Raw genomic sequence first — 115,343 nt, forward strand, 5'->3', positions numbered from 1 at the left:
CCTCATACAATCTTATTATCGCCGCATCGGTCATTATTATTATTTCTTTCCTTTTTAACGGAATTTCTAAAAAAACAAACATACCATCCGTTCTAATGCTTATTGTTTTAGGCGTGATAATAAAGTATGTTTTAGAGTTTATTGGAGAAGACAGCATAAACTTTTTTCCATCCTTAGAACTACTTGGCATTGTAGGTTTAATAATGATTGTTTTAGAAGCCGCACTTGAACTAAAGCTGAAGCGAGAAAAATTAATCCCTATTTTAAAGTCCATGGCAATTGCTTTAGTTGGTCTTCTTGCATCTGCATACGTTGCCGCACTAATTTTAAATCAATTTATAGACGGAATGACAATGCAATCTGCTTGGCTTTATGCAACACCACTATCTATTTTGTCTAGCGCAATCATTATTCCTAGCGTAAGTGGTCTTCCCGAAAACAAAAAAGAATTTCACATTTACGAAAGTACCTTTTCTGACATTATGGGAATTATGATGTTTTACTTTTTAACAGGAAACCTAAACCCTACAGAAGATGCAGGCAACGGAGCTGCAAGTTTTGCAAGCAATATTGGACTAACCATAGTAATATCTATCATTGCCAGTTACGCAATTATATTAGTTTTTCAACAAATTAAATCACAAGCAAAACAGTTTTTATTAATTGCAGTATTACTACTCTTATATGCGTTAGGCAAAAAGCTACACCTATCTTCTTTAATAATCATTTTAATATTTGGGTTAATAATTGCCAATATGAATTTATTTTTTGGCGGGTTTTTATCTAAATACCTAAACAAAGAGCGAGCCGAGCAAATTTACCACGAACTACATATTATTACACTAGAAACAGCCTTTGTAGTGCGTACATTCTTCTTTGTTATTTTTGGTATCACCATTGTTATATCTTCTTTATTTAGCATGAACGTAGCAATTACAAGCATTTTAATAATTGTATCTATATATATTATCAGGTTTATTATTCTACGCGTTTTTGTAGGCGGAGATATTTTTCCACAACTTTTTATTGCACCTAGAGGACTTATTACCGTTTTATTATTCTACGCAATACCACAAGAAGCACAAATTGAAACTTTTGATTCTGGCATTTTACTTTTTGTAATTATTGGCACAAGTTTAATTATGACAGCCGCAATGATTAAAGACAAACGTAAAATGAATACTATTTTAGATGAGATTGATGAAGACATAGATGAAATAGATAAACTACATGATGAAAATGCCTCTGATGACAGTTATGAAGCCACAACCAACAACACAGATACAGAACTACCTAAAAAAGATAACACAGGCAACACACACAACACAGAAGACAATGAACACATAAATGACTAAAACAAAAAAACCCGATATCAAATTGATATCGGGTTTTTACTTAACATTAGTTGGCCCACAAGGACTCGAACCTTGAATGACGGTACCAAAAACCGGAGTGTTGCCAATTACACCATGGGCCAATGCTTGTTTTGAGGGTGCAAATTTATAATAAACTTTCGTTTACACAAAACATTTTTTAAAAAAATTTTTAAACTTTGTTAAACCTTTATAAAATTTTATCTCTCATATCTCAATTTATTACTAAATTCGCCTTAATTCATAAACAAAAAAAACCGTATGTTCTCTAACAATTTTAAAAAATGGGATACCATCCTTGGCTGGGTAGCCTTTTTAATTGCATTTATTACTTATCTAATAACTGTAGAACCTACAAGTAGCTTTTGGGATGCTGGGGAATACATTGCTACTTCTGCAAAACTACAGGTAGGACACCCTCCTGGAGCTCCCTTACTACAAATAATAGGCGCATTTTTTGCAATGTTTGCAACAGACAAAACACAAATTGCTAGTATGGTTAATTTTGTTTCAGGAGCATCTAGCGCCTTTACAATTTTGTTTATGTTTTGGTCTATAACCAATTTAGCAAAGAAACTTATACTTAAAGAAGCTAATAGTGTTTTAACAAACAGTAAAGCCATTGCAATATTAGGTAGCGGCTTAGTTGGCTCTTTAGCTTTTACTTTTTCTGATAGTTTTTGGTTTAACGCTGTAGAGACAGAAGTTTACGCTATGGCCAGCTTTATAATGGCCTTACTTTTATGGCTGGGCCTTAAGTGGGTTGATGAACTAGACCAACCTAGAGGAAACAGATGGATTATTATGATCTCTTTTGTTATAGGACTTACATTTGGTATACAGTTTATGGGTTTTTTAGCTATACCTACAGTAGGACTATTATTTTACTTTAAAAAATACAAAGAGACTACAATTAAAAACTTTTTAATTGCCAACATTGCAGTAATTGCCGTTTTAATGTTAGTCTACAAATTTTCTCTAACATACGTTTTAAAGCTTTTTGGTTGGAGTGAAGTTTTCTTTATTAATAACATAGGCCTACCATTTAACTCTGGTTCTATTATAATGGGTATAATTTTTATTTGCGCATTTGCTTTTGGCTTAAATTACACCAGGAAAAATAACTTTAAAACTGCAAACACTATTGTTTTGTGTTTAATGTTTTTATTTCTAGGATTCTCTACCTGGCTAATGCTTCCAATACGTGCAAATGCAAATGTAGTTATTAATGAAAACGATCCATCTGACGCAAGATCATTACTAGCATACTATAACAGAGAACAATACCCTGGTGTAGACAGTCCTATATATGGCGCATATTATTCTGATGCTTTTTCTTCTGGAGGAGAACCTAAAGATGGTAAACCAAAATACGAAAAAGATCTAAAACTTGGCAAGTACATAATTGTAAATAACTACAAAGATGCAGACCAAGGAGCAGATAAAAATCACACAGGTTTTTTACCTAGAATGTGGTCTAGAGAAAATGCAGAAAACTATATGAAATACTATGGCGCATTAGATTTTAAAATAAAACCTAAATATTTAGGCAATCAAGACTTAAGAGACATCTCTAGACAACTAAAAGACGGTCACGCTACAGGTGAAATAGGAACAGAGCAATATATTGGATTTTTAAGAGAAGCTAATAGCGAAGGATACATAGAGGTTATACCACCAAGCATATGGGACAACATTAAATATATGATGGATTTTCAGTTTGGATATATGTACTGGCGTTACTTTATGTGGAATTTTGTTGGTAAACAAGATGACGTACAAGGAAGATACAACAACCATGGTAACTGGATTAGCGGTATAAGTTTTATAGACAACCACCTAGTAGGTAGCCAAGATAATTTGCCAAGTGATATTTTAAACAACAAAGGAAGAAACACATACTTCTTCCTACCTCTTATATTAGGAATTATTGGTATTCTTTTTCAAATAAAAAAAGACCCTAAACAATTTTGGGCCCTATTAGTATTCTTTTTATTCACTGGTTTAGCCATTCAATTTTACACTAATCCTGCCATATTTCAACCTAGAGAAAGAGACTACTCTTTAGTTGGGTCTTTTTACGTATTTGCAATTTGGATTGGCATAGGAGTTGCTGGCTTGTATGACGAACTAAAAAAAATAACCTCTGCAAAAATTATTGCTCCAATAATTACTATTGTCTGCCTATTAGCTGTACCAACACTTATGGCCTTTCAAAACTGGGATGATCATGATAGATCTAACAGGTTTACCGCAAACAGTACTGCAAGGTCTTACTTAGACTCTACGCAAGAAGATGCAGGAGCAATTTTATTTACTATTGGAGACAATGATACTTTTCCGCTATGGTACCTACAAGAAATTGAAGGCTACCGTACAGATGTACGTATTATTAACACTAGTTTATTTGCTACAGATTGGTACATAGACCAAATGAAAAAGAAAGCCTACACAAGTGACCCTATACCATCTCAGCTAACACATAAAAAATACAGATTTGGCTCTAGAGATGTTATCTACGGAAACCCACTAGAGCAATTTAAAGACAAAAGGTTAGATATTAAAGATTTTATGAACTGGATTGCCAGTGACAAACCACAGAATAAACTTAGATATCTTTACCAAAGGCAAGGCGCAGACCTTAGTCAGTATCCAGATAATCTTTTAGATTTAATTTATTACCCTACTAATAAAATACGCATACCAGTAAACAAGAAAAATGTTTTAGAAAGCGGATTGGTAAAACCTGAAGACGAAGATTTAATTGTAGATTATATAGATATTGACTTACCAGGTTCATTAAGTAAAAACCGTTTACTAATGCTAGACTTACTAGCTAACAATGACTGGAAAAGACCTATATATTTCTCTGGTGGTAGTTTTGATAACGGCGAATACATTTGGATGAAAGATTACTTACAACTAGATGGCTTAGCATACAAATTGGTGCCAATTAAAACTAAAAATGCAAACCCTTATGATATGGGGCGCATAGATAGCGAGTTAATGTATAGCATTGTTAAAAAATGGGAATGGGGTAATTCTGGAAGTTCTGATATTTACCACGACCCTCAAACAAGATCGCAATCTATTAGCTTTAGAGGTAACCTTGCAAGACTTGCAGAACAACTTATTGAAGAAAACAAAATAGAAAAAGCAAAAGACATTATAGACATTGCTGTTACCAATATGCCTGTAGACTATTTTGGGTACTACGCCTTTGTAGAGCCTTTTGTAGATGGATATTTTAAAGTTGGCGAAACACAAAAAGCAAAAGATTTATTTGCTCAGCTAAAAACTAAGTATCAAGAAAACTTAGCATACTACAACACATTAGATCTAAGTCAACAATACGTTAGAGAAAATGATATCTTAGGAGACCTTGAAAGCTATTTTAGACTTATAGATATACTTAAATCTAATAAAGAGACCAAGTTAGCCGAGCAAGAAGAATTGATTGCTACTGAGTTCTTAAACAAGTTTTCTCATTTTAACAAATCCAGAAGACTAATACAGGAAGAAACCCCTGAAGAACTGCCAATGTCAGATCCAGATTTACCAGACTCTAGTACAGTAGACACAAGTGCTACTGTACTACAAGATAGCATAAACTAACACAAGAATAGCTTGTGTTAGTTTATATCATAATAAAATATAATTACTATTTTTTATAGGTATTCTTTAAGCAACGCAATAAGTGTATTTGCATCTTGCTCTCCGCTTTGGCGCCAAACCATTTCGCCATTTTTGTAGATCATTAATGTAGGTAAGCCTTTTACACGCAATGCCTGCGCAAGCTCTTTATTTTTATCTACATCAATTTTAATAATTTTACCTTTATCACCTAAAGCCGCAGCTACATCCCTTAAAACAGGGTGCATTTGTGATGATTGCTCATTCCATTCCGCATAGAAATCTAGCAATACAGGTACTTGTAAATCTATTAGTTCTCCAAATTTAGACATAAATAAATCTTTGGGTTGTTAATCAAAAGTAAGAAAAATTGTTAAATTATACAGTTTAAGCCATTTTTTTACCACTAATGCAGTCGCAAAACTAAGCCAACTCTTTCTTTTTAAGTGTAATTACCGTAATCTCTGGCCATATACCTACCCTACCCGGATAGCCTAAAAAGCCAAAACCACGATTAACATTTATGTACTGCCCCATTTCTTTGTATATACCCGCCCAATAGCGGTATCTCCATTTAATGGGACTCCATTTTATCCAGCCAGGAATTTCAATTCCAAACTGCATTCCGTGCGTATGTCCACTTAACGTTAAGTGATAATGGTAATCATCATTAATAACTTCATGCTCCCAGTGAGAAGGATCATGACTCATCAATATTTTAAAATCATCTTTACCTACATTTGCAGTAGCCTTTTTTAAATCTCCTGCTTTTTTAAATCCACCAACACCCCAGTTTTCTACTCCAACTAAGGCTATTTTATCACTCCCTTTTTGCAGAAATCTACTATCATTTAAAAGTAAATCAAAACCAATCTCTTTCTGTATTTCTTTTAACTTATCTAAATTAGCTTCTTTTAGCTCATCAGAATCCCAGTTAACATAATCACCATAATCATGATTGCCCAATACAGAGTACTTACCATCTTTTGCTTCAAGCTTAGAAAAAATATCTTTCCAAGGCTCCATTTCATCTGCTATATTATTCACCATATCACCAGTAAATAATAAAACATCACTCTTTTGCTCATTAATTAAATTAATAGCATATTTTATTTTCTCTTCATCATCAAAACTACCACTATGTACGTCTGATATTTGTGTAATTTGATATCCATTAAAAGCATCTGGCAAATCATCAAAAGCCAATTCATACTTTAAAACCTTAAAATTATATTTCCCTTTAGCCATACCATAAAGCAAAGCTCCAAACGGCAAAGAAGCCAAGCCTAAACCTATTAAACTTAAAAAACGTCTTCGACTAGGCAACACAAACTCTTTAGATGTTCCAAAAAATTTAGTATAAAGCCCTGCTAAAAAACGAATAATATCTTCAGAAAAAAGAAAAATAATAAGCACTAAATTAAATGCCATTACACTTAATAAAAAGCCAAAAGCATAGCTCATAGAAATACTAATAACCCTACCTTCATTACCCACACTAAATTGGTAAATAAAATTGATAACAGCCAAAAGTGACACCCCAATATAAAGGTAATGCAGCCAATTAACTTTAGTTGTTGTTTTTAATGCCTGAAAAGCATAAAACCCCAAAACCGAATAAATTAGGACAAAAATAATCCAACGAAGCATAATCTATTTTTTTTTGCAAAGGTATTTGTTTGTTAAAGAGAAATACCTATTTAAGAGTTATTTAACAAAGCAACCACTTGTTTTATAACCTCTACACTAGATGTTGCTATTTGATTTTCTACCAAAAAAGAATTAGAAATCATAGGTAAAGGCACATCTTCATCTAAGGTTTTACAAAAAATAGTACCTGACATATGCAATGCTTTAAACCCTTCATTTTTAAAATTGACAATATTATCTACTCTTAATCCGCCCCCTGGCATTATCACACAGGTTGATCCTTTTTTGTTTAATTTAGAGAGCAAAGGAATACCCAATAAAGCCGAAGCTTTTTGCCCGGATGACAACACATAATTAACACCCATACTTTGCAATGTTAAAAATGCTTCTTCTGGATTCTTAAGCCAATCAAAAGCTCTATGAAAAGTAAATTGCAAAGTCTTTGCCTCATTAATTAAAATTTGAGTTCTTTCTTCATCTAATAGAAAATTTTTAAGCAAAACACCTGTAACAATACCCGCACAACCCAACTGTACACATAAAGCAATATCTTGTTTCATTACTTCAAATTCAGAATTTGAATATGTAAAATCTCCACTTCTAGGCCTAATCAATATATGCACAGGTATATTCACCGCATTTAGCACAGCTTTAATAAGACCATATGAAGGCGTTACACCACCAACACCAAGTTCTGCACACAACTCTATTCTGGTAGCACCTGCTTTTTCTGCATTTATAGCAGATTCCAATGAATTTGCGCACACTTCTAAAATCATATTCATTATATTTAAAGCCTAAAATTAGTTAACCTACTATTATGAAACGAAGAAAGTTTTTAAAAAATTCATCTTTAAGTACAGCCGGTATCATTTCTGCTCCATTATTAGCATCTTGTGACCAGAAAAAAACAATTACATCTAATACTGAAGCAGCAACGGTAAAGCCTATTGCTATTTGCACATGGAATTTTAAAAATGCAAATGATAAAGCCTGGGAAGTTTTAGCCAAAGGCGGAAACTCTTTAGATGCTGTTGAGCAAGGTGTAATGGTTGAAGAAGCAGACGCTAACAACAATACAGTAGGTTTAGGCGGCAGACCAGATCGTGATGGCAATGTAACATTAGACGCCTGCATTATGGATAAAGATGGCAATTGCGGCTCTGTAGTTTATTTACAAAACATTGTACACCCGGTATCTGTAGCACGTAAGGTTATGGAAGAAACACCTCATATAATTTTAGCTGGTAAAGGAGCAGAACAATTTGCTTATGAACAAGGATTTAAAAAAGAAAACTTACTTACAGAAAAATCTAAAAAGGATTGGCTGGAATGGAAGAAAACTTCTAAATACGAAACTATAATTAACATAGAAAACCACGACACTATTGGCATGTTAGCTATGGATAAAAATGGCGACATTTCTGGAGCTTGCACCACTAGCGGCATGGCATACAAAGTTGGTGGACGCATTGGAGATTCTCCAATAATAGGCGCTGGCTTATTTGTAGATAATGAGGTTGGTGGCGCAACTGCTACCGGTGTTGGAGAAGAAGTTATTAAAACCGTAGGTAGCTTTTTAATTGTAGAGTTAATGAGACAAGGTAAATCTCCTCAAGAAGCCTGTGAAGAAGGTGTAAAAAGAATAATGGCTAAAAATAAAAACCGTGAAGATTTTCAGATTGGCTTTTTAGCAATGAATAAAAAAGGAGAAACAGGTGGTTATTGCGTACACCCTGGTTTTACATACCGTAAAACAACAAAAGACAGCAATACCAATGAACAAGTAAATTCTTTTTACAAGAAAGATGAAATACAAAACAACAATTAGTAGTTTTGACACTTAATTAAGATTATAAAATGGCAGATCAAAAAAGACTTTTTTTACTAGATGCATATGCACTTATTTTTAGAGGATATTATGCATTTATAAAAAACCCAAGAATAAACTCTAAAGGACTAGACACATCAGCAATATTAGGTTTTACAAACTCTTTATTAGACGTAATAAAAAGAGAAAGACCAGACCATTTAGCTGTATGTTTTGATCGTGGCGGCAGCGTAGACCGTGTAGAAATGTTTGAAGCTTACAAAGCCAACCGCGATGCCACACCAGAAGCCATAAAACTTGCCATTCCCTATATAGAAAATATCTTAAAAGCAATGCACATACCTGTTGTTGTAAAAGAAGGGTATGAGGCAGATGATATTATAGGCACACTTGCCAAAAAAGCAGAAAAAGAAAACTACAAAGTGTTTATGGTTACACCAGATAAAGACTTTGCGCAATTGGTTTCTGAAAATATTTTTATGTACAGACCAATGTTTGGTGGCGGATATGAAACTTGGGGAATACCAGAAGTATTAAAAAAGTTTGAAATTGAAAGACCAGAACAGGTTATAGACTACTTAGGGATGATGGGAGACTCTGTAGACAACATCCCAGGACTACCAGGTGTTGGAGAAAAAACAGCTAAAAAGTTTCTTGCTGCCTACGGAAGCATGGAAAACTTACTAGACAATACCCACGAACTAAAAGGAAAAATGAAAGAAAAGATAGAAGCCAATAAAGAATTAGGCTTACTATCTAAAAAGCTAGCTCGTATTATGCTAGATGTTCCTGTAGATTTTAATGAAAAAGAATATGAACTAGACCAACCAGACCTTCCAAAAGTTACTGAAATTTTTGAAGAATTAGAGTTCAGAAGACTTGCAGATAACCTTATTAAAACATTTGCTACAGAAACTACAACCAACTCCGAAACCAATACTGAAAAATCATCTAAAAAAACAGCAAAAACAAGTACTGCAGGAGCAGGCCAGTTTTCATTGTTTGGCGGAGGCGGTAGCGCTTCTGCAACACAAGTACAACAAGAGCTTTCTAGCAGAAAAACAAGTAAAGACATTCCGCACATATACCAAAGTGTTGCTCCAGGAATGGCTATGAAATTGTTTTTACAGAATTTAATGAAACAAACATCCGTTTGTTTTGACACAGAAACAACAGGATTAAATCCGCTAACAGCAGAATTAGTAGGAATTGCTTTTTCATGGGAAGCAAGTAAAGGTTTTTACATCCCTTTTCCTGAAGACCAAGACCAAGCCCAGGAACTAATAGAGCAATTACGTCCGTTTTTTGAAGATGAAAAAATTGAAAAAATTGGTCAGAATTTAAAATATGATATAAAAGTTTTACGCAAATACAACCTTATTATTAAAGGAGCTTATTTTGACACTATGTTAGCTCACTATCTAATAAACCCTGATATGAGACACAATATGGATGTATTAGCAGAAACATACTTAAACTACACCCCTATTTCTATTACAGAATTAATTGGTAAAAAAGGTAAAAATCAATTATCTATGCGCCAAGTTCCAACAGAAAAACAAACAGAGTATGCAGTTGAAGATGCAGACATTACTTACCAATTAGCTAGTCATTTTAAACCAGAGTTAAAAGATGCTAAAACAGAAGAGTTATTTAATGAAATTGAAATTCCACTACTAAGTGTTTTAGCAGATATGGAGTTAGAAGGTATAAACCTAGATGTTGATTTTTTAAACTCACTATCTGAAGAGCTAAATACAGATATTAAAAATCTAGAAACTAGCATTTATGAAGCCGCTGGGGAAGAATTTAATATTGCATCACCAAAACAATTAGGAGAAATACTTTTTGGAAAACTAAAACTTGTAGACAAGCCTAAAAAAACAAAAACAGGTCAGTATTCCACCGCAGAAGATGTACTATCATACCTTGCACAAGACCATGAGATAATTAAAAACATTTTAGAATACAGAGGACTTGCTAAGCTTAAAAGCACATACATTGACGCATTACCAGACCAAGTAGAAGAAAGTACTGGACGCGTACACACAGATTATATGCAAACAGTTGCCGCTACAGGAAGACTAAGTAGTAACAACCCTAATTTACAAAACATACCTATACGCACAGAACGCGGAAGACAAGTACGCAAAGCGTTTGTTCCTAGAGATGAAAACTACACACTACTTGCAGCAGATTACTCACAAATAGAACTGCGTATTATTGCAGCTTTAAGTGATGAAACAACAATGATTGAAGCATTTAAAAACGGAGAAGACATTCATGCCTCTACAGCTTCAAAAGTATTTAACGTTCCTTTAGACCAAGTTACAAGAGAGCAACGTAGCAACGCTAAGACGGTAAACTTTGGAATTATTTACGGCGTTTCTGCTTTTGGACTAAGCAACCAGACAGATTTAAGCAGAGGAGAATCTAAAGTGCTTATAGATGCCTATTATGAAACCTACCCTAAACTTAAAAAATACATGAGTGAGTTGGTAGATTTTGCAAGAGACAACGGTTACGTACAAACAGTTTTAGGAAGACGTAGGTATTTAAAAGATATTAACTCTAGAAATGCCGTAGTGCGTAGCGCAGCAGAACGTAATGCCGTTAACGCCCCAATACAAGGTAGCGCTGCAGATATTATAAAAATTGCAATGATAAACATTCACAAAAGACTTACTGAAGGCAATTTTAAAACAAAAATGCTTTTACAAGTACATGATGAACTTGTTTTTGATGCTCACAAAACAGAACTAGAAGAAGTAAGAGCACTTATTAAAACAGAAATGGAAAATGCATACTCACTTGCAGTTCCTTTAGATGTAGAAATAGGAACAGGAGACAACTGGCTAGTTGCCCATTAACCAAATACACACACAAAAAAAAAAAAAAAAAGGACATTAGAAAAACCTAATGTCCTTTTTTATTTATTAGTAAAATGGTTTTAGTTTTTTGTAAAAACAATATCTAAACCATCATAATTATCTTCATCAATATCTTCACCTGCAATAATTAAGGTACTACCGTTTAAGTCAACCGTAATAACAGTTTCTCCTCCTGTAGGATCTGTAATTGTTAATTGGTCATCATTTAAATCCCAAGTACCAACTAAAGTATCTGTCTCTTCAGGACAATCAACCTCTATACCTGCGCCATTAGATTCAATTACAAAATAATTTAATTTATCCTTACCTACAAATGTATCATCTGCATTAAAAGTATATGTAATTATTTTACAACCTTGATCTATAAGATTCTTTGCTATTTCTTGAGGAAAATTCACCTCTGAAGATTCTTCCCTTGTAACATCAGAAATCACCCAAGTACCTACTAAACTATTTTCAGAAAATAGTTCTTTTTCACTATCTGTAGAGCAAGAAAAATTTAACAAACAGATAGACGCTATTAATAATATGCCTTTTTTTATCATTTTATTTAGTTGATTATTTTTACTTTAAAAAACGCAAAATACTTTATTATAGTATAATAGCACTAATTTTACCTATAATATAAACCTGTATGTTGCTTTTAGCAAAATAGTATTATCTTTTTTGCGGTCTAAAATTTGCCTGTTTAAACTCCTTCCAAGCGCATCATCTGGATTGGCGTTACCCGTTAAACCTTGTGACCAAACCAAGAAAATTTCCGAACCAGGAATATATTCCCATCGCAAAACTAAATTAGATCTAAATTGCACAAAAGAAAAGTCTGGATCACCAAACTCATAATCTGTAATTCCATTAGCATCTTCATCTACAATATAAACCCCATTTTCTAATGCTATCTGATTAGCTCCATATAGTGTAATTCTATCATCAATACTATTTGCAATAGGATTATTTACATAGTTAAAATTAGTGTAAGTACCTCTAGAAATAAAAGGTTGTCCATAATACTGAAGACTTAAATTAGGATTTAAATTATAGTTTAAGCGTATAGAACTACTAAATGTATTTTGATCAATTTCACCTAAAATATACCTTGTTATATTATTAGTTGTACGCTGGGTTACATATTGAGTTTTACTTTTCTCTGTAGAAAACTCATTATCCATAGACAAACTAAACGCATCTACTGGTTGATAGGTGAACCTAAACACATATCTATTGTAACTAAATGTATCCTCTGCACCTCTGTTACCAACATAACCTACAGTAGAGTAAAACTTTTTTCTGTTATCTGACCCTGCAAATAACGCCAAACCACCTTCTTTTGCATAACGCCAACGTGGTCCACCACGCAAATTAGCATTACTATAAAAAACAGGGTTATATGTTGCTTCTACTTCTGTCCACCAATTATTTTTATAACTTATATTACCATTAAACTGGTATGACATAATATTATAGTTTCCATCAAAATCAAAAGTAGAATATTGCCCCAACTGCAAACGTATATTTCGGTAAAAATCTGTAGGCTTTAAAAATAAACGCTGAACTTCTGCAAACTGAGTAACTTTATCTGCCTGACGCAAAAAACCTATATCATTTAATTCTAACTCTGGAGAATACCAAAGTACACCACCCTCATAACGCCAATTACCACCACCAGCCTTACCAAATTCTAACTTACCACCAGTACCAGACAAAGATGTCCTAGACGTATCTAACCTAACGTGACCAGCATCTACCCTGTTAAACAAATGCGTAATAGATTTTTGAGTATTAGTTATAGCCTCTTTAGAACCACGAACAGAACTTGCAACAAAGTTGCCCTCTACATAATATTCTCTATTTTTCCAGTTATGCTTAAAATCTACACCGGCAGAAACAGCAGATTTATGTAAAAAGTCTAAGTCATCTTCTAATCGCCTATTTGTTGATGTAAAAATTGCACCAACATAAGAGTTCCTATTATTAAAATCTTTTTGAGCTCTTGCAACTAAATAATTAGTAAGCGGCTCTACAAGTTCATCTCTTTTTTCTCCGTTAGTATCTATTTCTGCATACATTTTACCAGTAACACTCTCTAAAAGCCCTAAAGACCAACCACTTTTAGTTTTACCAGAGAATTTTGCTGCTCCAAGAATTGTTGTGTTTTTAGGCACATCTGCATACTCACCATCCTCCAAGGAAGGTCTTCCGTGAGGGTTTCGCCCAATACGTCTACTGTAAAATAAATTATCTTGACCACTACCAAATTCATAGTCAAAAATGTTTTTATTTTCTATAAAAAATGGACGTTGCTCCCTAAAAAATATCTGAAAACCATCTAACGCTATTGCTCCTGGGTCTGCTTCTACTTGACCAAAGTCTGGATTAACTGTTAAATCTAAAGTTAAATCGTTTGTTACACCAATTTTAGCATCTAAACCACCATTAAACTTATAATCAGACCCATCTCTATAAGGATTGCCAACTTCTTTTGGATAACTATCATATTGATTGACCACAAAAGGTTGAATTTCTAATTGTTTTTGAGGCTTAATATTTAACAACCCACGTAACTCACCAAACTCACTAACATAACCAGAAGACTCTAAAGGAATACGTTGCCAAATGGAGCGCTCCTCGGCTCTAAAAATTCTACGTTTAACTTGTAATCCCCAAACCTGCTCTTTAGCATCGCCAAATTTAAGCTGACTAAAAGGTATTTTAAGTTCTGCCGTCCAACCTTCATCATCTAATTTAGAGCTACCATACCAAATAGGGTTCCAGCTACTGTCCCAACTACTACCGTTTTCAGATATAAACTCATCACCCTTAACACCTGCTACTGTAAATGTAAAAGAGAAAGCTGTTCTTTTATCATTATAACTATCAATATTAATTTCTACCCAATCTCCTTGAAAACCATCTCGCCTAGACAAACGTTTTTCAATTTTATCTAAATCAGAGTCATAACATTTAAAAGCAACATATAAAAACTTATCATCATACACTATTTTAAACTTGGTAGGTTGGGTTGGACTAGTATTTTCATCTGGCCTCCACTCTACAAAATCTCCTTGCCACTCTACATTATTCCAAGCAGCATCTGTTAAATAACCATCTATAACAGGAGATTTTTTATTTTCTACACTATTTGTAGTGTACACCCTCTTAGGAACTTGTATATTTGCACTTTCTTGAGAAAAAAGCGCTGTAGTTAAAAATACTAAAGCACTTGTTAGACTAAACTTTAACATTGGTTATTCTGGTTATTTTTTAATATAAGGCGTAAAAATAGCACTCCTATTATATAATTGTAGCTAAAAAAGACAAAATTTTGTTAAAATCGAAAAAAATAAAGCTTGGGAAATCAAGAAAACAATAGCATTTAAAAAAAACAATAAAAATAAACGGAAATAAGCATTTGTATTTCAAGTAAATAATTGTACATTTGCACCCCGTTTATCGGGATTAAGTAAATAATAAAAATATATTAGTGTGGATACATTAAGCTACAAGACAATTTCAGCCAATAAAGCAACCGTTTCTAAGGAGTGGTTATTGGTTGATGCTGAAGGAGAAACGTTGGGTCGTCTTGCTTCTAAGGTTGCAAAAATCTTAAGAGGAAAGAACAAACCTAATTTTACACCACATGTGGACTGTGGGGATAACGTAATTGTTATCAATGCAGAGAAAGTTACTCTTAGCGGTAACAAATGGCAAACTAAGACTTATATAAGACACACAGGTTACCCTGGTGGACAAAGGTCTCAGACAGCTATTGAAATGTTGGAGAAGAACCCAGCACGTGTAGTGGAAAAATCAATAAAAGGAATGCTACCTAAGAACAGATTAGGAGCAGAACTTTTTCGTAATTTAAAAGTTTACGTAGGTCCTGAGCACAACCAAGAGGCACAAAAACCAAAAGCAATAAACTTAAAGGATTTATAATGGAGGTAATTCATAAAATAGGCAGACGTAAAACTGCTGTTGCACGTGTATATGTTTCTGAAGGAAAAGGTAACATTACAATCAACAAAAAAGATTTAAATGAATATTTCCCTACTGCTACTTTACAGTACAAAGTAAAACAACCATTTGCTTTAACCAGCAATGATGAAAACTTTGACGTAAAAGTAAATGTTTACGGAGGAGGTATTACTGGACAAGCAGAAGCTATTAGACTAGCTCTTTCTAGAGCAATGTGCGAAGTAGATGCTGAAAACAGATTGATATTAAAGCCAGAAGGTCTTTTAACTAGAGATCCAAGAATGGTAGAGCGTAAGAAATTCGGTCAGAAAAAAGCCCGTAAGAAATTTCAATTCTCTAAGCGTTAAGAATATATTCCGGAACATTGTTCCGGTTTTTTTACATCAGATTTTTTCTGATTTTATACCGTTGGTAATGCCAACAAAAACAAGTTCATTGAGAAGCCTTTAGAAAAAATTCTAAAGCATAAATTAAAACAAGTTGTCGTTGTTTTCTGCTACCATACAGGAAACACTAGTTTAGCATCTAAATGTTAGAGACTGCATACGCACTACTTTAGCATTGCTAAGTAAAACGGAACGTAAACTATTACAAAAAAAATGGCAAACAAAATTGAAGTAAAAGACTTATTAGAAGCAGGTGTACACTTTGGTCACCTTACAAGAAAGTGGAACCCGAATATGGCACCATATATTTATATGGAGCGTAACGGAATACACGTTATTAACTTATACAAAACAGCTGCAAAAATTGAAGAAGCTAATGAAGCTTTAAAAAAGATAGCAGCATCTGGTAGAAAAATACTTTTTGTAGCTACCAAAAAACAAGCAAAAGACATTGTTGCAGACAAAGCAGGAAAAGCAAATATGCCTTACATCACTGAAAGATGGCCAGGTGGTATGTTAACTAACTTTGTTACTATTCGTAAAGCTGTTAAAAAAATGGCTTCTATTGATAGAATGAAAAAAGATGGTACTTTTTTAACTTTATCTAAAAAAGAACGTTTACAAGTAGATCGTTTAAGAGCTAAATTAGAGAAAAACTTAGGTTCTATCTCTGATATGACTCGTTTACCAGGAGCTTTATTTATTGTAGATACAATGAGAGAGCACATTGCAGTTAAGGAAGCTTTAAAATTAAACATTCCTATTTTTGCAATGGTAGATACAAACTCTGACCCTAGACCAATAGACTACATTATACCATCTAACGATGATGCTTCTAAATCTATTGAAGCTGTATTATCTCACGTTTCTGAAGCTATAATAGAAGGTTTAGCTGATCGCAAATCTGACAAACAAGCTGAAAAAGAAGGAAAAGATTCTACTCCTAAAGCAAAAGCAGCTCCTAAAGCAGAAGCTAAAACTGCTACAGATGATTTAACTAAAGTTGAAGGAATTGGACCTAAAATTGCTGAGATTTTCCAAAACGAAGGAATTAAAACTTACGCAGACTTAGCTGCTAAATCTGTTGAAGATTTAAGCGCTATATTAACTGCTGCTGGTTCTAGTTTTGCATCTAAAAACCCTGGTTCTTGGCCAAAGCAAGCTAAAATGGCTGCTGATGGTAAATGGGATGAGTTAAAAGTATGGCAAGACAATACTAAAGGTGGTATAGAATAATCTATTCACAACCTTTTATATAAATAAAACAAAATATTAATTTAACATCGTTCTAAAAAATTAATCTTTATTTAGAGCAATATTAAAACTTAAAATAAAATGGCAAAAATTACAGCTGCAGAAGTAAATAAACTAAGAAAAGCTACTGGCGCAGGAATGATGGACTGCAAAAAAGCTTTAGTTGAAGCTGAAGGTGATTTTGACAAAGCAATTGACGTATTACGTAAAAAAGGTCAGAAAGTAGCAGAAAAAAGAGCTGATCGTGACTCTAGCGAAGGTGCTGCAGTTGCTAAAGTAAATGCAGATGCTAACAAAGGTGTTGCAATAGTATTAGGTTGTGAAACTGACTTTGTTGGTAAAAACGAAAACTTTTTAGCACTTGCTAACCAATTAGGAGAATTAGCACTTAACTACAACTCTAAAGATGAGTTTTTAGCTGCTGATTTTGACGGTATGACAGTTGCAGACAAATTAGTTGAGCAAACTGGTGTTATTGGTGAAAAATTAGAAATTAACGCTTTTGAGACTGTAGAGGCTCCTTACGTTGGTTCTTATGTACACATTAACAAAATTGCTGCTGTAGTTGGTTTTACTGCTAAAGTAGATAACATTGAAACTTTAGCTAAAGACGTTGCAATGCAAATTGCATCTATGGGAGCTACAACATTATCTTACAAAGATTTTGACCCAGCTTACATAGCATCTGAAACTGAAGCAAGAATTGCTGTTATTGAAAAAGACAATATTGAGTTAGAGCGTTTAGGGAAAACTCTTAAAAACGTACCTCAGTACATTTCTATGGCACAATTAACTCCAGAAGTTATGGCTGCTGCAGAAGAAAGTGCAAAAGAACAACTTAAAGCAGAAGGTAAACCAGAGCAAATTTGGGACAAAATTTTACCAGGTAAAATGGAAAGATTTGTATCTGACAACACTACTCTTGACCAAGAGCAATGTTTATTAGACCAAAACTTTATTAAAGATGAAAAAATTAACGTAGCATCTTACGTTTCTTCTTACGGCGATGTAGCTGTAGCATCTTTTAAAAGAGTTGCTCTTGGATAACAAAAGACAAAACTTTTAAAGTTATAATTAAAGCCGTTTCCTTTTTTTAGGAAACGGCTTTTTTATTTTATTACAACAACTATAACGCAACAAAATAATAGAATAAAATATGAGACATACTTTACCGTTCATTTTTTTCATTATTTTTGCTAACCATAAACATCACCAAAAATGCAATACAAAAGAATACTTTTAAAATTAAGCGGAGAAGCCTTAATGGGCTCTAGACAATACGGCATAGACCCTGTAAGACTTGCAGAATATGCTACTGAGATAAAACAAGTAATAGACAAAGGTATTCAGGTAGCAATAGTAATTGGTGGAGGAAATATTTTTAGAGGTGTTGCTGGAGCAAGTAACGGTATGGACCGCGTACAAGGAGACCATATGGGAATGCTAGCTACCGTAATAAACGGGCTTGCCTTGCAAAGCGCATTAGAAGACGCAGGCGTACAAACAAGACTACAAACTGCAATTAAAATAAACGAAGTAGCAGAACCATTTATTAGAAGAAAAGCTATGAGACACCTTGAAAAAGGAAGAGTAGTTATTTTTGGTGGCGGAACAGGTAATCCATATTTTACAACAGATTCTGCAGCTGTATTACGCGCTATTGAAATTGAAGCAGACGTAATATTAAAAGGAACAAGAGTAGACGGCATTTACACATCTGACCCAGAAAAAGATGCCAATGCAACTAAGTTTGATAAAATATCTTTTCAAGATGTACTTAATAAAGGCTTAAAAGTAATGGATACCACCGCATTTACATTAAGTCAAGAAAATGAATTACCTATTGTGGTTTTTGATATGAACACAAAAGGAAATTTATTAAAACTACTATCAGGAGAAAATATAGGAACAGAAGTAAATTTATAAGTGGTACAGTTTATGCTGAACCAAGATTAAATAGTAACACAATGAACGAAGAAATTAATTTTATATTAGACAGTACTAAAGAGAGTATGAATGGCACAATAGACCATTTAGAAAAAGCATTTATTAAAATTAGAGCAGGTAAAGCTAGCCCAGTTATGCTATCTAGTGTTATGGTAGACTACTACGGATCTGCAACTCCACTTTCTCAAGTAGCTAATGTAAACACTCCTGATGCCAGAACAATATCTGTTCAACCATGGGAAAAAAATATGCTTCAAGAAATAGAAAAAGCCATCATGAACTCTAATCTTGGCTTTAACCCAATGAACAATGGTGATTTTGTTATTATAAACGTACCACCATTAACAGAAGAAAGAAGAAGAGATTTAGCAAAACAAGCTAAAGGAGAAGCAGATGATGCTAAAATTGGAATTAGAAACGCAAGACAAGAAGCAAATAAAGAAATTAGAGCTTTAGATGATGCATCTGAAGACTTAAAAAAGAATGCAGAAGCAGATGTACAAGATTTAACTAACTTGTTTACAAAAAAAATTGACGCTTTACTAGTTACCAAAGAAGCAGAAATAATGAAAGTTTAATTTTTTTTTAAATGAAAATAAATTACAGAGAAGATTTAAGCAAAATTGAGATTATTGATAATATTAAAAGTCAAAAAATCAACGGTAAAATCTTCTCTGTACTTATTATTTTAAGCTCTGGTTTAAATATTATTAACAATAAGAGCAACTTACTCTTCTACCTCTCCATAGTACTATTAATTGCATCAATAAGTTATGCAATTTATATGCTTACTCAAAAATCATATAGATCTACCTACAACCTAAATGAAATAAGTAGTCTTAAAGCAGTTAAAATATTAAACATAACGTATTACCGATTTCAGCTTATCAATAAAAAACATAGAGACTTAGAGGTTTCTGAACAGCATACTTCCTTAGCAGCACTTATAGATTTCTGCAAACAACACAAAATCAAAATAGGAGATTAAGTTTTATTTAGGTTTAACACGTATTTAAACCGCATTTTTTGGGAACACTAACAATCATTCTTTACCTTTGCGCACCTTAATTACATATAATGGTTGCAAAGATTACGCAAGGTTTTTGGGCAAAAACTGCTAGGATAATTCTGAGAAACAGAATTCTCATTATACTACTAATAATAGCTTTTACCGTTTTTCTAGGTTTTCAATGGAAAAACATGAAGTTTTCTAACTCAGAAGCTAACTTATTACCAGATCACCATCCGGTTAATATTAAATACCAGTCATTTTTAAAGCTATTTGGAGAAGAAGGTAATGTAATTGCAATAGCCGCAAAAGACAACTCTCTTTACACTCCAGAAAAATTTAATAGATGGAACAAACTTAGCAAGCAACTAGATGCGTTTCCAGAGGTAGATTTTGTATTATCTACAGACAACCTTAAAGAACTGGTTAAAACAGAAGACGGACAAAAATTTTTACTTCAAAACTTTATAAAGTCTAAACCAAGAACCTCTAAAGAAATTGACAGTCTCAAACAGCATCTATTTAACAATATGCCGTTTTACGAAAATCTATTATACAATAAAGAAACAGGTACAATTAGAACTTTAGTTTACCTAGATAAGGACATCGTAAACACATCTGTACGTAAAGATTTTATTTTAAAAGATTTTAAACATCTTACAGAAAAGTTTGAAAAGGAAACTGAGATGAATTTGCATATATCTGGAATGCCATATATACGCACAATGAACTCTAAAAATATTATAGATGAAATAAACAAGTTTATACTTGCAGCCCTTGGCGTAACTTCATTAATTTTCTTTTTCTTTTTTAGAAGCTTTAGAGCCACATTTATATCTATGTGCGTTGTAATTATTGGCGTAATGTGGGCTTTTGGCATATTAGGCTTATTACAATATGAAATTACGGTACTAACCGCCTTAATACCTCCACTTATTATTGTAATAGGTATTCCAAACTGTATTTTTTTAATAAACAAATACCAACAAGAAGTTAAAAAGCACGGTAACAAAGCACTTTCCTTACAACGTGTAATATCTAAAATTGGTAATGCAACGTTAATGACAAATATTACCACTGCATCTGGCTTTGCAACTTTTATAATTACAGACAGTCAATTACTTAAAGAGTTTGGTATTGTAGCATCTATAAACATCATTGGTATTTTTATACTATCACTTTTAATAATACCAATAGTTTACAGCTTTTTACCAATGCCTAAAGACAAGCATTTAAAACACTTAAACACAAAGTGGATTGACACTTTTGTTAGCTGGATGGAAAACATTGTTAGAAACAAAAGAATTAGCGTCTACATTGTTTCTATCTTACTATTAACAGTTAGCATTATTGGCATTTACCAAATAAATATTTCTGGAAGTCCTATTGAAGATATGCCAAAAAAAGCAGAGTTTTTTAAGGACATTCGCTTTTTTGAAAAAGAATTTAAAGGCATAATGCCTGTTGAAGTTGTTATAGATACTAAAAGAAAAAATGGTGTTTTAAAACCTGCTACATTAAAAAGAATGGATAGGTTTGGAGAAGTAATTGAAGATATTCCAGAACTGTCTCACCCAATATCAGCAGTTAACCTTGTAAAATACTCTAAACAGGCCTTTTACAACGGAATTCCTAAGTATTACCAATTACCAACCACACAAGAAAATAATTTTATTATGGACGTGGCTCGTAACTCTAAAAGTAACGGAAACTTACTAGAGAGTTTTGTAGATTCTACTGGACAAACTGCTCGTATTTCAACTTTTATGAGAGATGTAGATACTGAGCGTATGCAAGATATAGAAGGACGTTTACAAGAAAATTTAGACAAGATATTTCCAAAAGAAAGATACAACACCTTTTTAACTGGTAAGGCTTTATTATTTTTAAAAGGAACTAAATACCTTGTAAACAATTTGGTTTTATCATTAGCACTAGCTATTGGCCTAATAGCTCTATTTATGGCTTACTTGTTTAGGTCTTTTAGAATGATTGTAATATCATTAATACCTAACTTACTACCATTAATAATTACAGCAGGCGTTATGGGCTTTGTTGGTGTACCAATAAAACCTTCTACTATTTTAGTATTTAGTATTGCCTTTGGAATTTCTGTAGACGATACCATTCATTTTTTAGCAAAGTACAGACAAGAGCTTGTAGTGAATAAATGGGCAATTAAAAAATCTGTATATGCTGCACTAAGGGAAACAGGAGTTAGTATGTTTTACACTTCAATTGTTTTATTCTTTGGCTTTTCAGTTTTTATAATTTCTAACTTTGGAGGTACTGTAGCATTAGGAGCATTAGTATCTGCAACGTTATTATTTGCAATGTTAGCTAATTTAATACTACTACCTTCATTACTACTTTCTTTAGAACGCAGTATAGCAAACAAAGAAGTGCTTAAAAAACCACAAATAGATATTTTACCTAAAGAAGAGGTTAAAATCAAGAAAAAAAATCAAATCAATAATCAAAACTAATTTGAGTATTTTAAAGACGATTTAAAAAAAGTTATCTTTATCACTTAAAATAAGAAGCATATTTTATAATGAACACAAACAGCATTAAGGATTTATTGTCCGGAAAACATCTTTTACAAGAAGTAACCGTAAGTGGTTGGGTAAAAACATTTAGAAGCAACAGATTTATTGCTTTAAATGATGGTTCTACCATACAAAACATTCAATGTGTTGTAGATTTTGAAAAATTAGACGAAAGTTTACTAAAGCAAGTATCTACAGGTGCAGCAATAAAAGTAAAAGGAACCCTAGTAGAAAGCCAAGGGAAAGGACAATCTGTAGAAATACAAGTAGCTTCTTTAGAAATACACGGAGGCGCAGACCCAGAAACTTACCCTATACAACCTAAAAAACACACATTAGAGTTTTTAAGAGAAAAAGCACACTTACGCGTAAGAACCAACACTTTTTCTGCTGTAATGCGTATGCGCTCAGCTTTATCTTTTGCTGTGCACCAGTATTTTCAACAAAATGGTTTTTATCACGTACACACACCTATTATTACGGGTTCTGATGCAGAAGGAGCTGGTGAAATATTTAAAGTATCTACCTTAGACTCTAAAAAGCCGCCTTTAAAAGAAGACGGATCTGTAGACTATAGTGAAGATTTTTTTGGCAAAGAAACAAACCTAACTGTATCTGGCCAATTAGAAGCAGAAACCTACGCAATGGGCCTAGGTAAAGTATATACATTTGGACCTACGTTTAGAGCAGAGAACTCTAACACATCTAGACACTTAGCAGAGTTTTGGATGATTGAACCAGAAATGGCTTTTTATGATTTAGATGCTAATATGGATTTAGCTGAGGATTTTATTAAAAGTGTTTTATCTTACGTATTAGAAAACTGTAAAGATGATTTAGAGTTTTTAGAAAAACGTTTGTTAGACGAAGAAAAAACTAAGCCTGCAGCAGAACGTAGTGAAATGCCATTAATTGAAAAATTAAAGTTTATAACAGACAACAACTTCAAAAGAGTTAGTTACACTGAAGCTATAGAGATTTTAAGAAACTGCAAACCAAACAAAAAGAAGAAGTTTAAATACATTATTAATGAATGGGGAGCAGATTTACAAAGTGAACACGAACGTTTTCTTGTAGAAAAACACTTTAAATGTCCAGTTATATTGTTTGATTATCCTGCAAAAATAAAAGCATTTTATATGCGTTTAAATGAAGACGGAAAAACAGTAAGAGCAATGGATATACTTTTCCCAGGAATTGGAGAAATAGTTGGCGGCTCACAAAGAGAAGAACGATTAGATGTGCTTTTAGAGAAAATGAAAGCATTAGATATAGATGAAAAAGAACTATGGTGGTACACAGACTTACGTAAATACGGAAGCGCAGTACACAGTGGTTTTGGATTAGGATTTGAGCGTTTGGTGCTTTTTGCTACAGGAATGGGTAATATTAGAGACGTAATACCTTTCCCTAGAACACCACAAAATGCAGAGTTTTAAAATACATAACAATATATAAAAAGTCATAAAAAGAATTAACATTAATGCTTAAACAACACCTACAATTTAAGTTATCACAAAAGTTGTCTCCACAACAGATACAACTTATGAAGTTAATTCAACTTCCTACACAAGCTTTTGAACAACGACTAAAGCAAGAGTTAGAAGAAAATCCTGCATTAGAAAGCGGTAAAGAAGAAGCCGAAACTATTGAGGATGAGTATGACGATTTGTACGATAATGACACTGAAAAAATTGAAGCTGAAGATATCAATATTGATGAATATCTTTCTGACGACGAAATTCCAGATTACCGTACGCAAGCAAATAACTATAGTGCAGATGACGATGAAAAGAGTATTCCTTATGCAGCCGGAACCTCTTTTCATCAACATTTAATGACACAATTAAATACCGTTTATTTAGATGATAAAGACTGGGCAATTGCCGAGTTTTTAATTGGTAGTGTTGATGAAAGCGGTTATATACGCAGACCAATTACAGACATTATGGATGATTTGGCTTTTACACAAAATGTATTTGCAGAAGAAGCAGACATAATTAAAGTACTAAATTTAGTACAAGAGTTAGATCCGCCTGGTGTGGCTGCAAGATCTTTAGAAGAATGCTTAATTATACAGCTTTCTAGAAAAGAACAGACACCTGCTATAGAACTAGCAATTCAAATACTAGAAAAGTCTTTTGATCAGTTTACTAAAAAGCACTACAAAAAACTTCTGCAAAAACACAACATTACAGAAGATGAACTAAAAGAAGCTATTTCTGAAATTGAAAAATTAAATCCAAAGCCAGGTGGCTCATATGCTGGTAATACTAGAATAATAGAACATATTGTACCAGATTTTTCAATTAAAATTGCAGACGGAGAGCTAGAGCTCACTCTAAACGGAAGAAATGCTCCTGAATTGCACGTATCTAGACAGTATAATAATATGCTAGAAGGCTACAAAAATTCTAAAACAAAATCTAAATCACAGAAAGACACTGTTTTTTTTATAAAACAAAAGCTAGATGCTGCCAAGTGGTTTATAGACGCTATTAAACAAAGGCAACAAACGCTTTATGTAACAATGAGCGCTATTATGAACTACCAAAAAGAATATTTTTTAACTGGAGATGAGCGAAAGCTTAGACCAATGATTTTAAAAGATATTGCAGACACTATTGGTATGGATGTTTCTACTGTATCTAGAGTAGCAAATAGCAAATATGTAGACACACCTTATGGTACTAAATTGATTAAGGAATATTTTTCTGAATCTATGAAGAATGAGCAAGGTGAAGATGTATCTACTAAAGAAATTAAAAAAATACTAGAAAACGTTATTAGTGAAGAAGAAAAGAGAAAACCTTTAACTGATGACAAGCTAGCTGCTATTTTAAAAGAAAAAGGGTACCCAATAGCAAGGCGTACTGTTGCAAAGTACAGAGAACAATTAAATATACCTGTAGCAAGGTTAAGAAAGCAGATTTAATGAAAGGGTTTCATAAAATTATATCCTCTATATTTCACCCTTTATTTATACCCATAATTGGCTGCATTTGCTATTTTAAAATTACGCCACAATATTACACTCAAAATCACTTTTTTGGCAACACATTGCCTATTTTAATACTAACTGTTATTGTTCCTATAGTATGTTATATTATACTTAGGAGCGTAGGACTAATAACATCATATAGCCTACCCACCATAAAAGAAAGAAAATATCCACTATACATAAGTTTAGCTTTACTGTTGTTAGTGGTTTACAAAGTAATACCAAACAATTATAGTTCAGAACTGTTTTTTTACTTTTTAGGCTTAGTTGCCGCTATCTTTTGCTCTTTACTATTGCTTTTAATACGTTTTAAGAGCAGTTTACACGCAACAGGAATGGGAAGTCTACTTATGTTTTTAATTAGCCTTAGCGTCCATTTTGAGATAAATATTATTTACGCTATTGCCATCACCGTTTTTTGTACTGGCTTAGTGTCTACTTCTAAATTGTATTTAAAAACCAACACTACCTTAGAAATTATAGTAGGTTTTTTAATTGGAATTAGCTCTCAGCTACTAACAATTAAATATTGGCTATAAAATATAGAAATTAAATCCTACTCGTATTGGCTTCATAAGTAGTTGTTCATCGTCTACAAAAGCATCATCCAGCAAACTATTTAAGCCATAATACACATGAATGTTCCAGGTATTATAACCTATATTAAATTGTAGACCATATCTAAAGTTTACAATATCAGTATTACTAAAAACCTCTTTAAAATCATCAGAAACAAACTTAGACTTAGAAGAAAAAACATACCCCAATTTAGCACCTCCATAAATTCTAAGAAACTTATATTTAGTAGGTGTAGATTTTCGCCATCTAAACTCTATAGGAAACTCTACCATATGCGTAACTATTTTGCTACGTTCATAATCTAAATCTTCATCTGCAAAAGTGTAACTTATGCCCTCACTGTCTTTGGTTGCAATTAAATTTGAATAGTAGTTATTTACTGCGTAACCAAAACCAACACCAAAACCAACATTCCTTTTTTTATTAATTGGTAAATCTTTTATAAAACCAAGTTGTAAACCATAGGGCAAATTACGCTGCGTAAAGCTAGAAGGCTTATCACCATAAGTATTATAAGTAAGTCCTATATAAAACTGATCTTCCAAATAAAGACTATCTACGGTTGTATTTTGAGCAGATAAAGAAAAACATATAAGTCCAAATAAAATACATAAACGAAACATATAGTACGTATAAAAGTTATTGTATAAAAAAACGCTTCAAATAGTTTTACCTATTTGAAGCGCATATAATAGTTTAACTATCTAAATTATTGTAAATTTTTAAAAGCATCACCTTCATAAGTGGTGTAGTTTACTTTTAAAGCATTTACTTTTCTTAACTCTTCTTTAATATCCATAACAATACCCATATTGGCATTCTTATCAATTTTTAAAGCTGTTGTTATAGAACTTTGAACCTCTTGAGGCTTCTTAGCTATTTCTTCTAAAACGTAATCTCCTACTTCAGAAACGTTAGCAAACTTATCGTTTAACTGTATTTTTGGCTCTTTACCAAAAGCGCTCTGATATTTTTCTGTAGGCTGACCAACAAAAATATAAACTACTCTGTCTTTCTTTTCTAGCTTTTTAATTTCAGTTGCGTTTGGTAACTCATTTGCCACCAAAGGTTCGCTATCTTTCATTACTGTAACTGTCATAAAGAAAAACAAAAGCATAAATACAATATCCGGAAGAGAAGCCGTAGAAACTGGAGGCAATTCTCCGTCTTTTTTCTTTTTAAATTTTGACATATTCCTTTGTATTAAATGTTATTAGTTTGTTGTAGTTTCAGCTTCAGATAATTTTTGAGGATAAAGATCTTGAATTTTCTTAATCTTAACCTTTAATTGCTCCTTAACATCATCTGGAGTTTCTTGGTTAGAGTATGCCGCTTCCATTTCTGTAAAAGACATATTATAACCTAACTTTTTAGCTGCTCTATTACGTAAAAAATTATATGCTGCCACTAACTCATTCTGTACTGTTATATAAACAGAATACTTAGTTTCACGATCATTTTTTAAAGATATAACCGCTTTTATTGGGTTATCAGAAGACTCAGGACTTCTTGCACCTTCACAATAGCTACAGTACTCAGGATCTCCTTTTACTGCTCCACCATTATCTAAAAATGCAATTGCAGCCTCTTTTAAATCTTTAAGATCCATTAGATCTTCTTCTACTAGCAATTGACCATCTTTACCTATTTGTACAGTAAAAATATTTTTTTGCTTAAGTATAACTTGCTCATCAGTAGGCGGCTCTTTAGGAGGCAACATACGATCTAAACCTGCATCCGTTTCTATAGTAGTAGTTACTAAGAAAAAGATAAGGAGTAAGAAAGCAATGTCTGCCATAGAACCGGCATTTACTTCTGGTGCTCCACCTCTTCTTGCCATAATTATTATTTTTTATTTACCAATTAGTTTTTTTACACTTGGTACAACCATAAGAACAACAGCTACTGCTACTAAAATTAAGAAGGTATAAATACCTGTTCCTATGTTCTTTACTGTACTAGTTGTAGTATCATTATCCGTTAAAAACTGAGGATCTAAATCTTCTCCGTTAGATAAAAAGTAAGAAATAATTACTACAAGTGCAAATCCACCTAAAGCAAATAAAGCTTTTTTAAGGTTTTCTGGTGTAGAAAACAAGTTTTTTAGTGTATAAACCAATGCTACTACAACTGCTACACCTAATAAAAGGTAAGTAATCATAAACATTACGTTCATTGCACTACTGTTTGCTGCCTCTGCTGCTACCTCAGGAATTGTAAAATCCCCTGATGGTAAAAAATACCATAGCACAGCCGATATAACGCCTATTACAATTAAGGCTATTTTTATTATTTTTTGCATAATGCTTTTGTATTAAGGTCCGACTTATTTTTTGTGATCTACCAACATATCAATCAATGAGATTGACGAATCTTCCATATCATTTACAATACTATCAATTTTAGCAATGATGTAGTTGTAAAAAATTTGAAGAATAATGGCAGTAACAAGACCAAATACAGTTGTTAATAATGCAACCTGAATATCACCTGCAATTAAAGATGCACTTAAGTTACCAACTGCTGCAATCTTTTGGAAGGCCTGAATCATACCAATTACTGTACCCATGAAACCAAGCATAGGAGCAATAGCGATAAATAAAGACAACCAAGAAACGTTTTTCTCTAACTGACCCATTTGTACACCTCCGTAGGCAACAACCGCTTTTTCAGCAGATTCAATACTCTCACCAGCTCTATCTAATCCTTGGTAGAAAATAGACGCTACAGGTCCTTTTGTATTTCTACATACTTCTTTAGCTGCTTCTACACCACCAGATGCTAATGCGTCTTCAACTCTTTGTTTTAGTTTAGTAGTGTTTGTGCTTGCCATGTTTAAATAAATAATTCTTTCAATTGCCACTGCAAGACCAAGAATTAAACATAAAAGTACAATACCCATAAAAGCAGGTCCACCAGTAATAAATTGTTCTTTTAATACTTGAACAAAACCTTTTGGCGCTTCTTTCTCCGCTGCATCTTGTAATAATGTAGCTGCATTTACTGTATTTGTACTAAAAACAAACAACCCAGCTACAGCTAGGATAGATGATAATCTTTTCATTTTCGAAACTTAATTTAGTTAGTTAATAGGGTTAAAGATAAAAAAAAAATGTTATAATAAAATTAAACGCAAACTTATCTGCAGAGAGGAAGGGATTCGAACCCTCGATACACTTGTGATGTATACACACTTTCCAGGCGTGCGCCTTCGACCACTCGGCCACCTCTCTCTTCATAAGTTTAACGGCGTCCAAATAACAAAAAAAATATTAGTTAAAGAAATATAATATGTTATTTTTATTGCAATTCTCCTCGCAACGGAGTTTCAAAAAGTGTTTTAAATAGCTTTGGAGACACTCCTGTTCCTAACAAATACATTAACTTAGTTACAGCCGCCTCTGTTGTAATATCCTTACCATTAATTATTTGCAAGCTTTGTAATTCCTCACTGGTTTCATACTGACCAAGTAAAACACTACCTCCAGAGCACTGCGTAACATTAACAATGTACAATCCGTTTTTTATTGCTTTTTTTATTTCGTTTAGCAACCATTTCTCTGTTGGAGCATTACCTGCACCATAAGTCTCCAAAACCAACCCCTTTAAATCTGGAATATTTAACACACTTTTTAGTACATTTTTATTTAAACCAGGAAATAATTTTAAAACAGCAACATTATCATCTAGGTTTTTATGCACCTTTAATGCTTTTGTATGCTTCTTTTTTCTTAAATATTCCTTATTTACTTTTAAATGCACACCAGATTCCGCTAATTCTGGATAATTTAATGATGCAAAAGCCTCAAAATGTTCTGCATTAATTTTTGTTGTTCTATTACCTCTATACAATTTGTATTCAAAATACAAACATACCTCTTGTATTATTGCTTTATCATTCTCCCTTAATGCAGCTACTTGTATAGATGTAATTAAATTCTCTTTTGCGTCTGTACGCAAATCTCCAATTGGCAATTGAGAACCAGTTAAAATTACAGGCTTACTTAAATGCTCTAACATATAACTTAAAGCAGATGCCGTATAACTCATTGTATCACTACCGTGCAAAACCACAAAACCATCAAAATCTGCATAATTGTCTTCAATAATAGTAGCAATTTTAACCCAATGTGTAGGGTTCATATTAGAGGAATCTATTGGCTCATCAAAAGAAACGCTATCCACAGAACAATCCAACTGCTTTAGTTCTGGTATACTTTTCATTAAATTATTAAAATTAAAAGCTTTTAAAGCTCCTGTTTTATAATCCTTAACCATACCAATTGTACCACCAGTATACACCAATAATATTTTTGTAGCATTTGCCATATCACTTACTTATTTTTAAACACCAAAAACATCTAAAGAGTTTTTAGTAGTTATGCCTGCTATTTCTTTTATATCCTTATTATATATGTCTGCTAATTTTTCAGCTACGTTAATAAGGTATGCACTTTCATTTCTTTTACCTCTAAAAGGTGTTGGCGCCAAATAAGGAGCATCTGTTTCTAAAACAATATGTTTAAGATCAATTTCATTTAAAAACTTATCTATTTTTCCATTCTTAAAAGTAACTACCCCTCCAATACCTAATTTCATATTATATGATATTGCAAGTTTTGCCTGCTCCAAAGTACCTGTAAAGCAATGAAAAATCCCTCTTAAATCATCACCTTTTTCTTCTTCTAAAATTTCAAAAACTTCATCAAAAGCATCTCTGCAATGTATAACTATTGGTAATTTGTATTTTTTTGCCAATTGTATTTGATGCTTAAAAGCTTGCTGTTGTTCTTTTAAAAAGGTTTTATCCCAAAATAAATCTATTCCTATCTCTCCCAAAGCATAAAATTTACGCTGCTCTAGCATTTCTTCAATATGCACCAACTCTACATGATAATTATCTTTTACATGTGTTGGATGTAAACCCATCATCAAAAAAACATTATCTGGGTAAGCCTCCTCTAAACTCAACATAGAACTTGTGTAAGTTGAGTCTATAGCAGGAATAAAAAATCGTTCTACCCCTTTATCAATTGCATTTTGTATTGCAACAGCCCTGTCTTCATCAAAAGCCTCACTATATAAATGTGTATGTGTATCTGTAAATATCATACCGCAAAAATAGAATTATCTTATATATTTTGATGTTTTTAAATTGATATAGTTTGATTTTATCTTTTCTGATAAAGATTGATATATATTTGCACTAAAATTGAATACATGTCTAGCTTAAAAAAATTCTTACTTCAAAAAGATTACACCAAAATTAAACTTACATTAACTCCTACTAATCATTTTGAAATTAAAGCTAAGATTAACAATGTAGCCGGAAAATTTATTTTAGACACAGGAGCCTCTAACACCTGTATAGGTATAGATAAAATTGAAAACTTTAAGCTTACCTCTGAAGATTCAGAAATAAAAGCTGCTGGTGCTGGCGCTACAGAAATGGAAACATTAATTTCTTCTAACAACACCATAAAAATTGGAGATTGGAAATACAAAAAATTAAAAATTGTTTTGTTTGATCTTGTACACGTTAACCAGGCTCTTATTAACCATAATGCATTACCAGTAGATGGTATTATTGGCGCAGACATATTAAAAAAGACAAAAGCCATTATAGACTACAACAAAAAATGTGTTTATTTTAAGCTGTAAATAACAGATATCTTATTTATTAGTATTGTACCGATTTTTTAATGTCATGTTTTAGCAAAAACACACTTTTGTTTGCAAAACATTCTAACCATGTCTACATCAAAAATAAATCTATATTGCATACTAGCAATTGGCATTTTATTTACAACCAGTTGTTCTAATGACGACAACAACTACCAAAAAGCAGAAACAAGTATTTTAGAAGAGAAAATTACAACTCTTTATGGCTCACTAGAAACGCTGCAACTACCAGAAGAAATAAATTTAAACAACATTCCTAGTGACCCTAAAAACCCGCTTACACCAGAAAAAGTTGTCTTAGGAAAATTACTTTTTCACGAAACAGGCTTAGCCTTAAACCCAACAAAAGAAATAGGAGCCAACACCTACTCATGTGCAAGTTGCCACCACGCAGCGGCAGGTTTCCAAAGCGGCAACATACAAGGTATTGGCGAAGGTGGTTTTGGCTATGGTGCAAAAGGAGAATCTAGACACATGTCTATAGATTATTTAGAAGAAGACTTAGATGTACAACCCATAAAATCTCCAAGCATACTAAACACTGCATACCAAAAAGTAATGTTATGGAACGGACAATTTGGAGGAACCTCAGAAAATACAGGAACCGAAAGTAGCTGGACAGTTGGCACTCCCAAAGAACACAATAACTTAGGTTTTGAAGGCGTAGAAATACAAGCCATAGCTGGCCTAGGTGTTCACAGGCTTTTAATAGACACCAACTTCCTAAACAACAACGGATACAAAAGTATGTTTGACGCTGCTTTTCCTAACACCCCAGAAGAAAATAGATACACAACCATAACAGCTGGTTTAGCAATTGCTGCTTATGAACGAACAGTGCTTGCAAACCAAGCTCCTTTTCAAGAGTTTTTAAAAGGAAATGAAGCTGCTTTATCCCCTAAAGAAATAAGTGGCGCTAACTTATTTTTTGGTAAAGCAGAATGCTATAAATGCCACACCGGACCAGGCTTAAACAAAACAGGGTTTTACGCTTTAGGAATGAACGACTTGGACCCAAACAGTTCACACATTAATATTGATGAAGCCACAAAAAAAGGTAGAGGCGGTTTTACAGGAAAAGAAGAAGATAATTACAAGTTTAAAATACCATCTTTATATAACTTAAAAGATGTATCTCATTTTGGTCATGGAGGAAGCTTTACTTCTATAAAAGAAGTTATAGAATACAAAAACAACGCCATACCTGAAAACAATAATGTTCCTAAAAATCAATTAGCATCAGATTTTATTCCGCTAAATTTAACAACAGAAGAAATTGATGATTTAACTGCTTTTATAGAAAACGGATTGTATGACAATAACCTAAAAAGGTACACTCCGGAGAGCTTACCATCAGGCAACTGTTTTCCTAACGCAGATAGCAAATCCAAATCTGATATGGGTTGCAACTAAAACACTCCTAAACAAGAAAAGGGCTGAAGTTAAACTTCAGCCCTTTTTTTATCTCTAGATTCAAGACTACATTTCTAACGCCTTCTTAACATCATTATTCATTAATAATTCTTCTGGATTTTCTAATGCTTCTTTAACTGCAACTAAGAAACCAACAGATTCTTTACCATCTATAATTCTATGATCATAAGATAAAGCCACATACATAATAGGAGCAATAACAACCTCACCATTTTTAGCTATAGGACGCTCTACTATATTGTGCATTCCTAAAATAGCACTTTGCGGAGGATTAATAATTGGTGTAGATAACATAGAACCAAAAACACCACCATTAGTAATGGTAAATGTTCCTCCTGTCATTTCATCAACTGTAATTTCTCCTTCACGAGCTCTAATAGCCAAACGTTTCACCTCTGCTTCTACACCTCTAAAAGTTAAGTTTTCTGCATTTCTAATTACAGGAACCATTAAACCTTTTGGTCCAGATACAGCAATACTAATATCTGCAAAATCATAAGAAATCATTTCCTTACCATCTATCATTGCATTTACAGATGGGTACATCTCTAATGCACGTACAACCGCCTTAGTAAAGAAAGACATAAAACCTAAACCAACACCGTGTTTAGCTCTAAAGTCATCTTTGTACTGGCTACGCAATGCAAAAATAGGAGACATATCTACCTCGTTAAAAGTAGTAAGCATAGCCGTTTCATTTTTAGCTGAAACCAAACGCTCTGCCACTTTACGACGCAACATTGATAATTTAGAACGAGTTTCTCCTCGGTTACCTCCAGTAGTTGGTGTCCCCATAGATGGCACAGCTTTTACAGCATCATCTTTAGTTACTCTACCATCCTTACCTGTACCTTTTACAGCAGATGCCTCAATTCCTTTTTCACTTAATATTTTTTTAGCTGCAGGAGACGCTGTCCCTGTTGCATATGTTTTTGCAGTTTCTGCAGGCTTTGGAGCCTCTGCTTTTGGTGCAGTTTCTTCTTTTTTCTCTTCTTTAGCAGGCGCATCATCAGCACCTTCTGGTTTTGCTGCAGATGTATCTATTAAACAAACAACAGCACCTACTGCTACTGCATCACCTTCTTCTGCTTTTAATGTAATTACTCCGCTTACTTCTGCTGGAAGTTCTAAGGTAGCTTTATCTGAATCTACCTCTGCAATAGCTTGATCTTTCTCTACATAATCTCCGTCTTGCACTAGCCATTCCGCTATTTCTACTTCGGTTATCGATTCTCCCGGTGAAGGGACTTTCATTTCTAAAATCATCCTACTTTATTTGATGTGTTATTGTGTTTATCTTTTTGTCATATTGTCTTTGGTTTTATCAAAGACATAATCTATTACTTGTTGGTGTCTGCGCTTAGAACGTACTGCACTACCAGCTGCTGGTGAGGCATAAAAACGTCTAGACGCTACTCTTAATTTATTGGCATCTTTATAATGCATCATGATATGACTCCAAGCTCCCATATTTCTTGGTTCTTCTTGTGCCCATACAATATCAACTGCATTAGTATACCTACCAATAATTTCTGTTATTTTTTCTGTTGGCAACGGAAATAATTGTTCTACTCTTACCAAAGCAACATCTTCTCTGTTTTGCTCCTCTTTTTCGGCAAGCAAGTCATAGTAAAACTTACCAGTACAGAATACTAGAGATTTAACTTTACTAACATCTGCTGTAGTATCATCTAAAACCTCCTGAAAAGTTCCGTTAGCAAGCTCATCAATTGTAGATACCGCCTTTGGATGTCTTAATAAACTTTTAGGAGTAAATATTACTAAAGGTTTTCTAAAATTAACTTTCATTTGTCTACGCAGAATATGAAACATTTGTGCAGGTGTAGACACATCTGCAATGTACATATTATCTCTTGCACACAATTGCAAGTACCTTTCCATACGTGCAGAAGAATGTTCTGCACCCTGACCTTCATAACCGTGTGGTAACAACATCACCAATCCGTTTTGAAGCTTCCATTTATCTTCGGCAGCAGAAATGTACTGATCTAACATAATTTGAGCTCCATTACTAAAGTCTCCAAATTGAGCTTCCCAAATAGTAAGTGTTTTTGGGCTAGCCATAGCGTAACCATAATCAAAACCAACAACACCATATTCTGACAATAATGAATTGTAAATTTGAAATCTGGCTTGTTCCTCAGACAAGTGGTTTAATAATATTATTTCTTCTTCACTTTCTTCAACCTTCATAACTGCATGACGGTGAGAAAAAGTTCCTCTTTCTACATCTTGCCCAGACATACGAACACCAAAGCCCTCTTGTAACAACGTACCGTAAGCTAAAAGTTCACCCATTGCCCAGTCTAATTTGTTAGTTTCAAAGAACATTTTTTTACGATCCTTAACTAACTTTTCAACCTTACGTAAAAACTTTTTATCGCTAGGTAATTCTGTTATCACCTTAGCAATTTCTGTTAATTTGTCTTTATCATAAGTAGTATCTACAGCCTCCATCATCTCCCATTCTCTAACAGATGCAAAACCACTCCACTCATCTGCCATAAAAGGCGTAATAACTGTTTTATCTTCTTTTCTAGAATCTTCTAACTCTTCTTCTAAAGAAGCTTTGTATTCATTTTCTAATTCTTTTACAAATCCTTTTTCTATAACTCCTTCTGCAAGTAAACGCTCTGCATAAATATCTCTTGAGTTATTGTGTTTAGATATTGCTTTATATAGTTTAGGCTGTGTAAAACGAGGCTCATCACCTTCATTGTGCCCATATTTTCTATAACCTAATAAATCTATAAATACATCTCTATTAAAACGCATTCTGTACTCCAATGCAAATAAAGAAGCGTGTACTACAGCTTCTGCATCATCTGCATTTACGTGTAATACCGGACTTAAAGTTACTTTAGCAACATCTGTACAATAGGTAGATGACCTAGCATCTAAATAGTTTGTTGTAAAACCAATTTGGTTGTTTACAACAATATGTATAGTACCATTTGTTTTATACCCATCTAAGTTTGCCATTTGTACAACCTCATACACTAAACCTTGACCTGCAATAGCAGCATCTCCGTGCACAACAATTGGTAATACTTTTGAAAAATCTTCAGGGAAGTGAGCATCTTGTTTAGCTCTAGCAATACCTTCTACTACCGCACCAACAGTCTCTAAGTGAGATGGATTTGGTGCAATATTCATTTTTATTTTATTTCCGTTACTAGCTTTACGCTCAGATGTCCATCCTAAGTGATACTTAACATCGCCATCAAAAATTTCTTGCTCGTAATCTTTACCATCAAACTCACTAAAAATATCCTTAGCTGCTTTACCAAAAATATTGGTAAGCACGTTTAGTCTACCACGGTGAGCCATACCCATTACAAACTGCTCTACTCCCATTTCTGCTGCACGCTCTACAACAGCATCTAAAGCAGGAATTAAAGACTCATTACCCTCTATAGAAAAACGTTTTTGACCAACATATTTTGTATGTAAAAAACTCTCAAAAGAAACTGCCTGATTAAGTTTTTTAAGAATATGCTTTTTTCTATCTGCGTTAAACTTAGGGTGATTGTCATTTACGTTTAACCAATTTTGAATCCACTCTACTCTTTCTGGCTTACGTATGTACATATACTCAACGCCAATAGCGTCACAATATATGCTTTTAAGATGTTTTATAATTTCCTGTAAAGAAACAGCTCCAATACCTAGGATTTCTCCTGCAGTAAAAATGGTGTTTAAATCTTCACTAGACAACCCAAAATTGTCTAACTCTAAAGTTGGTGAGTATTTTCTTCTTTCGCGAACTGGGTTTGTTTTAGTGAACAAGTGTCCTCTGCTTCTGTACCCATCAATTAACTTAATTACTTTAAATTCTTTCTGTAAAGACTGTGGCATTGCAGCTTCTATTGCCGGTCCGTTTTCAGAAAACTCTTCTTGTGCTGTTTCTTGACCAAAGTCAAAACCTTGAAAAAAGGCACGCCAGCTAGGCTCTACACTGTCAGGGCTAATTAAGTATTTATCATATAAAGTCGCAAAAAATGATGTATGCGCTGCGTTTAAAAACGAATATTTATCCATTGAAATTCTTCTCTGTCTTGTGAACAAAATTTATTCAAAAATACAACTTTTAGCTTTTATAAGCATATCTTAGTGCGTAATAATGTAAAAAAATAACAAGAATGAGAAAAAACAAGCATTTCCTTTCAAAATTATTGATTATAAGTATCTTGATAACAGCTTTTGCCTCTAATACCACAATTGCACAGGTTAGCGCAAGCTATAGTAACTTTTGGGAAAAAGTACAATTTGGAGGTGGTTTAGGCATTGGATTTGGAAACGACAGCTTTAACGCTAGTGTTTCCCCTAGTGCTATTTACCAGGTTAACCCAATGTTTGCTGTTGGTACAGGCTTAAATTTTAATTACTCTAAATTTGGAGACCATAAACTTACCGCGTATGGCGCTAGCGCATTAACGTTATTTAATATTGTACCTGCTATACAACTATCTGCGGAGTTTGAACAAATGCGAATAAACCGTGATTTTGGCATAAATGGCAGTACTATAGAAGATAATTACTGGAATTCTGCCTTATTTTTAGGTATAGGATACAGTAACCAAAATGTAACTTTTGGCATACGTTATGATGTTTTGTATGATGACGAAAAAAGCATTTACGCAGATGCATTAATGCCTTTTGTTAGGGTTTACTTTTAATCTACTATTTGCATTTTTTTAAGTAGGAATGATGCATTCATATTTTTACAAATACCATCTTTAAACTTATAGTCAAAATGTAGTTCATTATTTATAATTTCCGCATCAAAATAATGATTTTTTACACCTGGCAACTCATCTGCCGCTTTACACAAACTTAAATCGTGTGTAGCAATAATTCCGGTAGATTGAGACGCCACTAATTTCTCTACAAATTTACGAGAACCAATAGCTTTATCTGTACTATTTGTTCCTTTTAAAATTTCATCCAAAACTATAAAATAACGATCGTTTTGTATTTCATCAACAATAAACTTTAATCGTTTTAACTCAGAAAAAAAATAGGACTCATCATCTGTAAGTGAGTCTGTTGTACGCATACTTGTTATTAATTTTATTGGCGAATATTCTGCCGAAGTACCACAAACTGGTAAGCCCATATTTGCCATAACAATTTGCAATGACACAGTACGCAAAAAAGTACTTTTACCTGCCATATTTGCTCCTGTTACTATAAAAAACTCCGCATTATTAATAGTGATATCATTTTTTATACTTTTTGCAGGATCTAATAATGGATGTGCCGCATTTTTAACCTGTAGCACTTTACCTTTAGCAGCAATTGTAGGGTACACATAACTTGGATTATTAAACGCAAAATTACCTAAGCTGTTATACGCATCAAAAAAAGCTATAACACTAAACCAATCTTGCACCAAATGTCCGTATAGCTTTATCCAGTTCTCTATTTTATAAGATTGATGAACATCCCACAACAAAAAACCATTTCCTAAGAAACCAAAAATCATATTATTACGCTGATCTAAGGCTCCTAAAATTCTTGAAAACTCATGTAAAACAGCAGACGTTTTTTTACCATCTGTAACAACAACTGCTCTTTTTTCTTTTAATAAGTCTGATGTAAACTCTACATCTTCTATAGCCACAATAAGTTTTTGATATTGCTGAAAAGTACTTTGTATTTTCCCCATATCTGCAGCCAGTTTGCTTACCTTTTTAAAATATGTACCTGTAACAAGTAAACCTATAAAAAACCAACCTGCTACAAAAAAACCAGAAATAAAACCCAAAAAATATAAGACAAAAAACAACACCGTAATTACCGTAAACACAGTAGGCACAAACCTCATAAAAGAAGGAATAAACGCTGTGTGTTTCTGCATCCAAGAAACAATTGTTTTGTATGACACTTCTGCTTTTACAAGCGTAGCAATAGCCGCAAATTCTTGCCTCCATTTAGGCTTAGAAGCTAACTCCTTTACAGCGTTTTGTTTTTGCGCTATATTATCTATATCATTTGCCGTAAATTGATTAGCCAACTCTTCACTACCTTGTTCCAAAGCAGTTCTATTACTGTATTGGTAAAAAGAACCTTTACCAAACAAATCTACATCTTGACTATAAAAATGAAGTGGATCTGCAAATTCCTCTCCATCTGGAAGGTTATGAAATTTACGATGCAAAACATCAATCTCAATTTCATTAATTTTTATAAGTGCTATAAATTTATGATACACATATTGCAAATCTGAATGTCTAGACACTAAAAACACAAACAACACTATAGCCAATAAAATAACCGCCATTACTGCTTTGGTGTTTCCTATAAAAAAATAAACACCAAAACCAGCTAATAAAAATACCGCCAACCTTAACAAACTAGACAGCAGTAATTTAGATTTAACCTTAGCAGATTCTTCTTTATAGTTAGTAATATTTTGTTTGTAAAATGCAATAAGTTCTTTCATAAAAATAATGTAGTGGTGCGTAATGTATTATGCAACTAAAAAAATATTATTCCTTTAGCTTAGCTAACTCTGCTTGTTGTTTTTTGGTAAGTTTAGATACTACTAAATTGTATGAATGATCTATTAATTCTTTTAGTAAACTAGGAGAAATACGTTCTATTAGTATTGTATTCCAGTGTTTTTTATTCATATGAAAACCAGGTGCAATATCACCATCATACTTTTCTCTAAGTTTTAATGACAACTCTGGGTTACACTTTAAATTAATTTGAGGTGGCAAGCGCTCTAACGGTAACAAGGCAAACATTTTACCCAAAACCTTAAATACCAAAGTATGCTCATCAAAAGGAAACTCTTCTGTAATTCCTTTTTTTAAAATGCAATATGCCCTAACCTCTTCTACATTCATACACAGCAAGTTTAAACTGTTGTAGAATCATATACAATAACCTTATCCCATAAGCGAGCAGATTCTTCTATAAAAGTTAAGTGCGCCTCTTCATCTTGGTATTTTTGTTGATTTTCTGCCGATGTAAACGAAACCAATAAGCTAAACGTAAAACTACCATCTACCACATCTCTAGTAGCTGCTGGTGGTGTACCTATAAAATTAGTACTTGCATATTTAGAAGCATTTAAAAACTTACGTAATGATGTTACAAAAGCTTTTTTATCATCTTCGCTTTCTGGATTTTTTAGCCAAAAATATACGTTATGCACAAATGCTGATTCAAAATTATTTACGCTCATAAAACACTATTTATTTATTTCTTTTTCTATTTGCTTTACCTCTTGTTTATTTTCAATTTTTAACGCAGAATAATCTAACGTCCACCCAATAGTTTCTACAATAGACTCTATTAAAAGTATTGCCTCTAACGCTTCTTTACGGGCCGTATTCATTAAACCACTTACAGGTATTTTCTCTAAAATATGCTCCTTTGCTTCTTTATTCACATTAGTTAAATCCTCTGGAGAAAACGAATTAAATAATCCGTTTTTAATATCATAAAACTGAAGCTCAGGAGAAACTGACAACACCTCTGGCTCTGGAAAATTCTTGAGTATAATTCTCTTTTTACTATCATCTGCATTTAAAAGAATTTTTTTTAGATCATACCCAATTTGCACTTTAGCGTTTATAATTACTAATGCCTTTTTTTTACTACTTACCAAACTCATAAAATGCTCTTTGGTATTGTGGTATTGGTATACTTCTGCAAAATCTCCTTCTACAGATATTAATTTACAAACCCTTTTTATTTTTTCTAATAAAACAGTAGACTGTGTATGTGTAACTTCTTTGGTCTTTTTAGTTCTAAAAAAGGAATACACCCAATACATAAGTATAGCCCCTAAAATTAACCCTAAAAAAACCTCTATTAAACTATCCATTATTTATTTTATACGTTACAAAACAGCACTATTTAACACTGTTTTACTCTTCAATTTTATACAAAACAGGCCTACTAGGACTTGCATCATTCTCAAAAGGAGCTACTTGCAAATTTAAAAAATATGTGCCATCTTCAATAGTATTAGCAACATATATAAATTCTGTTATAGTGGCATTTTCTCTAATTTTACCTTCAAAATTCCAAAATGCCTTGTGAGAAACTAACTTACCATCATCTTTTTCCTTATCAACAGATGGCAAATCTATTAGCAAGTGCTCTACTCCTTTTTCTCTTAAAAAAACAGCTCCTTCCTCTAACAAGTAAGGTGGATTGGTATTGGAATATTGCGCTCCTATTTTATCTTCTAAATTAGGAATTGTTCGTATAACAACAGCCTCTCTCTTTTTTTTACCTAAAGCATATTGCAATTGCTTTTTAGAAATAACAAAATCGTCTCCTATTTTTTCTGGTGCAATGGTAATTACTTCTGCCAAAAAGAAAAATTGTTTTAATTTTTGATTTACAGACACAAATTTCTCTGTAATATGCCCCACACACTCTGTATGCGTACCGTGTGCATGCGGATTAAAACTTATATTATTAAAGTTTACAGATGAACCCTCACTTACCAAACCAACAAAATCACCATCTGTATGTGGCTCTATAACTGGCGCACCAACATACCAAGCATTTACATTAGACTTATCCCCTTTTAAAGGCATAGAAATATCTAATGCATCATTTAAATTTATTGAATATTTTTTTGTTCTTACTGTAATAACTGCCTTCATGAATCTCTTTCTATATTAATTTATAAGTTAACAATAAACAAATCTGCTGCTATACCATCACTTAAAAATTTACCTTTTGCTGTCACTAAAAGTGTATTATTTTTAAGTTGCAACAGACCTTTTTCAATTTTTTTGTTTGCCTCTTTTTCTAAATAAGTCACATATTTTAATCCAAAATCTTCCTGTACCTTTTGTAGTGAAACACCCCAAATAGTTCTTAAACCGGTCATAACATATTCATTATACCTATCCACTACAGACAATTCTTCTATCTCTTGTGGTAGCTTATTTTGCGCTAATGCTTTTATGTATTTAGGGTTATTATTCACATTCCAACTCCTGCTTTCCCCGTTAAAAGAATGTGCAGATGGCCCAACACCAATATATTTTTTACCCAACCAATATGCGGTATTATTTTTAGAAAAAAAATCTGGTTTTCCAAAGTTAGAAAACTCATAATTTACATAGCCCTCTTTAGCCAATTCTTTTACCAGAATTTTATGATGTTCTTGAGCAACACTATCTTTTACAGGAGCTATTTCTCCTTTTTTAATAAATTTTTCTAAAGCAGTTTTTGGCTCTACTGTAAGTGCATAACTAGAAATATGTGGCAAACCAAAAGATAAAGCTTTGTGTATGTTTTGCATCCATTTATCATTGCTCATTCCTGGAATACCGTAAATTAAATCTATTGTTATGTCTGAAAAATATTTGGTTGCCAAAGCAATACAACTTTCAGCCTCTTTAGCATTGTGCGCCCTATTCATCAGTTTTAAATCGTCTTCAAAAAAAGACTGCACTCCAATACTAAGTCTGTTTACCTTTGATGCTGCAAGTTGTTCTATTTTTAAAGTAGATAAATCATCTGGATTAGCCTCCAAAGTTATCTCTGGATTTTTAACAACATTGTAATTTTCGTAAACTGTTTTTATAAGCCTATTTATTTCACTGGCATTTAAAACAGAAGGCGTACCTCCACCAAAATAAATGGTTTCTACACTGGTTTGCTTAAACTCGTTTTTACGCAAAACAAGCTCCTTAGAAATAGCCTGTAGCATTTCTTCCTTTTTCCCCATAGAGGTAGAAAAATGAAAATCGCAATAATGACAAGCCTGTTTACAAAAAGGAATGTGTATATAAATACCTGCCATTTTTTTATTTTTTTACCCTATTTTGGTTTTGCTTTACAAAAGAATCCCAACCAGAGTAACTTTTACCTGTTTCTAATTTTCCGCTATTGTAAAAATGACAAACTGCAGCAGCCAAACCATCTGTAGCATCTAAGTTTTTAGGCAATTCTTTTAACCCTAAAGTACTTTTTAACATCCCAGCCACTTGCTCTTTACTTGCATTACCATTACCCGTAATTGCCATTTTAATTTTTTTAGGCATATACTCAGTAATTACTAGTTGCCTAGATAAACCAGCAGCCATAGCAACACCTTGTGCACGGCCTAATTTTAGCATAGACTGTACATTTTTACCATAAAAAGGCGCTTCTAAAGCCATTTCATCTGGGTGATACGTATCTATAAGCTCTATAGTGCGCTCAAAAATAAGTTTAAGTTTGGTGTAAGGGTCATTATACTTCTGCAATAAAAGTTCGTTCATTTGCAAAAATTCCATTTTTTTACCTACCACTTTTATAAGGCCAAAGCCCATAATAGTAGTACCAGGATCTACCCCCAATATAATTCTTTCTTTAACCACTAATTTTTATTTGGTATTTATTACTAAAGGAATTCTAAATTTAGCACGTACAGGTATTCCTCTTTTTAAAGCTGGTTTTAATTTAGGTAAGCTTTTAATACCACGAGAAATAATACCATTAAACCCTGGTATTTGATTTGTAATAACAGAATCTTGCTCTATATCTAAAACAGAAATTTCTCCTTTGCTATCTATTAACACATCTATACGTATTGTATCTTTTATAGCTCTATCTAAAACAAACTCAAAGTCCCCTAATATTTCTGAGTAATGCAACAACAACATTTCTTCAAAACACTCTTTTTGTACTTCTTTTGAAGCAAGTTCGTCACACCCTTCAAACAAAGGAAATTGATCTATAGCATTCCAATTAATACCCTCCATTTCTTGCTTAATAATCTTCTGAGTTTTTTCGGCTCTAGAATCAAAAAAATCGCAAGAAACGCAAAGAAATATCATAAGAAATAAAGCTGCTCTTTGCATAAAAACTAAATTCTAGGCGAAATTTACAATTTTTTAATCAAGTGAACAGCATAGCACCAAAATTAGCACACCAAACTACACTATTATTTTGCCTAAAAAAGCAACTACTCTTTATAATACTGCTTACACTACACCAACAACAGAACACCCATTAGCACTATTTTACCTAAAAAAGTAATAATTAACATATATCAGGTTAATTTTTTATATTTATAACCACTTCAGAAATAAAAACTTATTTTTTTATTATGAAATTAAATTAAACTGCTATGAAGTTAACATACAAACAAACAGAGAAAAGGCCTGAAAACTCTTTCCTAGCTCGCCAAGATAGAATGCCATGTATTGAGCAAAATTGGCATTTTCATAAGGAACTAGAGCTTATCTATTTTATAAAAAGCACAGGCACTCGTTATGTTGGTAACTCTATAGGAAATTTTGCACCAGGGGAATTGTATTTAATTGGAAGCAATGTTCCACACCTGTTTAAAAACCATAAAGAATATTACGCAGATAAACTAGAAGACGAAGCGGTAAACCTTATAGTAATTAAATTTGAAAATGATTTTTTAGGCTCAGACTTTTTAGATTTGGCAGAGGCAAAAAAACTACAAGTTCTTTTTAAAAAAGCCAACATGGGACTTCAATTTTCTAAGGCTGCAACATACTTAGCTCATAACCACATACTAGGTTTAGTGGGTAACAAAGGCTTATCTAGAATAATTGGCTTGTTAAAAATTTTAGACATTTTATCTGTAAGTGAAAACTATAAACCTTTATGCTCAGAGGTTATAACAAACACATACAACAAAAACGAAAAAGACCGTATGGCAAGAGTAATTTTATTTTTAACTGAAAATTTTGACAAAAAAATAGAATTAGAAGAAGTAGCCTCTATAGCTTTTATGACTCCAAATGCTTTTTGTAGATACTTTAAAAAAAGAACCCATAAATCTTTTACGCAATACCTTAATGAAATTAGATTAAGACACGCCTGCAAACTTTTAATAGAAGGAGAAATGCAAATTTCTACAGTTTGTTACCAATCCGGATTTAATACACTTACAAATTTTAACAGACAATTTAAAGCATTAATGAAAGTAACACCTTCTGAATATATGGAGAAATACAATAAAAAAATAACCTCTATTATTTAATTAGGTAGTATAATGCTACTAACAGTTAAAAATGTCATATAACTATTTGTCCGTTGCCGCTATATTTGACTTTTATCTATAACAACCACACCAAACTATGCTTGCTTTAATTACATTAACCGTTTGTATTGCCTTATTAATTGTAGCTGTTACTATTTTTAAAGTTCATCCTATACCTGCCTTATTAGTTTTTGGACTTATACTTGGTTTAGCCACTGGCGGGACAGTTACAACCGTAACAGAAAGTTTATTAAATGGTTTTGAAAACACTTTAAAATGGATTGGCCTTATAATACTATTTGGCGCTTTGCTTGGGGAGATTTTATCCAACACTGGAGGATCTGATTTAATTGCAGATAGTATTATAGCCCTCTTTGGCACAAAATACCTACCATTAAGTATGTCTATAATAGGCTTTTTAATTGGAATACCTGTTTTTATGGATGTTGCCTACCTTACACTTTTACCCACACTACACGTACTATCTAAAAAATCTGGCCATTCAATTTTGGTATTAGGCTTATCATTAGCTATAAGTTTAACTGTAGCCCATGCATTAATACCTCCTACACCTGGACCCCTAGCAGTAGCATCTGCTTTTAATATTAGCGTAGGAAAAATTATACCTCTTAATATAGTTGTTGCAATTGCTGCTATAATTGGCTGCTTAGTTTGGCTTAAAGTGAACAAAAACAAACTACAAACCACTAACACAATTGACACCAACAAACTACAAAAAACAGAAAACAAAAAATTAGGAGGATACAAAAAAATCTTACCTTTTGCCGCCTTACTTACTCCTCTTATTTTAATGTCTGTAGGTGCAATTATAAAAGAGGAAAATGCAATTATAGCTTTTATTAAAAACCCTATATGGGCATTGCTAATTGGCATTTTATTTGCATTACCACTACTTGACAAAAAAGATTTTTCAAGTAAATTAAATAGTTATTTTAATACTGCTGGCGCTAAAACAGCTATTGTTATTTTAATTACTGGGACGGGTGGTGCGTTTGGTCAGGTTATAAAAGACACTGGTATTGTTAGCTCCCTTTTCTCAAACACAGACTCTATTTCTTCAATGGGTATAATTGTGCCATTTTTACTTAGCATGCTTTTTACAACTGTAACTGGCTCCATTACCGTTTCACTAATAACTACTGCTTCTATAGTTGCTCCATTAATTAGTAATGGCACACTAGATCCTACATTTACAACCGCCGCAATTTGCGCAGGATCTTTAGGAATTATACACGTAAATAGTAGTTTCTTTTGGTTGTTTAAGGAAATACATAATGTTTCTGTACCAAAACTTCTAAAATCATTTAGTTTACTAACCGCTATCGTTTCTTTATCTGGAGGAGTAATGGTTTTTTTAGCTTACACATTTTTAAGAGACTAATGCAATTGTCAATTTTGTGCTTATAGGGTAAAATAATGCTGCTCTAAGGTAAAATTCTTCAATAATCACGTTCTATATTAAGGTTTCTTTGTGATATATAAATGAAAAGTAAATTCATAACTCTTCATTACTAACATCAACTAACACAAAAAACCACTCTAGAAATGAACACATATTCATTAGCTATTATCCTAGTAATATTTGCAAGTTTTTTTCAGGGCACTTTTGGCCTAGGAATGAAATATATAGCACCATTAAAGTGGGAAGCTTGGTGGCTAATTCAATCTTTTGTTGCAATGATAGCGGTACCTGTAATATGGGCTTTTATTGTAATTCCAGATCTGTGCGGTGTTATAGCTGCAACAGACTCTAACACATTTTGGACTGCTGCTCTGTATGGCTTTTTATGGGGAATTGGAGGTATCCTTTTTGGCGTAAGTGTAGAAAAAACAGGAATATCAATTACATACGGCATTGTAATGGGACTTGCTGCTTCAATGGGTTGTATTATTCCTCTATTTCAAATAGAAGGTGCTTTTTCTCAACCATCTTTCCCTATAATTTTGGTTGGTGTGCTATTACTTTTAGTGGGTGTAGCCATTACTGCTGTTGCTGCTGTAAAGAGAGACAAGCTTAAAAGTAGTAATAGCAATGCTACAAATAAATCTATAAAATTAGGTGTGTTAATTGCAGTTGCATCTGGTGTATTATCTGCTTTTTTAAACGTTGGTTTTTCTAATGCTGCTCCTGTAGCAAAAATAGCTGTAGAGAATTATGATGTTAGCACACAAAATGCAAGTTTGGCTTCATGGGTTGTTGTTTTAATTGGCGCCTTTGCAATGAATGGCGGTTATGCCATTTTTAGATTGATAAGAAACAACACTTGGAGCTCTTTTAAAGTTAATAACAGTAAAAAAGCCTATATGTGGGCTGTAGTAACTGGCATATTCTGGTTTGCCGCACTTGGTGTATACGGACAAGGAGCAGCATTAATGGGAGATTTAGGACCAGTTATTGGATGGCCAATTTTATTAGGCTTAGCGCTTATAATAAGTAATTTTTGGGCATACAGAGCTGGCGAATGGAACAATGCTAACGGTCCGTTTAGAATATTAATGGGCGGACTAGCAATACTTATCACTGCAATATGCATTTTAGGGTACGCTAATTATTAAATACACAACAACAACCATAATTATAAAAATACAACCCTAATTGTTTTACAAGCTTTTAGGCACTAAAAAATCCACTTTGGTATGAAAATAAAAAACATAGAACCTTACGTAATTAGCCACGAGTTGGATACACCCTTTTATTTTTCGCAATGGCAATACAATACCAGAAAAATATGCCTTGTTAAAATTACTTTAGAAGACGGAACTTACGGCTGGGGAGAAGGCTATGGCCCTGCTGGTGTAATTAAAGCTGGTATAGAGTTTTTTAAACCTTTTATCGTAGGAAAAAAAGCAATTGAAAACGAAGTTCTGTGGCAAGAAATGTACAGAAGGTCTATGGACTATGCCAGAAGCGGAAGTTTACAGGCTGCACTAAGTGCTATTGATGTTGCCTTGTGGGACATTAAAGGTAAATTATTAAATAAATCGGTATCTGTTTTATTAGGCGGTTTAAAAAATCCCACCATTCAACCTTATGCTACAGGCTTATATTTTACACGTGTAGACGATTTAGAAAAAGTGCTGATTTCTGAAGCTAAACTATACAAATCTCAAGGTTTTAAGGCAATAAAAATGAAAGTTGGCTTAAGCATAAAGGAAGACGTAAAATATGTTGCCGCTATACGTAAAGCTATTGGAGACGACATTAAATTAATGATTGATGCAAACCACGCATACAGTTACCAAGAAGCAATAGAGCTGTGCAGAAAAGTAGAAAAATATAACATTTCATGGTTTGAAGAACCTGTTTCACCTGAAGATTATGAAGGGTATAAAAAACTACGTGAAAACACATCAATTCCTATTGCGGGTGGCGAGTGCGAATACCTAAAATTTGGTTTTAAAAGATTGCTAGAAAATAACTGTGTAGATATTGCTCAACCAGATATTTGTGCTTCTGGAGGCTTAACCGAAGCAAAAAGAATTGCTGCACTAGCACAGGCTTTTAACAAAGACATTGTACCACATTCATGGGGCACTTGGATTGCTATTAGCGCGGCCGCTCATTTTGTTGGCAACCTAGATAAAAATCCAGGTAAAATGTATAATGACTTACCAACTATGGAATTAGACAGGTCTGAAAATGCCCTAAGAGATATTGTCACTAAATGCGACCTTACTATTAATAACGGACTATTATGCGTTCCTAACACTCCTGGTTTAGGTGTAGATGTAAATATGGACGAATTGGAAAAATACCTTGATAAAGAAACACATTACAATGAAAAAAGAATTGAAATTCGGTAACAAAAAACTGTATATAAATGGCGAGTTAAGAGATGCTTCTGATGGAGCGTCTTTTGATGTAATATGTCCTGCTGATGAAAAAGCTGTTGCTAACCTAGCATGGGCCAGTAAAGAAGATACAGAATATGCTTTAAAAACTGCTGAAGAAGGTTTTAAACATTGGTCTAACTTACCCATAAAAGAACGTTTAAACTGGATAGATAAACTAAGGAGTAAAATACTAGAAAAAAGCGACTTACTGCGCAGTAGTATAATGCATGAAATGGGAAAAACTTGGGAAGGCAGCGAAGAAGACCTTACAAGCATTACAAATTCACTTGAATATTACTCTAAGGAAATTACAAAACGCCACGATATAGAAATAGAAGACAAAGAAGGCACACACCAGCATAAAATTGTTTCTCAACCTTTAGGTGTAACCGTTGCTTTTTTAGCTTATAACTTTCCTTTACTAAATTTAGGTTTTAAACTTGGCCCAGCATTAGCTGCGGGATGCAGTATTATTCTAAAACCATCAGAATTCTCTCCTTTATCAGCATATATTATAGGAGAAATTTGTCATGAAATAAACTTTCCTAAAGGTGTAGTAACTGTTATTTGTGGTGATGTTTCTAATGTGGGCATTCCGTTATGTGAAAGTAAAACACCTAGACTAATTACTATGATTGGCTCCACAGAAACTGCTCAAAAATTAATAGAGCAAAGCAGTAAAACATCTATAAAAAGGTACAGTATGGAGTGTGGCGGCAATGCTCCTTTTATTGTTTTTGATGATGCAGACTTAGAATTAGCCATAAATATTGGCGCTGCATTAAAGGTTGGAAACACAGGGCAAATATGCGTAGCTCCAAACAGGTTTTACATACACACTTCTGTTCTTAAAGAGTTTACAGAAGGTATGGTTGAAAAATTTAAAAATACAACTATTGGTTTTGGAAAAGAAAACAAACCAGAAATGGGACCACTAACCAACAAACAATCTGTAGAAAAAGTACAACGCATACTAAAACAAGCAGTAGCAGAAGGCGGAAAAATAGAATTTGGAGGAAATGCGTTAGATCAACCTGGTTATTATTTTGAACCTACTGTAATAAGCCTAAATAACCCTAAAACTCCAATTTTACAAGAAGAAATTTTTGGGCCAGTAGCTACTATTGTTCCTTTTTCTACTAAAGAAGAAGTTATAGAATACGCAAACAATACAAATGCAGGTTTGGCCTCTTATGTGTTTTCTAAAAACGAAGAAACTCTTCAATATTTTTCTGATAAGCTAGAGTTTGGAGAAGTGCAATTAAACGGAGTAAAGTACGATATTTACTTGCCTCATGGTGGTGTAAAAAATAGCGGTATTGGTGTAGACTGCTCTACATATGCATTAGATGATTATTTAATTAAAAAGAGAGTTTCAAAAGCCCTAAACTAAATGGCACTACCAAATTACTTTATTAGCTGCGATTGGGGAACTTCTAACTTTAGATTACGAGTTGTAGAAACAACTACATTAACAATTTTAGCAGAACACAAAACAGATTGCGGCATAAAATTGCTTTATGAAAATTTTTTAAAGCAAAGAGAAAAAGAACAAACTCATTTTTTTGCAGACTACTTAAAAGAACAGATATCTAGCTTGCCTAAAGAGCACCAAAAACATATAATTGTTGCTGCAGGTATGGCATCTGCAAATATTGGTTTGTTTGAGCTTAATTATGCAGACTTTCCACTTAACACCTGCGGAAATAATTTAATTTGGAAACATTTAGTCTTTAATAATAACATAGAAATACTTTTAATTTCTGGCGCAAAAACTAATTCTGGAATGATGCGTGGCGAAGAAATACAAGCAGTAGGGTTAGAACAAGAACTAAAACCGTATAAAAAAGGATTTCTATTATTACCTGGTACACACAGCAAACACCTAACTTATGATAACGGAATTTATACAGATCTAAAAAATTATATGACTGGTGAATTATTTGAGGTACTTTCTAAAAAAAGCATTTTAGTTAATTCGGTTAGCACTACCTCATCAACATTATTAGAAAAACCTTTTTTAGAAGGCGTTTCACTTGGACTGCAAGGACAATTAAGTGCAAGTTTATTTTCAATTAGAGCTAAAGATTTACTTCAAACCAAAACAAAAGAAGAAAACTACTTTTTTTTAAGCGGACTTTTAATTGGTGATGAAATTAGTTACTTGGAGCAGACTACAGAAAACATATTTTTAGTTGCTCCAGATCCGGTTTTTAGTCTATACAAGTTAGCGTTAAAACAAATAATTAATCCAAAACAATTAATTCTCTTAGATGATAAAGTATTAGAGAATGCTCTGTTGTTAGGTCAAAAGAAAATTTTATTAAAGTATGAAAACAACAAAGCCCTTTAACTGGGAACTACATAACAAAGCACCAATTGTAGGTATTGTAAGAGGCTTACCTTTAGAGACGGTTGTAGGTATCGCAAAAGCGTATGTTACAGCTGGTTTGTCTACTATAGAAATAACAATGAATACTGTTGGTGCAGCAGATATTATTGCAACAATACAATCTAATTTTCCTGATTTAAATGTTGGTGCTGGTACTGTTTGCACAATAGAAGATTACAATACAGCAGTTGCAGCTGGCTCTCAGTTTATAGTAACACCAATAATAAATGAAGAAGTAATAAAAAAAGCAGTAGCAGACAAAATTCCTATTTTCCCTGGTGCTTTTACTCCAACTGAAGTTTACAAAGCTTGGTCTTTGGGTGCTTCTGCCGTTAAAATATTTCCTGCTACGCAATTAGGCCCAACTTATATAAAAGACGTATTAGCGCCGCTTAATAATATTAAACTATTACCAACTGGTGGAGTATCAAAAGACAATATAAAATCTTTTTTTGCTGCTGGTGCTACTGGGGTTGGTATGGGTAGCTCTCTATTAGACAAAAAACTTATTAAAAATAACGACTTTAACGGCTTAGCAGATCATTTTAAAAGCATTAAAGAAGAAATTAAAGCCTACATATAATTATTAATTTACAAGGACAGATTATGGAAATGATAAAAAAAATTACGGCACTTTGTATACTAACATTACTATTTTGTAGCACTTCTTTTGCTCAGAAAACTATAACATTAGAAGATAGCAAGATAAAAGTAACAGTAGAAAACAAAACTGGTAATTTTACTGTAACTGAAAAAACATCTGGTCAAGTATGGAATCCAGATCCTTGGGAAAATGCTGCTGGTTTACTAACACTTGTAGATAGCAAAAAAACTAAGCAGACAGTAAACATATCTAACAGTAAAAATATAGAACTTACTAAAAAAGGTAAAAATACTGTTGTAATAACATTTAGCAACCCTACTTTTAAAGACGGCTCTGTAGCTAAAGGTGTTACATTACAAACTAAATTAAGTTTAGACACCAAAACATCTAAATTAAGAGTAGAAATTATAAGCTACACATCTAGCAACCACAAACTACTAAGTCTAAGGTATCCATCTCGTTACTTCAGTTTAAAAACCGACCAAGATATAGGTGCAGCTGTAATACCACAAAAACAAGGTATTATTTGTCCTTCTTATATTTTTCCTATGAATGGTGGTCGTTTTTGCAAATGGGATGACACTACATACAACAACAAATCTATTGGCACATTAGAGCTTTTTAATAACGGTACTGGCTTATCTATGCCTTGGTGGGGAACGTACAATAAAAAATCTGCAGTAGTTGGCATTATTGATAAAGACGTAAGACCAAAACTATTTTTTAATATTAATAATAACGGTCAGTACTTATTTAATGCAGAAGGTAAAATGTCTACCTACCAAAGAGTACAGTTTTTAGATCCTGTATGGGACATATCAACACCCAACCAAAAAATTGGAGGTATATCATATTCTTTTATCCCAAAAGGAGACTATGTAGATATGGCTAAAGAATACAGAAAAGAAGCTAAAAAACGCGGTCATTTTGTTTCTTTAAAAGATAAGTTAGCAAGAAACCCAGATGTAGATAAACTACCGGGTTCTATCTACTTTGGTATTTACGGTGGTTATCCTCATTATGTAAATATGCCAGGAATGGCTTTTACTTTTAATGATTTAAAAGATATGATTACTACAATACACGACACTTTAAAAGTAGACAATGCTTTTATACACGCTTGGGGAACTTTCTCTAACTACGTACCTAATAATTGGCCAATAAGCGAAGAACTTGGTGGCGTTAAAAAACTTAAAGAGGCTGTAGACTTAACTAATAAATATGGTTATTTATACTCATCATACCACTCCTACTCTGCTTTGTTAGAGAACGATCCAGATTTTTCAACTGAGTTTATGTGGAAAAATGAAAATGGAAAACTAGAAAAAACAAATAGTAGATGGGGACGTGTAGATGCTAAGTACCAATTAGGCTTAGCTAAAAAACATCTTGAAGAAGAAATAAAAACATTAAACCTTAAGGCAGATATTACAGATATTACGTTTGCTGCCTACAGAGAACAAGGCAAAGAAGGCCGTATTGCGTTAGCCAAATATCTAGACTCCTTAAACCTTGTAAATGGCACAGAACACGGACAAGAAGCTTGGATTCCGTATTTTGATATGTTTGAAGGCTTGACATACCTTGGCAATCCTCCGCTTTCTACTATTTCTAAAAAAGCCCCACTTTTTAGTCTTGTATACCATGATGCTATTGCAGTTTTTGGAAAAATACAAGATCCTGACAATGAGGTTACTAATAATGGTGATTTTAGAATTAAATCATTACGCAGCATACTTTTTGGTAGAGGAACAACTATTTTCTTTGCTCCGTATGAGTTTAATGGCATGGCAGATATGATTAAAATGGCTAACAAATTAGTAAGCCCAATACATAAAGAAACATTTTATGCTGAATTGGAGAGTCACGAGTACTTAAGCAAGGATTTTAAAGTACAACGCACAAAATTTTCTAATGGAACAACTGTAATTGTTAACGTAGGTAACGTAGACCAAAAAATAGAAAACGGACAAACAATTCCTGGTTACGGTTATTATGTTACCAGAGAAAACGGAAAAATAAATAAAGGAAGTTTTAAAGTTAGCTTACTAGAAAACTAATTACTAAGGCATTTTTAAGCGTTTTTATGAGACACGGACTAACAGTTGCGCTTCTATTTTTTATAGTTGCGCAAAGCGTAACAGCACAAAATGATTGGGAAAACGAGCACATTTATGAGGTTAACAAAATGGAAGCACGCGTTGCCAGTTACTCTTACAAAAACTCAACAGACGCATTAGAAGGCGACAGAAACAAAGCACGAGTAAAGTCTTTAAATGGCATTTGGAAATTTAAATACACTGCTAAATCTGAAGACAGACCATTAGATTTTATTGCAACTGACTTTAACGGAAAAGGCTTTACAAACATTCCTGTACCATCTAATTGGGAGTTACAAGGTCACGGGCAACCCATATACACAAATATTACGTATCCTTTTACTCCCAATATACAAGACCCAAATTTAAAGTACGGATGGCAAGGTCCACAACCTCCAATTCCACCTAAAATATATAGAGATAACCCTGTAGGTAGCTATTATAGAGATTTTAAAATTCCTGAAGAATGGAAAAATCAATCTGTAATTCTTCATTTTGGAGGTGTATCTTCTGCTTTTTATGTTTGGGTAAATGGCAAAAAAGTAGGTTACAGTCAAGACAGTCGTTTAGCTGCTGAGTTTGATATATCTGCTTATATAAATCCTAATACTCCAAATAGAGTTGCAGTACAAGTGTTTAGGTGGAGTGACGGTAGTTATTTAGAAGATCAAGATATGTGGCGTTTAAGTGGTATTCACCGTGAGGTATTACTATTAGCACAACCCAAAATAGCAATTAACGACTTTTATATTAAAACTAAGTTTGATGCCAATATTGAGGATGCAAAATTGCAAATTAGACCCAAGGTTTGGATAAAAGAAAATAAAACCAATTTACAAAACTGGACTATAACAGCAATGTTATTTAATGCTGATAAAAAAGAAGTCTTAGACAAAGAAATTTCTGTACCTGTTAGTACTGTTTTTAACGAAAGGTGGCCCGCAAGAGATATCACAAAATTTGGCCTATTAGAGGCAAATATTAGAATGCCAAACAAATGGTCTGCGGAAAATCCGTATTTATACACCGTAGTTTTAAATGTAAAAGACCCTAACGGAAAGATAGTAGAATCTAGGAGTCAGAAAATAGGCTTTAGAAAAGTTGAGTTTAGTAAAAAAAATGAACTGCTAATTAACGGAAAAGTTGTAAAACTTATGGGTGTTAATAGGCACGACCACCACCCTACAAGAGGTAAAGCATTAACACGTGAAGATTTACGCAAAGATGTAGCGCTAATAAAACAATATAACTTTAATGCTGTACGTACATCTCACTACCCAAACGATCCATATTTTATAGAACTTTGTAACGAGTATGGTATTTATGTTATGAGTGAGGCTAATATAGAAACGCACCACCTAGGTAGTTACATACCACAAACACCGTCATGGACAGCACCTATTTTAAGTAGGGTTTACCGTATGGTAGAACGCGATAAAAACAACCCAAGTATTATATCTTGGTCTTTAGGAAACGAGTCTGGTACTGGCCCTGCTTTGGCAGCTGCCGCAGCTTGGATAAAAGATTATGACAGCTCTAGATTTATACATTATGAAGGCGCACAAGGAGACCCAAACAACCCTGCCTATATAGAAAACGCAGGTTTTACCTCTAACAATTGGCCTAGTATGGCCAACCCAACAGACCCAGCGTATGTAGATGTTATAAGCAGAATGTATCCAGATCACGAGCAATTAATAAATTTAGCAAATAGCCCACATATTAACAGACCAATTGTAATGTGTGAGTATATGCACGCTATGGGAAACTCTATGGGTGGCTTAGGTGAGTTTTGGGATATTATAAGAGCTAAACCAAATTTAATTGGTGGTTTTATTTGGGATATGGTAGACCAAGGGTTAGAGAAAAAAGACCCAAATGGCAATATTTTTTATGCTTATGGTGGCGACTTTGGTGATGTGCCCAACGACCACAATTTCTGCATTAACGGTGTTTTTGCTTCAGACAGAACTCCAAACCCACACGCGTGGGAGGCAAAATATGTTTTTCAGCCAGTGGCTTTTGAAGCTGTAGATTTAGCAAACAAAAAAGTACGAATTATAAACAGGTTTACCACAACCAATTTAGATAAGTACACCATTAAATGGAGTGTTTTTGAAAACGGTAAAGAGTTAGAATCTGGAGAGCTTGATAGTCAAGATATAGCAGCTTCTTCATCTGCCATAGTTACAATCCCTTTTAAAAGCAATAATCTAAAAAGTAATTCAGATTATTGGCTACGTTTATCAGCACACGAAAAAACAGATCGTTTGTGGGCAGAAAAAGGTTTTTTAATAGCAAAAGAACAGCTTAATATAAAAACCAAAAAAGCTACATCAACTTACACATCAAGCTCTAATAACTATATTACTACTTTAGAAACCGATAAGACAATTACAGTCAAAGGCACAAAGTTTTCTGTGACAATATCTAAAGAAAACGGACAATTAGCATCTTACAAAATAGAGGGTAAGGAACAGGTTATTTCTCCTTTAAAACCAAATTTTTACAGACCTCCTATAGATAACGATATTAGAGGAGCAAGTAACAAACTGCTTAAAAAAAGAAGACAGTTTTGGAAAAATATTATAGACAGTGTTAAAACAACTAAAGTTACAATTAGTAAAAAACACGAAAAATTTATTGAAATTACGTCTGAGCAATACATAAGTAAAAAACTTAGTTTTAAAACCTCATTTACAGTTTATAATGATGCTACTGTGCTAATTTCTTTTAACACCCAAGCTAGTAAATCTTTACCAGCTCCTATTAGAATTGGGCTAACAATGGGTGTTAGTAAGCAACTAAAAAACACTAGTTATTACGGTAATGGCCCGTATGAGAATTATAGTGATCGTAAACGTAATTCTGAAATTGGAGAATATCATACCAAAACAGATGCTATGTTCACCAATTATGTAATGCCGCAAGAAAACGGTAACAGAACAGAAACGCGTTGGCTAAAATTAACTAATAATAAAAAAAGTGGAATAGCCATAATAGGAATGTCAGAATTTAGTTTTTCTGTTTGGCCGTATTCATCAGAAAATATAGAACAAGCAAAACATCCTTATGAGCTTACTCCACAAAATTATTATACACTAAATATAGACTATGCACAAACTGGTTTAGGAGGCACACTATCGCACTTATTACCAAAATACACATTAAAATCTGGCGAGTATAATTTTCAATTTCTTATTCAGCCATTACAATAAACTTTAAACTTAAAATTATGGATTACAAATTTAGTCACATAGGCATACCCACCACAGAAGATAAAAACTGGGACGGATTTTACGAGCCTGGAAAAATACACTATACAGAATTTAACAAGGATGAGTATAGTATAGAATGGGTAAAGTTTGATGCTGATAGTCCAATGCCAGAACTAATGCGTACTGTACCACACGTAGCTTATTTTGTAGATAATATGGAAGATGCTTTACAAGGCAAAGATATTTTAGTTCATACTTTTTCTCCTGGAGAAGGTGTACGGGTAGCTTTTATAAAACACAACGGTTCTCCTGTAGAATTTATGGAAGTAAAAGAATAACATACTTGGTGTATACAAGTCAATTATTAACCTTAAACACTACAATAGGGTTAAAATAATACCATACCTAGGTAATTTGCATTAATCACGATAAGCAATTTTTCATTTAATTTGTTCCAAGTCACTCATTTTTAATAATGATACACAAAGAGATGAAAAGAAATTTAATTTTTATTCTACTACTAACAGTAGCAATTAACCTTAATGCACAAGAAAAACCAAATATCATTTTCTTGTTTTCTGATGATGCTGGTTACGCAGATTTTGGTTTTCAAGGCAGTAAAATAATGAAGACTCCTAACTTAGATAAACTAGCTAAATCTGGAGCAAAGTTTACACAAGGCTATGTAACCGACGCCACTTGCGGGCCGTCTAGAGCAGGCTTAATTACAGGAAAATATCAACAACGCTTTGGGTATGAAGAAATAAACGTGCCAGGTTATATGAGTGCAAACTCTAAATTTTTGGCAGATGATATGGGCTTACCCTTAGACCAATTAACCATTGCAGATTATTTAAAAAAACTAGGGTATAAAACTGCTATGTACGGCAAATGGCATTTGGGTGACGCAGACCGTTACCACCCTACCAAAAGAGGTTTTGATGAGTTTTACGGATTTAGAGGAGGTGCCCGTAATTACTTTGGTTACAATGATGTTTCTAAAGCAAACTTAGACAACAGAATGGAAAGAGGCTTTGGTAATTACCAAGAACCAACAGAATACGTAACAGATGCATTAGCCAAAGAAGCAGTTTCATTTATTGAAAAAAATAAAGGCAATCCTTTTTTTATTTATTTAGCCTTTAATGCAGTACACACACCAATGCAAGCCACAAAAGAAGACCTAAATAAATTTCCTAATTTAACAGGAAAACGAAAAGAATTAGCCGCTATGACTTTAGCCTTAGATAGGGCTTGTGGCACTGTTTTAAACAAGTTAAAGGAACTTGGTTTAGACAAAAATACAATTGTTGTTTTCTCTAACGACAATGGCGGACCTACAGATAAAAATGCATCATTAAACCTACCACTAAGCGGCACAAAATCTAACCATTTAGAAGGCGGCATTAGAGTTCCCTTTTTAATAAGTTGGCCAAAACAAATAAAGTCTAAAACTGTATACAATTTTCCGGTAAGCACACTAGATTTACTCCCTACTTTTTATGCAGCAGGTGGTGGCAATGTTGCAGATTTAAAAGATATAGATGGTGTTGATTTACTTCCGTACATTAACGGACAAAACAACAGCAGACCACACAATACTTTATTCTGGAAAAAAGAAGTACGCTTAGCTTATAGAGAAGGTGACTATAAATTAATAAGATTTGCAGATAGACCTGCAGAGTTGTATGATTTATCTACAGACATTGCAGAGCAAAATAATATAGCATATAAACATCCAGAAATGGTAAAGTCTATGTTTAAAAAAATGTTTGAATGGGAATCTAGCCTTCAACGTCCATTATGGATGCTTAAAAGGTCTTTTGAAAATTATGACATAGACCGTATGGACCGTTACAGAACTCCAGAAATGGTTAAAAAAGAAATGGAACAATACGCCATCCCTTTAAAAGAAAGTAAAGGATATAAAAAAATAGGAAACTAACTATAACTCAACTTAATATATGAAACACATTACAATTTTGGCATTTAGCGCACTTGTGCTTGCTTCGTGCGGCCAAAAAGAAAAAACTAATGATACCGTTATTACTGCTAATACAGAAAGTAAAGATTTGGCTTTAAATCTAGACCCCAATGCAGGCATTATTAACAATGCTAATAGTCCGCATGTTGCTTTTAAAAGTATAGATATGGGCGACTGTCAGTGGACAGAGGGTTTTTGGGCAGATAAGTTTAAAATTGCTGAAACAAAAATGGTTCCTTATATGCGTAGTTTATTAACCGGTGATACTGGCCACGCGCTTAACAACTTTAAAATTGCTGCCGGCTTAAAAGATGGTGAGCACAAAGGAATGCATTGGCATGATGGTGACTTTTATAAATTTATGGAAGCCACAATGTATGTTTATGCGCAAAACAAAGATGAAGCTTTACTAAAAGAAATAGATAGCTATATAGACATTATAGGAAAAGCGCAAGAAAAAGATGGCTACCTACAAACTCAAATACAGCTAAATGAAGATAGGTCTAGGTATGAAAACAGAAAGTTTCATGAAATGTACAATTCAGGACATTTATTAACAAGTGCATGTATTCATTACAGAATTACTGGTCAGACTAACTTCCTAGACATTGCCGTTAAACACGCAGATTTGTTATACTCTTTATTTATGACAGATGATGAGCGCTACGGTCGTTTTGGATTTAACCAAACTCAAATTATGGGCTTGGTAGAACTGTACAGAACTACAAAAGACAAGCGTTATTTAGAATTGGCTGAAAAATTTATAAACAACAGGGGTGCCTACAAGGTTGCAGAAACACCAGAAACTAAAGGATATCCTATTGGGGATATGGTACAAGAACGTACTCCTTTACGTAAGTCTGATGAAGCAGTTGGCCACGCCGTTTTAGCATTGTACTACTACGCAGGCGCAGCAGATGTATACGCAGAAACAGGAGAGCAAGCCCTAATTGATGCTTTAGATAAATTATGGATGAATGTTGCGCTTAAAAAAATGTATGTAACTGGCGCTGTAGGCCAAACTCACTATGGAGCATCAACCAACAGAGATAAAATAGAAGAAGGTTTTATAGATGAATATATGATGCCTAATATGACTGCTTATAACGAAACTTGTGCAAATGTTTGTAACTCTATGTTTAGCTACCGTATGTTAGGCGTACACGGAGAATCTAAATATGCAGATATTATGGAAACCGTATTGTACAACAGTGCATTGTCTGGCATTAATTTAGAGGGAGACAGGTATTACTATGCCAATCCACTTAGAGTAATTCATGGCTCTAGAGACTATGATAAAATGAACACAGAGTTCCCTACAAGACAAGCTTATTTAGACTGTTTTTGTTGTCCTCCAAACCTGGTACGTACCATAGCAAAAGTATCGGGCTGGGCTTATAGCAAATCTAAAAATGGTATTGCCGTAAACCTTTATGGTGGCAACACACTAAAAACAACACTAACAGACGGTTCTAAAATAGAATTGAAGCAAGAGACTGCTTACCCTTGGAATGGAGATGTAAAAATAACAATGCAAGAATGTAAAAACACTCCTTTTGATATGCTTGTTAGAATTCCTGATTGGGCAGAAGGCACAAAAGTTTTTGTAAACGGAAAAGATGCTGATGTTACTGTAAAAGCAGGTGAGTTCACTACTATTAATCGTGAGTGGAAAAAAGATGATGTTATACGTATTGCAATGCCATTGGACATAAACTTTGTAGAAGGCCATGAACGTATTGAAGAAGTACGTAACCAAGTAGCAATAAAAAGAGGTCCGCTTGTATACTGTGTAGAGTCGGCAGATTTACCAAAAGATACTAGTATTTTAGATGTCTTTATTAAGGGTGATGCGTCTCAATTAAAATCAGAATATAGACCAGACTTTTTAGGTGGTGTATCTGCTATAACAGGTAATGTTTTATTACGTAAAGACGCTGCTAAAACAGATAAAATGTACCATAAAGTAAACAAGCCACAATGGGAAAAGTACAATACTACATTTGTACCATACTATGCATGGTCTAACAGAAATAATGAAAAAGAAAGCGAAATGACTGTATTTTTACCAGTTGTTTGGGAGTAAGATTTAGTTTTTATTAGTAAAAAAAGGGGATAAGTTTTACAACTTATCCCCTTTTAATTTGTGTTAATTATAGTGTATTAAACTAACTTATAATCTTTAAGTGGTAATGTTCTATATCTATTACCTGTTGCTTTAAAAATTGCATTTACAATAGCTGGTGCAATAACTGGCACCCCTGGCTCACCAACACCTGTTGGTTTTTCGTTATTTTCTACAATTTCTATATGTATGTTTGGTGCTTGTGGCATACGTAACATTTGGTAATCACCAAAATTGGTTTGTTCAATAGCGCCATCTTTAGCAGTAATTTTACCATAAAAAGCCAAAGACATACCAAAAATAGCAGCACCTTCCATTTGTGCGGTAATTGTATTTTTATTTACAGCCAAACCACAATCTATAACAGAATGTATGTTGTGTACTTTTACTTTATTATTTATAACAGATACCTCAACCACAGATGCAACATAAGATAAAAAACTATAATGTACTGCAAGCCCCATTGCATGTCCTTCTGGTAATTTTTTACCCCAATCTGCATTTTTAGCAGCCTGCTTTAGCACGTGTTTTAAACGAGCAGTATCATACTTATATTCATTTTTAGTATCTTCAATGCGGTCACTACCAATAAGATTTAATCTAAACTCAAGCGGGTCTACTCCTGCTTCATTAGCTAACTCATCAGCAAAAACATTAATAGCAAAACCGTGTGGTATGTTTATAACAGAACGCATCCAACCAATTCTAACATGCGCTGGTGCTTCTCCTGTTTCTACCTGCATATTAGGAATCTCAAAAGGTACGTTTGTAGCACTTGCAGCTTCAAAAGGAGCAGGATCTACAGTTCCCGGAGCAAAAGTAGACGCTATAGAAGGCAACGCAAAACGATGCAACCAACCAGTTACTTTTCCGTCTTTATCCAAACTACCTTTCATATATTGTGCAGCTATAGTATGGTAATAACTATGTTGTATATCATCTTCACGTGACCATACAACTTGTACAGGAGCGTTAATTGCTTTAGAAACGGCTGCTGCTTCAACCACATAATCTGGCTTGGATTTTCTACCAAAACCACCTCCTAAAAACGTAACATTAACAGTTACATTTTTTTCATCTGTTTCTAAAAAAGCACTAACTTCTGTTCTTGTACGCTGTGGTTCTTGTGTTGGAGCCCAAACTTCGCACGTATTCTCTTGTACCCAAACAACAGCATTAGGCACCTCCATAGGTGTATGCACTAAATGTGGTAATTGGTATGTACTTTCTATAGTTTTTGTTGCAGATTCAAATGCAGAATCTACATTACCTACCGTTTTAGCAACCTTTCCTTTTTTCTGTACATTAGCTGTTATCTGCTTCATATACTCTTCAGTATCATAATTAGCATTTGCACCAAAATCCCACTCTACTTTTAAAGCCTCTTTACCTTTAAAAGCAGCCCAAGTATTTGTAGCAACAACAGCTACACCTCCTAATGAACCAAAAGGTTTTTCTACCCTAGGAATTTCCACAACATCTAAAACACCTGCAATTTTTAAGGCTTCAGTTTTATCAAAAGATTTTACTGTACCAAAAGTAACTGGGCAACGTTTTATAGCTGCAAATTTCATATTATCTAAACGCTTATCTAAACCAAAAACTGCACTTCCGTTAGATAAGTTTTCTACATCTTTACTTGGTAAATATTTACCAATAAATTTAAAATCTTTAGGATCTTTTAAAACAACATCTTTAGGAACCTCTATAGTTTTAGCAATCTCTACAAGTTCTCCAAATCCTATTTTTTTTCCACTATTACTTATAACAAAATGGTTTTCTGCTTTTAGTTCTGATGTAGGAACCTCCCATTTTTTAGCTGCTGCTGCAATTAAAACTGCCTTTGTAGCGGCTCCAATTTTACGCATTTCTTCATACAAAAGACGTACACTTTTAGAGCCATCTGTATTTTGATCACCGTACTTAACATCACCTACAGCCTGCTTTATACTTACTCTATCCCAATCTGCCTCCATTTCATCTGCAATAACAGACGTTAAAGAAGTACGCACACCTTGACCCATTTCTGATCTAGACGCTACTAAAATTAGATTTCCATCAGAATTAAGCTGAACAAATAAATTAGGATTAAACTCTATTACTTTTTTAGGTTCACAGCCAATAAAAAGTGTTGTTCCAGAGGCAATTATTAATCCGCCTGAAGCCAAACCTAATCCTTTTAAAAAACTTCTACGACTTACATTTTTTACATCTTTCATACTAGCCTTTGTTTTTTAATTCAACAGAATGGTTTATAGCCTTTTTTATACGCGGATATGTACCACAGCGACAAATATTACGCACCATAGCATTATTTATATCTTCATCAGAAGGGTTGCTATTACCGTTTAACAATGCAGTTGCTGTTATTAATTGTCCAGATTGACAAAAACCACATTGCGGAACATTATGCTCTGCCCAAGATTTTTGTAATAACTGAAGATTTTCTGTCTGTCCCTCAACTGTAATTAATTCATTTTCACCCACAGCAGAAACAGGAAGCTGACAAGAGTTTACCGCATTACCATCCATTAAAACCATACAAGCACCGCAAAAACCTTTTCCGCATCCAAATTTAGTTCCTGTAAAACCTATAATATCTCTTATTGCCCATAACAAAGGCATTTCTGGATCTACATCTATCGTATGTATTTCTCCGTTAATTTTTAGTTTGGTCATAAATCCTATATTTAGTTTTCTAAAGATGTCTATGTTTTAAATTTAAGCAAAAATAAGCACAACAAACCGCTATAATTAACCTATTAACACTTTATTTTACCAACAAAAGTAAAATTAAACATACCCTAAAAACACTTTTAAGGTACCCAAAAAGCAATGGTTACTCATTAAAATAATACAAGTATAAACAAATAAGGTAAAATAGTGCAACGCAAGGATAAACTAAAAGAACATTTAATTGCTTGTTTTAGGTTATTTTGATAGCACTTAATATTAACTTTTGAAATACTAAATGAGATACGCGCAATTAATATTACTACTTTTATTTATAAGTAGTTGCCAATCACAAAAAGAGACAAAAAAAGAAATCAAAAAAAAGCCAAATATTTTATTTATTGCTGTAGATGATTTACGCCCAGAACTTGGCACTTATGGTTCTGAAATTGCCATTACTCCTAACATAGACGCTTTAGCTAGTAATGGCTTACAATTTAATAATGCCTATTGCCAAGAAGCAATATGCAGCCCTTCTAGAGCTAGTTTAATGACAGGAGCCAGACCAGAAAGCATAAGCGTAGTAGAAAACTTCACCTATTTTAGAGATGCTAACCCAGATATTGTAACACTACCTCAGCAATTATGGGCAAACGGATATGAAACCGTACACACAGGCAAAATTTACCACGGAAAATACAACGACCCTAAATTATCATGGAGTAGAAAACCTGTGTCACATAGCCAAATGAGCGCTAGTAAAAAGCCAAAATTTGGCTTTAAACTACCAGAAAACATAAAATTGCATAAAGAAAATAGCGCTGCTATGGTAGCCAAGTACGGAGAAAATGCATTACGTAATGGACTAGGTAAAGGTCCGGCTTATGAGTTTGCAGATTATCCTGATAATGAATATGAAGATGGTTATAATACAGACCTTGCAATAGCAACTTTAAAAGATATGCTAAACAAAAACCCTAACAAACCATTTTTTTTGGGATTAGGAATGAAAAAACCACATTTAGACTGGCAAGCTCCAAAAAAATATTGGGATATGTATAATGAAGATGATATAAAATTGGCTCAACAAAAGCAAGGTCCAAAAGACGGGGCTGCTATGGGGTTACACGCTTCGTTTGAGTTAAGAGCTAGAGCAGACATTCCTAAAAAAGGAGATATTACAGATGAACAAGCAATTAAATTAAAACACGCATATTTAGCCTGTGTAAGTTATATAGATGCACAAATAGGACGTATGTTAAAAGCCCTAGAAGAATCTGGACAAAGAGACAACACCATAGTTATATTATGGAGTGACCACGGTTGGCACCTTGGTGATATGGGCATTTGGGGCAAAGCAACAAACTATGAAATTGCAACAAGAGTGCCTTTAATAATTAACACTCCCAATATGCCAAAAGAAATAAAAGGCAAAAAAACAGATGCCTTAGTAGAGCTTGTAGATATGTACCCTACTCTTTGTGATTTAGTAGATGTAGCAGTACCTAACACAGTAGAAGGACAAAGTTTTAAACCATTATTAAGCAACCCAAATTTAGATTGGAAAAAAGCTGTTTTTAGTCAGTTTCCTGCACCAGCGTTAAGAGAATGGGCTGCTAACCCATTATCTAAAGGAATGAAAGAAACATCTTTTGGCCCTTTAATTGAAGAAGTTGAAGAAAAGATAAAAAAACAACAAGGAGATAAATGGAATAGAGATTTGTTTGAGAACAAATTAATGGGCTACTCTATGCGCACAAAAGAATATAGATTTATTGTTTGGAAAGATTATAAAACCAAAAACGCAAAACCTATTTTTATTGAACTGTACAACCATTTAAACGACCCTAACGAAACTATAAATATAGCTAAAGAAAATCCAGAGATTGTAAAAAAGCTACTTGTACAATTTAACAAAGGTTGGAAAGGCAATTTAGCACAACTTAACTAAGTATTAAGAGTATGATTTTTAATAAAAACTCAAAGACACTTGTATTAGCAGTTTTACTAACTGCATTAAGCTGCAACAACAAACCTAAAAAAGTTGCCCAAGCAGCAATAGAAGTTAAAACAGAAACAAAACAACCTAATATTTTATTGGTTCTTTGTGATGATTTAGGGTATTCTGATGTTGGTTTTAATGGCAGTACAGATATTAAAACACCAGAATTAGACAAACTAGCAAATGCAGGAACCATATTTACATCGGCTTACGTAGCACATCCTTTTTGTGGACCAAGTAGGGCTGCACTATTAACTGGTAAATATCCGCATACTATAGGCTCACAGTTTAATTTACCTGCTAACAGAGAATCTTTAGGCAAAGGAATTGATACCAACGAGCAATTTATAGCTAAAACATTACAAGAGTCTGGCTATTACACAGGAGCTATTGGAAAATGGCATTTAGGCGACACAGAAGAGTTTCATCCCAATCAACGTGGTTTTACAGATTTTTATGGCTTTTTAGGTGGAGGGCACAATTATTTTCCAGAACAATACCAAGCACAGTACCAAAAGCAAAAAAAAGCTAAGAAAAAAATAATTAGAGATTACATACTTCCGCTAGAACATAATGGTAAAGAAGTTAAAGAAACAGAATATTTAACCGATGCTTTTTCTAGAGAAGCATCTCGTTTTGTAAAAGAAGCGTCAAATAAAAAGAAACCGTTTTTTTTATACTTGGCATACAATGCACCGCACGTACCACTTGAAGCAAAAGAAGAAGATTTGGAAAAATTTTCAGCCATCAAAGATAAAGATAGAAGAACTTATGCTGCTATGGTTTATGCTGTAGACCGAGGGATTAAACAAATAGTAAACACTTTAAAAGAAACAAATCAATTAGAAAATACACTAATTATCTTTTTAAGTGATAATGGAGGCAATACAGATCATGGCGCTACAAACAATCCTTTACACGGAAGAAAAGGAGATACTTGGGAAGGTGGTTACCGCGTTCCTATGTTTATGTATTGCCCAAAAAATATTGCAAAAGGGCATAAAAACAACTTCCCTATTACAAGCTTAGACCTTTACCCTACATTAGCTCATATAGGAAAAGCAAAGCTTCCTGACAACAAAGTTTTACACGGAAAAAATGTTTGGGAATCTATACTAAACAACAAAAACATACACAAAAAAGAAACGTTGTTTGCTATGCGACACAGAGAAGGCTATACAGATGTAGCTGCAAGAAAAGACGAATGGAAAGCGTTAAAAGTTAGTAAGCAACCTTGGAAACTATTTAAAATTACGGAAGATATAGGCGAAAAAAAAGATTTAAGTGCTACACACCCAGACATATTAAAAGGGCTTGTAAACGATGCAGAACAATGGAGTAAAACACACACAGAACCACTGTGGTTTGACCCAACCTATTTGCAAGAAATGTGGAAAGACAGCACAATGGCTACTTTTAATAATACCTTTGCATTACCTAAATAAGTACAAACATATATTTTAATACAAACTCCTTATACTACTAAGGAGTTTTTTTATGCCTACTGTTAGGTGCTGTAAACGAAACAATTAACACTCTAAAAATTAATTATAGCGGTTACCTACCCCAAAAAACTCCTCTTTACCCTAAAATAGCCCCTTTTTAATTAAAAAGGTTAAAATAATGTTATCGAAAGGTAAAATTGATAAATAGATACCCTGTTTTTTACACTTCTTTTGAATTATGAAACTAATTTTTATGATATGCTCATTATTATTGTTTGAAATTACGTTAAAAACAATGTACTGCTTCATATCTAAAAAACAACTAAAAACTACTAGGCTATACTTATACTAAATAAGTATTAGACAAAACACTATGTAACTAAAAAACTCCTAACGTAACAACTCAGAATTATGAAAAAACCAAAAATTAAAAAAATAGGAAAGTACTTTCTCCTATCTAACAAATTGCTATTAACGCAACTTTTATTATTTAGTTTGCTAACCATACCTTTACATGCAAGTGCTACACCTAATGCACCTATACTACCACAACAAAAAACAATTACTGGTACCGTTTCAGATGAACTAGGCCCAATGTTAGGCGTTAGTATTGTTGTAAAAGGAACTACAAACGGTACTACTACAGATTTTGATGGTAATTATAGTATTACTGTAGAAGGAGATAATCCTGTATTAATATTTACTTATATAGGATACAAAGCACAAGAAGTAACAGTAGGTAGCCAAACTACAATTAATGTAACAATGGCTGCTGATGCAGAAAACCTAGAAGAAGTTGTTGTTTTAGGATATACTACTCGTAAAAAAGGAGAAGTAACAGGTTCTGTAAGTGCCATAAAAAGTGAAGAGTTAGAAAAAACATCTAACAAGGATTTAGCTAAATCATTAGCTGGTAAAGTTTCTGGTTTAATTGTAAATGATAGAGGTGGGTATCCTGGTTCTACAGGTGATGTATCTTTATTAATTAGAGGTAAATCTACCTTAAACAATAACTCACCATTAATTTTAATAGATGGTGTTGTAACAGGAACTTTTTCTCAACTATCTCCGCAAGACATTGCATCTATAACTATACTAAAAGATGGTGCAGCAGCAATTTACGGAGCTAGAGCAGCAAATGGTGTAATATTAGTAACTACTAAAAGAGGTAAATCTGGTAAGCCAAAAATTAACATCTCTTCATCATACAACCTATCTTCTTTTTCTGTAACTCCAGAACTTATGTCTTCTGAGCAGTACGCAATTTACGAGAATGAAATTAATGATAGATTAGGGCAGGCTCCTCGTTTTACACAAGAACAAATAAATAATTATGCAGCAGGCACAGACCCTATTAATTACCCTAGCACAGATTGGAGCGATTTAACCTTTGCTAAAACATCTCCAGAATCTAGAAACTCTATTTCTATTTCTGGTGGTAGTGAAGATGTAAAATATTTTGTAAGTGGCGACTTTATTAAACAAGTAGGTTTATTTAAGTCTGGAGATTTAAGATTTAGACAAAACCAAGTTCGTTCTAACTTAGACATTAAACTTACAAACAACATAAAATTAGGTGTAGACCTTTCTGGTAGGTTTGGAAACACGCAAGAGCCAGGTGTAGATGCTAATTTTATATACAAGCACATTTATACTAACGAACCTACAGAAGTAGGTATTTACCCAAATGGTTTACCAGGATGGGGAGGAGAAAACGGAGCTAACCCATACGTTATGTCTAGTAACGAGTCTGGCTTTGTTAAAAGAATTGACAATACATTAAGAGGTCGTTTTTCTTTAGATTGGGATTTAAAATCTATTACTCCAGGATTAACATTTAAAACTTTTGTTGGTGTACGTAGACAAAATAACGATCAAAAATCATGGTATACGCCATGGACGGTTTATTCTTTTCAGGAATCTACAGGAGAATATGTACCAACAACAGGTAAGTCTCAAAGAGGAGGAGAAAGAATACTTACTGAAAGCTTCTGGAAGTTTGATGAAGTACAGGCAAACGCTACTTTATATTACAAGAAAAAACTAGGAGAAAATCACTCAATCAACACATTTGTTGGTTATGAGCAAGCACAGTCAGAACAACGTTCTTTTTGGGCTCAACGTCAAGGTTTTCCAACCAAAGAACATACAGAGCTTTTTGCAGGTAGTGATGAAGGTCAACAGTCTTTTGGTACATCACAAGAATGGGGAAGAGTTAACTATTTTGGTTCTTTCTCTTACGATTATAAAAAGAAATATTTTGTAGACTTTACAATTCGTCATGATGGCTCTAGTAACTTTGGCCCTGGAAAAAGGTATGGTACCTTCCCAGGTGTTGCTGCATCATGGGCAATTAATAAAGAATCTTTTTTAGACAATGCAGACTGGTTAACAGACCTAAGACTAAGAGGTTCGTGGGCAAAAATGGGTAACGACCGTATTGGTGCTTTTCAATACTTAACTCGTTTTGATTATGGCGGACCAACCAATACTGCTAATCCTAATTACTATGTTTTTGGTAATCCTGGAGTAACTTTTAATGGCTATACTCCTGATAATGTGCCTAACCCAAATATTACTTGGGAAACTGCATATATGAAAAACATTGGAATTGCTTTTTCTTTGTTTGATAGTAAACTTACTGGAGACTTTAACTACTTCTACCAAAACAGAGAAGATATATTAGTTACTAGAGCAGCTGCTATACCAGATGCAGCTGGTTTAACATTACCAGCAGAAAACATTGGTAAAGTAGATAACTTTGGTTGGGAACTAGAGTTAGGCTGGAACCAACAAGTAAATGATAATTTTAGCTATAACATTGGCGGTAATGTTACCAAAGCTAAAAATGAAGTGGTATTTTTAGCAGAAGCTAGTGATGTACCAGAATGGCGAAAAAGAGAAGGGTATTCTATAGACTCTTACATAACTTATCCAACAGCAGGAATTTTTAGAGATCAAGCACAAGTAGATGCTACAGATGTTAAACTAGGCGGTACTGTAGAAGGAGAGCCAATATATTTAGATACCGATGGTAACGGTAAAATAGATGCTAATGATAGAGTTAGAGATTACAGTTCTAACATTCCACAAATTCAATATGGTGTTTACGGTGGTTTTAAATACAAAAATTTTGATATGAGCTTCCTTTTTCAAGGGCAAGCAGAGGCTAAAATGTTAGTGTTTTTTGATCAAGCAGGAGCAAAACCAGAATATGTATTTAACCAAAGATGGACACCTACAAACAGAGACTCTAGATACCCTAGAGCTTTTGGACAAAGTGACAAGTATAGTGGTAACCAAAGTGGAAATTCTGAAAACTTTCAAGGAGCAGATTTATGGTTGCATGATGCATCTTTCTTAAGGCTAAAAGAAATAGAAGTAGGTTATACTATTCCAAAAGACAAAATTGAGTTTTGTGATATAAAAATATTTGCAAGAGGACTAAACTTATTTACAATGTTTTCTGATGTGCAAAAGCTAGGTTTAGACCCAGAAGCAGCCGGTTACAATAACTTTAGAGGTAGTACTTACCCGTCTTTAAAAACATATACATTAGGTGTAAACTTTAGTTTCTAATTTAAAAAAATACAGATATGAAAAATTTAAAATTAATATATACATTTATAGCAATTGGCCTGTTTTGCTTGTCTAGTTGTAATGATGTATTAGATGTAGAGGCTAGAGATGCCTTTGCAGAAGACTTAATATATAATGACCCAGAACAGTTAGAAAGACTAGTATATACTGTTTACAACAGTACAGAAAGCTGGGGCGTAAATAAAAGGCAATGGTGGGGACGTAGATTTAATCTAGAGGTAGGTTCCTATGAGGCTATTTTTAATTTTAAACTACTAGACCAATTTAGACTTAGAGCTGGTATGACACCTGGTACTGTTGGTATGTTAAACGGAAAATGGGATAACTATTGGGATTATGTAAGACTTGCTAATGAGTTTTTAGATAAAGTAGATGATAGCCAAGCAATGCAAAAAGACCCAGAAAAAGTAGCTGTTTTAAAAGCTGAAATGCGTTTTTTACGCGCTAATATTTATAGCAAATTAATTCGTTTTTATGGTGGTGTTCCTATTTTAGAAAATGCTTTAGGTTTAGATGACGATTTTGCTTTAGTACGTAATAGTTATGAAGAGTGTGTAGATTTTATTGTTACAGAGTTAGATGATGTTTCTGCTGTTTTACCAGAAACAAGACCAGGTAGTGAGTTTGGTAGAGCAAATAAATTAGCTGCATTAGCCGTAAAATCTAGAACATTATTATATGCCGCTAGTAAATTACATGACCCAGCTTTTGCTCCTAGCAATGATCCACTATACACCTACTCTAAACCTACAAAATGGCAAGATGCTGCAGATGCTGCTAAAGCTGTAATAGACCTAGTTGGTGCGCGCGATTTAATTGCTGTTGCTAATGCAGAAGAATACCAAAAATTATTTTTATCACCCAATGAAGACATTCTTTTTGCAAGGCCTTACAGTGCTCTTTATTATGATTTTGGGACAGATGCAAACTCTTTGCCAGACCAAACATTTTCTCCTAGCGGATACAGTGGTTGGGCTTTAGCTGCTCCTACTCACAACTTTGCTTTACAATTTAATATGGCAGATGGTAGCACTACTAATGACGCTTCTTTTGATCCTGCAAACCCTAATATCAATAGAGAAATGAGGTATTATGCAGATCTTAATTACAACGGAGCAGAATTTAGAGGTCGTAAAGTACAGTATTATTTATCTGATGATACAGGTGCTCACCCACACGGCTTAGACTCTGAGCAGGGTTTAGGTAACCAACAACATTCCTCTAAAACAGGCTATAACATTAGAAAGTTTCAAGATGAAAGTATTGGAACTTTAAATGCAGAAGGTTTGGTAGACGGTTTAACTGGTATATCTCCAGAGCGACCTTACATACTATATAGGCTAGCAGAAATTTATTTAAATTATGCAGAAGCACAATACCATTTAGGTGATGAAGCTACAGCCAGAACATTTGTAAACAAAATATCTACTAGAGCATTGCAGCCAGACATTACTGCTACAGGAGCAGATTTACTTGAAGCTATAAAAAGAGAAAGACGTATAGAATTATGTTTTGAAGGTCATAACTTTTTTGATGAAAGAAGATGGATGAATGAAGACCACTTAGGGTTTGATGTAAAAGGATTAAGATGGACAAAAACTACTGATGGCTCTGAAATTAGTGAAGAAGTAACTGTGATAGAAAGACCTTGGATGGCACAACACTACTACCTTCCTATACCTGCAACAGAAGTAGAAAAAGCACCAACTATGGTACAAAACTTTGGTTATTAATATAAAAGTTAGTTTAGTTCTCAATTGTTTGAGTTAGTTTATTTGTAAACACTAAAGAGCCTTACTTATGTAAGGCTCTTTTATTTTATAGCTCCATTAAATAGAGTTTATGTAATTTACTAAATTTACGTCTCTATCAATTTTCATTTTTTTACGTAGCCTATGCCTTGCTACGTGTACACTACCTAAAGAAATACCAAGTAAATAAGCCATTTCTTTTCCACTAAAATTAAGTTTAATTAATGCACACACTTTTAAATCTGCAGAACTTAAATCCGGAACTTTTTGTTTTAAACGCTCATAAAAACCTTCATTAAGAGCTAAAAACCTATTATTAAAGGCTTCCCATAATGTAACAGAACGTTTTCTTATTAACTTTAAAATTGCTGGTGCTTTGTTAGATGTATTTTCTTTTTCTATGTAATTACTTAGTTCTTTTATTACTTTTTCACGCTCTATTAGCTGCAATGTATTAATCATTAACTCACTATTTTTAATTGCAATTTGCTCATTAGAGTCTTGCTGCTTTTTTTGGTGTTTTAAAAAGCGTAACCTAGATCTAATTACCAATGCTGCTATTATTAGCAAAAACACTATTGCAAAAAACAGTATTCTAAATCGTAATATTTCTTGTGTTTGGCTAGCCAGCTCTAACTTCTGATTGTTTAACAATTCATTTTTTGCATTTAGTTGCTCACTGTAATGGCTATGTATGGTTAAAAAACCTTGGTTACTATCATTTCTTGGGTTAAGGTATGTGTCATTTATTTCATTAGCAATACGCAAATTCTGGTAAGAGCTTTTATAGTCTTTTAGTTTGTACAAAACATCTGCATACCTAGAGTACACATAACTTCTATAAAAAGTTAATTCGCCCTCAACATCTTTTATTGTCAAAGCTTTTTCATAATTCTGCTTTGCAAGCTCTGTTTTTTTCTGCTTTCTGTATATTCCTCCTAACCTTGAGTAAAGTACAATTAAAAAACTATTATGTATTAGTGACGACTTTTTGTTAATAGCTTTAATAGAACTAGTTAATAGTTTAGATGCTTCATTTAAATTGCTACTCTTTTCTAATATAGATGCTCTTTTTTCGTCTAAATAAGCTTTGTAAATGGGGTCCATTTTTTCTCTTTTGGCAATAGCAGCACAATTGGCAATGTATTTTTTTAGCATTACAGTATTAGATGTACGTTGGTAATACAAGGCTAAGTTGTAATTTGCGCTATACATATCCTTTGCTGGTATTTTTTTTTCATCAAAAGAAATCTTAAAATAAGTATAGGCCTTTTTAAAATTTATACCAGCCAAATCATCTTGCTTAAACAAATAATTTAAATACCCAATTTCTTCATTTGCTCTAGCCATTAAAAGTGTGTCTTTTAATTCCTCTGCTCTAAACAAAGCATCTCCTCCGTACATAAAAGCATCACTATAATTCAAATTAATTCGCTCTAAATAACACAAACTAAGTAAACTCTCAATTACTGCAGATGAGTCGTTCTTTTTTAAAGCAATAGCATATTTATTTTTAGCTTCTTTTAAACTAGTGTCTAAATATTCTTCTGTAATAACAGGTTTATTTTTAAAGGCCTTAAACTGTTGGGCTTGTAAGGTGTTAAAAAATATAGCATTAAGTAAATACGCAAGAAAAACAAATAACTTTAAACGATTTAATATGTTGAAAATCATATATTTAATATCATTTAATTTAAAATTTAAATTACTTTAAAGTTAAGTAAAAAAACACGAAAAAATAGCAATGTTAAGTTTTTGTAAGGTGATATTTTACTGCTTTTATAAGAGTTTAATCTAGATTTGAGAAGACTCACCAACTTAATTTTGAATGAAAAAGTTAATTAAGATAATCTGTTTTATTTTGATAACAACTAGCTGTTATTCTCAAAAAAAACCTAATATACTTTTTATTGCTATAGACGACTTAAGACCAGAATTGGGTTGTTACGGATCTAACATTGCTATTACTCCAAATTTAGACAAGTTAGCAACTGAAGGCTTGTTGTTTAATAATGCATATTGTCAACAAGCAATTTGCGGACCATCTAGAGCTAGTGTGCTTACAGGCATACGCCCAGAGACTAGTGGTGTTTATCACAACTATATAAAGTTTAGAGATGCAAACCCAAATGTAGTAACCCTACCACAACAATTTAAAAATAACGGTTATGAAACCGTGTATTGTGGTAAAATTTTTCATCATGGTGATTTAGATGATGAACTGTCATGGAGCAGACAACCTGCAATCGATAGTATGCTTTTAAAAAACATTAAAAGACCTGGAGGTTTTGTACTAGAAGAAAATAATAAAGATAGAAAAGAACAAAGAGCTAAAATGATTGCTAAGTATGGTGAAGTTGCCAAATACGGATTAGCAATGGGTACGGCTTATGAAAACGCAGATGTAGCAGATAATGAATATTTAGATGGTTACAACACAGAACTAGCCATTGCTACAATGAAAGAAATGGCAACCAACAACAAGCCATTTTTTCTTGGTTTAGGCTTTGACAAACCACATTTAAACTGGACATCTCCAAAAAAATATTGGGATCTATACAACCCTAATACTATAAAACTGGCATTAGAAAAACAAGGCCCAAAAGGAGGTGCAGAAATGGGCTTACACGCTTCTTTTGAGTTAAGAACCAGAAGTTGCATACCAAAAAAAGGAGAGTTAAATAACAATTTAGCTGTTACCTTAAAGCACGCATACTTAGCTTGTGTAAGCTATGTAGATGCTCAAATAGGTAAAATAATAACTCAGCTTGAAAAAGAAGGACTAAGAGACAATACCATTATTATTATTTGGAGTGACCACGGATACCATTTAGGAGATATGGGTATTTGGGGTAAAGCTACCAATTATGAAGTAGCCACTAGAGTACCTATGCTATTTTGGGCTCCAAATATGCCTAAAAAAAGCAGCGGTAAAAAAACAAATGCCTTGGTAGAACTTGTAGACATTTACCCAACCTTATGCAGCTACGCTAATATTCCTGTACCAAATTATGTAGAAGGCTACAGTTTTAAACCAATAGTAAACAAGCCAACTAAAAAATGGAAAACTGCAGCTTTTAGTCAGTTTCCTACGCCAGCACATAGAGAATGGGGAGCTTACCCACTAAGGCCTGCAATGAAAGAAACCTTTTTTGGCCCGCTTATTAAAAATGTAGAAGCAAGAATAATTCATCAGCAAAAAGACAAATGGAATAGAAATGTATTTGAAAATACACTTATGGGATATGCTATGCGAACAAAAGACTACCGCTTTATTGTGTGGAAAGATAAACACAAACCTAAAAACGAACCCATTTTTATAGAGCTGTATAACCATAAGTTAGATCCATCTGAAACTGTAAATATTGCCAGTAAAAATCCAAAATTAGTAAAAAAACTAATGCTACAGTTTACTAAAGGGTGGCAAGGAAATAAACCAAAATTAAAGTAAAACCAAACAAACTTTTTACAAAATATAGAATTATGGAAAGAAGAGATTTTTTTAAAAAAGGAACCAAGGCCGCAGTGGCTGCTAGTGTTGTACCAATGATAACCACTGCCCACGGAGGTCCAAAAGATATTGTTTACAACAGAGATACAGACAAATGGTATAATTTAGGTAGCGGAAAAACAGGTATACCAAACCGTAAAAAAACAGCAGATTATGATGTTGTTGTTATTGGTGGTGGCGCAGCTGGTATAAGTGCCGCAGTTGCTGCCGCACGCAATGGGTCTAAAACTGTACTTGTGCAAGACAGACCTGTTTTAGGAGGTAATGCATCTAGTGAAATGCGTGTACATTTAAATGGCGTAAACAGATTAAAAAACGGAAAAGCAGAAAGAGAAACTGGTATTATTGAAGAAATGCTACTTTTAAATAGGTTTTGCAACGAGCAAGAAGCCTATACTGTTTTTGACCATGTTTTGTACGAGTATGTTATGCGTGAGCCAAACCTAACTCTAATGCTAAACACACAAGCAATAGAAGCTGTAATGTCTGGCTCAAAAATTAAATCTGCTTTATGTTGGCAATCTACAACAGAAATGCTGTACACACTAAACGCACCTATTTTTATAGACTGTTCTGGAGATGGTTTGTTAGCTGCAACGGCAGGAGCAGAATACAGAACCGGTAGAGAAGCTGCATCTGAATTTAACGAAACATTTGCACCAGAAAAAGCAGATGGCTGGCAAATGGGAGCTACCCTACTTATGTCTTCTAAAGATATGGGAAGACCTATGAAATACACTCCTCCTTTTTACTCAATAAAATACGATTATAAAAAAGCACATCCTAAACGCAATATTGCTGGTTTTCAAAACGGAATTTGGTGGATAGAGCTAGGTAGTGATGATGATATTATTGCAGATTATGAAGAAAACAGACACCGTTTAATGGGGTATTTACATGGCGTTTGGGATTACATAAAAAACTCAGGTGAATTTCCGGAAGCAGAAAACTTTGCCTTAGATTGGGTTGGCTCACTGCCATGCCGTAGAGAATCTCGCCGTTTTATAGGAGACTACATTGTGTCTGAAAAAGATTTAACAGAGTATAAACATTACCCAGATGCTGTTGCTTTTGGTGGTTGGCCAATAGATGAGCATATTCCGGGAGGAATAGACAATATTACTGAGCCACCAACTCATTTTCATTATCATTTTCATGATCTTTATGAATTTCCGTTTAGAAGCTTGTACTCTAAAAACATCACCAACTTAATGTTTGCTGGGCGTAATGTTAGTCAAACTCACATTGCGCTATCATCTAGCCGTATTATGGCAACTTGTGCATTAATGGGGCAAGCAGTGGGTACAGCAGCAGCTATTTGCAATCAAAAAAACACAACACCTAGGCAAGTTGGCAAAAAATACATAAATGAGTTGCAAGAGCAATTGTTAAGAGACGATGTTTACATTCCTAAAAGACCTGCAAAAGATCCGAATGACTTGGCTAAAAAAGCAAGTTTAATTTTTGCTTCTACTACTTCATCTGGCGATGCAAAACTACTTACCAACGGAATTTCTAGAGACATAGACGGCAAAATTAATCATTGGATGTCTAAAGGATTACCTGCAGAATTACAACTAGAGTGGAATGCACCTATAGCACTATCTGCCGTAGAAATAAAATGCGACACCAATGTAAACCGTAATATTATGATGCGTAAAGACAGTAGAAATGATGAGTTATTTACAAATGGTGTACCTGAAGAAATGACCAAAGCAATTAAAATACAAGGTAGGGTAAATGGCAAATGGACAAACCTAGGAGCTATTGACAATAACCAAACTAGGCTTATTAAATTTAAGTTTAACAGCACCAAAGTAACCGCCATTAAAATTAACATAACAGAAACGTATGGCGCTAAAGATGTAAAGTTATTTGAGGTTCGTTGTTACGCATAAATGATGCTAAATAAATTAAACATATATAGTTGCATTGTGTTTTTCTTTTTGATTCCGCTTCAAAAAGAAAAACACAGCTACCAAAATTATTATGCTAATAATTACAGCACTATAAAGCATGTGGTTACAGTACAGCACCCAGGAGAAAAAGCACCTACCAAAGTAGTACTTACACAAGTTAAAAATGCTGCAGGTATTACCATAGAGTATTTTATGGACGTACAGTCTGTAATTTGTTTAGAAAATGTGTGTAAAGTAATTCCGGTTCGTATGTACTGGAATGCCATAGGAGAATACCAACGGTACACTTTACAAAAAGGAGCAACTTTAGAAAAGTATGAGGCAGATGTATTTGCACCCAAAGATTATGATAAGTTACACACCATACTCAAAAACAAAAAATCACCTTTTAAAGAAGTGTACATAGAAGATGTTTTAACAGTAAAAAATGAGTTAAGTGACAATATAGATGCCATATCTGGAGCAACAGCATTAGACCTAGCTGAAGAAGACACAGTACCTGGCGCAGCACTTACTTGTTTTACGCTTTGGCATTGGGCTAACGGAGAAATAATATCAATTGCCCAACAAATAACTGCAAGCACAGCAACAGATGCACAATTACTTGCTTTTATAAACAAAAAAAATACAACTTACTACACACTTGCTTTAGCAGAGTTGAGCAAAAGAAAATTATATAAAAACAACTTTATAAACGCAATTTTTAAAAATTTAAAAGAGACACAAAAAGAGGTAAAACCTACTATTAATTACCTAGAAGGTTCTCCTAAAAACACCTATTTAAAAACCATTAAAAAGCTATTTATAAATGGGAATTTAGCACAAAAGATAGCCGCACTAAAATCTATAAAAAATACTACACACAATATAAAACCCAAGTATTTAGACAGTATTAGTGCTTATGCTGGTAAATTAAAAACGTATCAAGAGATAGCTGCATTGTTGCAAATGCTAGAAAGTAAAAATTATTTTTCAGAAAAAACCGCAGATCACCTAATACCATTACTAAATGCTAACTTTATTACCGCTAGGCGTGTGTATTGGTTTTTACAAGATAAAAATCTAACTAAGAATCAAAAAAGTGTAATTACCAACTTTAAACAACTGCATAAGAACAAATTATAACTTAATTTAAAACACAATTGTATTTAGTAAAGAGTCTTGCCCACGCAAGGCTCTTTTATTTTGTTATAAATTTAAACAGCTACTAAAACGTTATATGTTAATTAATTACAAGTTTTTTCTTGATTTGCAAGAATAACCTTATTTTTGTACCTTAAATAACTTACCTTTAATTTATTAATAATTATAAAAACCAATAAAAATTTACAAATGATATAAAACTAAACGTCTTTTTTAAGCCACCATTTCTTCCCCAGAAAAGGCAAGTAATTTTTGAACGCTATTACGGGCTATAAAAAGAAAACAAACCTAAGAACTTTAACCTATGAAAATGAAGAACTTACTACAAATTTCTGTATTTGTACTCTTGCTAAACAGTTGTAGTCCGTCTAACGAGTCTTTAGCAGATAAATACAAGAAAAAAGGAGATATAGAAAAAGCCATAAAACACTACAAGTTGGCTATTGAAGACGGCAGCACAAGATCTATGAACAAGTTAGCATTATTATATGTTAACAACCATAACCTTAGTGAAGCCAAAAAATATTATCAAATGAGTTTTGAAAGAGGCAATGAGTCTGCAGCTCAAATACTAGCTTCTTTGTGTGCAAGTAATCAAGATTATGAAGGCACAATTAAATACGCAAAAAGCCTTGCAGACAAAGGCAACTTAGACGTTGTTTACAACTTGGGCAATGCTTATTTAAAACTTAAACAGTATGACGAGGCTATAAAATACCTAGAGCTAGACTCTACTTCTGTTTTTACAAAAAACTTATTAGGCGAGGCTTATTACAAAAAGGGCAACTTGTTAAAGGCAGAAAAAGTATGGAAATCTGCTGTAGACAATCATAAAAAAGGAAATGCAAGCTCACTACAAAAGTTATTAAAACTCTACCTAAAACAAGGCAAAACAGCCCAGTACAACAAATATAAAAGGCTAGAATAAAATAATACGGTATTATATTTAAACACCATACAATAAACACATTAAAATATCGTTTAAGTGTGTGGAAAGTCCCGTGAAATGCATTTTTTGTGTTTTTTACAACCTACTATAAGTAAAAAAGCTACGGCCCCATGATAGCACCAAAAGAGCACATTAAAGAAAGAGAGCGATTAGACTCGCTACAATCTTATTCTATATTAGATTCCTTACCAGAGTCTGACTATGATAATATTACCGCTATAGCTGCAGAAATCTGCAATATGCCTATGGCAATGATAACACTTATAGACAAAGACAGACAGTGGTTTAAATCTAGCTACGGTATAGATGTAAATGAAATGGACAGGCAAATATCTTTCTGTGGGCACGCAATACATGAAAACGGACAAGTTTTTATGGTGCCAAATACTAGTGAAGATGAGCGCTTTCATGACAATCCTTTGGTAACAGGAGACACACATGTAATGTTTTATGCAGGTGTACCATTTACTACAGAAGAAGGTTTGCCGCTAGGCACATTATGTGTAGTAGACCAAAAACCAAATACACTTACAGAGCATCAGCAAAAATCTTTACAAGCCTTATCTAAACAAGTAATGAATTTACTTAGCCTTAGAAAAAGCAAAAAAAGATTAGAAGAAGAACTGCAAAAGCAAGAAGAAAAAAACCTAGACCTAGAACGTTTTGCTTTTATTGCTGCGCACGATTTAAAGTCTCCTTTAAACAACGTATCTAGCTTAACAAGTATGTTTTTAGATATGTACCAGTCTAAAATAGATGATGAGGGCAAACAAATTTTAAAGATGATTATAGACTCATCAGACAAATTAAAAGGCTTAATAGAAGGTTTATTAGATTACAGCAGAAGCGAAAGTATTTTAGGTAAAAACAAGGTAGATGTAAAGGTAGAAACTGTAAAAAATACCATTTTTGGTTTGTTTTCTTTTGAACAAAATATAGATTTTACCCTAAAAAATACAATTACAGACTTGTATATTAATGAAACTGCATTAGACCAAATATTAATAAACTTGGTAACCAATGCAATTAAATATAGTGACAAAAAACAAATAAAGATAGAATTGGGTGTGTCTGACTCAGAAACTCATTACCAGTTTTACGTAAAAGATAATGGCCCAGGTATACCCCAAGAAAAACAAGAACAGATTTTTAAAATTTTTGAAGTAAACGCCAACCAAGACAAATACGGTATACGTGGTAATGGTATTGGTTTAGCTACCGTAAAAAAAATAGTAGAAAAATCTGGCGGAAACATACAAGTAAGCTCTACTTTAGGCCAAGGAGCCACCTTTAGCTTTAGTATAAAAAAATAAAAACGTTAATTATAAGTAATTGTAGCCATACAATAAACAACAGCCCTAAGTAATTAGCTTAGGGCTTTTTTATGTAAACAAACTATACACATTTTAATACCAAACAAGCAGCAAAATGCTACAACCATACATTTTATTTTTTGCTATAAAAAAACATTTATAAATTGTAAGAAAAATAAGCAACTCGCAAAAAGTGCATTTATTTACCCATATTGGCGGAATAAACGCAATACATTGCGTTTATTTACTAGTTGTACACAAGCTCTGAAAAGAAGCCAGCCGCACGTTCAAGCACATTTCATTTTACTCGTGCCTCACAAAATAAAAAGAGCTTTCACTTCCCAACGCTCACATTTTCGATTTTTTCAAAATTTTAGTTAGATTTCATTAAAAGTTGATATATTTGCATTATATGCTAATAAATATGAATAAAAAAGCAATTAACCGATTAAAGGTTATACTAGCGGAAAAAGGAAAGACTAATAAGTGGCTTGCTGAAAAACTAGACAAAAACGAAACGACAATATCTAGATGGTGTACAAATGAAGTTCAGCCATCACTAGATAGTTTAGTAATTATCGCAAATTTACTAGCAGTTGACGTGAAAGAATTAATCAACTCAACTCTTGAAGAAAAATGAAATTAGAATTACAAATTGACGAAAAGAAAAATAAAATTTTTGCTCCATTAAAAGATAAATGGTTAGTAAAAACACCTGAAGAATTAGTTAGACAAAGGTATATTCAAAAGTTAGTTAACAACTACGGTTTTTCATTAAATCAAATGAAGCAAGAACTTACTGTTGCAGAGGGCAACTCTAGAGGAACTGGACGAGCTCAAGCAGATATTGTAATTTGGAAAAACCAAGAAGAAGTTGAAAAAGAAAACCCAATTATCATAATCGAATGTAAAGCTGATAATATTACTATTCTTTCGGATGATTATTGGCAAGGGTTTCATTATGCAAGATATTGTAGCTCACCTTTTTTAGTTACAACTAACATAAAAGAGACTAAAGTATTTAAAGTAAACACAAAATTTCCAAAAGATTTAGGAGAGGAAATTATAGATATTCCCGATGCAAAAAGTGTAAACAATGAAAAGAAGATAAAAGAACTTTTAAAACAAACTAAAGCTTTTACTAGAGATGAGTTTTCAAAAGTACTTTTTCAATGCCATAATATAATCCGTAATAATGATAAACTTTCTCCTGAAGCTGCGTTTGATGAAATTAGTAAAGTCCTATTCATAAAAATTAGATACGAACGAGATAATAATGAAGCTCAAATTTTCTCTAAACAAAGGTTTATAGAAAACCGAAAAAATTACACAAAGTTAAATGAAGAAATGGGCGTAAAAAACGCCAATCCATTTTATCAACAACTTTTCGAAAAAACTAAACAAGAGTTTAAAGATGATGACCTTTTTGCTACAAATGAAACCTTGAAAATTAGAGAGAATAGTTTTGAATCAATTGTTGAAAAGCTAGAAAAATATAATCTTTCAACAACTTCTGATGATGTAAAAGGTATAGCGTTTGAACAATTTTTAGGTAAAACATTCAGAGGTGAACTAGGACAGTTTTTTACACCTAGAACTGTAGTTGATTTTATGGTTGAAGTTCTTGACCCACAAGAAGGCGAAACAATATGCGACCCTTGTTGTGGAAGTGGAGGATTTTTGATTAAGGCTTTTGAATTTGTTAGAGCAAAAATTGAAAACGAAATTCACGAACAAAAAGAAAGTATAAAAAAAGAATATTTCACAGATGATTTCGATAAGCTTTCTGAAAAAAAGAAAGCTGAAATTGAAGAAAAGGTAAACGAGCTTTTCATAAAATTGAATCAAGAATTAGACATTAACAATGAGAAGAGCAGATTACGTGTATTATCATACGATTGCATTTTTGGAACTGATGCTAATCCAAGAATGAGCAGAACCGCTAAAATGAATATGATTATGCACGGAGATGGACACGGAGGAGTACATCATAATGATGGTCTATTAAATGTAAATGGAATTTTTGAAAATCGATTTGATGTAATACTTACTAATCCGCCATTTGGCGCAAGAGTTGAGAAAACTGCAAAAATAACAGAGGCTGACAAATACACTGATTTAGAGCGTATTGAAAAATATAAAGAGAGATATGATACTCCGAAAAATCCAGCATATTCGAATGCTTTAAAACAAGTTAATGATAATGTTGGTAAAAAATTATTAAGTCTTTACCAAACAGGCTCAATGAGTACTTTAACTGAAGTTCTTTTCATTGAAAGGTGTTTAAACTTATTAAAACCTGGAGGAAGAATGGGAATTGTCTTACCTGAAGGTGTTTTAAACAATAGTAATTTGCAAAGAGTAAGAGAGTTTGTTGAGAGTAGAGCAAAAATCACTTTGATAACTTCAATACCTCAAGATGTTTTTATTGCAAGCGGAGCAACTGTAAAACCAAGTTTGTTATTCTTTAAAAAATTTAATGAACAGGAAGCTAAAGATTGGAAAACGATTTCTTTAAGAGCTAAAAAACAAATTGAAGAGGAATATGCATCACAAATCTCTCCATTAAAGTCAAAATTAGCTTTAAGAGGAAAAGATGCACCTTCAGCCGAAGACAAAAAGAAACTTCGAAAGGAACTTAAAGAAATCGAACAAAAGATGATTGAAGAAATACGTGCTCAAATTAAATCTGAATTTGATTATGAAATTCCAATTGCTGAAGTTGAAAAAGCTGGTATAAGTACTACAGGAGCTCAAATTGAAAATGAACTAAAACCTTTAGCGAAAGAATTCACAGATTATCGAATTGAGAAAAATTTATGGGATAAAAAATTCAACTCTATAAATTATGAATTAGATAGCGATGGTAATTTTTATAGAATACCTATTGTAAATGCAATTGCACAAGAACCTGAAGTATTTTATGGAAAGTAATAAATCATTAATAAAGACAGTTCCTTTTTCAGAAGTTAATTTATGGGACGTAAAACGCTTCAATTATATATTTAATCAAACCTTCGATAATGCAGTTTTACTACGGGATATTTTGACACCTTTTAAACAAAAAGTTTCTAAAGAAGAAATGATTGAAAATAATTGGCAGATAATTGCCAAAATTAATTTTTCTGGTGAACTCTTTTTAAGAGAAAAGGAACAAATAAACACTTATAAAGGAACGCTTAATAAAGTACCTGATAACAGTATTATATACTCAAAAATCAATGTAAGACACGGATGTCTTTACTATCACGAAAAAGGCAAGACGCCATTTGGCGTTAGTACAGAATATCCAACTTTTGTTTTTGATAATAAAAAGGTAAATGGCTACTATCTAAAACGTGTTTTAAGAGGTGAAGAATTTAAGAAATTATTAAATACTAAAACATCAGGAATCTCAAAAGCAAGAGTAAAAGTAGATGAGTTTTTGGATATTAGAATTCCTCTACCGCCTATTGATGAGCAAAATAGAATAATTGAGAATTATAATAAAAAAGTTCTTTTTGCAAAAGAGCAAAAACAAAAAGCAAAAAGAATTGAACGCGAAATTGAAGACTATATATTCAGTGAATTAGGTATTGAGAGAAATATTGGTGAAGGAATCAAAAAAGGGATTCAAGCAGTATCTTTTAGTACAATCAACAAATGGTCGATAGATGATATTTTTAAAAAAAACACAATTAAATCTACACTCTATGATTTGGTTAGTATAGAATCTGTTTGCTCAATAATAACAGATGGGACACATCAAACTCCAAAATATTTTGATGAAGGTGTTATCTTTTTATCCGCGAGAAACGTAACAGAAGAAGTTATAGATTGGAAGAAAATAAAGTATGTATCACAAGAAGCTCACGAAGGTTACACAAAAACCGTAAAGCCATCGATAAATGATATTCTATTGGCAAAAAATGGAACTACAGGAGTGGCAGCCATAATTGAAGAAGACAAAGAGTTTTCAATTTATGTGAGTTTAGCTCTTTTAAGACCAATCCCAGAAAAAATTCTTCCTAATTTTTTATTAAGAGTAATTAATTCAGATGTCGCTAGAATTCAGTTCTTTTCTAGATTAATTGGTATTGGTGTACCAAATTTACATTTAGGTGAGATTAGGGAAGTACAAATTCCTCTTCCTCCATTACCAAAACAAAAAGAAATTGCTTCTAAAATCGAACTTTTAAAGCAAAAAAGAGCAAATCTTAAAATTAAGTCTAAACAAAACCTTATAAATGCTTTAAAAGAATTTGAGGAAGAAATATTTATGAAATAATGAAAATAAAAAAACTTGAAATAAAAGGATATAAAAACTTGAAAGTTGTTTTAGAACACCAATCTGATGCCATTGCTCTTATTGGTAACAATGGCAGTGGAAAGAGTAATCTTTTAGAAGCATTAAGTATTATTTTTAAAAATTTATATACAGAGGAGAATAGCACACCTTTTGATTATATAGTCGAATATGTGAATAGTGATAATCAAACTATAAAGATTGAGAAAAAAAGCTCTCAACTGAACTATTTCGTTAATGGTGAAACTCATATTTCAATAAAAGATTTTTTACCCAAAAAAGTAATTGCAATATATAGCGGTGAAGAAGATAGACTTTGGAGAAAATGCTATGCTCCTTTTTATTTAGATTTCGTCAAAGACATTAATAAAAGTGCTAGAGAAGGCATAATGAGCTATAATCAAACACCAAAAATGTTATACTTAAACAAATATTATTGGCATATTTCTTTACTCTCATTATTGTTGTCCGATTTAGAAGAAAATCAAAAATTTGTTAAAGAAGTTTTGAGTATTTCTAAAGTAAATAAAATTAAATTTGATTTTAACAAAGCTAATTACAAAGAGTATAAAAGTAGTTTAGTGTTAGACTTTGTAGGTAAGATAGACGATAAATCCGAATACACTTTAGCTCAATTCAAGAAAATTATTGATGATAATGATTTTAATATAAATGATGTTTATAAATATCTGTATTTAGCATATTCTCCAAAGGATTCGAAAATTATTAACGATATTCAAATTAAATTTAACGACCACCTTTCAATTGAAAGTTTAAGTGAGGGAGAAAAAAAATTGTTGCTTCTAAAATCAGCGTTTGAGTTTGCAGAACAAGAAGACAGTTTATTTATTTTAGATGAGCCAGATGCTCATATTCATATCAATAATAAAGATAAAATAACCTCTATAGTTGAACCATATAAAGTCAATAGACAAATTGTAATCACAACACATTCTCCAACAGTCACGAAGGCAATAAATAATGAAGAGTTATTTATGATGGATGATGGCGAAATTATCGAACGTAAAGAACAAGAAATAATAGAAAACCTTACTGGTGCATTTTGGAATAAACATCAGCAAAGCACATTTTTATCAAGCAATAAAAAATTGATTTTGTTAGTAGAAGGTAAACACGACAAAATACATATCAGAAATGCTTATACTAAATTATCTAATGAATTTCCACTACTCGACTTTGACATTTATTCATTAGGAAGCGAAACAAAAATTCATCCTTTTATGCTTGGTTTATACGAAACTGACCTAAAAGAAGATGTAACGTATATTGCCATATACGATAACGATTCAGCTGGAAATAATACCTTAAACAAAGCAGGCTTTGAGAAAGAAGCTGAAAACTGTGGTTATCGAAAACTAAAAGAAGATAAAATAAAACACAATCATTTCTTTGCCACACGTTTAATTAAACCTGAAGATTTTACCGAAGATTGTACCATCGAAACAATGTATGAATCAAACAAATATCAAGAAGCATATCAAGAAGCAATAACTAAATATTTACCGTATTTTTCTAATAAGTCAATAGATAAAATAAATAAAGAGATTAAAGATTCATCAAAAAATATTTTGGCAGAGAAATCGAAAAGTTATGAGATTGAAGATTTTAAAAATTTTAGACCACTATTTACTTTACTTTCAAAAATAGTTTCTGATAATAGTACCACTGAAACAGAATTAACAAATGAATTATTTTTATTTAAAAATGCAAGAGGTCATTTTAATAACGAAGACGAATCATTTACTTTATTGAGCGGAAGTAAAATTGACAAAGAATATACACAAGCAACTAATCAAGCTTATAAAACCAAGAGAGATGCTTTAATAAGTAGTTTAAATCATACTGTAGAAGAAAATGAAATTGTAATTAATCAAGATTATGAATTTAATTCACCTAGTGGAGCTGCAAAGTTTGTGAACGGTGGAAATAGAAATGGCTGGACATCTTGGAAAAATGAAAACAGTGAAAGCTTAAAAGATAAATTTAAACCAGAATAAGTCAAGGCAATGTTCAAGCACATTCGCCTTTTTTCGTACCTTAAAAAGTCAAAAGAGCTTTCACGCCAACGCTCACATTTGAACTAAAAGAAACATCGGAAAAACGAGCTGAACGAAAAAAGCCAGTGTACAACAACGTGTATAAAACATAGCTATTATAGGCTTTCCGAGAGGTTTTTGCATATTTACAAAGTACACCAAATTTTTTATTTGGTTATATTTAGAAAAGAAAATTAAACATAAAAATAAAAAATTCCGCTCGTGCTAAATCCGAAAAGTTAGCGTTTATTTATACGCTACGTTTCATACACGTATTCCAAGATCAAATCCTAGTAATTTCTCATTAAATTTTAAGCTGCATATTGATTTAGGGCAACATATGGAGTGCCTCTTTTTACAACTGAAAACACTCTCGCTAATAATTTGTTCCTAACATTGTTTAGTGCTATCATTTTTGGTTTTCCTTCCTTTACTTTCCGTTTATAATATAATCTTAATTCTGGGTCATGTTGTATTGCTGATATACTTGCCATACTCAGTAAACTTTTCATTTTCCTATCTCCTAAATAATGACATTTTTTACGTCTATGAATACTTGTTCCTGAACTATATTCGTATGGAGCTAAACCGCAATAGCTTGAGAATTTTCGCCAGCTAGAAAAGCGTTTGAAGTTTTCAGTATGATATAATAATTGACACGCAACAACAAAACCTATTCCTCTTATAGAGAGTAACAATTTATAGTTTGAAGAAAGTGACTCATCTTCTTTTAATAGAGAATCCATTCTAGATTCAATGCTCTTAATTTGTTTGCTTAAATTTTCTATACTCCTTCTTAAAACAATACAGCTAGTATCTGTAGATGGACTGCTTAAAAGCTGCTCTATCTCTTTTAAAGTGCCTAACAATCCTGCTCTATTTCTAACTAATTGATCTCGCAAGCCTATAAGTCTACCTAACTCTTGATAAACAACACTTTTTAATTCACTAGAAACCAATTCTTCTCGATGGATCCAAGCATATCTAGCTATAATCTCGGAATCAATCTTATCTGTTTTTTCTCTAACTAAACCTGATGAACGTTTAATTTTAATAGGGCTTTCTTCCACATATGCAATTCCTTTATAACTTAGGTAACTTGCGAGTTTTAAAGAATAATTTCCTGTATTCTCAAAACAGTAAAAAACAGAAACGCCTTTGGTTTGCTTTGTTACCCAATTTAACATAGATTGAAACCCCTTAACATCATTAGTGAAAACACGGTGTTTCATTGATAAGTGGCAACTTGCATCTATTGTTTTTTTTGATACATCGATACCTACTACTTCTTCATAATTTTTCATACTTTTATATTTAGCTATTAAAATTATGTCGCATAAACTATTTCCTTTAACGGGTTCTGGTAACCTAGTATTCCAATTGGTTCTATGCAACAGTTAAGAAGAAAGAGGACTAGTACGTGTAATAAGTCGTTAACTTGAAGACCGTTTTAGTTCTCCTCTTTTCTTCTATTAAATTAATAAATCAAAATAAAGAAGACCGTTGTACACAATTCTATGCATATCAGAAAATTAATCGTTAGCCTAATATTAATTCTTGCCTTTTTAGGTTGTAAAACTTCGAATAAGCAAACCCAAGAATTAAACACAACTAAACTCTATGGCAAACAACCCATTTCATATGTCAACGATTATTCGGACTTATTAAACGAGCAGGAAATAGCTGAACTTGACACATTTCTGAGAGACTACGAGAAAAGAACTACTCGCGAATGCATATTAGTCGTGATGGAAAATATTGAGCCACATGAGGACATTTTGGAGTTTGGAAAAGATATCGGAAATCGGTTGGGAGTTGGGAAAAAAGAAAAGGATAATGGATTGATGATAATTTTGGACATGAGCAAAAGGAATGTAGGAATTTCGACTGGACTTGGAACAGAAAAAGTCTTGACAGACTCAATTTGCCAAACAGTGATTAATGAAGACATAATTCCGAAATTCAAAGACGGAAAATTTCATGACGGAATTCTAGCGGGATTCACTTCACTTATGAATAAATGGAAATAAGAACTGTGTACAACAATGGCTATAATTAATTGCTGTGTTCTCGCCTACTTCTGAATTCCTAAGCACCGGGACTCGCGGATTTTCTATTCGGTTTGTATTTGCTAAATTAGTAGCTGAAACACGCAACTACGCTTAGCCCAACCGTTACCTTTATTAAAAATAGCCAAAATGAACGAAATTGAAAAACCAATAAAAAGAGGTCAATTAAGACAAGTTTTAGGAAAAGAATACTTTATCCTAAAACGAAAATGGAATTGGTTTTTTACAGATAAAAAATACTCAAAAAGCAATGCAAAAAAAGATTTCGATTATTCAGTATTCAAACACAAATCACTAATTCTAAGACCGCTAAAAGATGTAGAAATGTATCTTCAAGAAAACAAAAGAACAAATCTTGAAATTGCTATAAAACATCTAAATCAAATTGAAATTAAACCGAATGAATATTTTTCACTCTGGAAATTAGTTGGTAGGCCTACAAAAAGAAAAGGCTATTTAGAAGGTTTAGTTTTAAAAAGCGGAAAAATTGATAAAGATATTGGCGGAGGACTTTGCCAACTTGGAAATTTGCTTTTTTGGATTTTCGCACATAGTCCATTAACAATTAAAGAGCGATATAGACACGGATTTGATGTTTTTCCAGATGTAAATAGAAAAGTACCTTTTGGTGCAGGAGCAACTTTATCGTACAATTATATTGACCTACAAATAAAAAATGAAACAGATAATAATTTCATCATCAAATTATGGATGGACGAAACTCATTTATACGGAGAATTATTATCTAAAGAAAAATTGAATGAAGCATTTAAAATTGAAGAAAGAAATCATCAAATAAAACAGCAAATTTGGGGAGGATATTCACGACATAATCAGATTGTTAAAATAACGTCAACAGAAAATACAATTACCGAAAAAGTTATAGTTGAAAATCACGCTATTATGATGTATAATCCGTTTCTTAAAAATTAAAATAATAAAGGGTAAAACCGTGTATAATTCATTGCTAGTATTAGTATGCTTACAAATTACAAAGCGTAGGAACTAGTAGACTTTTTATCTGTGATTTACTTGCTAACTTTAGTGCTTAAAATCTGCTACTGCTCATACATTAGACCGTTCTGCATAATTTACTAGAATTGCAGAATAAAAGAAAGTCAACAAAAAATGAAACAAAAATGCCTTTTCCTGTAGAAGAAAAATATATAATAGAAACAGAATCTGAACTGAACGTAACATTCTCAACTGAATTTAAAAACCGAATGAAAAAATCAAATGGTGGAGAAATAGACACTGATGATTTCTTCTTTCAACTTTACCCATTTTTTGACAAATCTGACAAAAAAAGAATGATATTAAACTATAACAATCATTAGTTACCTCGTTTTTTACCAAAACCTCATTAATTTTTACAAAGCTTAAACAGTAGTCTGCACGTAATTTTGTGTTATAATTTTAAAACACAGAAAAAATGACAAATACTAATGCACTGGCACAAGCACGCTCGCTTACATTGCCTACTCGTGAAGCTTCTCTTCATCGTGAAGAGTCGGTCTCTCATTTTTGGAATAACAACCGTAAATTACTTGAAGATGCTTGGGTAGAATGGGAAATTGAAAATAAAGACAATTTATTAATACCAGACCAATCATTATTAGATCCGCGTTTAAGAGAAGCAGTTAATAGCGCTTGGAAAAATCCAGAAAAAGAAAATGCTGTTGCAGATTTATGGGAAGAGATTATACCAGGTGTTTACAAAATACAATTTTTTGATCTTGAGCGTTTAGCAGAGTTTCGTAATTATTTAGAAGCCGCAGCCAACTCTAAAATTCCTGCACGCCCACCATACGGTATACAATTAAACCGTTATGGGGTTATGTTAGACCCAAGATCTGAGGGACACCTTGGCGCACCTAATTTTCAGGCATTTTATAATGATATTATGGACCGTTATATGAGGCCTATTTCTCGTTTATTACTTGGCACACAGGGTTATGATAGTCAAACTTTTGGGTTTTCTATTAGATACAATCCAGACAAGGAAAAAGACTTACAAGCACACACAGATGCTTCATCTGCTACTTTAAACATTAACATTAACCTACCTGATGAGGAGTACACCGGCTCTGAAGTAGATTTTTATGACAAAAGCACTAAGCAAACGGTACAAACGTTTTTTGAGCCAGGTAAAGCAATACTTCACCGTGGTAACGTACCACACGCTACACACCCAATAACAAGTGGCCAGCGTAGCAACTTGGTTGTATGGCTATATGGAGATCGTATGCAAATACCAAGAGGCAGCACTAGTAGTTATGGTAATTTTGGTAGTGCTGGTTCTAATACTGCTGCTCAAGAAAACATTACACCTCGCCAACGTTGGAGCTTGCCTAAGGAACCAAAAGATACTTTTGCTCCTTTTTAAAGAAAAAAAAGCTACAATAACGCTCTTTTTGTACAAAAACAGTAAAAAATACTATTGCTATACCGCACAACAACAATTGCTAGTACTTGCCTATATGTAAACCTTAAGGCATTGGTACTAGCTTTTTTTGGTTAACAACGTTTTATCCTGTTTTAATTTGTTAAATTAGGCTTGCTAAAAGCGTATGTTTTTAAAGCCAAAAAACAAGTTAAAAAGTATGAGTGCAGAAGAGAATTTAAAAAAGCTAAATTTAGAGCTTCCTGAAGTATCTACACCAGGTGGCAGTTATATTTCTGTTAATGTTAGAGGAAATATAGCGTACATAGCAATTCAATTTCCAATAATTAACAATACTTACCTATACCAAGGGCGTTTGGGAGATAAAATTTCTACTCAAGAAGGATATAAAGCAATGGAAATATGCGCATTAAATGTATTGGCACAGGTAAAAAACAAAATAGGGTTTAATGCTATTGTTGGCCTAAATCATATTGATATTTATTTTCAGTCGGGGCAAGACTGGGATGATTCTCCCATTGTTGCAAACGGAGCATCGGACTTATTTGTTAAGGTATTAGAAGATAAAGGAAAACATTCTAGAGCCATTTTTGGGGTTCATAAACTACCTCGTAATTTTAGTGTGGGCTTAACAGCTACTTTTACCCTAAAGTAATAATTAACTAACAATACCACTAAAGCGTAAAACAGAATACAAAAAACAATAGCTGCTAAATATGTACGGTTTATAACAAACCCGGTTTTACACCCATTTACTTAAAAAGTTTCTAATACATTACTCCATACTTTTTTAAAAATAAATTATATTGCTAAAATCATTAAAAAGTATAAAATAAAATGGAACGATTTAGTAAAAAATTTATTACCACAAAAGATTTGGAATGGGAAGAACTTGGCGGAGGAGTGTCAAGAAAATTCTTAGGGTATGACAACCAAATTATGATGGTAAAAGTAAAGTTTGAAAAAGGTGCACTAGGTGCTCCACACCAACACTTTCATACACAAGCTACCTATTGTGTATCTGGTAAGTTTGAGTTTGAAATTGATGGTGAAAAGAAAATTGTTGAAGCAGGAGATGGGGTTTATATAGAACCAAATTTACTGCATAGCGCTGTTTGCCTAGAAGAAGGTATGCTTATTGACACGTTTAGCCCTGTTAGAGAAGATTTTTTAAGCGGTGGCGGTGTTTCTTATTTTGGAGATAAGAAGTAACACTTAAAAAACGCTGTTTTATAAGTAAACAGTAAACTATTTATTAAAATTTCCGAAGCTTCGTTGCACGCGTTCCTGAGCTTCGGATTTTTTTTGGCTTATATTAAAAAAAACTATGATTAAAATTAAATTACTACTTGCTCTATTTTTATTTTCTAATTTATTAAGTGCCCAAACTGAAAATGAAATTACAACGTTTAATAAAAAGCTAAATCAGTTTTACAACGTACGTGATTTTTGCATTTCTAATAACGGTAATGAAGCCTATTTTACAATACAAAGTCCAGATGGTGGAATTTCTCAAATAGCCACACTAAAAAAAGAAGGAGATAAATGGCTAGAGCCAGAACTACTACCCTTTTGTGATGAGTTTATGTATTTAGAGCCATTTTTATCTCCTAATCAAAATAGACTATTTTTTGTGTCAGACAGGCCGTTAAACAACTCTAGTAGTCAAAAAAAAGATTTTGATATTTGGTATGTAGATAGGGATACCAAAAATAACGGTTGGTCTAATCCAAAAAACTTAGGAACACCAGTAAACTCTAGTTTAGATGAATTTTACCCTACCGTAAGCAGTACTAATAATTTATATTTTACAATGGCTTCTCCTAAAGGATTAGGTAAAGATGATATTTATTTTTGCGAATGGAAACAAGGCAAATACCAAGAACCCGTTCTTTTAAACAAAAATATTAATAGTGATGGTTATGAGTTTAATGCATTTATCTCTAAATCTGAAGACTTTTTACTATTCACAAAATACAATGCCAAAGACGGTCAAGGAAGTGGGGATTTATACATTTCTAAAAAAGACAAAAATAACAACTGGTCAAAAGCTAAAAACTTAGGGCTTCCTATAAACACAAAATATATGGAGTATTGCCCTTTTTATGATGAAAAAAATCAAAAATTATACTTCACTAGCAAAAGAAAAAACATTAAGCCTCAAGAGTTTAAAAAAGTTTTAGACTTTAAAAACTATATAAAAGAGAGCAAAAATGGTTTAAGTAAAATATATGTTACCAAATTAAATATAATTAAAAACTAAACTTATAAATACGTAAGTGGTACAATAATTGGTTAAGACACACAGAACCAAAAATCTTATGTTATGAATAACTTTAAATTATTAATCTTATCACTATTTATTTTAATAATTACAGTTTCTTGCAGTAGTGATGATGATGATGCCAGCCAAGAACTATACTCGTCAGAAGATTTAACCATTTTACACAATAACAGCTCTAAAGCCTGGAAATTAGAAGCGTATTATATTGATTACAATTCTAAGCAAAAAAGTGAACAAAACGATTGTCTTGTAGATGATATTTACACTTTTAAACCAGACGGAATTATAGAAGTAGCAACGGGATTAGAAAATTGTTACTACGGAGATAACGAAATTGCCGAAGCAGAATATAGTTTTTATGAAGATGAAGGGCGTTTATACATAACTATAATAAGAGGCGAAGTAACTGAAGATCTTGTTAAAAGTACTTCTTTTACCTTACAACTTATAGAGCTAACAGAAAACAGAATGGTATTTGCTAGTGGAGACAAAGACAACTATAAAATATCTTTAATATTTATAACAGAATAAGTCTAAAAATTTAAAAAGCCTTGATATCACTATCAAGGCTTTTTTATTGTACTCGAGGTGGGAATCGAACCCACACTCCGAAGAACTGGATTTTGAATCCAGCGCGTCTACCAGTTCCGCCACTCGAGCAATTGTAACGGGCTGCAAAAGTAAAAATAATTTCTAATTATTTTACAAAAAATAAAAACAATTATCCTTTAGCTTCACAAATAAATTTATAAATTTGCACCTCGTTTAAAAAAAGGTATTTAAAATACTGATAACGACCAACATAGAAATCAACAACACAACAATGTCATACACAGTCCCAGAACCTAAAATTTTTGCCTGTACACAAAGTACTGCTTTAGCTGAAAAAATTGCCAAATCATTTGGATCTGACTTAGGAAAAGTAAAATTCTCTAGATACAGTGATGGCGAGTTTCAGCCTTCTTTTGAAGAGTCTGTTCGTGGCGCAAGAGTTTTTATTATTGGATCTACAAATCCAAGCTCAGAAAATTTAATGGAAATGCTTTTAATGTTAGATGCAGCTAAAAGAGCATCTGCAAGACACATTACAGCTGTTATGCCATACTTTGGTTGGGCAAGACAAGACCGTAAAGACAAACCTAGAGTACCTATTGCTGCTAAATTAGTAGCTAAAATGTTAGAAACAGCTGGTGCAACAAGGATTATTACAATGGACTTGCACGCAGACCAAATACAAGGTTTCTTTGAAAAACCTGTAGACCATTTATTTGCCTCTACATTATTTTTACCGTACTTAAAAAGTTTAAAACTAGACAATTTAACTATTGCTTCTCCAGATATGGGAGGTTCTAAAAGAGCTTATGCATATTCTAAAGCATTAGAAAGTGATGTTGTTATCTGCTACAAGCAAAGAGAAAAGGCAAATGTAATTTCTCATATGGAGCTTATTGGTAACGTAGAAGGTAAAAACGTAGTACTTGTAGATGATATGGTAGATACAGCAGGTACATTAACAAAAGCAGCAGATCTTATGATGGAAAGAGGTGCACTTAGCGTAAGAGCTATTACAACGCACGCTTTATTATCTGGTGATGCTTATGAAAAAATTGAAAAATCTAAACTTTCAGAACTTATTGTAACAGATTCAATTCCGTTAAAAAAGCAAAGTCCTAAAGTTAAAGTTGTAGAATCTGCAGAGTTATTTGCTGATGTTATGACTAGAGTACATAACAATACGTCTATTAGTTCTAAATTTTTAATGTAATATAGATCTAATACACTAATTTCGCACATTAATTAAATATATATAATGAAGTCAATTACAATTACAGGATCAAAAAGAGAAAGCGTGGGCAAAAAAGCAACTAAAGCCTTACGTAATGCTGGAATGGTTCCTTGCGTAGTATACGGAGGAGAACAACCACTACATTTTTCAGCACCAGAATTAGCGTTCAAAGATTTAGTGTACACTCCAAACGCGCACACAGTTGTGATAGATTTGGAAAACGGAGAAAAAGTGAATGCTGTTATTCAAGACATTCAGTTTCACCCAGTATCAGACAGAATTATACACATAGATTTTTACCAATTATTTGATGATAAAGCGGTAACTATGGATATTCCTGTTCGTTTAGTAGGTAACTCTCCAGGGGTTAGAAATGGTGGTAGATTATTATTTAGAAAAAGAAAGCTTACTATTAAAGCTTTACCAGCTAAATTACCAGATTTCTTTGATGTAGATATCAATAAATTAAAAATTGGTGGTAACATAGCAGTATCTTCATTAGTAAATGATGATTTTACTATTTTACACCCAGACAATACAGTTGTTGTACAGGTTAAATCATCTCGTAACGTTGTTGCTGCTGATGATGACGAAGAAGAAGGAGAAGCTGAGGCTGAAGCTCCTGCTGCTGAGTAAATCTTTACAGATACAAATTAAAGCATCCTGCCTTGGAATTTACCAAGTTTCAGGATGCTTTTGTATTTTTGGTGCTTTTGTTACATATGATAGCACAAATATTAAAATCAATTTTTAGAACAAAACCGTTGTTCTTTTTAGAAGAAAAAGATCCTATGAAAAAGTTTTTAGTAGTTGGCCTAGGCAATATAGGCACAGAATATACAGAAACAAGACATAATATTGGGTTTAAAATACTTGATGCCTTTGCTAAAAAAGAATCTTTAACTTTTGAACCACAAAAATTAGGCGCTGTTACCACATATAAAATTAAAGGGCGCACTATTCTTTTTTTACAACCATCTACTTATATGAATCTTAGCGGAAAAGCTATTAGGTATTGGTTAGAGAAAGAAAAAATTCCTTTAGAAAACTTATTGGTTATTACAGATGATATTAACCTACCTTTTGGTACAATACGCGTTAAAACTAAAGGTAGTGATGGCGGCCATAACGGCTTAAAAGACACACAAAACGTATTACAAACTACTTCTTACAACAGATATAGATTTGGTGTTGGTGCCGATTTTGGAAAAGGCAGACAGGTAGATTATGTTTTGGGGGAATGGAACCAAGAAGAACAAGAGAAAATGCCAGAACGCTTAGAACGTTCTATTGAACTTATAAAATCTTTTGTACTAGCAGGCATAAAAACTACTATGAACCACTTTAACAACACTTAATTACCTAACTTTAAACTCATAAGTACCAGAGTCTGATGAGTTTCCTTCTTCATCTACAGTTACAACTTTCCAATAATAGACTGTATTGGCTACCACACCTACTTTTACTGTTGTATTATCTGGTGCGTTAGTTGCTAACAAATCTGTAGGCGGTGAAACACTACCAAAATACACTTGGTAACTAGCTATATCATTATCTACATCTTCTGCTACCCACTCTAATTCTACATCGTTATTGGTATCCTTAAACACTGTTTGTCCAGATTTAGGCGCTATTATTTCCGCAGCAAAAGGCGGATATGTAGTTTGCGATCCAGCATTGTAAAACTTCCAAATTTCACTGGCTGTTGTCTGCGAAACCTCATCGTTTTTAGCTATTACAAACCAAGAATAGGCTACACCTTTATCTAAAACAACCTTTTGTGTCATGGCTGTTGTACTTAGTGTTTGCGTTAAGTTAGTATTTAGGTTAGTTATTTTAACTTCATACAAATCTGTTCTTGCAGATGCATTCCACTGCAACTCTACCTCACTTGTATTTGTTGTACCTATAGTAATACCAGTAGTACACTCAGAGCTTTTTAAAGGAAAAAGAAGTTCTGGTGATGATGGTGGCTTTGGAGAGCTTTTAGAACAAGACAGTGCCAATAATAGACACAAAAGCATTAGTAATTTTTTCATTTCTTAATTAATTTTGTTTCACCTTTAACCGCTCCTCCATCAAACAACACTACATACATCCCTTTTGCTAAGGCAGATACATCTAAATTTACTTTTCCGTCTTGAACAGTGTATTCTTTCTGCTCTAATATTTGTCCGCTTAAAGTGTAAATAGTAACCGTTACAGAGCCAGATAAAGTACCTAAATAAGCCACAGCCTTGCCTTGTGTTGGGTTGGGTGATATTACCGGATTTGCTGCAATATAAATTTGCTGCTGGTACACCCCTTGGCATTCTAAACCTGTTGACACTTTTACTGTATTTAAACCGTTTTTAAGCGCCAAGCTAGCTGTTTTATCTGTAGTTTGTAGCGTTACTCCATTTAACTCTACATTGTACAAATTAGCACCACTTAACTGCAAATTAAGTGTTTTGTTCTGTACAGCAGATAATACTTGTAACACATCTGGTTGGGTAACAACAACTGTTACACAATAATCTTCATAAGTAATTGTACCGTCTGTACCAGATATACAAATTTGGTACGTACCAGCACTTAAATCGTCTAAACTTACTGTATCTGTAAATGCTTCTGTAATATTAACTCCGTTACCAGTTATGGTTACACTGTAATTAATTTCTTCTACAGCATCAATAAAAATTTCTCCATCATTGCTAGTGGTACAAGCTTCACTCTCTATAGAAATTGCAAAATTATCTGGTCTAAATCTATAAATGGCACAACCATTAACATCTACCTCTGCCCCATTTGGTGTTCCTAAGCAAGCATCATCTCCATCATCAAAAACACCATCATTATCTGCATCTGGCCTAGACAAACCTTCTACGCAAATTTCTAAATTAAAGTTATTTATTTGCCCTCCATCAGAAGAGGCACCATCCTTAACTTCTAAAATCCATTCACCTAAAACAGATTCGCCATTTAATGAAGCCAAAGAACCTAACGGCCTAACACTACCTTCAATTGCCGCATTAGCTCCACTGCCACATACAAAACTTGGACTATCATCATCAAAAACAGCATTAATATCCTGAAAATCACCACAAGAATTGGAAGTTAACACCACTCTTGTTCCTTGAGGAGATATTAGACTTATTGTTAAATCGCTTAAAAAACTATGTGCAATATCTACACTAACATTAACATCTGTAATTGGTAAATCGTCTAAAAAAGTAATTTTAGACTGTAGTACAGACGTACCTACAGTTGGTATTGTTTTTGGTAAGTCTTGAGCCTGTTTAGTATTACAACTAACTAAAGCCGTAGTAAAAGTATATGCAGGTCCAAAAGTACCTTCGGCACATAAACTTTTTGGCTTAACACGCCAGTAATATGTTGTTTCTGCTAACAAATTAGTAGGTCTATAGCTTGTAAAAGGAGTAGATTTAGTTTCTATTATGTTTGCAAAAGCAGCATCTGTAGCTATTTCTAAATCATAAGAAGAGTATGCTACGTTTTCTTCCCACAGTAATGTTTCGTTCATATTAACACCAGCTGCACCATTACCTGGAGAAATTAACCCTACATCTGCAAAACTAGTATTGCCAATTACTAAGGTAACAACCACTCCTGTAGTGTTAGAAACCGAGTTAGAAAGTACAGTAAGCTCATAAGTTCCTGGCGCTACATTTTGGGTGTTAGACAAAGTAAGGTCTACATCTGTATTATTGGTATCTGCTGTAGGCGTAGAAAATGAAACACCTAAGTTTGCTGGCGCTCCAAAAACACTAAACGTAGAGGTCTCATCAAAACCATTATTAACAGTATACTTAAAAGGTATTACCACGTTGCTAGGCTGACAAACGTTATAAGTTAATTTTTCAAACTCTAAATTAACATCTGAGGTATTTATTGTAAAGTTAGATGAATTTATTGCGTAATACACATTATCTGAAGGCATTACACGTATTCTAGCTGTTGTTGTTACCACATTTGGTATTTGCACTATGTGCGAACCATCATTGACTACATTCTCTGCCAATAAGGTAGGAAAAGACAAACCAGAATCTATAGACAAATATATATTTACCGTTTCTGTATTAACAGGTGCAGCATTAGTACCGGCAACATCCCAAGTTACCAATTGCACAGAGCCAGATTGGTAAACAACATTAGAACTTTGTGATGTTACAGCAAATGGCCCAGCTGCATTAACAACCCTAACATTCATAGTTTCAGAGGCTACTTGTCCGCCACCTACTGCATTGTCCCTTACTGTAAATGCAAAATTTAAATCTCTTTCTACATCAGAAACTGTTTCCCAAGAAGAACCCTCAGATGGGTTTGTTTGTGTTAAATTACCCTGTATTACACGTTCTATTTTAGGAAAATAACGCTCTTTTTCTGTACTTGGCTTTAAAGATCTAAAATTTGCTCCACTAGGATTTTCTGGCCCAAAGTTAGTACGTGTTACTACTCCGTTATCTATTTGTTCCCAGGAGTACGTTAACAAATCGCCTGTATCTAAATCTGTTGCCTCACCAGACAATACAAACGGTGTAGATTTAGGGATAATATAGTTAGATAAAGGACTTATAACTGGCGGATTATTGGTAATTGCAGTATTTACGCCACAACTTAAACCACTAACATATTCTGCTATCTGAAAAATACTATAATAATGAAAATAATCATCTCCATTGCTCTGTACATTATTGCCATCTGCAATACCTGCATACCCCATTATTGTAGATCCACTTGCTGGTTCTGCTTGCACCAAAGTACCTTCAGAATCAAAAGACCAGGTATGGTTAGCCCCAAATTGATGCCCTATTTCATGTGCAACAAAATCTACATCAAATAAATCTCCTTCTGGTGTACTGCGAGAAGAGTATGCTCTACCTTTCCAATTGTCGTCACAAACAGAGCCAACAGTACCTGCATTACCGCCGTTTGGTCCTTGATGAAAAAGGTGTCCCACATCATAATTAGCAGCACCTATTACTGTAGAAAATGTATTTTGCGCTTGCGTATTTAAACTACCAGAGTACGGATCTGTTGTTGCATCTGTATAAATTACCTCATCTGTATTTGCTACTAGTTCTAAATGTATTCCTAAATCGGTCTCAAAAACCTCATTTACCCTAGTTAGTGTTGCATTTATTGCTGCCAATGCATCTGCCACGCTACCACCATGATAAGCTGTATACTCACCAGATGCAGAAATAGCTATTCTATATGTTCTTAAAGTTTGGTCGTTTATTTGCTTAGCTGCAGACGCTTTTTTACTTGTAGCTATTACAGATTCTGTTTCACAAACAAACGCATCTTTATGCTGGTATGCACTTGCTTTGTATATAACGTATTCTCCTTTGTTTTGCTTTGTAGGCTGCATATAAGTTGCTTCTTCCTTATCTGCATTCACCATCATACTTTGTATACCCTTGTGAGAAACACTAAAACGTATTCTTTGGTTAGGATTTACAACTCCTTTACCTATGTATGACTTAATATTAGGATATTTTGCAGCCAAACCTGGAGCAAAAATTGCATGTTCTTCCACATAAAAAGCTTTTAGTTCTGCGTTAGCATCAGGAAAATACATTACTTTTTTTCCTTTAGCACTTATATTTGGCTGTAAAGAAGCAGAAAAAGAAGATTCATCTAAATAAAACGTTTTTGCTTTATTTACATCTATATTTTGTATAGTTTTAGACGCTAAATTATGTTGTAAGCTACCAGTTTTCCAATAATTCTGTTGTGCAAAACCGTAAAAGCTACCAAATAATATGGTTATTGAAAAAACAAGGCGTAGTTTTGTAATCATTAAAAGCAATTTAATATTCAAAAATAGTCTTTTTATTATTTTAGTCTCGTGATAACAATTAAAAGCATTACAAAATTCGACAAAGCACACGCTACAGTTATTACAATTGGTACTTTTGATGGTGTACACATTGGCCATAAAAAGATACTAGAAAGACTCATAAATAGTGCCAAACTATTAGAAATAGAAAGTACTGTGCTTACTTTTTTCCCGCATCCTAGAATGGTTTTGCAACAAGATAGTAATATTAAATTACTTAACACTATTGAAGAAAAAGAAATGATACTAAGTAACTTAGGCTTAGATTTTTTAATTATTCATCCTTTCTCTAAAGAATTTTCTAGGCTTAGCGCAATAGAATTTGTTCGTGACATCTTAGTTAATAAACTCAATACCAAAAAAATTATTATAGGATATGACCATAGATTTGGGCGTAACCGTAATGCAGATATTAACGACTTAAAAAATTACGGCACTACGTTTGATTTTAATGTAGAGGAAATTACGGCACAAGAAATTGATGACGTATCTGTAAGTTCTACAAAAATTAGAAAAGCATTAGCAGAAGGCGATGTTAGCAAAGCCAACAGTTACCTTGGCTACAATTATATGTTAACCGGTATTGTTACCAAAGGTAAAGGCTTAGGGAGACAATTAAATTTTCCTACTGCAAATATTTATATAAAAGAAGAGTACAAATTAATACCTAAAAATGGTGTGTACGTAGTTAAAGCCAAATTAAACAATTCTACTGTTTTTGGTATGATGAATATTGGCTACAACCCTACTGTTAACGGAACAGAAAAGACCATTGAAGTAAATTTCTTCAATTTTAATGATGATCTTTACGGCAAAAAAATACAGGTAGACATTTTAGAGCGCATTAGAGATGAAGTAAAGTTTGACTCTATTAACGATTTAAAAGTTCAGCTTACAAAAGACCAAGAAACTGCTACTAGTTTAATTGCTAAACTATGACCACTTTCCTATTTAAAAAAATAGACAATGCCGGCTTAATTCTATTTAGAATATTTTTTGGCATACTTATAAGTTTAGAATCCTTTGGAGCTATACTTACTGGCTGGGTAAAGGCCAACCTTGTAGAACCTACTTTTAATTTTTCTTTTATTGGTTTTGAGTGGCTAAATATTATTACTGGCCCTAGTATGTATGCCTATTTTATTATTATGGGTATTACTGGTATTTTTATTTCTGTAGGATACAAATACAGGTACAGTATGCTTGCCTTTGCATTGTTATGGAGCTGTGTGTATTTAATGCAAAAAACATCATACAACAACCATTATTACCTATTAATGTTAATTTCTTGGATAATGGTGTTTTTTCCAGCTAACACAGACCTTTCTGTAGACGCTAAAAATAATCCAGAACTACGCACTACCAAAATGCACGCGTATTATAAATATATAATTGTACTACAGCTAACCATTGTATACACATATGCTTCTGTAGCCAAATTGTATGCAGACTGGTTAGACTTTGGCTTTATAAAAGTGCTAATGCAAAACAAAGCAGACTATTTTTTAATTGGCGAGTTTTTACAACTTGCTTGGGTGCACAAAATTGTAGCTGTTTTTGGTATTTTGTTTGATTTACTTATTATTCCTGCATTATTATGGAAACCTAGCCGAAAAATTGCTTTTATTTTAGCTATCTTTTTTCACTTGTTTAACTCTATTGTTTTTCAAATAGGCATTTTCCCGTACTTAGCTTTGGCTTTTACAGTTTTCTTTTTTGAGCCACAAAAACTTAGAGATATCTTTTTTTTAAAAGAGAAAAAATACAAAGTACATACACTTGTCCCGCCAAAACACAAAAAACTTATTGTAGGTATTTGGGTTATCTATTTTTTATTTCAGTTGGGGTTACCCATAAGACATCATTTTTTTAAAGACAATGTTTTATGGACCGAAGAAGGGCATAGACTTAGTTGGCGTATGATGCTACGTTCACGTTCTGGAAGTGTTACTTTTACTACAGTAGACAAAGACACAAATGAAAAAAAGCGAATTAATTTAAACAACTATCTTACTAAAAAACAACGCAGAAAAATTGGAGCATATCCAGATTTTATTTGGCAATTTGCACAACATTTAAAAAAAGAAGCCAAAAAGGAAAATAAAAATATTGCTGTATACGTAAACTCTAGAGTTAGCATTAACGGTAAACCATACCAACCTTTTATAGATCCTAAAGTAGATTTAGCACAAGAAAAATGGCATCATTTTAAGCACAATAATTTTATTTTACCTAGTCCAAAATAAATTACAAGCACTAAACTCTTCAAGTTTTACGCATTCTCTTTTGCGCAATCCCTTTTTACCATTAAATTTGCTTTTAAAATTTAAATAAATGCTACAGCTTCAAGCTATCCGAGAACAAAAAGACGAGATTATTATCGCCCTAAAAAAGCGTAATATAGATGCAGCTCCTTTGTTAGAAAACGTACTTTCATTAGATGAAAAACGTAGAGATGCACAAACCAAATTAGATAACACACTTGCAGAGAGCAATAAGTTGTCTAAAGAAATTGGTATGCTTTTTAAGTCCGGAAAAGCATCTGAAGCAACAGTTTTAAAAGAGCGCACCGTTGTTTTAAAAGAAGAGTCTAAAACATACCAAGAAGAATTAAATACGGTTGCTGAGGAATTACAAAGTTTACTGTACCAAATTCCTAATGTACCACACCCTAGTGTACCTGCAGGAAACACAGATGAAGATAATGAGGAAATTTTTAGAGAAGGAGATATTCCTGAATTAATAGAAGGTGCTTTACCACACTGGGAACTAGCTAAAAAATATGACATTATAGATTTTGAACTTGGTGTTAAAATTGCTGGTGCTGGTTTTCCTGTTTATAAAGGAAAAGGTGCTAGATTACAACGTGCACTTATTGCTTACTTTTTAGACAAAAATACAGCCGCTGGTTACCAAGAAATTCAGGTTCCGCATTTGGTAAATGAAACTTCTGGTTACGGAACAGGTCAGTTACCAGACAAAGAAGGGCAAATGTACCACGTTACTGCAGATGATTTATACTTAATACCAACTGCAGAAGTACCTGTAACTAACATTTTTAGAAACACTATTGTTAACCAAAAAGATTTTCCTATTACATACACAGGTTATACACCTTGTTTTAGGAGAGAAGCTGGTAGCTATGGTGCGCACGTGCGTGGCTTAAATAGATTGCACCAGTTTGATAAAGTAGAACTTGTACGCGTAGAGCACCCAGACAATTCGTATGCTGCTTTAGATGGTATGGTAGAACATATAAAAGATATTTTAAGAGAATTAAAATTACCATACAGATTGTTACGCCTTTGTGGCGGAGACCTTGGTTTTACATCTGCTCTTACGTTTGATTTTGAAGTGTTTTCTACAGCACAAGACCGTTGGTTAGAGATTAGCTCTGCGTCTAACTTTGAAGCATACCAAGCTAACAGACTTAAACTACGTTTTAAAGATGAAAACGGCAAAAGCCAATTTGCACATACCTTAAACGGAAGTTCTTTAGCTTTACCACGTGTTTTAGCCGGGATTTTAGAAAATTACCAAACAGAAAAAGGCATTAAAATACCAGATGTTCTTGTGCCTTATTGTGGTTTTGACATGATAGATTAAGGTTCTTTAACAAGAACTTCTTATATTCTTGGTATCTTTACTAAAAAATAGATTTCTTGAGAATATTTATACTTATACTAGCCTGCTGTTTTGCGCAACTTTCCGTTGGGCAAAACAGCTTTTTAGCTAAACAGTATTATGATGATGGTGATTTTGACAAGGCAGTAGTTTTTTACGAGAGATTAGTAAAAGAAAACCCAAGAAGATCTGACTATCAAACGTTTTTAATTAGTTGTTACCAACAGTTAGAGCGTTATTCTGATGCCGAAAAACAAATTAAAAAAAACTTAGATTCGCCCAACCCAATACCTGTTTATTACATAGACTTAGGACACAATTATACCTTACAAGGCAATAATGAAGAGGCCAAAAAATATTATGACTTGGCTTACTCTAAAGTAGAAGAAAACCCAAGAAACGGATACGGCTTAGCATATAAATTCCAAAACTACTCGCTTTTAGAGTATGCCGCAAAAACATACAACAAAGCAATGGAATTAAATCCGGCTTTAGATTTTAATTTTCAGTTAGCACGTATTTATGGGGAACAAGGTAATGTAGAGAAAATGTTTACCAGTCTACTAAATATAGTTGCTAAAGATCCTAATAGAATGTCTTCGGTAATACGTAATTTAGACGATTTTATTACCACAGATTCTGATAACAGAAACAACACAATACTAAAAAAACTTATTCTTAAAAACGCACAAAGAAGTCCGGATATTATTTGGAATGAAATGCTAAGTTGGCTTTTTATACAGCAAAAACAATTTTACAGTGCTTTTAGTCAAGAAAAAGCAATTTACAAACGCTCACAAGACAACAGCTTAAGAAGGTTACAAACATTAGCTAATATTTGTGTTGATGAAAACGAAAAAGAAACTGCACAAGAAATTTATAATTACATTGTAGTTAACAGCCCTAGGGTAGATAATGTAAAATTATATGCAGAATTGCAAAGGATAGCATTAGACTTAGACTTGTCTAACAACAAAAATACAGATGCTGCACAAAAAGCATTTGCTGCATTGCTAGAAACTTATGGTTACAAACCACACAGTATAATGTTACAGCTTAGGTACGCTAACTTTTTAGCTTTTAAAAAAGTTGAAACAGAAGAAGCTACATCTGTATTAAAAAAAACACTAGAACTACAGCTTAACAGGTATGAAGAAGCTAAAATAAAAATGGCTTTAGCAGATATTTTGGTATACAACAAGAGGTTTAATGAGGCCTTAATTTATTACACACAAATACAAAAAAACCTAAAAAATGATGTTTTAGCTCAAAACGCGCGTTTTAAGGTTGCAAAAGCTAGTTTTTACAAAGGAGATTTTGACTGGGCTTTAGCACAATTAAAAGTGTTACGCAGTTCTACATCTCAACTTATTGCAAATGATGCTATGCAACTTAGCCTTTTAATTTCTGACAACAGCTTGCAGGACTCTACCCAAACAGCCTTAAAAAAATATGCTACTGCAGATTTATTAGCCTATCAAAATAAAACCACAGAAGCAATAGCAGCTTTAGATGATATTTTAGAAAATCACAAAGGAGAAAAAATTGAAGACGAAGCTCTGCTAAAACAAGCAGAACTACTTATACAACAACAAGAGTACGAGAAAGCAGAGCTTAATTACCTAAAAATTATAGAGTTTTATAAATCAGGAATTTTAGCAGACGATGCACACTATGCCTTAGGCGAGTTGTACCGTACAATACTGTACAAACCAGAAGAAGCTAAATACCATTACGAGAAAATAATATACGGCTACCAAGACAGCTATTTTTTTCCTTTAGCCAGAAAAGAGTTTAGAAAACTTAGAGGAGACGCTATAAATTAGTTATAGCTTTGCAAACTGTACAAAAATAAACATTACACTAAAAAAAAGACTATGTATATATACAACGTAACCATTAATGTAGAGGAAGAAGTGCACGATAAGTGGTTGTCTTGGATGAAAGAAACACACATACCAGATATGTTAGCAACTGGTAAATTTACTGGCGCAAAAATGTGTAAGGTTATTATAGAAGAAGAAATGGGAGGTGTAACATACTCTGTACAATACAGCACACCAAACAAAGAAACTTTAGACGTTTATTATAAAGATGATGCAAATAAACTACGCCAGGAAGCAAACAAGCTTTTTGCTGGCAAGTTTGTAGCTTTTAGAACAGAGTTAGAAGTTATTGGAGAAGCAGTATTAACTCCTGCAAAAAAATAAAACTACCTTTTGCAAAAAACAAAGTTTTAAACAATTAGCTACATAATTATGTCTAAAAAAAAGAAAGAATTTTTCAAGAAAAACAAGGCCCAACGTAAAAATGATAGTCCAGTTAAGGCTAAAAAACACCTTGGCCAGCATTTTTTGACAGATGAAGCTATTGCCCAACAAATTGCAGAAACACTAACTCATAACGGGTATACTAATGTTATAGAAATTGGTCCGGGTACTGGTGTACTTACCAAGTACATTTTAAAACATGATTTAAATTTAATAGCTATGGATTTAGATACTGAATCTATAGCATATTTAAATCAGAATTTTTTACTAGAACACCCAGAACTACTTAACCGAAAAGGTACATTTAAAGTTGTGGAGGCAGATTTTTTAAAACAAGATTTAACTACCATTTTTGGCGACGAACAATTTGCAATAAGTGGCAACTTCCCGTATAACATATCTACACAAATTGTATTTAAAACATTAGAGCATAAACAGCAAATACCAGAGTTTACAGGAATGTTCCAAAAAGAAGTTGCAGAGCGCATTTGCTCTAAAGAGGGCAGCAAAGCATATGGTATTTTATCTGTATTAACTCAAGCTTACTACCACGCAGAATATTTATTTACAGTACCGCCAACTGTTTTTAATCCGCCACCAAAGGTAGATTCTGGCGTACTAAGACTAACACGTAAAGAAAATTTAGACATTGGTGTAGATGAAAAATTACTGTACCGTGTTGTAAAAGCAGTTTTTAATCAGCGTAGAAAAACCATTAGAAACAGCTTAAAAACCTTTGAACTTTCTGATAATTTAAAAGAAGACCCTATCTTTGGCAAACGTCCAGAACAATTAGCCGTTGAGGATTTTGTAGCACTTACAAAAAAGATAGCCAATGACACCGTTTAAATTAACAGACGAATTTTTACAGCATATAGAAACATTAATTTCCAATCAAAAAGACGCAGATATTCAGCTTCTTTTAGAGGAAATACACTATGCAGATATTGCCGAAATAGTTAATGAGCTTAATACTGATGAGGCTACTTATATAATTAAATTATTAGAGAGTGATAAAACCTCTGATATTTTAACGGAGCTGGATGAAGATGTAAGAGAATCTATTTTAGGAAACTTATCTACCAAGGAAATTGCAGATGAGCTTAATGAACTAGATACAGATGATGCCGCAGATATTGTTGCAGAGTTACCACAAAACATTGTACAAGAGGTAATATCTGAACTAGAAGACAGGGAACATGCAAAAGACATTGTAGATCTTTTACGATATGATGAGTATTCTGCAGGTGGATTAATGGCAAAAGAGCTTGTAAAAGTAAATGTAAACTGGAACGTGCTTACTTGTGTAAAAGAAATGCGTGCACAAGCAGAAAATGTTACTAGAGTACATTCTATTTATGTAGTAGATGATGAAGAAAAACTCAAAGGAAGGTTATCATTAAAAGATTTACTTACCACATCTACAAAAACACACATTAAAGATGTGTATATCCCAAAAGTAGACTCTGTTTCTGTAAACGAAAAACCAGAGGAAATTGCAAAAATAATGTCTAGGTATGACCTTGAAGCTATACCTGTTGTTGATGAAATTGGCAGGCTAGTTGGAAGAATTACTATTGATGATATTGTAGATGTAATTAAAGAAGAAGCAGATAAAGATTATCAGATGGCTGCAGGTATATCTCAAGATGTAGAAGCAGATGATAGCATATTAGACTTAACAAAAGCACGTTTACCTTGGTTAATTTTAGGCCTTTTTGGAGGTGTAGGTTCTGCCACTATTATGGGTACTTTTGAAGGTGTTATAAATGGCCATATTTCACTACTATTATTTACACCCTTAATTGCCGCTATGGCTGGTAATGTTGGTGTGCAATCTAGTGCAATTGTTGTGCAAGGTATTGCCAACGATGATTTAAAAGGCAGTATGGTAAATAGGCTTATAAAAGAAATACTTTTATCTGCACTTAATGGCACTATACTAGCCATTATACTTTTTTGTTTTGCTTGGCTTATGGAGGGCGATGTTAAAATGGCATTTGCCATATCTATATCATTAATAGCAGTTATTATTGTTGCTGGTATTATTGGTACGTTTGTACCTATTTTTTTACACAAAAGAGGTATAGACCCTGCCATTGCTACAGGACCATTTATTACAACCAGTAACGATATTTTTGGTATTATAATCTATTTTTCAATAGCTAAAATGTTCTTATAAAACATAAGCTGTATCATTCTTAATTTCTTCTAACACAAAAGAACTTTGCACGTTAGATATACCCTTAATTACAGATAATTTATCTAATACAAATTGTTGGTACTGCGTCATATCACTAACAGCAACTTTTAGTAAAAAATCATAATTACCAGACAAGTGTTGGCAGCTCATAATTTCTGGCAAATGGGCCACATTATTTTTAAAATTATCTATTAACTCTCTAGAGTGTGTTGCTAATGTAATATGGCAATACACTTTTATGGCTTTATTTATTTTTTCTTCATTAAGCAGGGCAACATAACCCTTAATATAATTTTGCTGCTCTAACTTTTTTATACGCTCAAAGGTAGGAGATACTGTTAGTCCTATTTTATCTGCAATTTCTTTAGTGTTCTGTTTTGCATTTTGTTGCAATAACATTAGTATTTTTTTGTCTACAGCATCCATACCAGTATATTTTTTTGTTAAGCCGATAAAATTTAATCAAAATTAGAATAATACTATTGAAAATAACTACATATGCAGTATAATTTATCAAATTAACAACAAATTAAAGACACTTTGCCTGAAAATACTAATTTTACAGCATTAAAACCTACGCTACTACTATGTATAAAAATATATCAGTAAAAGACACAGAACGTCTTCATAAATTAAAAGAAAATATAGAACAAGCCAGAGATTCATTTTTAGGTTACCCTGTATCTAAAGATTTTAATTACGCTGAGCTTAGTAGTTTTTTACAATACCCAATAAACAACTTAGGAGATCCGTTTGAAGATGGCACGTATAAGGTACAAACCCACGAAATGGAAAAGGAAGTTGTTGCATTTTTTGCTAAACTATTTAGAGCACAACCAACAGATTATTGGGGCTACATAACCAATGGTGGCTCTGAAAGTAACTTATATGGTTTGTATTTAGCAAGAGAATTATATCCAAAAGGAATGGTGTATTACTCAGAATCTACACATTATAGTGTGCGTAAAAATATTCATTTATTAAATATTCCTAGCATCATTATTCGTTCTCAAGAAAACGGAGAAATAGATTATGAAGATTTTGAAAATACGGTAAGAATGAATCGTCATAAACCAGCAATTGTACTTACCACTTTTGGCACTACAATGAAGGAAGCTAAAGACGATGTTTCTAAAATAAAAGGCATTTTAAAAAACTTAGCTATACAAGACCATTACATACATTGTGATGCTGCATTATCTGGCACATACGGTGCATTTATGGAGCCACGTATACCGTTTGACTTTAAAGACGGTGCAGATAGTATATCTATAAGCGGACATAAATTTATAGGCTCGCCAATACCATCTGGTGTTATAATAACAAAGCGCAGTAACAGAGATCGTATAGCAAAAGGCATCTCTTATATTGGCTCTTTAGACACTACAATTACAGGATCTAGAAATGGTCATAGTCCGTTATTTTTATGGTATGCACTTAAAAAATTGGGTGTAGATGGCTTAAGAGCACGTTACCAAAAAAGTTTAGAAACAGCTGTTTATTGTGAAAATAGGTTAAAAGAAATTGGTGTAAATGCTTGGCGAAATCCAAACGCTATTACTGTTGTTTTACCTAAAACAGCACTAGAAGTAAAACAAAAATGGCAATTAGCCACAGAGGGTAATGTTGCCCACGTTATATGTATGCCCAATGTTACAAAAGCACAAATAGACGAGTTTATTTATGATATGTCACAAGCCAGTACTATTGAAGAAGAAGAATTTGAGCTAGATTTTTAGATTAACACTACTAGTTTAGAACCCAAAAAGTCAATGGCTACAATTTCCATTGGCTTTTTTTAATGTCAAATAGTTATCTTTATAGAACTACAAAGCAACTACATATGACAAAAAACCTTTTACATATTTGTGTCTTATTACTTTTATTTAGTGCGTGTAAACCTAAAAACAAACCTGCTACCGCAACAGATAACACAGACCATAATACAGCAAGTAGCTCACCTACAAAGATTAACAATACAGCTTTAATTATTTTAGGTACTGTACAAGATGCAGGGTCACCACAAATAGGCTGTAAAAAAGACTGTTGCAAAAACTTATTTACAAACCCAGATCCAAACAGAAAAGTAGTTTCATTGGGTGTTGTAGACAACCAAAACAAAGCCACATTTTTGTTTGAAGCCACACCAGATATTCCAACACAAGTAAAGGCCTTAAAAAACAGTGCTAATTTTAATGCACAAGAAATTCCTACTGGTATTTTTTTAACACACGCACATATTGGTCATTACGCAGGTTTAATGTTTCTTGGGAAAGAAGCTATGAATGCTAGTAACACACCTGTTTATACTATGCCAAAAATGAAAACTTTTTTAGAGGAAAACGGTCCTTGGAGTCAGCTTGTTGCAAATAAAAACATAGCTATTAAAGCAACAGAAAACAAGCAAACACTAGAACTTACCTCTAATTTAAAGGTGGTTCCGTTTACAGTGCCACACAGAGATGAGTTTTCGGAAACCGTAGGTTATACTATAATTGGACCAAATAAAAGAGCATTATTTATTCCTGACATAGACAAATGGAATAAGTGGGGCCAAGATATTACTACTGAGATTGCCAAGGTAGATTATGCCTTTATAGATGCTACTTTTTTTGATGCTGAAGAAATAAACAACAGAGACATATCAGAAATTCCACATCCGTTTATTATAGAAAGTATGGAATTATTTAAAGAGCTACCGGCTACAGAAAAAAGCAAAATTAATTTTATACATTTTAATCATACAAATCCGGCTCTAAACATAAAAAGCACAAAGGCAAAACAAGTAATAAAAAACGGCTTTAACATTGCGCAGATTAATACTGTTTACAATTTATAAAATACCTATTAATACTATATTTACTCTAAAATTACACCTATGAAAATTAAACTGTTTTATCTTATAGCTTGTGCACTTTTCACTACAATTACCAACGCACAAACCTATGCTAAAAATGGTATGGTAGTATCAGACAATAGTGCGGCATCTAAAGTTGGTACAGAAATACTAAAAAAAGGCGGTAATGCAATAGATGCCTCTATAGCAACTGCTTTTGCACTAGCAGTTACGCACCCACAAGCAGGTAATATTGGCGGTGGTGGCTTTTTGGTTTTTATGAAGTCTGATGGCAACGCCACAACTATAGATTTTAGAGAAAAAGCACCTTTAAAAGCTACAACAGATATGTTTTTAGATAAAGATGGTAACTTAATTGCTGGTTCTAACCACAACGGGTTACAATCTGTTGGTGTACCTGGCACAGTTGCAGGTTTATATATGGCTCATAAAAAGTATGGGAAATTGCCGTGGGCTTCATTAGTGCAGCCCGCTGTAGACTTGGCAGAAAATGGTGTGCCGCTATCTTACACATTATACAAACATGCTTTACACTATAAAAAAGAATCTGAATTTATGGCTAACTATTTCATCAATGAAAAAGGTGAAATAACACAAATGGATGAAATTTGGAAGCAACCAGTACTTGCCGCTACGCTAAAAGAAATTAGAGACAACGGTAAAGATGGTTTTTACAAAGGGAAAGTTGCCAAAGAAATTGCTCGTTTTATGAAAAAGAACGATGGATTAATTACACTCAAGGATATGGCAAAATATGAAGCTGTAGAAAGAGCCCCTTTAAAAGGCACTTACAAAGGTCATGATATTTTTGTAATGCCACCACCAAGTTCTGGTGGTGTTGCACTATTAGAAATGATGAATATTATGGAGTTAGCAGATTTTAACAAAGCGCCTTTTAACTCAACTCCTTACGTACATTTGGTTGCAGAAGCTATGCGTAGAGCCTTTGCAGATAGAGCAGAACATTTAGGTGATCCTGATTTTAATTTAAATATGCCTTTAGAAAAACTTACCTCTAAAGAATTTGCTAAAAATAGGTACAACAATATAGATTGGCAAAAAGCATCTGTAAGTGACTCTACCAAGTACGGACAAATTTATGATGGTACCAACACCACACATTTATCTGTTTTAGATAAAGATGGCAATGCTGTATCTTTAACATATACCTTAGAACACTCTTATGGCTCTAGATTAGGTTCTCCTAAACTTGGTTTTATTTTTAATAATGAAATGGGTGATTTTAATCCGCAACCAGGCTATACAAACAGCAAAGGCCTAATTGGCTCTGCTGCAAACATTATTAAACCAGAAAAAAGAATGCTTTCTAGTATGACGCCTACAATTGTAGCTAAAGATGGTAAGGCTGTATTGGTAATTGGCAGTCCAGGCGGAAGAACAATTATAAACACAGTTTTTCAGACAGTATTAAATGTTATTGAGTTTGATATGCCTATACATATGGCTATTGAAACTATGAAAATTCACCACCAATGGTTACCAGATCGTATTTTATATGAAAGAGGCCTGCTATCACCAGATACCGTAAAAGCTTTAGAAGCAATGGGACACACTATGGAACCACGTGGTCAACTTGGTCGTTTAATGGGCATTACAGTTGATTCTGATAATAAAGTCTATGTAGGAGCATCAGACTCATCTAGTCCAGATGGTGGTGCTGTTGGTTATTAATTTTAATACATTTTATTTTGAAAACTATTAACCTACAAGAAAAACAAAGCAAGTTTAACAAACAGTGGCATCCGCACCAAATTGCTGTTGTAGACAATATGCAGGTACTTTTAGCCAAATTAAAGGGCGACTTTGTTTGGCACGCACACGAGAATGAAGATGAACTTTTTCAGGTACTAAAAG

General features: G+C 33.2%; 93 protein-coding genes and 3 tRNA genes (2 of these 96 only partly in view). 64 read left to right on the top strand and 32 right to left on the bottom strand.

Annotated elements, in window-relative coordinates:
* Positions 1-1,355, top strand: partial view of a cation:proton antiporter gene (locus tag JM80_RS01255; RefSeq protein WP_144709009.1) — the 3' portion only. 13 nt of this gene lie to the left of the window's left edge; 1,355 of the gene's 1,368 nt are visible here — the last part of the coding sequence; the start codon falls outside the window, past its left edge; its stop codon occupies positions 1,353-1,355.
* A 50-nt stretch (positions 1,356-1,405) separates the two neighbouring features.
* Here JM80_RS01255 and JM80_RS01260 read toward each other — a convergent pair.
* Positions 1,406-1,477, bottom strand: a tRNA-Gln gene (locus JM80_RS01260).
* A 157-nt stretch (positions 1,478-1,634) separates the two neighbouring features.
* Between JM80_RS01260 and JM80_RS01265 the strand changes: the two genes are divergently transcribed.
* On the top strand, positions 1,635-4,988 hold the full coding sequence (locus JM80_RS01265; protein WP_144709010.1) for a DUF2723 domain-containing protein: 3,354 nt from the start codon (positions 1,635-1,637) through the stop codon (positions 4,986-4,988).
* A gap of 53 nt (positions 4,989-5,041) precedes the next feature.
* Here JM80_RS01265 and JM80_RS01270 read toward each other — a convergent pair whose 3' ends face one another.
* The 3 genes from JM80_RS01270 to JM80_RS01280 form a co-directional block, all read right to left on the bottom strand.
* Complete coding sequence (locus JM80_RS01270; RefSeq protein ID WP_013621416.1) at positions 5,042-5,338, bottom strand: co-chaperone YbbN; 297 nt, start codon at positions 5,336-5,338, stop codon at positions 5,042-5,044.
* A gap of 91 nt (positions 5,339-5,429) precedes the next feature.
* Entirely contained in the window at positions 5,430-6,656 is a 1,227-nt protein-coding gene (locus JM80_RS01275; RefSeq protein WP_144709011.1) for a metallophosphoesterase, read from the bottom strand.
* Between the two features lie 50 nt (positions 6,657-6,706).
* The gene (locus tag JM80_RS01280; protein ID WP_144711133.1) at positions 6,707-7,435 is read right to left on the bottom strand and encodes a copper homeostasis protein CutC; all 729 of its coding nucleotides are present in this window, start codon (positions 7,433-7,435) and stop codon (positions 6,707-6,709) included.
* A 41-nt stretch (positions 7,436-7,476) separates the two neighbouring features.
* On the opposite strand from JM80_RS01280, the gene JM80_RS01285 reads away from it, so the two are divergent.
* Both JM80_RS01285 and polA read left to right on the top strand, forming a co-directional pair.
* The gene (locus JM80_RS01285; RefSeq protein ID WP_013621413.1) at positions 7,477-8,487 is read left to right on the top strand and encodes an isoaspartyl peptidase/L-asparaginase family protein; all 1,011 of its coding nucleotides are present in this window, start codon (positions 7,477-7,479) and stop codon (positions 8,485-8,487) included.
* A 29-nt stretch (positions 8,488-8,516) separates the two neighbouring features.
* A complete protein-coding gene (gene polA, locus JM80_RS01290) occupies positions 8,517-11,357 on the top strand; it encodes a DNA polymerase I (RefSeq protein WP_144709012.1) in 2,841 nt (946 codons plus the stop codon).
* Positions 11,358-11,437: 80 nt separating this feature from the next.
* On the opposite strand, the gene JM80_RS01295 is transcribed toward polA, so the two are convergent.
* Positions 11,438-11,923, bottom strand: coding sequence for a lipocalin family protein (locus tag JM80_RS01295; protein WP_013621411.1), 486 nt, complete (start codon positions 11,921-11,923; stop codon positions 11,438-11,440).
* Positions 11,924-11,995: 72 nt separating this feature from the next.
* Complete coding sequence (locus tag JM80_RS01300) at positions 11,996-14,620, bottom strand: DUF5916 domain-containing protein (RefSeq protein ID WP_144709013.1); 2,625 nt, start codon at positions 14,618-14,620, stop codon at positions 11,996-11,998.
* A 241-nt stretch (positions 14,621-14,861) separates the two neighbouring features.
* Between JM80_RS01300 and rplM the strand changes: the two genes are divergently transcribed.
* The 10 genes from rplM to rpoN all read left to right on the top strand — a co-directional run bounded on the left by rplM (position 14,862) and on the right by rpoN (position 25,433).
* Positions 14,862-15,314: a 50S ribosomal protein L13 gene (gene rplM / locus JM80_RS01305; RefSeq protein ID WP_013621409.1), complete on the top strand. Its 453-nt coding sequence runs from the start codon at positions 14,862-14,864 to the stop codon at positions 15,312-15,314.
* On the top strand, positions 15,314-15,700 hold the full coding sequence (rpsI, locus tag JM80_RS01310) for a 30S ribosomal protein S9 (RefSeq protein ID WP_013621408.1): 387 nt from the start codon (positions 15,314-15,316) through the stop codon (positions 15,698-15,700). Before rplM ends, rpsI begins: the two co-directional genes overlap by 1 nt.
* 252 nt (positions 15,701-15,952) lie before the next feature.
* The gene (gene rpsB, locus JM80_RS01315; RefSeq protein ID WP_013621407.1) at positions 15,953-16,975 is read left to right on the top strand and encodes a 30S ribosomal protein S2; all 1,023 of its coding nucleotides are present in this window, start codon (positions 15,953-15,955) and stop codon (positions 16,973-16,975) included.
* A 99-nt stretch (positions 16,976-17,074) separates the two neighbouring features.
* On the top strand, positions 17,075-18,040 hold the full coding sequence (gene tsf / locus JM80_RS01320) for a translation elongation factor Ts (RefSeq protein ID WP_013621406.1): 966 nt from the start codon (positions 17,075-17,077) through the stop codon (positions 18,038-18,040).
* Between the two features lie 171 nt (positions 18,041-18,211).
* Positions 18,212-18,919, top strand: coding sequence for a UMP kinase (pyrH, locus tag JM80_RS01325; RefSeq protein ID WP_013621405.1), 708 nt, complete (start codon positions 18,212-18,214; stop codon positions 18,917-18,919).
* 41 nt (positions 18,920-18,960) lie between these two features.
* On the top strand, positions 18,961-19,518 hold the full coding sequence (gene frr / locus JM80_RS01330; protein WP_034643219.1) for a ribosome recycling factor: 558 nt from the start codon (positions 18,961-18,963) through the stop codon (positions 19,516-19,518).
* An 11-nt stretch (positions 19,519-19,529) separates the two neighbouring features.
* Positions 19,530-19,928 (top strand): hypothetical protein, encoded by a 399-nt coding sequence (locus JM80_RS01335; RefSeq protein WP_075695076.1) that lies wholly within the window; start codon positions 19,530-19,532, stop codon positions 19,926-19,928.
* Positions 19,929-20,017: 89 nt separating this feature from the next.
* On the top strand, positions 20,018-22,435 hold the full coding sequence (locus tag JM80_RS01340; protein ID WP_144709014.1) for an RND family transporter: 2,418 nt from the start codon (positions 20,018-20,020) through the stop codon (positions 22,433-22,435).
* A gap of 68 nt (positions 22,436-22,503) precedes the next feature.
* Positions 22,504-23,937 (top strand): asparagine--tRNA ligase, encoded by a 1,434-nt coding sequence (gene asnS, locus JM80_RS01345; RefSeq protein ID WP_013621401.1) that lies wholly within the window; start codon positions 22,504-22,506, stop codon positions 23,935-23,937.
* Between the two features lie 44 nt (positions 23,938-23,981).
* The gene (gene rpoN, locus JM80_RS01350; RefSeq protein ID WP_013621400.1) at positions 23,982-25,433 is read left to right on the top strand and encodes an RNA polymerase factor sigma-54; all 1,452 of its coding nucleotides are present in this window, start codon (positions 23,982-23,984) and stop codon (positions 25,431-25,433) included.
* A gap of 599 nt (positions 25,434-26,032) precedes the next feature.
* On the opposite strand, the gene JM80_RS01360 is transcribed toward rpoN, so the two are convergent.
* The 8 genes from JM80_RS01360 to JM80_RS01395 all read right to left on the bottom strand — a co-directional run bounded on the left by JM80_RS01360 (position 26,033) and on the right by JM80_RS01395 (position 31,190).
* On the bottom strand, positions 26,033-26,701 hold the full coding sequence (locus tag JM80_RS01360) for a porin family protein (RefSeq protein ID WP_144709015.1): 669 nt from the start codon (positions 26,699-26,701) through the stop codon (positions 26,033-26,035).
* An 86-nt stretch (positions 26,702-26,787) separates the two neighbouring features.
* Entirely contained in the window at positions 26,788-27,270 is a 483-nt protein-coding gene (locus tag JM80_RS01365; protein WP_013621397.1) for a biopolymer transporter ExbD, read from the bottom strand.
* Positions 27,271-27,291: 21 nt separating this feature from the next.
* Entirely contained in the window at positions 27,292-27,918 is a 627-nt protein-coding gene (locus tag JM80_RS01370; RefSeq protein ID WP_013621396.1) for a biopolymer transporter ExbD, read from the bottom strand.
* Positions 27,919-27,930: 12 nt separating this feature from the next.
* Positions 27,931-28,380, bottom strand: a complete 450-nt coding sequence (locus tag JM80_RS01375; RefSeq protein WP_013621395.1) for a membrane protein — start codon at positions 28,378-28,380, stop codon at positions 27,931-27,933.
* Positions 28,381-28,404: 24 nt separating this feature from the next.
* Complete coding sequence (locus JM80_RS01380; protein WP_013621394.1) at positions 28,405-29,142, bottom strand: MotA/TolQ/ExbB proton channel family protein; 738 nt, start codon at positions 29,140-29,142, stop codon at positions 28,405-28,407.
* 81 nt (positions 29,143-29,223) lie between these two features.
* Positions 29,224-29,311: transfer RNA gene (locus JM80_RS01385), tRNA-Ser, on the bottom strand.
* Between the two features lie 67 nt (positions 29,312-29,378).
* A complete protein-coding gene (locus tag JM80_RS01390; protein ID WP_013621393.1) occupies positions 29,379-30,407 on the bottom strand; it encodes an asparaginase in 1,029 nt (342 codons plus the stop codon).
* A 15-nt stretch (positions 30,408-30,422) separates the two neighbouring features.
* The gene (locus tag JM80_RS01395) at positions 30,423-31,190 is read right to left on the bottom strand and encodes a TatD family hydrolase (protein WP_144709016.1); all 768 of its coding nucleotides are present in this window, start codon (positions 31,188-31,190) and stop codon (positions 30,423-30,425) included.
* Positions 31,191-31,298: 108 nt separating this feature from the next.
* On the opposite strand from JM80_RS01395, the gene JM80_RS01400 reads away from it, so the two are divergent.
* The gene (locus JM80_RS01400) at positions 31,299-31,739 is read left to right on the top strand and encodes a retropepsin-like aspartic protease (protein ID WP_013621391.1); all 441 of its coding nucleotides are present in this window, start codon (positions 31,299-31,301) and stop codon (positions 31,737-31,739) included.
* A gap of 90 nt (positions 31,740-31,829) precedes the next feature.
* Positions 31,830-33,173 carry a cytochrome-c peroxidase gene (locus tag JM80_RS01405; RefSeq protein ID WP_144709017.1) on the top strand — a complete coding sequence of 448 codons (1,344 nt, stop codon included), beginning with the start codon at positions 31,830-31,832 and terminating at the stop codon, positions 33,171-33,173.
* Between the two features lie 66 nt (positions 33,174-33,239).
* Here JM80_RS01405 and odhB read toward each other — a convergent pair whose 3' ends face one another.
* Positions 33,240-34,460, bottom strand: a complete 1,221-nt coding sequence (odhB, locus tag JM80_RS01410) for a 2-oxoglutarate dehydrogenase complex dihydrolipoyllysine-residue succinyltransferase (protein ID WP_013621389.1) — start codon at positions 34,458-34,460, stop codon at positions 33,240-33,242.
* A 27-nt stretch (positions 34,461-34,487) separates the two neighbouring features.
* Complete coding sequence (locus tag JM80_RS01415) at positions 34,488-37,256, bottom strand: 2-oxoglutarate dehydrogenase E1 component (protein ID WP_144709018.1); 2,769 nt, start codon at positions 37,254-37,256, stop codon at positions 34,488-34,490.
* A 101-nt stretch (positions 37,257-37,357) separates the two neighbouring features.
* Between JM80_RS01415 and JM80_RS01420 the strand changes: the two genes are divergently transcribed.
* A complete protein-coding gene (locus JM80_RS01420; protein WP_013621387.1) occupies positions 37,358-37,894 on the top strand; it encodes a hypothetical protein in 537 nt (178 codons plus the stop codon).
* On the opposite strand, the gene JM80_RS01425 is transcribed toward JM80_RS01420, so the two are convergent.
* From JM80_RS01425 to JM80_RS01460, 8 genes are read right to left on the bottom strand one after another with little or no spacing between them, the layout of a single operon-like run.
* Entirely contained in the window at positions 37,891-39,663 is a 1,773-nt protein-coding gene (locus JM80_RS01425) for a hypothetical protein (protein ID WP_075695067.1), read from the bottom strand. The two genes, JM80_RS01420 and JM80_RS01425, sit on opposite strands and share 4 nt — an antisense overlap.
* 46 nt (positions 39,664-39,709) lie before the next feature.
* Complete coding sequence (locus JM80_RS01430) at positions 39,710-40,072, bottom strand: MmcQ/YjbR family DNA-binding protein (protein WP_013621385.1); 363 nt, start codon at positions 40,070-40,072, stop codon at positions 39,710-39,712.
* Positions 40,073-40,083: 11 nt separating this feature from the next.
* Positions 40,084-40,413: a Dabb family protein gene (locus tag JM80_RS01435; RefSeq protein WP_075695066.1), complete on the bottom strand. Its 330-nt coding sequence runs from the start codon at positions 40,411-40,413 to the stop codon at positions 40,084-40,086.
* Positions 40,414-40,419: 6 nt separating this feature from the next.
* Positions 40,420-41,058 carry a DUF4230 domain-containing protein gene (locus JM80_RS01440; RefSeq protein ID WP_144709019.1) on the bottom strand — a complete coding sequence of 213 codons (639 nt, stop codon included), beginning with the start codon at positions 41,056-41,058 and terminating at the stop codon, positions 40,420-40,422.
* Between the two features lie 43 nt (positions 41,059-41,101).
* The gene (locus JM80_RS01445) at positions 41,102-41,851 is read right to left on the bottom strand and encodes a cyclase family protein (RefSeq protein WP_013621382.1); all 750 of its coding nucleotides are present in this window, start codon (positions 41,849-41,851) and stop codon (positions 41,102-41,104) included.
* 20 nt (positions 41,852-41,871) lie between these two features.
* Positions 41,872-43,002: a radical SAM family heme chaperone HemW gene (gene hemW / locus JM80_RS01450; RefSeq protein ID WP_144709020.1), complete on the bottom strand. Its 1,131-nt coding sequence runs from the start codon at positions 43,000-43,002 to the stop codon at positions 41,872-41,874.
* Positions 43,003-43,006: 4 nt separating this feature from the next.
* Positions 43,007-43,561, bottom strand: coding sequence for a crossover junction endodeoxyribonuclease RuvC (ruvC, locus tag JM80_RS01455; RefSeq protein WP_144709021.1), 555 nt, complete (start codon positions 43,559-43,561; stop codon positions 43,007-43,009).
* Between the two features lie 6 nt (positions 43,562-43,567).
* Positions 43,568-44,020 carry a hypothetical protein gene (locus JM80_RS01460; protein WP_141103776.1) on the bottom strand — a complete coding sequence of 151 codons (453 nt, stop codon included), beginning with the start codon at positions 44,018-44,020 and terminating at the stop codon, positions 43,568-43,570.
* Positions 44,021-44,313: 293 nt separating this feature from the next.
* On the opposite strand from JM80_RS01460, the gene JM80_RS01465 reads away from it, so the two are divergent.
* From JM80_RS01465 to JM80_RS01520, 12 genes are all read left to right on the top strand, one after another.
* A complete protein-coding gene (locus JM80_RS01465) occupies positions 44,314-45,201 on the top strand; it encodes an AraC family transcriptional regulator (protein WP_013621378.1) in 888 nt (295 codons plus the stop codon).
* A gap of 97 nt (positions 45,202-45,298) precedes the next feature.
* Complete coding sequence (locus JM80_RS01470) at positions 45,299-46,603, top strand: GntP family permease (protein WP_144709022.1); 1,305 nt, start codon at positions 45,299-45,301, stop codon at positions 46,601-46,603.
* Positions 46,604-46,767: 164 nt separating this feature from the next.
* Positions 46,768-47,778, top strand: coding sequence for an L-rhamnose/proton symporter RhaT (locus JM80_RS01475; protein WP_144709023.1), 1,011 nt, complete (start codon positions 46,768-46,770; stop codon positions 47,776-47,778).
* Between the two features lie 81 nt (positions 47,779-47,859).
* Positions 47,860-49,026, top strand: coding sequence for a mandelate racemase/muconate lactonizing enzyme family protein (locus tag JM80_RS01480; protein ID WP_144709024.1), 1,167 nt, complete (start codon positions 47,860-47,862; stop codon positions 49,024-49,026).
* Entirely contained in the window at positions 49,001-50,449 is a 1,449-nt protein-coding gene (locus JM80_RS01485) for an aldehyde dehydrogenase family protein (RefSeq protein ID WP_144709025.1), read from the top strand. Before JM80_RS01480 ends, JM80_RS01485 begins: the two co-directional genes overlap by 26 nt.
* Positions 50,450-51,409: a 2-dehydro-3-deoxygalactonokinase gene (locus tag JM80_RS01490; protein WP_144709026.1), complete on the top strand. Its 960-nt coding sequence runs from the start codon at positions 50,450-50,452 to the stop codon at positions 51,407-51,409.
* Positions 51,387-52,031 carry a bifunctional 4-hydroxy-2-oxoglutarate aldolase/2-dehydro-3-deoxy-phosphogluconate aldolase gene (locus JM80_RS01495; protein WP_013621372.1) on the top strand — a complete coding sequence of 215 codons (645 nt, stop codon included), beginning with the start codon at positions 51,387-51,389 and terminating at the stop codon, positions 52,029-52,031. Before JM80_RS01490 ends, JM80_RS01495 begins: the two co-directional genes overlap by 23 nt.
* A gap of 23 nt (positions 52,032-52,054) precedes the next feature.
* Complete coding sequence (locus JM80_RS01500; RefSeq protein WP_144709027.1) at positions 52,055-54,112, top strand: DUF5696 domain-containing protein; 2,058 nt, start codon at positions 52,055-52,057, stop codon at positions 54,110-54,112.
* Between the two features lie 26 nt (positions 54,113-54,138).
* Positions 54,139-57,369, top strand: coding sequence for a glycoside hydrolase family 2 TIM barrel-domain containing protein (locus JM80_RS01505; RefSeq protein WP_144709028.1), 3,231 nt, complete (start codon positions 54,139-54,141; stop codon positions 57,367-57,369).
* 17 nt (positions 57,370-57,386) lie between these two features.
* A complete protein-coding gene (locus tag JM80_RS01510; protein ID WP_144709029.1) occupies positions 57,387-57,707 on the top strand; it encodes a hypothetical protein in 321 nt (106 codons plus the stop codon).
* Between the two features lie 152 nt (positions 57,708-57,859).
* Positions 57,860-59,314 (top strand): sulfatase, encoded by a 1,455-nt coding sequence (locus JM80_RS01515; protein ID WP_144709030.1) that lies wholly within the window; start codon positions 57,860-57,862, stop codon positions 59,312-59,314.
* A gap of 19 nt (positions 59,315-59,333) precedes the next feature.
* A complete protein-coding gene (locus JM80_RS01520; protein WP_034643278.1) occupies positions 59,334-61,439 on the top strand; it encodes a glycoside hydrolase family 127 protein in 2,106 nt (701 codons plus the stop codon).
* A 77-nt stretch (positions 61,440-61,516) separates the two neighbouring features.
* Here the strand turns inward: JM80_RS01520 and JM80_RS01525 are convergent, their stop codons facing one another.
* A complete protein-coding gene (locus tag JM80_RS01525; RefSeq protein ID WP_144709031.1) occupies positions 61,517-63,697 on the bottom strand; it encodes a molybdopterin cofactor-binding domain-containing protein in 2,181 nt (726 codons plus the stop codon).
* Between the two features lies 1 nt (position 63,698).
* Positions 63,699-64,157, bottom strand: coding sequence for a (2Fe-2S)-binding protein (locus JM80_RS01530; RefSeq protein WP_013621365.1), 459 nt, complete (start codon positions 64,155-64,157; stop codon positions 63,699-63,701).
* A 292-nt stretch (positions 64,158-64,449) separates the two neighbouring features.
* On the opposite strand from JM80_RS01530, the gene JM80_RS01535 reads away from it, so the two are divergent.
* From JM80_RS01535 to JM80_RS01550, 4 genes are all read left to right on the top strand, one after another.
* On the top strand, positions 64,450-66,102 hold the full coding sequence (locus tag JM80_RS01535; RefSeq protein ID WP_144709032.1) for a sulfatase: 1,653 nt from the start codon (positions 64,450-64,452) through the stop codon (positions 66,100-66,102).
* A gap of 11 nt (positions 66,103-66,113) precedes the next feature.
* Positions 66,114-67,598: a sulfatase gene (locus tag JM80_RS01540; protein WP_144709033.1), complete on the top strand. Its 1,485-nt coding sequence runs from the start codon at positions 66,114-66,116 to the stop codon at positions 67,596-67,598.
* Positions 67,599-68,009: 411 nt separating this feature from the next.
* Positions 68,010-71,177 carry a TonB-dependent receptor gene (locus JM80_RS01545; protein ID WP_144709034.1) on the top strand — a complete coding sequence of 1,056 codons (3,168 nt, stop codon included), beginning with the start codon at positions 68,010-68,012 and terminating at the stop codon, positions 71,175-71,177.
* Positions 71,178-71,194: 17 nt separating this feature from the next.
* Positions 71,195-72,931: a RagB/SusD family nutrient uptake outer membrane protein gene (locus JM80_RS01550; RefSeq protein ID WP_144709035.1), complete on the top strand. Its 1,737-nt coding sequence runs from the start codon at positions 71,195-71,197 to the stop codon at positions 72,929-72,931.
* Positions 72,932-73,027: 96 nt separating this feature from the next.
* On the opposite strand, the gene JM80_RS01555 is transcribed toward JM80_RS01550, so the two are convergent.
* Complete coding sequence (locus JM80_RS01555; protein ID WP_144709036.1) at positions 73,028-74,623, bottom strand: hypothetical protein; 1,596 nt, start codon at positions 74,621-74,623, stop codon at positions 73,028-73,030.
* A 154-nt stretch (positions 74,624-74,777) separates the two neighbouring features.
* Here JM80_RS01555 and JM80_RS01560 point away from each other — a divergent pair, with 154 nt between their 5' ends.
* The 9 genes from JM80_RS01560 (at position 74,778) to JM80_RS01600 (ending at position 88,087) form a co-directional block, all read left to right on the top strand.
* Entirely contained in the window at positions 74,778-76,400 is a 1,623-nt protein-coding gene (locus tag JM80_RS01560) for a sulfatase (protein WP_144709037.1), read from the top strand.
* A gap of 32 nt (positions 76,401-76,432) precedes the next feature.
* Positions 76,433-78,358, top strand: coding sequence for an FAD-dependent oxidoreductase (locus tag JM80_RS01565; protein WP_144709038.1), 1,926 nt, complete (start codon positions 76,433-76,435; stop codon positions 78,356-78,358).
* Positions 78,359-78,406: 48 nt separating this feature from the next.
* The gene (locus tag JM80_RS01570) at positions 78,407-79,504 is read left to right on the top strand and encodes a hypothetical protein (protein ID WP_144709039.1); all 1,098 of its coding nucleotides are present in this window, start codon (positions 78,407-78,409) and stop codon (positions 79,502-79,504) included.
* A gap of 328 nt (positions 79,505-79,832) precedes the next feature.
* Complete coding sequence (locus tag JM80_RS01575) at positions 79,833-80,450, top strand: lipopolysaccharide assembly protein LapB (protein WP_186439738.1); 618 nt, start codon at positions 79,833-79,835, stop codon at positions 80,448-80,450.
* Positions 80,451-80,581: 131 nt separating this feature from the next.
* Positions 80,582-81,784, top strand: coding sequence for a GAF domain-containing sensor histidine kinase (locus tag JM80_RS01580; RefSeq protein WP_038505829.1), 1,203 nt, complete (start codon positions 80,582-80,584; stop codon positions 81,782-81,784).
* Positions 81,785-82,208: 424 nt separating this feature from the next.
* Complete coding sequence (locus tag JM80_RS01585) at positions 82,209-82,424, top strand: helix-turn-helix transcriptional regulator (RefSeq protein WP_144709041.1); 216 nt, start codon at positions 82,209-82,211, stop codon at positions 82,422-82,424.
* Positions 82,421-84,718, top strand: coding sequence for an N-6 DNA methylase (locus tag JM80_RS01590; RefSeq protein ID WP_144709042.1), 2,298 nt, complete (start codon positions 82,421-82,423; stop codon positions 84,716-84,718). Before JM80_RS01585 ends, JM80_RS01590 begins: the two co-directional genes overlap by 4 nt.
* Positions 84,708-86,051, top strand: a complete 1,344-nt coding sequence (locus tag JM80_RS16510) for a restriction endonuclease subunit S (RefSeq protein ID WP_222428947.1) — start codon at positions 84,708-84,710, stop codon at positions 86,049-86,051. Before JM80_RS01590 ends, JM80_RS16510 begins: the two co-directional genes overlap by 11 nt.
* Positions 86,051-88,087, top strand: a complete 2,037-nt coding sequence (locus JM80_RS01600) for a DUF4357 domain-containing protein (RefSeq protein WP_144709043.1) — start codon at positions 86,051-86,053, stop codon at positions 88,085-88,087. The genes JM80_RS16510 and JM80_RS01600 overlap by 1 nt, the downstream gene beginning before the upstream one ends.
* Positions 88,088-88,437: 350 nt before the next feature.
* Here JM80_RS01600 and JM80_RS01605 read toward each other — a convergent pair whose 3' ends face one another.
* A complete protein-coding gene (locus tag JM80_RS01605) occupies positions 88,438-89,430 on the bottom strand; it encodes an IS110 family transposase (protein WP_038505582.1) in 993 nt (330 codons plus the stop codon).
* 213 nt (positions 89,431-89,643) lie between these two features.
* On the opposite strand from JM80_RS01605, the gene JM80_RS01610 reads away from it, so the two are divergent.
* The 8 genes from JM80_RS01610 (at position 89,644) to JM80_RS01645 (ending at position 95,414) form a co-directional block, all read left to right on the top strand.
* The gene (locus tag JM80_RS01610; RefSeq protein ID WP_144709044.1) at positions 89,644-90,156 is read left to right on the top strand and encodes a YgcG family protein; all 513 of its coding nucleotides are present in this window, start codon (positions 89,644-89,646) and stop codon (positions 90,154-90,156) included.
* A 168-nt stretch (positions 90,157-90,324) separates the two neighbouring features.
* Complete coding sequence (locus JM80_RS01615; RefSeq protein WP_144709045.1) at positions 90,325-91,128, top strand: VanW family protein; 804 nt, start codon at positions 90,325-90,327, stop codon at positions 91,126-91,128.
* A 167-nt stretch (positions 91,129-91,295) separates the two neighbouring features.
* The gene (locus JM80_RS01620; RefSeq protein WP_174258349.1) at positions 91,296-91,532 is read left to right on the top strand and encodes an SMI1/KNR4 family protein; all 237 of its coding nucleotides are present in this window, start codon (positions 91,296-91,298) and stop codon (positions 91,530-91,532) included.
* Between the two features lie 95 nt (positions 91,533-91,627).
* Entirely contained in the window at positions 91,628-92,581 is a 954-nt protein-coding gene (locus tag JM80_RS01625; RefSeq protein ID WP_144709046.1) for a 2OG-Fe(II) oxygenase, read from the top strand.
* A gap of 217 nt (positions 92,582-92,798) precedes the next feature.
* Positions 92,799-93,254 (top strand): RidA family protein, encoded by a 456-nt coding sequence (locus JM80_RS01630; protein ID WP_013621346.1) that lies wholly within the window; start codon positions 92,799-92,801, stop codon positions 93,252-93,254.
* Positions 93,255-93,436: 182 nt separating this feature from the next.
* On the top strand, positions 93,437-93,811 hold the full coding sequence (locus JM80_RS01635; RefSeq protein WP_144709047.1) for a cupin domain-containing protein: 375 nt from the start codon (positions 93,437-93,439) through the stop codon (positions 93,809-93,811).
* Between the two features lie 115 nt (positions 93,812-93,926).
* A complete protein-coding gene (locus JM80_RS01640; protein WP_144709048.1) occupies positions 93,927-94,862 on the top strand; it encodes a PD40 domain-containing protein in 936 nt (311 codons plus the stop codon).
* 63 nt (positions 94,863-94,925) lie between these two features.
* Positions 94,926-95,414 (top strand): hypothetical protein, encoded by a 489-nt coding sequence (locus tag JM80_RS01645; RefSeq protein ID WP_038505811.1) that lies wholly within the window; start codon positions 94,926-94,928, stop codon positions 95,412-95,414.
* Positions 95,415-95,463: 49 nt separating this feature from the next.
* Here the strand turns inward: JM80_RS01645 and JM80_RS01650 are convergent.
* Positions 95,464-95,543 (bottom strand) — tRNA-Leu (locus JM80_RS01650).
* Positions 95,544-95,706: 163 nt separating this feature from the next.
* Between JM80_RS01650 and JM80_RS01655 the strand changes: the two genes are divergently transcribed.
* From JM80_RS01655 to pth, 3 genes are all read left to right on the top strand, one after another.
* The gene (locus JM80_RS01655) at positions 95,707-96,648 is read left to right on the top strand and encodes a ribose-phosphate pyrophosphokinase (protein ID WP_013621342.1); all 942 of its coding nucleotides are present in this window, start codon (positions 95,707-95,709) and stop codon (positions 96,646-96,648) included.
* Positions 96,649-96,693: 45 nt separating this feature from the next.
* On the top strand, positions 96,694-97,305 hold the full coding sequence (locus tag JM80_RS01660) for a 50S ribosomal protein L25/general stress protein Ctc (RefSeq protein ID WP_034646592.1): 612 nt from the start codon (positions 96,694-96,696) through the stop codon (positions 97,303-97,305).
* An 86-nt stretch (positions 97,306-97,391) separates the two neighbouring features.
* Positions 97,392-98,027 (top strand): aminoacyl-tRNA hydrolase, encoded by a 636-nt coding sequence (gene pth / locus JM80_RS01665; RefSeq protein ID WP_075695024.1) that lies wholly within the window; start codon positions 97,392-97,394, stop codon positions 98,025-98,027.
* Here pth and JM80_RS01670 read toward each other — a convergent pair whose 3' ends face one another.
* On the bottom strand, positions 98,028-98,708 hold the full coding sequence (locus JM80_RS01670; RefSeq protein ID WP_255436556.1) for a hypothetical protein: 681 nt from the start codon (positions 98,706-98,708) through the stop codon (positions 98,028-98,030).
* Entirely contained in the window at positions 98,705-102,475 is a 3,771-nt protein-coding gene (locus JM80_RS01675) for a reprolysin-like metallopeptidase (protein WP_144709049.1), read from the bottom strand. Before JM80_RS01675 ends, JM80_RS01670 begins: the two co-directional genes overlap by 4 nt.
* Before the next feature lie 48 nt (positions 102,476-102,523).
* On the opposite strand from JM80_RS01675, the gene JM80_RS01680 reads away from it, so the two are divergent.
* The 7 genes from JM80_RS01680 to mgtE all read left to right on the top strand — a co-directional run bounded on the left by JM80_RS01680 (position 102,524) and on the right by mgtE (position 110,590).
* Entirely contained in the window at positions 102,524-103,453 is a 930-nt protein-coding gene (locus JM80_RS01680) for a bifunctional riboflavin kinase/FAD synthetase (protein WP_013621338.1), read from the top strand.
* A complete protein-coding gene (locus tag JM80_RS01685; protein WP_144709050.1) occupies positions 103,450-104,760 on the top strand; it encodes an HTTM domain-containing protein in 1,311 nt (436 codons plus the stop codon). Before JM80_RS01680 ends, JM80_RS01685 begins: the two co-directional genes overlap by 4 nt.
* A gap of 88 nt (positions 104,761-104,848) precedes the next feature.
* Positions 104,849-106,120, top strand: coding sequence for a serine--tRNA ligase (serS, locus tag JM80_RS01690; RefSeq protein ID WP_013621336.1), 1,272 nt, complete (start codon positions 104,849-104,851; stop codon positions 106,118-106,120).
* Positions 106,121-106,176: 56 nt separating this feature from the next.
* Positions 106,177-107,964 carry a tetratricopeptide repeat protein gene (locus JM80_RS01695; protein ID WP_144709051.1) on the top strand — a complete coding sequence of 596 codons (1,788 nt, stop codon included), beginning with the start codon at positions 106,177-106,179 and terminating at the stop codon, positions 107,962-107,964.
* Positions 107,965-108,015: 51 nt separating this feature from the next.
* Complete coding sequence (locus JM80_RS01700) at positions 108,016-108,348, top strand: DUF4286 family protein (RefSeq protein ID WP_144709052.1); 333 nt, start codon at positions 108,016-108,018, stop codon at positions 108,346-108,348.
* Between the two features lie 48 nt (positions 108,349-108,396).
* Positions 108,397-109,257 (top strand): 16S rRNA (adenine(1518)-N(6)/adenine(1519)-N(6))-dimethyltransferase RsmA, encoded by an 861-nt coding sequence (gene rsmA / locus JM80_RS01705; RefSeq protein WP_013621333.1) that lies wholly within the window; start codon positions 108,397-108,399, stop codon positions 109,255-109,257.
* The gene (mgtE, locus tag JM80_RS01710; RefSeq protein ID WP_013621332.1) at positions 109,244-110,590 is read left to right on the top strand and encodes a magnesium transporter; all 1,347 of its coding nucleotides are present in this window, start codon (positions 109,244-109,246) and stop codon (positions 110,588-110,590) included. Before rsmA ends, mgtE begins: the two co-directional genes overlap by 14 nt.
* Here mgtE and JM80_RS01715 read toward each other — a convergent pair.
* Positions 110,585-111,037 (bottom strand): Lrp/AsnC family transcriptional regulator, encoded by a 453-nt coding sequence (locus tag JM80_RS01715; protein ID WP_013621331.1) that lies wholly within the window; start codon positions 111,035-111,037, stop codon positions 110,585-110,587. The two genes, mgtE and JM80_RS01715, sit on opposite strands and share 6 nt — an antisense overlap.
* Before the next feature lie 161 nt (positions 111,038-111,198).
* On the opposite strand from JM80_RS01715, the gene JM80_RS01720 reads away from it, so the two are divergent.
* From JM80_RS01720 to JM80_RS01735, 4 genes are all read left to right on the top strand, one after another.
* On the top strand, positions 111,199-112,350 hold the full coding sequence (locus JM80_RS01720; RefSeq protein ID WP_013621330.1) for a histidine decarboxylase: 1,152 nt from the start codon (positions 111,199-111,201) through the stop codon (positions 112,348-112,350).
* Between the two features lie 104 nt (positions 112,351-112,454).
* Positions 112,455-113,450: an MBL fold metallo-hydrolase gene (locus JM80_RS01725; RefSeq protein ID WP_144709053.1), complete on the top strand. Its 996-nt coding sequence runs from the start codon at positions 112,455-112,457 to the stop codon at positions 113,448-113,450.
* 39 nt (positions 113,451-113,489) lie between these two features.
* A complete protein-coding gene (gene ggt, locus JM80_RS01730; protein WP_144709054.1) occupies positions 113,490-115,160 on the top strand; it encodes a gamma-glutamyltransferase in 1,671 nt (556 codons plus the stop codon).
* A 17-nt stretch (positions 115,161-115,177) separates the two neighbouring features.
* Positions 115,178-115,343: the start of a cupin domain-containing protein gene (locus JM80_RS01735; protein WP_013621327.1), read on the top strand. It continues 200 nt past the right edge of the window; only the first 166 of its 366 coding nucleotides appear in the window; it begins with the start codon at positions 115,178-115,180; its stop codon lies beyond the right edge, outside the window.

Origin of the sequence: Cellulophaga sp. RHA_52, assembly GCF_007827205.1 — a bacterium.
Classification (GTDB): domain Bacteria; phylum Bacteroidota; class Bacteroidia; order Flavobacteriales; family Flavobacteriaceae; genus Cellulophaga; species Cellulophaga lytica.

What these genes read in the sequence shown, in the direction of transcription:
- JM80_RS01265 (WP_144709010.1), top strand. Translation starts at nt 1,635, where the DNA reads ATGTTCTCTAACAATTTTAAAAAATGGGATACCATCCTTGGCTGGGTA.
- JM80_RS01270 (WP_013621416.1), bottom strand. Translation starts at nt 5,338, where the DNA reads ATGTCTAAATTTGGAGAACTAATAGATTTACAAGTACCTGTATTGCTA.
- JM80_RS01275 (WP_144709011.1), bottom strand. Translation starts at nt 6,656, where the DNA reads ATGCTTCGTTGGATTATTTTTGTCCTAATTTATTCGGTTTTGGGGTTT.
- JM80_RS01280 (WP_144711133.1), bottom strand. Translation starts at nt 7,435, where the DNA reads ATGATTTTAGAAGTGTGCGCAAATTCATTGGAATCTGCTATAAATGCA.
- JM80_RS01285 (WP_013621413.1), top strand. Translation starts at nt 7,477, where the DNA reads ATGAAACGAAGAAAGTTTTTAAAAAATTCATCTTTAAGTACAGCCGGT.
- polA (WP_144709012.1), top strand. Translation starts at nt 8,517, where the DNA reads ATGGCAGATCAAAAAAGACTTTTTTTACTAGATGCATATGCACTTATT.
- JM80_RS01295 (WP_013621411.1), bottom strand. Translation starts at nt 11,923, where the DNA reads ATGATAAAAAAAGGCATATTATTAATAGCGTCTATCTGTTTGTTAAAT.
- JM80_RS01300 (WP_144709013.1), bottom strand. Translation starts at nt 14,620, where the DNA reads ATGTTAAAGTTTAGTCTAACAAGTGCTTTAGTATTTTTAACTACAGCG.
- rpsI (WP_013621408.1), top strand. Translation starts at nt 15,314, where the DNA reads ATGGAGGTAATTCATAAAATAGGCAGACGTAAAACTGCTGTTGCACGT.
- rpsB (WP_013621407.1), top strand. Translation starts at nt 15,953, where the DNA reads ATGGCAAACAAAATTGAAGTAAAAGACTTATTAGAAGCAGGTGTACAC.
- tsf (WP_013621406.1), top strand. Translation starts at nt 17,075, where the DNA reads ATGGCAAAAATTACAGCTGCAGAAGTAAATAAACTAAGAAAAGCTACT.
- pyrH (WP_013621405.1), top strand. Translation starts at nt 18,212, where the DNA reads ATGCAATACAAAAGAATACTTTTAAAATTAAGCGGAGAAGCCTTAATG.
- frr (WP_034643219.1), top strand. Translation starts at nt 18,961, where the DNA reads ATGAACGAAGAAATTAATTTTATATTAGACAGTACTAAAGAGAGTATG.
- JM80_RS01335 (WP_075695076.1), top strand. Translation starts at nt 19,530, where the DNA reads ATGAAAATAAATTACAGAGAAGATTTAAGCAAAATTGAGATTATTGAT.
- JM80_RS01340 (WP_144709014.1), top strand. Translation starts at nt 20,018, where the DNA reads ATGGTTGCAAAGATTACGCAAGGTTTTTGGGCAAAAACTGCTAGGATA.
- asnS (WP_013621401.1), top strand. Translation starts at nt 22,504, where the DNA reads ATGAACACAAACAGCATTAAGGATTTATTGTCCGGAAAACATCTTTTA.
- rpoN (WP_013621400.1), top strand. Translation starts at nt 23,982, where the DNA reads ATGCTTAAACAACACCTACAATTTAAGTTATCACAAAAGTTGTCTCCA.
- JM80_RS01360 (WP_144709015.1), bottom strand. Translation starts at nt 26,701, where the DNA reads ATGTTTCGTTTATGTATTTTATTTGGACTTATATGTTTTTCTTTATCT.
- JM80_RS01365 (WP_013621397.1), bottom strand. Translation starts at nt 27,270, where the DNA reads ATGTCAAAATTTAAAAAGAAAAAAGACGGAGAATTGCCTCCAGTTTCT.
- JM80_RS01370 (WP_013621396.1), bottom strand. Translation starts at nt 27,918, where the DNA reads ATGGCAAGAAGAGGTGGAGCACCAGAAGTAAATGCCGGTTCTATGGCA.
- JM80_RS01375 (WP_013621395.1), bottom strand. Translation starts at nt 28,380, where the DNA reads ATGCAAAAAATAATAAAAATAGCCTTAATTGTAATAGGCGTTATATCG.
- JM80_RS01380 (WP_013621394.1), bottom strand. Translation starts at nt 29,142, where the DNA reads ATGAAAAGATTATCATCTATCCTAGCTGTAGCTGGGTTGTTTGTTTTT.
- JM80_RS01390 (WP_013621393.1), bottom strand. Translation starts at nt 30,407, where the DNA reads ATGGCAAATGCTACAAAAATATTATTGGTGTATACTGGTGGTACAATT.
- JM80_RS01395 (WP_144709016.1), bottom strand. Translation starts at nt 31,190, where the DNA reads ATGATATTTACAGATACACATACACATTTATATAGTGAGGCTTTTGAT.
- JM80_RS01400 (WP_013621391.1), top strand. Translation starts at nt 31,299, where the DNA reads ATGTCTAGCTTAAAAAAATTCTTACTTCAAAAAGATTACACCAAAATT.
- JM80_RS01405 (WP_144709017.1), top strand. Translation starts at nt 31,830, where the DNA reads ATGTCTACATCAAAAATAAATCTATATTGCATACTAGCAATTGGCATT.
- odhB (WP_013621389.1), bottom strand. Translation starts at nt 34,460, where the DNA reads ATGATTTTAGAAATGAAAGTCCCTTCACCGGGAGAATCGATAACCGAA.
- JM80_RS01415 (WP_144709018.1), bottom strand. Translation starts at nt 37,256, where the DNA reads ATGGATAAATATTCGTTTTTAAACGCAGCGCATACATCATTTTTTGCG.
- JM80_RS01420 (WP_013621387.1), top strand. Translation starts at nt 37,358, where the DNA reads ATGAGAAAAAACAAGCATTTCCTTTCAAAATTATTGATTATAAGTATC.
- JM80_RS01425 (WP_075695067.1), bottom strand. Translation starts at nt 39,663, where the DNA reads ATGAAAGAACTTATTGCATTTTACAAACAAAATATTACTAACTATAAA.
- JM80_RS01430 (WP_013621385.1), bottom strand. Translation starts at nt 40,072, where the DNA reads ATGAATGTAGAAGAGGTTAGGGCATATTGCATTTTAAAAAAAGGAATT.
- JM80_RS01435 (WP_075695066.1), bottom strand. Translation starts at nt 40,413, where the DNA reads ATGAGCGTAAATAATTTTGAATCAGCATTTGTGCATAACGTATATTTT.
- JM80_RS01440 (WP_144709019.1), bottom strand. Translation starts at nt 41,058, where the DNA reads ATGGATAGTTTAATAGAGGTTTTTTTAGGGTTAATTTTAGGGGCTATA.
- JM80_RS01445 (WP_013621382.1), bottom strand. Translation starts at nt 41,851, where the DNA reads ATGAAGGCAGTTATTACAGTAAGAACAAAAAAATATTCAATAAATTTA.
- hemW (WP_144709020.1), bottom strand. Translation starts at nt 43,002, where the DNA reads ATGGCAGGTATTTATATACACATTCCTTTTTGTAAACAGGCTTGTCAT.
- JM80_RS01460 (WP_141103776.1), bottom strand. Translation starts at nt 44,020, where the DNA reads ATGATATTTCTTTGCGTTTCTTGCGATTTTTTTGATTCTAGAGCCGAA.
- JM80_RS01465 (WP_013621378.1), top strand. Translation starts at nt 44,314, where the DNA reads ATGAAGTTAACATACAAACAAACAGAGAAAAGGCCTGAAAACTCTTTC.
- JM80_RS01470 (WP_144709022.1), top strand. Translation starts at nt 45,299, where the DNA reads ATGCTTGCTTTAATTACATTAACCGTTTGTATTGCCTTATTAATTGTA.
- JM80_RS01475 (WP_144709023.1), top strand. Translation starts at nt 46,768, where the DNA reads ATGAACACATATTCATTAGCTATTATCCTAGTAATATTTGCAAGTTTT.
- JM80_RS01480 (WP_144709024.1), top strand. Translation starts at nt 47,860, where the DNA reads ATGAAAATAAAAAACATAGAACCTTACGTAATTAGCCACGAGTTGGAT.
- JM80_RS01485 (WP_144709025.1), top strand. Translation starts at nt 49,001, where the DNA reads ATGAAAAAAGAATTGAAATTCGGTAACAAAAAACTGTATATAAATGGC.
- JM80_RS01490 (WP_144709026.1), top strand. Translation starts at nt 50,450, where the DNA reads ATGGCACTACCAAATTACTTTATTAGCTGCGATTGGGGAACTTCTAAC.
- JM80_RS01495 (WP_013621372.1), top strand. Translation starts at nt 51,387, where the DNA reads ATGAAAACAACAAAGCCCTTTAACTGGGAACTACATAACAAAGCACCA.
- JM80_RS01500 (WP_144709027.1), top strand. Translation starts at nt 52,055, where the DNA reads ATGGAAATGATAAAAAAAATTACGGCACTTTGTATACTAACATTACTA.
- JM80_RS01505 (WP_144709028.1), top strand. Translation starts at nt 54,139, where the DNA reads ATGAGACACGGACTAACAGTTGCGCTTCTATTTTTTATAGTTGCGCAA.
- JM80_RS01510 (WP_144709029.1), top strand. Translation starts at nt 57,387, where the DNA reads ATGGATTACAAATTTAGTCACATAGGCATACCCACCACAGAAGATAAA.
- JM80_RS01515 (WP_144709030.1), top strand. Translation starts at nt 57,860, where the DNA reads ATGAAAAGAAATTTAATTTTTATTCTACTACTAACAGTAGCAATTAAC.
- JM80_RS01520 (WP_034643278.1), top strand. Translation starts at nt 59,334, where the DNA reads ATGAAACACATTACAATTTTGGCATTTAGCGCACTTGTGCTTGCTTCG.
- JM80_RS01525 (WP_144709031.1), bottom strand. Translation starts at nt 63,697, where the DNA reads ATGAAAGATGTAAAAAATGTAAGTCGTAGAAGTTTTTTAAAAGGATTA.
- JM80_RS01530 (WP_013621365.1), bottom strand. Translation starts at nt 64,157, where the DNA reads ATGACCAAACTAAAAATTAACGGAGAAATACATACGATAGATGTAGAT.
- JM80_RS01535 (WP_144709032.1), top strand. Translation starts at nt 64,450, where the DNA reads ATGAGATACGCGCAATTAATATTACTACTTTTATTTATAAGTAGTTGC.
- JM80_RS01540 (WP_144709033.1), top strand. Translation starts at nt 66,114, where the DNA reads ATGATTTTTAATAAAAACTCAAAGACACTTGTATTAGCAGTTTTACTA.
- JM80_RS01545 (WP_144709034.1), top strand. Translation starts at nt 68,010, where the DNA reads ATGAAAAAACCAAAAATTAAAAAAATAGGAAAGTACTTTCTCCTATCT.
- JM80_RS01550 (WP_144709035.1), top strand. Translation starts at nt 71,195, where the DNA reads ATGAAAAATTTAAAATTAATATATACATTTATAGCAATTGGCCTGTTT.
- JM80_RS01555 (WP_144709036.1), bottom strand. Translation starts at nt 74,623, where the DNA reads ATGATTTTCAACATATTAAATCGTTTAAAGTTATTTGTTTTTCTTGCG.
- JM80_RS01560 (WP_144709037.1), top strand. Translation starts at nt 74,778, where the DNA reads ATGAAAAAGTTAATTAAGATAATCTGTTTTATTTTGATAACAACTAGC.
- JM80_RS01565 (WP_144709038.1), top strand. Translation starts at nt 76,433, where the DNA reads ATGGAAAGAAGAGATTTTTTTAAAAAAGGAACCAAGGCCGCAGTGGCT.
- JM80_RS01575 (WP_186439738.1), top strand. Translation starts at nt 79,833, where the DNA reads ATGAAGAACTTACTACAAATTTCTGTATTTGTACTCTTGCTAAACAGT.
- JM80_RS01580 (WP_038505829.1), top strand. Translation starts at nt 80,582, where the DNA reads ATGATAGCACCAAAAGAGCACATTAAAGAAAGAGAGCGATTAGACTCG.
- JM80_RS01585 (WP_144709041.1), top strand. Translation starts at nt 82,209, where the DNA reads ATGAATAAAAAAGCAATTAACCGATTAAAGGTTATACTAGCGGAAAAA.
- JM80_RS01590 (WP_144709042.1), top strand. Translation starts at nt 82,421, where the DNA reads ATGAAATTAGAATTACAAATTGACGAAAAGAAAAATAAAATTTTTGCT.
- JM80_RS16510 (WP_222428947.1), top strand. Translation starts at nt 84,708, where the DNA reads ATGGAAAGTAATAAATCATTAATAAAGACAGTTCCTTTTTCAGAAGTT.
- JM80_RS01600 (WP_144709043.1), top strand. Translation starts at nt 86,051, where the DNA reads ATGAAAATAAAAAAACTTGAAATAAAAGGATATAAAAACTTGAAAGTT.
- JM80_RS01605 (WP_038505582.1), bottom strand. Translation starts at nt 89,430, where the DNA reads ATGAAAAATTATGAAGAAGTAGTAGGTATCGATGTATCAAAAAAAACA.
- JM80_RS01610 (WP_144709044.1), top strand. Translation starts at nt 89,644, where the DNA reads ATGCATATCAGAAAATTAATCGTTAGCCTAATATTAATTCTTGCCTTT.
- JM80_RS01615 (WP_144709045.1), top strand. Translation starts at nt 90,325, where the DNA reads ATGAACGAAATTGAAAAACCAATAAAAAGAGGTCAATTAAGACAAGTT.
- JM80_RS01625 (WP_144709046.1), top strand. Translation starts at nt 91,628, where the DNA reads ATGACAAATACTAATGCACTGGCACAAGCACGCTCGCTTACATTGCCT.
- JM80_RS01630 (WP_013621346.1), top strand. Translation starts at nt 92,799, where the DNA reads ATGAGTGCAGAAGAGAATTTAAAAAAGCTAAATTTAGAGCTTCCTGAA.
- JM80_RS01635 (WP_144709047.1), top strand. Translation starts at nt 93,437, where the DNA reads ATGGAACGATTTAGTAAAAAATTTATTACCACAAAAGATTTGGAATGG.
- JM80_RS01640 (WP_144709048.1), top strand. Translation starts at nt 93,927, where the DNA reads ATGATTAAAATTAAATTACTACTTGCTCTATTTTTATTTTCTAATTTA.
- JM80_RS01645 (WP_038505811.1), top strand. Translation starts at nt 94,926, where the DNA reads ATGAATAACTTTAAATTATTAATCTTATCACTATTTATTTTAATAATT.
- JM80_RS01655 (WP_013621342.1), top strand. Translation starts at nt 95,707, where the DNA reads ATGTCATACACAGTCCCAGAACCTAAAATTTTTGCCTGTACACAAAGT.
- JM80_RS01660 (WP_034646592.1), top strand. Translation starts at nt 96,694, where the DNA reads ATGAAGTCAATTACAATTACAGGATCAAAAAGAGAAAGCGTGGGCAAA.
- pth (WP_075695024.1), top strand. Translation starts at nt 97,392, where the DNA reads ATGATAGCACAAATATTAAAATCAATTTTTAGAACAAAACCGTTGTTC.
- JM80_RS01670 (WP_255436556.1), bottom strand. Translation starts at nt 98,708, where the DNA reads ATGAAAAAATTACTAATGCTTTTGTGTCTATTATTGGCACTGTCTTGT.
- JM80_RS01675 (WP_144709049.1), bottom strand. Translation starts at nt 102,475, where the DNA reads ATGATTACAAAACTACGCCTTGTTTTTTCAATAACCATATTATTTGGT.
- JM80_RS01685 (WP_144709050.1), top strand. Translation starts at nt 103,450, where the DNA reads ATGACCACTTTCCTATTTAAAAAAATAGACAATGCCGGCTTAATTCTA.
- serS (WP_013621336.1), top strand. Translation starts at nt 104,849, where the DNA reads ATGCTACAGCTTCAAGCTATCCGAGAACAAAAAGACGAGATTATTATC.
- JM80_RS01700 (WP_144709052.1), top strand. Translation starts at nt 108,016, where the DNA reads ATGTATATATACAACGTAACCATTAATGTAGAGGAAGAAGTGCACGAT.
- rsmA (WP_013621333.1), top strand. Translation starts at nt 108,397, where the DNA reads ATGTCTAAAAAAAAGAAAGAATTTTTCAAGAAAAACAAGGCCCAACGT.
- mgtE (WP_013621332.1), top strand. Translation starts at nt 109,244, where the DNA reads ATGACACCGTTTAAATTAACAGACGAATTTTTACAGCATATAGAAACA.
- JM80_RS01715 (WP_013621331.1), bottom strand. Translation starts at nt 111,037, where the DNA reads ATGGATGCTGTAGACAAAAAAATACTAATGTTATTGCAACAAAATGCA.
- JM80_RS01720 (WP_013621330.1), top strand. Translation starts at nt 111,199, where the DNA reads ATGTATAAAAATATATCAGTAAAAGACACAGAACGTCTTCATAAATTA.
- JM80_RS01725 (WP_144709053.1), top strand. Translation starts at nt 112,455, where the DNA reads ATGACAAAAAACCTTTTACATATTTGTGTCTTATTACTTTTATTTAGT.
- ggt (WP_144709054.1), top strand. Translation starts at nt 113,490, where the DNA reads ATGAAAATTAAACTGTTTTATCTTATAGCTTGTGCACTTTTCACTACA.